This window comes from Streptomyces sp. NPDC032940, from assembly GCF_040636935.1.
Lineage (GTDB): Bacteria > Actinomycetota > Actinomycetes > Streptomycetales > Streptomycetaceae > Streptomyces.
Genome location: NZ_JBEZVJ010000003.1, coordinates 368,036 through 458,164, shown reverse-complemented (window position 1 = coordinate 458,164; position 90,129 = coordinate 368,036). Strand labels below are relative to the sequence as shown.

Below are 90,129 nucleotides of genomic sequence, written 5' to 3'. Positions count from 1 at the left end.
TTGCCGCCCGCGTTTCGTGGTTTTTTTTTTTGGGGGGGGGGGGGGGCCGGGGGCGCGGGGGGGGGGGGGTGGGGTTTGGGGGGGGGGTGGCCTTTATCAACGACCTAGCCGGGGGGGGGGGCCCCCGGCCGGCGCCGGCCCGCCGCCGCGGCTGCCCGGGGGCGTTCGGGCCCGCCGGGCTGCCACGGCGGGCCCGAAAGCACCCGCGACCGCAGATCGGACGGGACCGGCCCAGGCCGCGGGGCGGGTCGGACCCAGGCCTTGCGTCGGACGGCGCGGCGCCGTGGGTGGCCGCGTCCCCGGCCGGCCGGCACCGCAGGTACCCGCGCCCCGGGCCGGGCGGGTGGGGTAGGGCCGCCGCCGCGGCGGGGACGGGGGACGTGCCCCGGGCGGCGGCGGCCCGGTTCAGGGGGCCGGGGTGCCGTCGGAGGGCGCCGCGCTGCCGAGGTCCGCGACCTGCTGGATGTCGCGGTGCCGGAACGCCATCTCCCGCTCGGTCAGCGCGTCCACCGCGGCCTTGTCGTCCAGGGCGCGCAGCGCCTCCTCGTCCACCTCGTGGAAGCCGAGGACGCCCATCTTGGCCAGCGCTTCCTGGACCCGGGGCCCGAACATCCCGATCTCCTTGAGGCCGGGCACGATGCGCATGAAGACCAGCCGGCGGAACTCCCGCTTGGCGGGCGAGCGCCGGGAGGCCTTGATCGCCTCCTCGCCGTACCCGAGCTGCTGCCAGATCTCGTCGTCGACGTACCGGTCGCGCAGCGCCCAGCAGCCCTCGACGACGAAGTCCTCGCGTTCCTTGAGCTCCGCCTCGGACAGCTGCGGGTAGTAGCCGCGCAGCAGCAGCCGGCCGAAGGCCACGTGCCGGGCCTCGTCGCGGGCGACGTACGCGCTGAAGGCGCGGGCCAGCGGGTCGCGCAGCCGTTCGCGGTGGACGCCGAAGGTGGCCAGGCCCATGTTCTCGACGAGGATGTGCGCCGCCAGCACCCCGAAGTCCCAGCGGGGTTCGCGCATCGCCTGCTCGAACATGGCGGAGATCGACGGGGACAGGCCGTAGCGCAGCCCGATCTTCGTGTGCAGGAAGCGGTTGAAGCCCTCCACGTGCCGGGCCTCGTCCATCATCTGCGTGGCCGCGTACAGCTTGGAGTCCAGGTCCTCCACGGTGAGCAGGATCTTGCCGACCGCGATCAGCGCGGCCTGCTCGGAGTGGAGGAACTGCGAGTACAGCCAGCCGCTGCTGTGCCGGCGCACGATGCGCCGCTCGCTCTCCGGCAGCCGGTCCCACAGCTTGGACCCGGCGATGGAGATGAAGTCGTCGGGCAGGCCCAGCGGGTCGTCGGGGTCGACCTCGTGGTCCCAGTCGAGCCGCTCGTCCATGTCCCACTGGCGCTGCTTGCCCTGCTGGTAGAGCCGGACCAGTTTGTCGTTGCGCCGGTCGTAGTCCCACTGGATGACGGCCCTGCCGTTGACCGGGACGGCCCACTCACCGGCGAGGTCCGTCAGTATCTCGGGACGCGTGTAGTCGGTGGTGCTCATGCGGTGTTCTCCCTGTCGGCGGTGAGCGTCCTGTCGGCGGTGAGCGTCTGCCGGGCGATCTCGCGCAGGTCGGTGCGCAGGGCCTTGCCCGCCGGGTTGCGCGGGATGCGCTCGATCGGCAGGAAGTGGGTGGGCCGCTTGTAGGGGGCGAGGCCCGCCACGCACAGCCGCAGCAGTTCCTCCGGGTCGAACCGGTCGTCGGCGGCGGGCTGCACGAACGCCACCGGCGTCTGGCCCCAGGTCTCGGACGGCACGGGGACGACGACCACGTCGGCGACGTCCGCGGACTGCCGCAGGACGTGCTCGATCTCGGCCGGGTAGACGTTCTGGCCGCCGCGCAGGATGAGGTCGTTGCGCCGGTCCACGACCCAGACCCGGCCGTCGCGGTCGACGCAGCCCACGTCGTGCGTGTTGAGCCGGCCGTCGCGCAGGACGCCGGCGGTGGCCTCCGGGTTCTTCCAGTAGGCCTGCATCAGCCCGTCGCCGCTGACCTGGAGCTCGCCGATGACACCGGCGGGCACCTCCCGCCCCTCGGCGTCGACGACGCGCAGCCCGGCGCCGAGCATCGGCACGCCGACGCAGACGGCCCCGGGGACCGGCGGCGGGCCGACGGGCGTGTCCGGGCGCAGGGTGAGGACGGGACCGCCGCCCTCGGTGATGCCGAAGATGGTCTGCAGGTCGGTGCCGAGCCGCTCGCGCGCCTCGCGGGCCAGCTCCTCGGGCATCGGGGCGGCGCCGTGCAGCAGGAGCCGCAGCCGGGACAGGTCGGTGCGGGACAGGCCCTTGGCGCGCAGCAGGAGCCGGACCATGGACGGCACCAGGAAGGCGTGCTCGATCCGCCACCGCTCCAGGGCGGCGAGGCAGCCCTGCGGGGTGAAGCGGTCCAGGACGCAGACGGTGCCGCCCGCGGCCAGGTGGTCCAGGGCGATGACGACGCTGCCGTGGAAGAGCGGGCCGGCGTTGAGGAAGGCGGTGCCGGGGCGCGGGCCGACGTCGGCGATCCAGGACAGCGCGTTGATCTGGAGCGAGCGCTGGTCGACGACGACGCCCTTGGCGCGGCCGGTCGTCGCCGAGGTGTGCAGGATCAGCACGGGGTCGGCCATGCCGGGTCCGGTCTCGTCCGCCGGCTCGGCGCCGGCGTCGGGCAGTTCGGCGACGGTCGCGATGTTGGTGACCGGCAGCCCCGGGTACAGGGCGCCCAGCCGGGCCGCGTACGCCTCCTCGGCGACGGCCGCCGAGGGCTCGACGGACTCCATGATGGCGCCGATCTCCGGGTCGGTCAGCGCCGGGTTGACCGGCACCGCGACCAGGCCGGCGGCGGCGCACGCGAAGTAGGTCTCCAGCACCTCGGCGCGGTTGGTGCTGAGCACCAGGACGCGGCTGCCGGGCAGGGTGTCGTGGCGCAGCCGGGCGGCCAGGGCCCGCACGTCCCGGTGCAGGGTGCGCCAGCTGACGTCGCGGCGCGCGTCGCGCAGGGCGAGGGCGTCGGGGTCCCGGTCGAGGCCGCGGCGCAGCACGTGGTTCAGCCACATGTCAGTTCGCCTCCGCCCCGGCCAGCCGGGCGACGGCGCGGACCGTGGTGAGGCCGAGCAGTTCCTCGTCCTCGAGCGGCCGGCCGAGTTCGTCCTCCAGGCTCAGCGCGATGCGGATCAGCTCGCCCGAGCCGATGCCGGCCCCGGCGAAGTCCTCGTCGTCGCCGAGCCGGTCCAGCAGGACGGGGTGGTCGAGGCTGTCGCGGATCAGGGCGCGGACGTCGGTCAGGGAGCGGACGGCGGTCATGAGCTCCTCCTGGGGCGGGCGCCGACGCCGACCATCGCCCAGTAGGGGGCGGGTTCGCCGTCGAAGTGGACGAGGGGTTCGGCGCTGTCGGTGCGGCAGGGCAGCAGCCGGTTGAAGCGGCTGCCGAAGCAGGCCGCGGCGAACTCGGGCGACTCGGCGACGCCGCGTTCGTCGCCGACGGTGGCGACGAAGGCGAAGACCGGGTCGAGCGACTTGTGCACGCCGTCCTCGACGACGTCGCACCAGGCGTGGTCGCTGCCGAACAGCCCGAGGAGGTAGCCGCGCCGGGCGGTCGCCTCGAGTCCGGCCGCGCGCAGCCGGTCGGCGAGCAGCCGGGAGGCGACGACGCAGTCGGCGATGCCGAGTTCCCAGGCCCGGTGGTGGTCGGCGCGCAGGGGTTCGGGCACGGTCTGGTAGATGACGCGGCGGGTGGCCAGGGCGTCGACGACCTCGGACCACGCCTCGTGGATGCGCGGGTCGCGCACGGTGTGCGCGGCGCCGGTCAGCCGGACGGCCGCGGTGTATCCCGAGGGGTGCAGTGCCTCGTCGAACGGGCCGCCCTCCAGCAGTTCCACGCCGGGCGCGGACAGGTCGGGGACCCGGACGGTCACCTTGCGCCCGTCGCCGGCGGCGCGGTCCTCCGCCGCCTCGCCGCCGGCGGTACGAGAGGGGTGGACGCCGATCTCCCAGTCGCGGGGTGCGAACCAGCTGGTGCGGGGGGCGGCGGCGAAGCGCATCAGGAAGCGCAGGCCGAGTTCGGGCACGGTCTGGCCGGTGCCGCAGAACATGCCGACGTTCATCAGGTCGTCGTAGTCGAACAGCGGCCCCCGCGCCGGGTCGACGACGTGCGGCAGTCCCGCCGAGGCGAGCCGCGCGACCTGGCCCGGGGCGGCCCGCAGGGCGCGGGCCGCGGTCGTGGTGTCGGTGTCGTAGCGGGCCACGTCGGACGGGGCGGTGCGGAACCGGTCGAGGGCGCCGAGCAGGGTGTCGGCGGCGGCGGTCTCCACGGTCATACGGAGCTGCCCTCCCGGGTCAGCCGGGCCACGAAGTCGGCCAGTTCGCGCACGGTCGCGGTCTCGAAGAGGAAGTCGTCGGGGATGACGACGTCGCACTCGTCCTCGATCTCGGTGATCGCGCGCAGGGCCTTGACGGACTCGATGCCGGGCACGGCCGACAGCGGCTTGTCGGGGTCGACGGACGACTCGGCGACGCCGGCCTGTGCGGCCAGTGCCCGTACGACGATGTCCAGGGTCGCGGTGACGCTCACGAGTGCTGTCCTTCCGGGGCGGTGGTCGGTGCGGAGTGGTGCTTGCGGTACAGGTCGGCCGCGCCGGAGCGCTTGACCTTGCCGGAGCTGGTGAAGGGGAGGGTCTGCGGGGAGACGGCGAGGGTCTCGACGGCGGTGAGGCCGAGGTGTTCGGCGAGCCGGGTGCGGATGGCCTCGCCGACCGCGCGGGCCGTGTCGGCGTCGAGCTTCGTCTCCCAGATCACGACCATGTACTCCTCCCGGTCGTCCTCCCAGGCGAAGGCGGCGCAGTGCCTGCGGTCGACGCCGGGGGTGGACTTGACGATCTCCTCGACGTCCTCGGCGTAGTAGTTCTGGCCGCGGACGACGGCCATGGCCTTCACGCGGCCCATGACGTACAGCTCGCCGTCGTGCAGGAAGCCGACGTCGCCGGTGCGGAGCATGCCGTCCGGGGTGAACGGCTGCTGCTCGGCGGGGAGTCCGAGGTAGCCGGCCGTGACCGGGGCGCCGCCGATCTGCACCTCGCCGACCACGCCCTCCTCGAGCGGGGTGCCGTCGGCGGCGCCGATGCGCACCTCGACACCGTCGACGGGCCGGCCGCAGGAGACGACGGTGCGGGTGGTGGGGCCGGGTTCTGCGGCCTCCCGGACGCGGTCGCCGACGGCGAGGCCGGAACGTTCCGCCTCCAGGCTGCGGTACGGGGAGCCGGGGGTGCCGGTGCTGACGATGAGGGTGGCCTCGGCGAGGCCGTAGTTGGGCTGGACGACCTGGGGGCGCAGCCCGTACGGCGCGAACGTCCGCTGGAACTCCTCCAGGCTGCTGCGGCGCACCGGTTCGGAGCCGTTGCCGCCGTAGCGCCAGGCGGACAGGTCCAGGTCGTCGGGGACGCCCTTCGCGGCGGCGGCGACCAGGTAGTCGTAGAAGAAGTTCGGGGCGGGCAGGATCGTGGCGCGGCTGGCGGCGAACTCGGCGAGCCACCGCATCGGGCGGCGGACGAAGTCGCCGGGCTGCCACAGCCAGATCGGCGAGCCGGCGCGCAGCGCGGCGAGCAGCGTGAACAGGCCCATGTCGTGGAAGAGCGGCAGCCACTCGCCGAGCCCGTCCTCGCTCGTCCACCCGGTCCCGGCCTCGATCGCGTCGAGCCCGGCGGAGACGTTGGCGTGGCTGACCACGACGCCCTTGGGGGCGGAGGTGGAGCCGGAGGTGTACTGGATGATCGCGGGTGCCGTGCCGCCGCCGTGCGGGGCGGGCAGGTCCTCGCGGCCGGAGGGGGCGTCGGCGATGTCGATGAACGGGATGTGCGGGACGGCCTCGGCGACGCGGGCGACGATCCGGCCGCCGAGGCTGCCGTCGACGAGCATGGCGTCCAGTTCCGCGTCCTCGGCGATGCGGCGGACGTGGGCGGCGTAGGCGTCGGCGCCGCCGAAGGCGACCGGGAGGGCCAGTGGGACGGCCGCCGCGTCGAGGCGGAGCGCGGCGAGCAGGCCGCGGACCCAGGGTTCGCCGTTGGCCATGAGCAGGCCGACCCGGCGCGGGGCGCGGCCGTCGCGGGCGGCGAGCACGGCGCCGGCGGTGCGCTCGGCGCGGTCGAACAGGGCCGTGCCGGATACGGGTTCCTCGGTGCGCGAGGGCGTGTGCAGCAGGGTGCCGTCGCGCAGGCCGCGGGAGAGCTCGTGCCAGAGGTGCGTCATGCGGGTCAGGCCTCCTTCGGGCCGGTGGCGGTGAGGGGGGCGGTGGTCGTGGCGGCGGTGCGGTGGATGCGGCCGGCGAGCTTGCGGCGCAGCACGGACCTGCGGACCTTGCTCGTTCCGGTGACCGGCATGGCCTCCCACTCCCAGAAGCGCACCTGGAGTCCGGGCAGCCCGGCCTCGGCGGCGACGGCGCGGAACCGTTCGGCGTCGGGGGTGGTGTCCGGGCGGGGGCAGGCCACCGCGAAGACGGTGCCGTCGTCGTCCTTGACCAGGACGAGTTCGACCAGTTCGGGCAGGGCCTCCAGCAGGTGGTCCTCCTTCTCCAGGAGGCTGCCGACGCCGTCGACGTGTTCGACGATGCGGTCGAGCAGTTCCAGCGAGCCGTCGTCGAGGAGGCGGCCGATGTCCCCCATGGGCCACCAGGCGTCCTCGGGCGGCATCGGGTCGCCGCCGACGTAGCCGCGCATGCGGCCGGGCGAGCGGGTCTCGATCACGCCGGGCGTGTTCGGCGGCTGCGGGACGCCGTGCTCGTCGACGATGCGGATCTCCATGCCGCCGCCGCTGTGGCCGACGTTGCGCGGCGAGTAGTCGGCGGACTCCTCGCGGGTGACGATGCGCAGGCAGATGGGCCCGGACTCGGTCTGTCCGTAGGCCTGGAAGTAGTGGGCGCGGGGGTGCTCGGAGGCGTTCAGCAGCGTCCGCACGGTGCGCGGGTGCATGGCGTCGAAGGTGCTGATGAACCGCTCGACGTGCTGGAACGGGCGGTCGGGGTCGTCGGCGAGGGACTCCCACTGGATGTAGACGTTGGGGTGGGTCTCGAGCGAGGTCGGTCGGTGCTCGAGCATGAGCCGCTTGACGTTCGCGGGGTCCGGGTCGGCGATCGCCAGCGCGGGCATCGCGGTCTCCAGCGAGGCGAGCGTGCCCGCGCAGGTGCGGGCGTGCACGAAGGACAGGTGCTTGGCGTTCAGGTCCTGCGGGGAGTACTGGTCCCGGAAGATCATGATCATCGGCGCGACCATGCCGAACAGGGAACGGGTGGAGTGCGCGGCCATCTTGGGCGCCCCGGTGGTGCCCGAGGAGTGGGTGATGACGAACCACTCGTCGGCGTCGCGCGGCCCGGCGGTGTGCGCGAGGCGTTCCTGGAGCGGGACGACCCAGTTCGCGTCCGTCTTTTCCAGGCACAGCACGTTGCGGGTCAGCCGGCGCAGCGCGTGGCGGTGCTCGCCGAGCCGCGCGAGGCCGGTCGAGTCGACGACGAGGTACGGGTCGTCCAGGCGCGCGAAGCACTCCAGGAGCTCCCCGGTCTCCATGGCGGACGAGAGCAGGGCGGGCAGGGCACCGATCTTGCCGAGGGCGCACATCACGCCCTCGACCTCGATGTGGTTGCGCTGCACCACGGCGACGACGTCCCCGCGCCGGATGCCGCCGGCCCAGAAGCGGTCGGCGTAGTCGTCGACGGCCCGGGCGAAGTCGGCGAAGTCGCGGACCGGCCGGTCGTAGGTGCGCCAGGGCGTGTCGGAGAGGAAGGGGGTGTCGGGGTACTTCTCCGCCGCGACGGCCGGGAGGATCCCGAGCGGTGCGGTCGGCTGCGGCATGACATCGAGCTTCAGTGCGGATATGTCAGGCATGGAAAGTCCCCCTGCTCGGCCTGGCGAAGACGTCCGGGCAGCACGAAGTGCGCGCCGGTGAAGGCTGTCCGGTGTCGGAAGTGGTCGGGATCGCTCACCGTCCGGTCGGGAGCGGCCGACATGAGACAAGAGGTGGTTCCCGGCCGATGCACTCCACCGGATTTCGAGAATTTCCGGACGCTCCGGCTCCGCCACGGCCGCGCCCGGCGCACCGCCGGATGCGCGGCCGGCGGCGGAGCCGTCGCCGAAGGGGGTCAGCCCGCGCGGGAGAAGAGCCGCTCGGCGGCCTTGGCGACCAGGTCGGGCCGCTCCTCGTGGAGGTAGTGGCCGCAGTCCGGGACCACCTGGACCCGCAGGTCGTCGGCGTGCCGGCCGGCCGGCGTCAGCACGCCCGGGGGCAGCATGAAGTCACGCTGGCCGCCCATGATCACGGTCGGCGTGGTGAGCCGGAGCTTCTTGTAGCGGCCCGTCAGCAGCCGCGCGATGTCCCGCAGGGCGAAGGCCCGGTGCAGTGCCTCCCCGGCGCGCGCCCGCGCGGGCTCCCGGCTGGAGCGGACGAACTCCTCCCTCGCGTCCGCCGTCCAGACCGCCTGGTCCACCACCCCCTTGCGCATCAGGTAACGCGTGAACCCGGGCCGTCGGCGCAGCAGCCAGCGCCCGAGGAGCGGCTGCTCCAGCAGCGCCGTGTACCAGAACCGCCAGGACTGCGGCATCAGGCGGTGGTGCAGCGGCCAGGGGTGCATCATGTTCAGCGCCAGGTAGTGCGTGACGCGCTCGGGCGCGGTCAGACAGAGGTGGAACCCCGTCCAGGCGCCCCAGTCGTGCCCGATGAGCCGCACCCGCTCCAGGCCCAGTTCGTCCAGCAGGGCGACCACGTCGGCCACCCTGCTGTCGGTGTCGTAGCCCTTGGCGGGCGCGTCCGACCAGCCGAAACCGCGCTGGTCCACACAGATCAGCCGGTAGCGGCCGGACAGCAGCGGGATCAGCCGCCGCCAGCCGTACCAGTGCTGGGGGAAGCCGTGCAGCAGCACGACGGGCTCCCCTTCTCCCGCCTCGGCGACGTGCAGGCGTACGCCGCCCCGCACGGTCACCCAGCGGTGGCGCACGCCCGCCAGTTCGGGCTGGGGCGGGGAGGCTTCGGCGTTCTCCACGGACTCCACGAGAGCTCCTGAGGGTCGAGGACCGGTTCGTTCGTTCGGTCGGTCAGGAGGCGGCGCCCCCGCCAAAGGTTCCCGCCGGGTACGAGGTCTCCTCCGGAGGCCCTGAGGGCTGTCCGACGCTTCCCGTCGTCGCCCGAAGGGCGGCCGCGCGCGTCAGGTGCGTGCTCTCGGCGGGCCGGCCCCGGACCCGCGTACTGGACGTACCCGGGTCTGGGGCCGGTGCGGCGAGTGGGGTCCCCTCCGGGGGGAGCGTGCATGGCGTCGCACGGCAGACGGGGACTGTCGGACAGGCCTCAGGACTCGTCGTCCCCCGCGCACAGCCGTGCGGTCAGCGCGGCGATCTCGGCGGTCTGGGAACCGTTGAGGCGGGGGTCGCAGGCGGTCTCGTACCGCTCGTGCAGGCCGTCCTCGGCGATGCCGGCGCCGCCTCCGACGCACTCGGTGACCTCGGCGGGCGTGGCCTCGAGGTGGAGGCCGCCGGGGACGGCGCCGGCGGCGCGCACGGCCGCGAAGAAGCCGCGGATCTCGGCACCCACCGTCGCCACGTCCCGGGTCTTGTGACCGCCGCCGCCCACATACGTGTTGCCGTGCATCGGGTCGCACATCCACACCACCCGGTGTCCCGCGGCCGCCACCTCCTCCAGCAGCGGCGGAAGCAGCTCGCGCACCCGGCCGGCCCCCATCCGCGAGATCAGCACCAGGCGCCCCGGCTCCCGGTCCGGGTCCAGCCGGGCGCACAGCGCGGCCAGCCCGGCCCGGTCGGTGCCGGGGCCGATCTTGACGCCGACCGGGTTGGCGACCCCGGACAGGAACCGCACGTGCGCCCCGTCGGGGTCCCCGGTGCGCGCGCCGATCCAGGGCAGATGGGCGGAGGTCAGGCACAGGCTTCCGGTCACGGGGTCGCGCCGGACCTGGGGCTCCTCGTAGTCGAGGACCAGCGCCTCGTGGCTGGTCCACACCGCCGGGGCCCCGGGGACCGTCGCCCCGGGCAGGGCCATGCCGGACTCGGCCAGCTCCCGCAGCAGGGCCAGCACCTCGCGCGCGTGCGCGTGCCCGCGCAGCAGCCGCATCGCGTCGGGGACGCGCGCCGCGGGCTCGGGGCGCGGATCGTTGACGAGGTGTCCGCGGAAGGACGGCAGCACGAGCCCGCCGGCCTGCTCCGTCGGGGAGGAGCGCGGCTTGGCGTACTGCCCGGCCAGCCGGCCGATGGGGATCACGGGCCGGCCCAGCGCGGCCCGGACGGTGCCGGCGGTGCCGTGCAGCTGGCCGACCCGCGCCGCCACTCCGGCGAAGGCCGGGGCGTCGAAGGTCTCCGCACAGTCCCCCAGTTGCATCACGAACGCCTCTCCCGCGGCGGCCTCGGCGAGGGCGCGGCGCAGGTCGAGGATCTCGTCGGAGCGTACGAGGGGCGCGGCGCCGGCCAGCCGGGCGCGGATCCGGCGCAGCAGTCCCGGGTCGGGCCAGTCGGGCTGCTGGGCGGCCGGGCGTGCGCGCCAGTCGGACGGCGTCCACTCGGGCACGCGGCGGGGTGAGGCGAGGACAGCGGGCGGGTGCATGGCGGAAGGGCCTCCGTCGTCTTGGAATGCGGTCAGGAGCGTGGGACAAGGGGGAAGGCGTGGGGGCGCAGGCGGGGACCGGAGCCTCAGTCCCGCGGCAGCGCCCAGCACAGGACGCCCTGGCCGGGCAGGCGTCGGACGCTCACGTGGACGCGGGTGCGGGGGTGGCCCGCGGCCCAGGCGAGATAGCCGGCCCCGTCCGGCTCCAGCCGCACGTCCCGCAGCCCCCGGGGTGCCGGGTCCACCAAGGGGTGGAGGGCCTTGAAGGCGGACTCCTTCGCGGAGTAGAGGGCGAGCAGGCGCCGCGCGGCCGTGCGGGGCGGCCCGAGCAGCGGGCGTTCGGGACCGCCCAGCACCAGGTGGGCCGCCCGCACGGGCAGCCGGCTCATCTCCAGGTCGACGCCGAGCGTCCGGAACCGCACCGAGGGACCGGCCACGGCGACCGCGACGCCGCCGGAGTGGCTGATCGACGCGGAGAGCCCCTCGGGCAGCCGGGGGCGGGGCCCGTCGCAGAGCACGGAACCGGCGGACAGTCCCGCCGCGCGCACCGCCCGGTGCAGGGCGCTCCGCCCGATGAGGAAGTCGCTCCGGCGGGCCCGTGGCATGGTCCGTGCCAGGCTGCGCTCCTCGTCGGTCACCGCGACGGGCGGTCCCTCGTGGGCCGAGGCGACCCCGAATCCCATGCCCGGAATGCGCGGACCATTGCTGGAAAATGCGCGGTGAAGGTTGTGGAGCGGCCCACTGAAATACACGATGCTCGCTTCCCCGTCCGTTGTCGTCGGTATCCGCGAGAACCGGTGGCCGACATTCCGGAAGACCCCTTCTCCGGGCCTGCGGGACGGTCGGTATCCTGGTTTCTCACACAGGTAGGAGGGCGCCCGGCGCACAAGTACTCCCCGGCACGCCAAATACCTCCCCAGACGGCCTCCGCACGCCCATGACGTGAAGTTTTTCCAGGTCTTGACCATCCCGGGAGAGAGTGCGACGCTCCCTCACATACGTCACCTCACGTACGCGTGAAGAGGGAGCGACAGCAATGACCGGTTCGGTGGACAACGACTGGCCGCTGGCCGAAGTCGACCCGATACGCCGACTGAGGATCATCGCGTCCGGCGCCCGGCACCCGGCCTTCGCCGAGCGCCGTTTCGACGTGCCGGTCGGCCGCCTCTGGTCCGTCGCCTCCGACCTCGAAACCGAACTCCCGCTGATCGTCCCGGGGCTGCGCTCCTTCACCGTCACGAAGACCGCGGGCGACCGGCTGTCCGGCCGGGCGGTCGGCGTTCTCGGTTACCGCGAGCGCTTCGACGTCGTCCTGCGTCCCGGCTGGTGCCTGATGCAGGGCACCGCGCTGACCAGCGGCATGGCCGCCACGCCGGACGGTGACGGCTGCCGCTTCGCCTTCTTCAGCACCCTGCGCCTGCCGGGCGGCGGCGCCCTGGACCGGCTGCGCGCCCCCTGGTCGGCGAAGCGGGCCGAGCGGATGCTCGACCGCCTGGGGGAGCGCGCCGCGGCCCGCTAGAAGCTGCCGTTCGGATCAGGCACTACCCCCAGGCCGAGCGGAACGACCGCCGGGCCCGGAACAGCCGGGATCTGACCGTCCCCACGGGTATCTCCAGGAGGGCGGAGACCTCCTGTTCGCTCAGCCCCTCGACATGACGCAGCATCAGCACCGCCCGGTGCTCCGGCATCAGCCGGCCCAGCGCGTCCGTGATGTCCGAGGCGAGGTGCAGGTCCCCCGCGACGGGCGGGTCCTCCCACTCCATCGGCACGGTCGGCTGGCGCCGGCGCTGGTTGGCGTACTTCAGTGCCTCCCGCACCGCGATCGCCCGCACCCACCCGAACAGGGCCGCCGGCTCCTTGAGCTGGCGGATTCTGCGGAACACCGCGATCAGCGCCTCCTGCGCGGCGTCGGGGCCGTCCTGCAAGGCCACCGGACCGCAGATCCGGCCGACGAACGGGGCGAGGATCTCCAGCAGTTCGTCCATCGCCAGCGCGTCCCCGCGCCGCGCCCCCTCGACCAGACGGGCCAGCAGCTCCGGATCCCGGTGCCCCGTGGGCCCTTCCCCGCCCCCGCTCACCACGCCCCCGCCGTAGCCGTGAACGGGCGGGCAACGCGGAAGGAATTTCCGGATTCAACCGAATAACCGGACGACGGGAACGGACGACGACGAACCCTCTCGTATTGACGGGAATTCAAACAGTCCTTGCCGACAACCGCTTTCCGGAGAAATAACTGCACCATGTGTGACGGACCCCCCGTGGATGGCTAATTCAATAGCCGCACATCGCGCCCACCCTAGCACCGGGCGCACAAATCCGGGAGGTTGATCCCGCGCTGGCGCACCGTCCCGATAATCCGGCACACCGAATTCGCGGTGCGCGCATGCCGAAGAGTGCCTCGGCGCCCGCTCCGCCCGGCACTCGCTTACCGCCATCTCCGATGCCGCCCCGTGAACCGGTCCCCCGGTCCGCGGGGCGGACATCCCCACCTGGACAGAGGCGTGCCGGGGGCCATGCACTCCCTGGTCCGCCGATTCCGATTCCAGCCAGTTCGCGACGGGCGGGAGTGCCCGGCCGCCGCCACTCCTCCTCATCCACGAAAGCTCCCACCCAAGGAGGAGAACGGCAGATGACCACAGCCCGAGCGGGCACCCTGCGCAAGGCCCCTGCCCCGCGGCAGGACACTCAGGAGGACCCCTGGGCCGCGGGAGGCGTCCTCGTGCGGGCTGCCCAGTCCGGTGACGCCATGGCCCTCAACGACCTGCTGGTCCTGCTCACCCCGTACGTGAGCCGGCTGTGCCGGCCGATCGCCCTCGGGCACAGCGCCGACGCCGTGCAGGAGGCGCTGATCGCGGTCTTCCAGGGCCTGCCCCGGCTCCGCGACCCGCGCGCCCTGTACGCGTGGGTGCGCACCATCACGGTGCGCGAGGCGGTGCGGGTGGCCCGCCGGGCCGAACGCGAGACACCCGTGTGCGAGTTCGACGACATCGCCTGGCCGGGCAGCCCGGAGCTGGCGGTGGACATCCAGGACGTGCTCACCCGCATGTCCACGGAACACCGCGCGGTCCTGGTGCTGCGCGAACTCGAGGGCCTGGACGAGCGTTCGGCGAGCCGGATCCTCGACATCTCCTGCGGCACGATGAAGTCCCGGCTCCACCGTGCCCGTCACAGCTTCCGAAAGGCGTGGCCGCGATGACTACGAACTGGCCGACGGCCGAGCTCGACCCGGTCCGGCGTCTGCGCGTCATGGCCGCGGGACTGCACGCCGTCATGTACGCGGAGGCCCATGTCGACCTGCCCGCGGCGGACGTCTGGGCCGTCGCCGGGGACCTGGAGCGGGAACTCCCCCATCTGCTGCCCACGCTGCGCGAGTTCCGGTGCCGTCCCTGCGGCGGGGACCGGTTCCACGGCCAGGCTCTGGGGCCCTTCGGGCACACCGCCCGTTTCGACGTCCTGCTCCAGCCGGGCTGGTGCCTGATGCAGAGCGAGCACGTGGTCGGCGGCATGGCGGCCGTCCCCGAGGGGTCGGGCACGCGCTTCGCGGTCCTCGGCGGACTGCGCCGGCCCTGGTCGGCGCCCTTCCAGACCGCCCTGCGCCCGCTCGGCCGGTCCCGGGGCCGCCTGATGATCGACAGGGCCGCCCGGCGGGCACGGCTCCGGCGGGCCGCCCGGGAGGCCGGCTGAGCGCCCGGGAGCCGGCCGGCACCGGACGGTACCGGAAGCGGCGGCCCCCCGTCCGCCGCTTCCCTCCGCCACCGGCGCCGTACCGCTCACCCCCCGCCGGAAACGGGGGCTGTCCCCCGTGCCGGCACCGTCGCCGCCGCCTACCGTGGGAGCCATGACCGGAATGGACGGGCGGGACACCGACCTCAAGAAGGAACTGGACGCCACCCTGCAGACCCGCAGGGAGCTGGGTGAGGAGTACGAGTCCGCGCTGGTCGACTCGTTCCTGGAGAAGGTCGACCAGCGCATCGACGGCGTGGTCGAGCGCCGGGTGCGCCGGCAGCTCGCCGAGCAGCAGATGGCGGCGGCCCGGGACAGCCGGTCGCCGCGGACCACCGACTCCTTCGGCGAGCGCTTCGGCTTCGGCATCGTCTCGTTGGTGCTGGCCGTCCCGCTCTCCGCGATCGGCGGCGGCGTCGCCCACCTCCCCGGGCTGCTGACCGCCTGGGCGGGCATCGTCGGGGTGAACGTCGTCCAGGCCGCCCGCACCAACCCGGGCCTCTTCGGCCGCCGCGGCGCCGCCGCCCGCGAGGACCGCTGGGAGGACTGAGCGCACCGGGAAAGACTGCGCGGGGACCGCCGCACCCCCGTCGCTGGGGGGCGGGACGACGACGGTCCCCGCGGGGGACGCGCGCGCCGGGCCTCACGGCCGGGGTGGCGCGTCCATGGCGTCCGTGGAGGTCCGGGAGCCGCTCCGGAAGGTCCTCGACGCCGTACGGTGCCGGCCCGGACAGGGAGCCTCCCCCAGTGCTCAACGCCTGGGAGGTACCCCCACCGCCCTGCCGACACCCACTACTGTGCCGGTCCCGTGTTAAGCGGGTGCTGCGCGGACGTGACGCGCGCGTACCGCTTCCGCGAAGTCCACGGGCCCGTACGGATTCCCGGCCTACTTGCCGCCCTTGGCGAGGAAGGCCAGCAGGTCCTGACGGCTCACCACACCCGTCGGCTTGCCCTCGACCAGGACGATCGCCGCGTCGGCGGCGCCCAGTACGGACATCAGGTCGGCGACCGGCTCACCCGAGCCGACCTGCGGCAGCGGGGCGGACATGTGCTTCTCCAGCGGGTCCTCCAGCGAGGCGCGCTTGGCGAACAGGGCGTCCAGCAGCTCGCGTTCCACGACCGAGCCGACGACCTCGGCGGCCATCACGTCCGGGTGGCCGGCGCCGGGCTTGACGATCGGCATCTGCGAGACGCCGTACTCGCGCAGCACCTCGATGGCCTGACCGACGGTCTCGTCCGGGTGCATGTGGACGAGGGACGGGATGGCGCCGTGTTCCTTGTCGTTCAGGACGTCGCCGACGCGGGCGCTGGGGCCGGCGTCCTCGAGGAAGCCGTAGTCGGCCATCCACTCGTCGTTGAAGATCTTGCTGAGGTAGCCGCGTCCGCTGTCCGGCAGCAGGACGACGACCACGTCGTCCTCGCCGAGCCGCGAAGCCACCTCCAGGGCCGCGACGACGGCCATGCCGCAGGAGCCGCCCACCAGCAGGCCCTCCTCCTTGGCGAGGCGGCGGGTCATCTGGAAGGAGTCCTTGTCGGAGACGGCGACGATCTCGTCCGCGACGTTCCGGTCGTAGGCGGTCGGCCAGAAGTCCTCGCCGACGCCCTCCACGAGGTACGGGCGCCCGGAGCCGCCGGAGTAGACGGACCCCTCCGGGTCGGCACCGATCACCTTCACCGCGCCGTCGCTGACCTCCTTCAGGTAGCGCCCGGTGCCGGAGATGGTGCCGCCGGTGCCGACGCCGGCCACGAAGTGGGTGATCTTCCCCTCCGTCTGCTCCCACAGCTCGGGGCCGGTCGAGTGGTAGTGGGAGAGCGGGTTGTGCGGGTTGGAGTACTGGTCCGGCTTCCAGGCTCCCGGCGTCTCGCGGACCAGACGGTCGGAGACGTTGTAGTAGGAGTCAGGGTGCTCGGGGTCGACCGCCGTCGGGCAGACGACGACCTCGGCGCCGTAGGCGCGCAGCACGTTGATCTTGTCCGTGGACACCTTGTCAGGGCAGACGAAGATGCACTTGTAGCCCTTCTGCTGGGCCACGATGGCGAGGCCGACGCCCGTGTTGCCGCTGGTCGGCTCGACGATCGTGCCACCGGGCTGCAGCTCGCCGCTCTGCTCGGCGGCCTCGATCATGCGCAGGGCGATGCGGTCCTTCACCGAGCCGCCCGGGTTGAAGTACTCCACCTTGGCCAGGACGGTGGCCCTGATGCCCTTGGTCACGTTGTTGAGCCGTACCAGCGGGGTGTCGCCGACGAGGCTGATCATCGAGTCGTGGAATTGCACCGTGGTCTCCGGATGCCGCAAAAGATGTGGTCGTGATGGGTTCCGCCAGCCTATGGCCTGCCGGCCCCCCGATGCCCTGTGTCGGTCGTTCACTCCCCGTCGAGATTGGGCGACCGTCCGTACGGGGCAAGCAGTGGGTGTACGGCTCGATGGAGGTGGCGGCGACGTATGACGAGCATGTCGAGGGCGAGGGTGGCCCGGCGGATCGCGGCCGGCGCGGCGTACGGCGGCGGCGGGATCGGGCTGGCCGGCGCGGCGGCGGTCGGTCTGCTGCTGGCGGAGGTGCAGCTGGCCAGACGCCGGGTGGGCATCGGCACGCCCGACCGGGTGCCGAACGCGGAGGGCCTGTACGGCGGCTCCCTCACCACGGCCGTCGACGCGCCGCTGCGGCTGGTGATGCTGGGTGACTCGACGGCCGCCGGCCAGGGCGTGCACCGGGCCGGCCAGACACCGGGCGCGCTGCTGGCGTCGGGGCTCGCGGCGGTGGCCGAACGGCCGGTGGAGCTGCACTCGGTCGCGGTGCCGGGGGCCCGCTCGGACGACCTGGACCGGCAGGTGGCGCTGGTGCTCATCGATCCGGACCGGATGCCCGACGTCTGCGTGATCATGATCGGCGCGAACGACGTCACCCACCGCATGCCGGCCACCCGCTCGGTGCGTCATCTGTCGACGGCGGTACGGCGGCTGCGCACGGCCGGCGCCGAGGTGGTGGTCGGCACCTGTCCGGACCTCGGCACGATCGAGCCGGTGCCGCAGCCGCTGCGCTGGCTGGCCCGGCGGACCTCGCGCCAGCTGGCGGCGGCGCAGACGATCGGCGTCGTGGAGCAGGGTGGGCGCACGGTGTCGCTGGGCGACCTGCTGGGCCCGGAGTTCGCCGAGAACCCGCGGGAGCTGTTCGGCCCCGACAACTACCACCCCTCCGCGGAGGGATACGCCACGGCGGCGATGGCGGTCCTGCCGTCGGTCTGCGCGGCCCTCGGGCTGTGGCCGGCCGAGGAGGAGCGCCCCGACGCCGCCCGCCGCGAGGGCTTCCTGCCGGTGGCCCGGGCGGCGGCCGAGGCCGCGGACGAGGCCGGCACGGAGGTCGCGGCGGCGATGCCGACGGGGCCCCGGGGTCCCTGGGCGCTGCTGAAGCGCCGACGGCGGCGCAGGGTCTCGGAGACGGAACCGGCCACGTCGGCGCAGCGGAGGTAGCGCCCGAAGGGACGCGGGCTGTGACATGTGCGGCTCCGCCGCACGGGCGCGGCCGGCCCCGTACGGCCCGCACCCGGCCACCGCGCCCCGCTCTCCCGCACCGTCGTGTCCGCCCGACCGCCGGAGGCAAAAGCAAGCGCTTAGAAAGTTGCGGTCCATGTCACACCGTCATACCCGTGACCCAGGCCATACGTCCGGGTAACTTCCCAACCAGCCGCCTCATCCCCGCGACGCCACTGGAGCCGTGATGCCCGAAGCCGTGATCGTCTCAGCCGCCCGCTCCCCCATCGGCCGCGCCTTCAAGGGCTCGCTGAAGGACCTGCGCCCCGACGACCTGGCCGCCACGATCATCCAGGCGGCTCTCGCCAAGGTCCCCGAGCTGGACCCGAAGGACATCGACGACCTGATGCTCGGCTGCGGTCTGCCCGGCGGCGAGCAGGGCAACAACCTCGGCCGTATCGTCGCCGTCGAGATGGGCATGGACCACCTGCCCGGCTGCACGATCACCCGGTACTGCTCCTCGTCCCTGCAGACCTCCCGCATGGCCCTGCACGCCATCAAGGCCGGCGAGGGCGACGTCTTCATCTCGGCCGGCGTCGAGATGGTCTCGCGGTTCGCCAAGGGCAACTCCGACAGCCTGCCGGACACCCGCAATCCGCTCTTCGCCGAGGCCGAGGCCCGCACCGCCGAGGTCGCCCAGCAGGAGGGCACCACCTGGCACGACCCGCGCGAGGACGGCCTCGTCCCCGACCCGTACATCGCGATGGGCCAGACCGCCGAGAACCTCGCCCGCTGGAAGGGCGTCACGCGGCAGGACATGGACGAGTTCGGCGTCCGCTCGCAGAACCTCGCCGAGGAAGCCATCAAGAACGGCTTCTGGGAGCGCGAGATCACCCCGGTCACCCTGCCCGACGGCACCGTCGTCTCCAAGGACGACGGCCCGCGCGCCGGCGTCACCCTGGAGGGCGTCCAGGGCCTCAAGCCGGTCTTCCGCCCCGACGGCCTGGTCACCGCCGGCAACTGCTGCCCGCTCAACGACGGCGCCGCCGCCCTCGTGATCATGAGCGACACCAAGGCCCGCGAGCTGGGCCTGACCCCGCTCGCCCGCATCGTCTCCACCGGCGTCTCCGGCCTCTCCCCGGAGATCATGGGCCTCGGCCCGGTCGAGGCGAGCAAGCAGGCGCTGTCCCGCGCCGGGCTGACCATCGACGACATCGACCTGGTCGAGATCAACGAGGCCTTCGCCGCGCAGGTCATCCCCTCCTACCGCGACCTCGGCATCCCGCTGGAGAAGCTGAACGTCAACGGCGGTGCCATCGCCGTCGGCCACCCCTTCGGCATGACCGGCGCCCGCATCACCGGCACGCTGATCAACTCCCTCCAGTGGCACGACAAGCAGTTCGGCCTGGAGACCATGTGCGTCGGCGGCGGCCAGGGCATGGCGATGGTCATCGAGCGCCTCAGCTGAACCGGAGAGAGCTGCCGAAAGACCGTCAGTAGCCCTTCGGGGACCCAGCGTCACCCCTCGGCCCGGGAGCCTGTCCGCACAGGTTTCCGGGCCGATTTGTGACTCAAATTCCCCCAGGATGTGACCTACCTCTCCCGCCACCCCCGTTTCCGCAGGTCAGACCAGCCGCATCGGTATCCGGGGGCCGTAGGGCCTGTCCGTTTCGTGACGTTACGCACTGACAGATGGTTAGTCCGGCCTTCAAGCTGAGGTAGTAAGTCGGGGGTCGACTTTGAACCGGGAGTACGTCAGTGAGCGCCATGCCGATCGCCCTGCTGCTCACCACGGCCGCCACCGGCGCCGTGGGCGTCGCCGTCCTGCGCGCTGTCCTCGTGCTGCGCCGCCAGGTCGCGGCCCTGCACACCGAGCTGACCGAGAGCCGCGCCGCCGCTCGGCGGAGCCGGATCCCGGCCGCCCGCACCGTCAGCGACGCCGAGGAGATACGCGCCGCCGTCGCCGAGGCACTCGCCGAGGAGCGCGAGCGGGAGCTGGCCGAGGCCCGCGCCTTCTGGGCGGCCCAGGAGTCCCGCGACGCCTCCGACGCCCCCCTGCTGCTCGGCCTGTCCGACAGCGAGCTCTTCCTGCCCCGCCAGGCCGACCTCGTGGGCCTGGAGCCGGTGGCCGAGCCGGGCGCCGACGCCGACGAGCCGGCCGCGGAGTCCGCCGAGCTGGCCGCGGCCCGCCGCCGCCACCCCTCGCACCCGGACTTCGTGCCGAACCCCTCGCCGACCGTGAACGACCACGAGCGCACCGTGGCGACGCTGGAGGAACTGGCCGCCTCCCATGTCGCGCTGGCGGACGTCCGCCCGGGCCCGCTGGGCACGCTCGACGTGTACGTCTTCGCCGACGGCACCACCCTGTGCATGACGCCGGGGCACCGCGAGACCGCGGAGCGACTGGCCGCCGCCCTGGCCGCGGGCCGGACGCCGTACCTCCTGGGCGGCTCGGGCATCTCCGGCGCCTACACGCTGACCTTCGCCTGCGGCGACGAGAACGTCTACATCCTGGCGGACCGGGTCATCGCGTCCCTCTAGGGGCGGCCCCGCCGTCACGACGTCACACCCCGGCCCGCTTGCGGGCCTCCTCCACCAGGCACACCGCCTCCTCCACCTGGGCCGCGTCCGTGAGGACGACGGCCAGGTCGTGCGCGGCGACGGCGATCTGGTCGGCCGCGGCGAACATCCCCGCGTCCGGCATCTCGCGCGGCTCGGCGTCCGGTTCCTCCGCCAGCTGGGCGCGCCGGGACAGTTCCCTGGCCAGCTCCAGCGCCTCGGCGGCGGCCCCGCGTTGCAGCCTGCTCTGCGGGGCGGCCCGCAGCCGGTCGGCGAAGTCGTCCACGGCACGGGTCAAAGGCGTCGTATCAACCACGGCGCGAGCGTACGCGGCGTTCCGGCACTGTTGCCAACGGGCGAACGCTCGGGCACGGTGACCTGAAGGACCGGCTTACATCCCCTTTCGTCCGGAGGCGCCGATGTCCCACGTCTTCTCCGAGGAGACCCACCGCAATCTGCTCGCCCGCATCCCCCAGTGCACCGGTCGTGAGATCGCCGACTGGCTGCGCGCCGTCGAGGACGGCCCGGCCCTCTTCCGCTTCGAGGAGAAGGTCAGCTGGCTGCGCCACGAACACAACCTCGCGTACGGCCACGCGAAGGCCATCGTCCACGAGTACGACCTGAGGAGGGCCGCGCGCAATCTGCTGTAGGCGGGCACCGTCCGCCGCGCTGCTGAGACGACGAAGGGGCCCCGGGCACTGTGCCCGGGGCCCCTTCCTGTGCACGCGGCGCTCCGGCGGGCGGGGCGTCGCGGTGCCGCTAGTCGCTGCTGTTGAGGATCGAGATGAGCCGCAGGAACTCCATGTAGATCCACACCAGCGTCAGCGTGAGGCCGAAGGCCGCGAACCAGGCCTCCTCGCGCGGGGCACCGTAGGCGATGCCGTCCTCGACCTGCTTGAAGTCGAGGGCGAGGAAGCAGGCGCCGAGGATGACGCCGATGACGCCGAAGACGACACCGAGGGCACCGCTGCGGAAGCCGAGACCGTCACCGCCGCCGAAGACGGCGAACAGCAGGTTCACCATCATCAGGAAGACGAAGCCGAGCGCGGCGGCCATCACGAAGCCGTAGAAGCGCCGGTTCACGCGGATCCAGCCGGCTTTGTACGCGATGAGCACACCGACGAAGACCGCCATCGTGCCGATCACGGCCTGCATGGCCGCGCCGTCCGCGATGCGGTTGTCGACGACGCTGGAGACGACGCCGAGGAACACGCCCTCGAACGCCGCGTAGGTGAGGATCAGCGCGGGCGAGGCCTTGCGCTTGAAGGACTGGACGAACGCCAGCACCATGCCGATCAGCGCGGCGCCGATACCGATGCCGTAGGAACGGCTGATGTGGGCGTCGTCGACCGGCAGCAGCGCCCACGCGAGCGCGGCGGTGACGACCAGGACACCGAGCGTGGAGCCGGTGCGGACGACGACGTCGTCGATCGTCATCCGGCCGGTGGTCGCCGGCGCCTGCGGCGGCGTGCCGAACTGCTGGCCCTGCTGGGCGTACGGGTTCTGCGCGTAGGGGTTGCCGGCGGGCTGGGCGTACGGGGCGCCCTGCGCGTACGGGTTGCCCTGCGTGGCGACGGCGGGACCCCCGGCCTGCGGCGCGGCGTTGAAGCCCGCGTAGCCGTTGTCGCGGCTGAACCCCCGTCGCGAGAAGACCGGGTTTCTGCTCCTCATTTCACTCCTCCATGGCCACACTGCGCAGCCTTGGCTCAAGAGTAATAGAACGGCAAAGGATTGACCCTACTGCTTGGGGAGGATCTTTCCCTCGTCCTGACGCGCAACACGCTACGCCCGACGGTGATTCCCCTCACTGCCGGGCGGTGCCCTCCGCTCGGCCGATCGGGAAACCGGTGTAGGCCTCGGCCAGGTCGGTCTCGGCCGCGCGGGAGGAGGCGATCCGGTCCAGGCGCGCCACCTGGAGACGGTCGTCGAAGGGCGTGGCGTCGGGGGCGCGGTGCAGCAGCGTCGTCATGTCGTAGGAGAACCGCTCGGCCTGCCACACCCGGCGCAGACAGGTGGCGGAGTAGGCGTCGAGCAGTTCGTCGGAGCCGGTGTCCCTACGGTGCGTCAGGGCGCGGGCGAAGGTGACGACGTCGCCGACGGCGAGGTTGAGGCCCTTGGCTCCGGTGGGCGGCACGATGTGCGCGGCGTCGCCGGCCAGGAAGAGGCGGCCGTGCCGCATGGGCTCGTGGACGTAGGAGCGCATGGGGGTGACGGACTTCTGGGTGATCGGCCCGCGCTCCAGGCGCCAGTCGTCGTCCGTCTCGAAGCGGCGTTCGAGCTCGGCCCAGATCTCCTCGTCGCTCCACGCCTCGGCGTCCGTGCCCTCCGGCACCTGGAGGTAGAGGCGGGAGACGGACGGGGAGCGCATGGACAGCAGGGCGAAGCCGCGGTCGTGGCGGGCGTAGACCAGCTCGTCGTGGGACGGGGCGACGTCGGCGAGGATGCCGAGCCAGGCGAAGGGGTACGTCCGCTCGAAGGTGCGGCTCAGCGCGGCCGGGACGGCACGGCGGGCCACGCCCCAGAAGCCGTCGCAGCCGACGACGTAGTCGCACTCCAGGACGTCCTCCGCACCGTCCGTGCCGCCGTGCCGGAAGCGGACGCGCGGCCGGTCGGTGCCGGCGCCCTCGACGGCCAGGGCCTCCGCCTCGAAGAGCAGCGGGCCGCCCTCCTTCAGCTGGAGGGCGATGAGGTCCTTGCAGACCTCGGTCTGGGCGTAGACCGTCACGGACCGGCCGCCGGTGAGTGCCGGGAAGTCGACGCGGTGGCGCCGCCTGTCGAAGCGCAGCTCGATGCCGTCGTGGCGCAGCCCCTCCCGGTCCATGCGCTCCGCCGCCCCGGCCGCCCGCAGGACGTCCACCGTGCCCTGCTCCAGGATCCCGGCGCGCTGACGCCGCTCGACGTAGGCGCGGTCGCGGCTCTCCAGGACGACCGAGTCGATCCCGGCGTTGTGGAGCAGCCGGGCGAGCAGGAGTCCGGCGGGGCCGGCCCCGATGATGCCGACGGTGGTGCGCATCGGTCGTTCCCTTCGATTGGCGTCGTTGCCGCGGAGGCTTGTTCGCATGGTGAAAATTCCTTCACCAACTGCTGCGCCGAGTCTCGGGCTCACACGCGCCGCTGTCAACGGTTCGGGGACGCCGGCCGGCCGCCGGGAGAACGGGGTTTCGCGGTGAGTGCCCGGAGCCGGACTCGAACCGGCACGCCCGCGAAGGGGCAGCGAGGTTTAAGCTCGCCGTGTCTGCATTCCACCATCCGGGCAGGCCATGGGCACCGCGTCAAGTACCTCGACCCTATCGGGACACGCTCCCGCGGAAGCGGGCGGGCGGGCCCGATGTTGTCTTATTTTATTGGCGCCTGAGGGTGCATCAGCTCCGCGGGCGGCCCATCCGCACTTGCCAACAGCCTTGCGTGCGACGGTCGGCCGCGCATGCGGAATGACGGGATTTCACCGTCTCGACCAGGACGCTCGACCCGTTCTCGAGTCAGCCTCCGGCAGCGGGGTCCGAGGCGTCCGCCGGAGGGGCCCGTCAGGGTCGCCCGTCATCCGCAGGTATGACACCGGCCGCGGCCGTCCGACCACAGTCGCCCCCCGAAACCGGAACAGCGGCTGACTGCACGGCGGCCCCGGGCCGGGACGATGGATGACGTCCCCGAGCACACCGCTGTACCGACAGGAGCACCCTTCCGTGACCACCGCACCCACCGCCGGCCGGTCCACCACCGTGGCCGCGCGCGCCACGGAGCTTTCCAAGATCTACGGCCAGGGCGAGACCCAGGTGGTCGCCCTCGACCGGGTCTCCGTCGACTTCCGGCAGGCCGAGTTCACCGCGATCATGGGCCCCTCCGGCTCCGGCAAGTCCACGCTGATGCACTGCGTCGCGGGTCTGGACACCTTCTCCTCCGGCTCGGTGCGCATCGGCGACACCGAACTCGGCTCCCTGAAGGACAAGCAGCTGACCAAGCTGCGCCGGGACAAGATCGGCTTCATCTTCCAGGCGTTCAACCTGCTGCCCACGCTCACCGCGCTGGAGAACATCACCCTCCCGATGGACATCGCGGGCCGCAAGCCGGACAAGCAGTGGCTGGACTCGGTGATCCAGATGGTCGGGCTCTCCGGGCGCCTCGGCCACCGCCCCGCCCAGCTCTCCGGCGGCCAGCAGCAGCGCGTCGCCGTGGCCCGCGCGCTGGCCTCCCGGCCGGAGATCATCTTCGGTGACGAGCCGACCGGCAACCTCGACTCCCGCTCGGGCGCCGAGGTGCTGGGCTTCCTGCGCAACTCGGTGCGCGAGATGGGCCAGACGGTGGTGATGGTGACCCACGACCCGGTGGCCGCCGCCTACGCAGACCGGGTGGTCTTCCTCGCGGACGGACGCATCGTCGACGAGGTGCACGGGCCGACGGCCGACTCGGTGCTCGACCGCATGAAGCGGTTCGACGCCAAGGGCCGCACCAGCTGACGCCCCCACCCGCCTCCCCCCGTACGTCTGGACAGAGAAGACCCATGTTCCGAACCGCCTTGCGCAACGTCTTCGCGCACAAGGCCAGGCTGTTGATGACCGTGCTCGCCGTGATGCTCGGCGTGGCGTTCGTGTCCGGCACCCTGGTCTTCGCCGACACCCTCTCCAACGCCTTCCGCAACCAGTCCGCGAAGAGCTACGACGACGTCGCCGTCGCCGTCACCTCGCACGCCGACCCGGACAACCCCAAGGAGGAGCCCGGCCTCTCCGGCAAGGTCCTCGAGCGGATCGCCGCCGTGGACGGCGTCGCCGGGGTGTACGGCCGCGTCGAGGGCTTCGCCGGCGTCGCCGATCCCGACGGGAAGCTGATCGGCGTCGGCTGGTCCAACAAGGGCTCGAACTTCGCGCCCGGCAAGGACGGCAAGGACACCGCGTACACGTTCACCGACGGCTCCGGCCCGGTGCGGGACGACCAGATCGCCCTGGACGAGGAGTCCGCCGCCAAGGGCGAGTACGAGGTCGGCGACCGGGTGCGCGTCGCGACCAACGGCCCGGTGAAGGAGTACACCCTCAGCGGTGTCTTCACCACCGAGGACGGCGCCGTCAACGCGGGCGGCAGCCTCGTCCTCTTCGACACCGCCGTCGCCCAGAAGCAGTACCTGCGGCCCGGCTACTTCGAGAGCGCCACCGTCGCCGCCGCCCCCGGCGCCGACGACGCGCGGATCCTGACGGCGGTCGAACCGCTGCTGCCCGACACGGCCGAGGCCCGGACCGGCAAGGCGCTCGCGGACGAGCAGGCCGACCAGATCGAACAGGGCATGGGCAACCTCAAGCAGGTCCTGCTCGGCTTCGCGGGCATCGCGCTCTTCGTCGGCATCTTCCTGATCTCCAACACGTTCACGATGCTGGTCGCCCAGCGCACCAAGGAGATCGCCCTGATGCGCGCCGTCGGCGCGTCCCGCAGGCAGATCACCCGCTCCGTGCTCGCCGAGGCCGCGCTGGTGGGGCTGGTCGCATCGGCCGTCGGTTTCGCCCTCGGCGTCGGCCTGGCCGTCGCACTGCGCTCCGGCATGGCCGCGTTCGACATGAAGATGCCGGCCGGTCCGCTGGTCCTGTCCGCCACGCCGGTGGTCGCGGCGTTCGCGGTGGGCGTGCTGATCACGGTGTTCGCCGCCTGGCTGCCCGGCCGCCGGGCCGCGAAGATCCCGCCGGTGGCGGCCATGAACAGCGTCCACGCGGTGGCCACCACCAAGTCGCTGGTGGTGCGCAACTCCATCGGCGCCGCCGTCACCGCCCTCGGGGCGGCGGCGATCGTGGCGGGTGCCTCGGCCGGCGGCGACGACGGCCGGATGTACATCGGCGCGGGCGCGTTCCTCGCGCTGATCGGCGTGATCGTCCTGATCCCGCTGCTGTCCCGGCCGGTGATCGCACTCGTCCGTCCGCTCCTCGTCGGCCCCTTCGGGGTGGCGGGCAAGCTGGCCGGCCAGAACGCGGTCCGCAACCCGCGCCGCACCGGCGCCACCGCCTCGGCGCTGGCGATCGGACTGACGCTGGTGACCGGCCTGTCGGTGCTCGGCATCACGGTCGGCAAGGCCATCGACAAGATGACCACGGACAACATCAGGGCCGACTACATGGTCTCCATGGCCAACGGCGGCGACCTCGACCGGTCCGCGCTGACGGCGCTGGAGAAGGCCGAGGGCGTGTCCGCGGTCTCGCCGCAGCAGGCCGCCTACTTCCGCCTCGACGGCGACTACGTGTCCGCCTCGGCGGTCACGCCGGGCGACATCGAGAAGGTCCTGACCGTCGACGTCGTCAGCGGCAGCGCGGGCTCGCTCGCCCAGGGGCGGATCGCGGTCGCCGAGAAGACGGCGCAGAGCAGGGGCTGGAAGACCGGCGACACCGTCCCCGTCACCTTCGACGACGACGAGAAGGCCACGCTGACGGTGGGCGCCGTCTACAAGGACAGCGAGTTCCTCTCCCCCGTCCTCATCGACCGGGGGGTCGTGGACCGGCACGAGGCGAAGCCGTCCATCCGGCAGATCTTCGTGAAGACCGACGGCGGCCGGACCGCGGCGAACGAGAAGGTCCTCGTCGACGCGCTGGGCGACAACCCCGCGATCACCGTGATGGACCGGCAGGACATCCGGGACGAGTTCGGCGGCGCCATCAACACCCTGCTGAACGTCATGTACGGCCTGCTGGCGATGGCCCTGATCATCGCGGTGCTCGGCGTCGTCAACACCCTCGCGATGTCCGTCTTCGAGCGGCAGCAGGAGATCGGCATGCTGCGCGCGATCGGTCTGGACCGGCGCCGGGTGAAGCGCATGGTCCGGCTGGAGGCCGTCGTGATCTCCGTGTTCGGCGCGGTGGTCGGCATCGGCCTCGGCACGTTCCTCGGCTGGGCGATCGGCGAGACCCTCGCGGACAGCATCCCGGGGTACGAACTGGTCCTGCCCTGGGACCGGATCGGGATCTTCCTGGTGCTGGCCGCTCTGGTGGGCGTCCTGGCCGCGATGTGGCCGGCCCGCAACGCCGCCCGGCTGAACATGCTGAACGCGATCAAGGCGGAGTAGCCGCCACGCGCGGGTGAGGGCCCCGTTCCCGGGTGGGAGCGGGGCCCTCACACGTCCGGCGGGCCCGCCGGGCTCAGTTCCAGGTGCGGGCGCGCAGGGGCATCCCGGAGGCGCCGGAATTCGGCGTACGGACGGCGAGGACCTGGTTGACGCCGATGCGGTTGCGCTCGAAGGACAGCGCGGAGGCGGCCATGTACAGGCGCCAGACGCGCGCCCGGCCGGGGGTGACGAGCCGGGTGGCCGCGTCCCACTCCGACTCCAGGTTGGCGACCCAGCGGCGCAGGGTGAGCGCGTAGTGCTCGCGGATCGACTCGACGTCGCGCACCTCGAAACCGGCGCGCTCCAGCTGGGTGACGGTGGTGCCGATGGGGGCGAGTTCGCCGTCGGGGAAGACGTAGGCGTCGATGAACTCGTCCACGGAGTAGGACGTCTCGTCCTCCTGAGGACGGCGGGCGATCTGGTGGTTCAGCAGCCTGCCGCCTGGCTTGAGCAGCGTGAACAGATGCCCGGCGTACTCGAGATACCGCTCGGCGCCGACGTGCTCGGCCATGCCGATGGACGAGATCGCGTCGTACGGCCCGTCGGTGACGTCCCGGTAGTCCTGGACGCGGATCTCCACCCGGTCGGTGAGCCCCTCGTCGGCGACCCGCTTGCGCGCGTAGGCGGCCTGCTCCTGCGACAGCGTCACACCGACGACGCTCACACCGTGCTCACGGGCCGCGTGGACGGCCATGGACCCCCAGCCGCAGCCGACGTCGAGCAGACGCTGACCCGGCCTCAGACCCAGCTTGCGGCTGACGAGTTCGAGCTTGTCGCGCTGGGCGTCCTCCAGGGTGCCGCCCTCCGCCTCGGGGGCGGACCAGTAGGCACAGGAGTACACCATGGAGGGTCCGAGGACGAGTTCGTAGAAGTCGTTGCCGACGTCGTAGTGGTGGCTGATGGCGCGCCGGTCGCTGCGCTTGGTGTGCAGGTGGCGGCGGGCCCTGCGGACCTCCTCCGGCGGCGGCGGGGGCGGCAGCGGCGGACCGGCCAGCTTCACCAGCCCGCGGACGGCGGCCCGCACTTCGGGGTCACGGAGAGCCTCGCCGAGCCCCCGCGCGTCCTCCCCGCGCTCCCAGACGAGCCCGGCGAGCAGCTCGAGGACGGCGTAGAGGTCGCCCTCGACCTCGAGGTCCCCGGCCACCCAGGCCCGGACCAGTCCCAGCTCGCCCGGCTTGAACAGCAGACGGCGCAGTGCCCTGCGGTGCCGGACGACGAGCGTCGGCGCACCCGGCGGGCCCGCCTGCGAACCGTCCCAGGCGCGAACGCGCACCGGGAGCGGCGCCCCCAGCAACTGTTCGAAGAGGTTCTGCAGCCGCAGCGCGGCATCAGCCATGGCGTACCTCCGTGACAAGCGTTCCCGGAATGTCCTGTCACCACGTAAACACCTGGGGGGCCGCATCGCAGTCCCGCCACGGAGTCACGGTCCGGCAAAAACGCATGCAGAGGCCATCTATCTGTCGACCGTCCGGCTCCCCGCGGACGGGCGCCGAAGGGACCGCCCGCCACGGCAGCCGCCGCCCGTCCGCGGACGCCGAAGGGGCCGCCCGCACCACGGATGGCGGGCGGCCCCTTCGGGGGTGCCGGGGTCCGGCGAGGTGACCGGGGGTCAGGAGGCCTTGGCCTCGGTCCTCTCCGCCGGCTTCTCGGCCTTCGGCGCGGCCGGGGCCGGCTTGGCGGCCTCGTAGAACTCCTCGCGCGGAGTCTCGATGGCGCCGAGGGAGACGACCTCGCGCTTGAGGAACATGGCGAGCGTCCAGTCCGCGAAGACACGGATCTTGCGGTTCCAGGTCGGCATCGCCAGGCCGTGGTAGCCGCGGTGCATGTACCAGGCGAGACGTCCCTTGAGCTTGATCTTCATCTTGCCCATGACGATCATCGCCACGCCCTTGTGCAGGCCGAGGCCCGCCACCGCGCCCTTGTTGGCGTGGCTGTAGTCCTTCTGCGGGAAGCCCCGCATGCCGGAGACCACGTTGTCGCCGAGGACCTTGGCCTGGCGCAGCGCGTGCTGGGCGTTCGGCGGGCACCAGGCGTTCTCGTTGCCCGCCTTGCGGCCGACGAGGTCCGGGACCTGGGCGTTGTCGCCCGCGGCCCAGATGTAGTCGGTGCCCTTGACCTGGAGCGTCGGCTCGCAGTCGACGTGGCCGCGGGGGCCGAGGGGGAGGCCGAAGCGGGACAGGGCCGGGTTGGGCTTGACGCCCGCCGTCCACACGATGGTGTTGGAGTCGACCTCGAGGCCGTTCTTCAGCACGACGTGGCCGTCGACGCAGGAGTCCATCGAGGTGGAGAGGTAGATCTCCACGCCGCGGCTCTCCAGGTGCTCCTTGCCGTACTGGCCGAGCTTGGGGCCGACCTCGGGGAGGATCTTGTCGGCGGCGTCGACCAGGATGAAGCGCATGTCCTCGCGGGACACGTTCTTGTAGTACTTGGCCGCGTCCCGGGCCATGTCCTCGACCTCACCGATGGTCTCCGCGCCGGCGAAGCCGCCGCCGACGAAGACGAAGGTGAGCGCCTTGCGGCGGATCTCCTCGTCGGTGGTGGAGTCGGCCTTGTCGAGCTGCTCCAGGACGTGGTTGCGCAGGCCGATGGACTCCTCGATGCCCTTCATGCCGATGCCCTGCTCGGCGAGGCCGGGGATCGGGAAGGTGCGGGAGACCGCGCCCATGGCGATGACCAGGTAGTCGAAGGGCAGCTCGTACGCCTCGCCCACGAGGGGGGCGATCGTGGCGACCTTGCGGTCCTGGTCGATGGTGGTGACCCGGCCGGTGAGGACCTCCGCCTTCGGAAGCACGCGCCTGAGGGGGACGACGACGTGCCGCGGGGAGATGCTGCCGGCGGCGGCTTCGGGGAGGAAGGGCTGGTAGGTCATGTACGACCGCGGGTCGACGACGGTGACGGTCGCCTCGCCGTAACGCATCTTCTTCTGGATGCGTCGAGCTGCGTACAGGCCTACGTACCCACCGCCTACTACGAGGATCCTGGGACGCTCCGTGGTGCTCATGGCATCGAGTATCCACCCGTCCCAGGGGGGTGGTTCGTGCGCCCCTTCACAAGCTTCGGTGGAGGCTGTGCTACCATCCGCCGCCCACGTGACGGAGATCATGGCGGGCGAAGGAACCAGCGTGTAGGGCATCCCGTTGTCAATGCCGCGTGAGCTGCCGATCCGCACCGCCAAAGGGGGTGGACCAGCTCCCGGCGAGGCTCCGGAAGGCCCCTTCCCGAGGGTCCCCGCAGCACCGGACTGAACACGTTCAAAGGGCGGTTGAACCCCCAAAAGGGTCAACCGGCGCCCTTTGACCGCCCGGCGGGAGCCGATTCCTTGTGAAGAACTTCACGAAGTTTCCCGACGAGATGTCGCCGGGGGCCCCTCACGAGGCCCCCGGACCCGCTCAAACGTCGTCCGGCCTGCTCAGAGGGCCACCGGGAACCGGCTACGCCACCGACCACGCGAGGCCGTCGAGGATGTCGTGCTCGCTCACGACGACCTCCTCCGCGCCCGTCCGCTCCATGATCGACAACAGCACCAGCGCCCCGGCCCCGATCACGTCCACCCGGCCCGCGTGGATCGAGGGCGCCGCGGCGCGCTCGGCGTGGGTGGAGCGCAGCAGCCAGTCGGTGATCTCGCGGACCCGTTCCAGGGAGACCCGCGAGTGGTGGATGGCGGCCGAGTCGTACTCCGGCAGCCCCTGCGCGATCGCCGACACCGTCGTCACGGAGCCGGCCAGGCCGACCAGCGTGCGCGCCTCGCGCAGCGGCACCGTCTGCTCGGCGAGGTCCAGGCCCGCCTCGATGTCGGCCCGTATGGACGCGATCTGCTCCTCGGAGGGCGGGTCGGTCACCGCGCCCTCGCGGACCAGGTGCCGCTCCGTCATCCGGACGCAGCCGACGTCCACCGAGCGGGCGGCGCGCATGTGGTCGTCGCCGACCACGAACTCGGTCGAACCGCCGCCGATGTCCACGACCAGGTAGGGCCTGCCGAGGTCGGCGCGGCCGGTCAGCTCCTTGGTGGCGCCGGTGAAGGAGAGCTCGGCCTCCTGGTCGCCCGAGATGACCTCCGGCTCCACGCCGAGGATGTCCAGCACCCCGCGCACGAACTCGTCCCGGTTCTCCGCGTCCCGGGAGGCCGAGGTCGCCACGAAGCGCAGCCGCTCCGCGCCGTGCTCCTTGATGATCGCGGCGTACTCCCGGCAGGCGGTGAACGTCCGCTCCAGCGCCTCGGGCGCCAGCCGCCCGGTGCGGTCGACGCCCTGGCCCAGCCGCACGATGGTCATGCGCCGGTCCAGCTCGGTCAGCTCGCCCGTCGCCGGGTCCACATCGGCCACCAGCAGCCGGATCGAGTTCGTACCGCAGTCGATGGCGGCGACACGGGTCACTTGCCGTCCTCCCCACAGGTCTCGGAGACCGTCACGCACGGCCCCTTGCGCCACCACTCCGGCAGCATCGCGATCGCCTCGTCGCCCAGCGGGTTGACGCCGGGCCCGGCCGCCAGCGAGTGGGCGACCAGCACGTGCAGGCACTTCACCCGGTCCGGCATGCCGCCCGCACTCGGGAAGCCGGTCAGCTCCTCGATCTCGTCGCGGCGCCTGATGTAGTCCTCGTGCGCGGCCCGGTAGGCGTCGGCCAGCTCCGGGTCGGCGGCGAGACGCTCGGTCATCTCCTTCATCACACCGTTCGCCTCCAGCGTGCCGATCGCGGAGGCCGCCTTCGGGCACGTCAGGTAGTACAGCGTGGGGAACGGCGTGCCGTCGGGCAGCCGCGGCGCCGTCTCCACGACGTCCGGCTGTCCGCAGGGGCAGCGGTGCGCGATGGCGCGCAGGCCGCGCGGAGGGCGCCCGAGCTGCTGCTTGAAGGCCGCCACGTCCGCGTCGGTGGGCTCGGTGCGCTCGGTGGTCGGCGGGGGAGTCTGCATGACTGTCTTCTGCTGGTCTTCCTGTTGAGTCACTGCCGGTGGGCGGCGGCGTCGGCCTTGTCGACCCCGTCCCACACGTTCCGGTACCAGGGACGGTCGGCCGCCCCCACGTCGGTGCGCGACGGCGCGGCCACGTGCGGGTCGACGACGGTGAAGCCCGTCTCCCCCGGCATCACGTAGTGCAGCCGCAGGCGGATCTGCTGTTCGGCGTACGCGTCGTCCTGCCAGCGCGCCTTGAGGTCGCGCAGGTCCTCGACCCGCTGGCGGGTCCGCGCCTGCTCCTCACGCAGGTCGGCGATCTCCGCGCGCTGGGCGACGTACTGCCGTATCGGGTAGGCGAGCGCCACCACGAGCGAGCACAGCACCATCGCGAGCAGCGCCGCACGGCCGGTCAGCCGGGAGCGGCGGGCCTGGCGCCTGGTCTGCGAGCGGTAGACCCGGGCAGCGGTCTGTTCGCCGATGATCCGGATCCTGGTCGCGGTGGAGAAACGGTCCCGGTCCTTCACGGCCATCTGGTCTCCGCCTCCCGTGCACGCGCGTACGTCCCCGCACACGGTACGGGACCGGGTACGGGGACGTACGTACGACGCTGCCTCTTACGAGGTGAGGGTCAGCCCTTGAAGCGCGGGAACGCGCTGCGGCCGGCGTACACCGCGGCGTCGTCGAGGATCTCCTCGATGCGCAGCAGCTGGTTGTACTTGGCGACGCGCTCGGAGCGGGCCGGGGCGCCGGTCTTGATCTGGCCGCAGTTGGTGGCGACGGCCAGGTCGGCGATGGTGACGTCCTCGGTCTCGCCGGAGCGGTGGGACATCATGCACTTGAAGCCGTTGCGCTGGGCCAGCTCCACGGCGTCCAGGGTCTCGGTCAGCGAACCGATCTGGTTGACCTTGACGAGGAGCGCGTTGGCGGCGCCGTCCTCGATGCCGCGGGCCAGGCGCTCCGGGTTGGTGACGAACAGGTCGTCGCCGACGAGCTGGACCTTGTCACCGAGCTTGTCGGTGATGGTCTTCCAGCCCTCCCAGTCGTCCTCGAACAGCGGGTCCTCGATGGAGACCAGCGGGTACGCCTCGACCAGCTCGGCGTAGTACTCGGTCATCTCGGCGGCCGAGCGCTCCTTGCCCTCGAAGGTGTAGGAGCCGTCCTTGTAGAACTCGGACGCGGCGACGTCCAGCGCGAGCGCGATCTGCTCGCCCGGGGTGTAGCCGGCCTCCTTGATGGCCTCGAGGATGAGGTCGAGGGCCTCGCGGTTGGAGCCGAGGTTCGGGGCGAAGCCGCCCTCGTCGCCCAGACCGGTGGCCAGGCCCTTGCCCTTCAGCACCTTCTTGAGGGTGTGGTAGACCTCGGTGCCCCAGCGCAGCGCCTCGGAGAAGGACTCCGCGCCGATCGGGGCGATCATGAACTCCTGGATGTCCACGTTGGAGTCGGCGTGCGAGCCGCCGTTCAGGATGTTCATCATCGGCACCGGCAGCAGGTGCGCGTTCGGACCGCCCAGGTAGCGGAAGAGCGGCAGGTCGCTGGCCTCGGAGGCGGCGTGGGCGACGGCGAGGGAGACGCCGAGGATGGCGTTGGCGCCGAGCGAGCCCTTGTTGTCGGTGGCGTCCAGGTCGAACATGGCCTGGTCGATCAGACGCTGCTCGGTGGCGTCGTAACCGACCAGCTCCGGGCCGATCTGCTCGATGACGGCGAGGACGGCCTTCTCGACGCCCTTGCCCTGGTAGCGGTTGGGGTCGCCGTCACGGAGCTCGATGGCCTCGAAGGCACCGGTGGAGGCGCCGGACGGAACGGCGGCACGCCCCGTGCTGCCGTCGTCGAGGCCGACCTCGACCTCGACCGTGGGGTTGCCTCGGGAGTCCAGGATTTCCCGGGCTACGACGACGTCGATGGACGGCACGAGCATCTCCTTCTTCAATGTGACGCTTCGGTGTGACGCGGGTCCGCGAGGACCGCAGCGGCTCTGCGGGACGAGCCTAACCGGCTCCGGGCGATCGGCCAGCCGGTCGCCCACCCCATGGACAGAACCGAGAGTAAATTGTTTCCGAACGGAACAAAGACCGTTCACGGAAACTCGGTGGCCTCCCGGCCGCGCAGACGTGAAAAAACCCGCCCCGGTGCGTACGGGGGAGGACGCACCGGGGCGGGAGCAGGGGCGGGCCGCCGCTTACTTGAGGTGCAGCTGCTGGCCCGGGTAGATCAGGTCGGCGTCGTCGACGATGTCGTCGTTCAGCTTGAACAGCTTCGCCCAGCCGCCCTTGACGTGGTGCTCGGCGGCGATCGAGCTGAGCGTGTCGCCCTTGACGACCTTGTACTCGCCGTCACCCTTCTCGACCTTCTTGCCGGTCGGGGTGGTGACGGTCTTCTTCTCGGCCTTCTGCTCGGTCTTCGTCTCCGCCTCGGCGGCCGGACGCTCGGAGGAGCGCGAGGCCTTCTGCTCGGTGGAGCGCTCGGGGGCGGAGGACTGCGAGGAGCCGCTGTCCTGGCTCTCGGCGGAGCCGCCGGTGTACGCGGCGCTCGACAGGCCGGTGCCGCAGACCGGCCAGGCACCCTTGCCCTGGCCCGCCAGCACCTTCTCGGCGACGGCTATCTGCTGCGCCTTGCTCGCCTGGTCGGCGGTCGCGGCGTACTGCGTACCGCCGTAGGCGGCCCAGGTGGAGGCCGAGAACTGCAGACCGCCGTAGTAGCCGTTGCCGGTGTTGATGGACCAGTTGCCGCCGGACTCGCACTGGGCGACGGCGTCCCACTCGGACGCGGTGGCGGCGGAGGCGTTGCCGGCCGCCATCAGCGGGGCGGCGACGGCGGCACCGGTGACGCCGGCGACGGCGATGACACGGGTGGCCTTGGACGGACGACGGTGCTTGCCCTTGCCGGAAAACAGCATGGTTGATCCCCTCACCGACGCCTGCGAGGTGAGCTGTCGGGTTCGGGCCGGTTGAGTTGCCCGGCCGGGTCCCTCACGGGACTCGGCTTCACCCCTAGCCGCTCCGGCTCGACTGCCCGGTGCGGCGCTTACCTTGGGTCCCCCGCTCCTGCCTGCGGCGCTTGACGCGACGACTGTTCCCGTACCGCCGCTGGCAGGATTCGGCGTTGCGACGGTCGGGGCCCGCGGTGGCGAGCGGTCATGACCGTAGACACGCGCTCCGCGGATTTTCAAAGACGATCACGGCTTCTGAGACCTATCTCTCACGTGATCCAAAACGGACATACACTCTCTAACCGTGACGCGAACTACCCCTGGTTCTCGACCGGTTCGTCCCCGACCGTGAGCTTCTGACCGGGCAGGATGTGGTCCGGGTCGGAGCCGACGACGTCCCTGTTGTCGGTATAGAGGGCGTGCCATCCACCGGCGAGGTCAAGGGAGTCGGCGATGCCCCACAGACTGTCGCCCGAACGGACCGTGTACGAGCCCTCCGTGAGACCGCGGCCGCCGTCCTCGTCGCGCGAGGCGTGCCGCCCGGACGACTCCCCGGTACGGCCGTCCGCCGGGACCTCCTCGGCACTGTCGCCGCGATGCCGGCCGGTCGCGGGCTCCTCGGTTCCGGTGACGCCCGAAGCGGCGTCACTCTGCCCCGACTTGTCCGTCTCGTCACCGCCGGACGCGGTGGCGGCAGAGGTGCCGGCCGGGGCGGACGTGTCCGACTTGGTCGTTTCATCCCCGGCGCCCGACGCGCCATCAGCCACACCCGGGGCGGACGCCGAAGCGGACGGCACGGGGGACTGCCCCTGGGTCTGAGACGGGGAGGCAGTGGCCGAGGGGGAGGATTCAGGGGCGGACTCGGCCGAATCGGTCAAGCCGGACGACCCGGACGTACCCGAGGCGTCGGATCCGTCCTGTCCCTCCGACGCCCCGTCACCCGGGGTTCCGGTCCCGCCGGTCACGACCCCCGAGTCGTTGCCCAGCCCCGCGAGCAGACCGCAGGTCGGCCAGGCGGCGATGCCCTGGGCCGCGAGCACCTTCTCGGCGACGGCTATCTGCTGCGAGCGGCTCGCCTGGTCGGCGCTTGACGCATAGCTCAGGCCGCCGTACCGCTCCCACATGTCCTGGGACAGCTGGAGGCCGCCGTAGTACCCGTTGCCGCTGTTCTGGCTCCAGGCACCGCCCGTCTCGCACTCGGCGACCCGGTCCCAGTTCGTTCCGTCGGCCGCGTGGGCGCCGGTGGCCCCCAGCAGCGGGATCGCGATGGCGGAGCCGGTGACTCCGGCGGCGACGACCAGGGCGGGAGCCTGGCGGGGGCGACGGTGACGACCGTTCCCGGAGAGCATGCGACGACCTTTCACGAGACAGCGGGGACGGCGCGGCGGATGATGCACGTGGCCACGCTGATCCGTGAACGTATAGGCAGATGATCGCTTGTCACAAGTTCATGCCGCGCAGATCACGTGAAGATCACAGAGTTGAACGCGTGTCACCTTTGCATCGGCGACGGATCGTTCCCGGGCGGCGACGGGACGGGGGTGAAGGACACCGGCAGGGTGCGCAGCCCCCGCATGATGAGTCCGCCGCGCCAGCGCAGTTCGGCCGGATCCGCGGCGAGGGCCAGGTCCGGGAGGCGGGTGAGGAGCGTGGCGAGCGCGGTCTGGCCCTCCAGGCGGGCGAGCGGGGCGCCCAGGCAGTAGTGGATGCCGTGCCCGTAGCCGAGGTGCTGGCTGTCGCGGCGGGAGAGGTCGAGGGTGTCCGGGTCGGTGAATCTCTCCGGGTCCCGGTCGGCGGCGGCCAGGACGACGAGGACGGGGTCCCCGGGGGCGATGCGCTGCCCGCCGACGGTGAGCGCCTCGGTGGCGAAGCGCCAGGTGGCGAGCTCCACCGGCCCGTCGTAGCGGAGGAGTTCCTCGACGCCCGTCTCCAGGAGACCGCGTTCGCCCGCGGCGAGGGACGTTTGCAGTCGGGCTCGCTGCTCCGGGTGGGTCAGCAGGGCGTATGTGCCGTTGCCCACCAGGTTCACCGTGGTCTCGAATCCCGCGAACAGAAGGATGAAGGCCATGGCCGCGGCCTCGTTCTCGGTGAGGTGCTCGCCGTGGTCGGAGGCCCGGATCAGACCGGAGATGAGGTCCTCGCCGGGGCCCGGTTCGGCCGGCAGCGCGGCGCGCTTGCGGTGGATGAGGTCGGCGAGATAGCCGCGCATCTTCTTGACCGAGCGGGCGACGCCGCCCCGGGGTCCACCGCCGTGGCGGATCATCATGCCCGCCCAGTCCCGGAAGTCGTCCTGGTCCTCGCGGGGGACGCCCAGCAGGTCGCAGATGGCGTAGATGGGCAGGGGGAAGGCGAACTCGTGGATGAGGTCGGCGGAGCCCCTGGCGGCGAAGCGGTCGATCAGGTCGTCGGCGAGCTCCTGCACCCGGGGCGCGAACTCGGCGACGCGCCGCGGCGTGAACGCCTTGCTCACCAGCCGGCGCAGCCGGGTGTGGTCCGGCGGGTCGATGTTGAGCAGATGCGTCATCAGCTCGGCCTTGCGCTCGCCCGGGATGCCGGTCTTCCCCTTGGCGTGCGCGGGCTCGTCGTGGTGGGCCGGGTTCTTGGACAGCCGCGGGTCGGCGAGGGCCTGCCGGGCGTCGGAGTACCGGGTGACCAGCCAGGCCTCCACGCCGCTGGGCAGCGTCGTGCGGTGCACGGGGGCGTGCTCGCGCAGCCAGGCGTAGGCGGGGTAGGGGTCGGACGCGAACTCCCAGGTGAACAGCTCGGGGGCCGGGCGGCCGGGGTCGGACAGGCCGGTCACCCCTCGACCTCCCTGATCGCGTCCCGGTAGGCGCGGGCCGCCGCGCGCAGGGCCGCTTCCGGGTCCGTGCCCTCGGACTCGGCGCGGGCGGCGAGGGCCAGCAGCTCGTAGCCGATGCCCTCGCCCGCGGGGAGCGGCACGTCCAGGCCCGCCGTGCGGACCCGGGAGGCGAGCTTGGCGGCGAGGGCCAGGCCGGGCTGGCCGAGGGGGACGCCCTCGGTGACGGAGGCGCGCTGCTTCTCCACCGCCTTGGTGCGCAGCCAGTGCTCCCTGACCTCTTCGGGCGTGGTGGCCGTCTCGTCGCCGAAGACGTGCGGGTGGCGGTGGACGAGCTTGGCGACGATGCCGGCGGCGACGTCGTCGACCGAGAAGGGCGTCTCGGCGTCCTCCTCCGCGATGCGGGCGTGGAAGACGACCTGGAGGAGGACGTCGCCCAGTTCCTCGCGCAGTTCGTCGCGGTCGCCGTCCTCGATGGCCTCGACGAGTTCGTAGGCCTCCTCGATGGCGTACTTGGCCAGGCCCTTGTGGGTCCGCTGCGAGGACCAGGGGCATTCGGCGCGGATGCGGTCCATGACCTGGACGAGGTCGAGGAGGCGGGCGCCCGGCAGGTCGTAGGAGGCGGGGAGCAGCTCCAGCTCGGGCATGGCGACGCGGCCGGAGCCGGCCATGCGGGCCAGGCCGTCGGTGAGGGCCGGCTCGCCCTCGCCGGTCGCGACGACGACCACCGTGCGGCCCCCGGAGCAGGCGCCGACCAGTTCCTCCGCCGCCCAGGACGCCTCGTCGACCCGTATGCCCGCCTCGCGCAGATAGGGCAGCTGCGGGTGCGCGGCGTCGGCGCACAGCACGCGGTCGGCGGTGCGCAGGGCCTGCCAGGCGGGCCAGGACAGCAGGCCGGGCGCGACGCGGTGGCTGGTGGTGAGCAGGACGATGCGGCCCGGGCCGGGGGCGGTGCCGGGTGCGGGGTCGGCGGTGGTTGCGTTCACGATCCGAACGTAACGCACGGCGCGGACCGTGCCGTGGGCCGTCCGCCGGGGGCGGCCCCGGCGGGGGCCGTCACGCCGTCTGCTGGGTCCCGGCCGCCGTGACCTCGCGCACCCACGGCGTCTTGGCGTCGACGCGGCTGCTCTTCTGGACGTCCCAGGTGCCGTAGCGCGGGTTGAGGTCGACGTCGAGCTCCTGGGACGCCTTGGACAGGGCCTGCCAGAACTCGGGGCGGCTGGTGTCGGTGCCGAGATGCTCGGCGAGCTTCTGGGCCTCGATCTGGATGCGGAGGTTCTCGTCGAGGCGCTCGGGGGCGACGCCGTACTGCTGGAGCCAGACGGTCTCCAGCTCCTCAGCGCCGCCGGCCTGCTGCTCGAGGCCGGTGCGCATCTGCTGGACCTCCTTGCGGCTGACGGCCACGCCCGCGTCCTGGGCTGCGCGGTGCAGCACGCGGTCGAGGACCATGCCGTGCAGGGTGTCGCGGGTGAGGGTGCCGGTGCGGGCGACGACCTGCTGGTACTGGGTGTCGTCCGGGACGGCGGCCCGCTGCGCGTCACGCACCTCGCCGACCCGGTCCTCCAGCTGGGCGACGGTGATCCGCTGGTCGCCGACGACGGCGGCCGCGCCGGGATGCGCGTCGTTCCCGCAGGCGGTGAGCAGGGGTGCCGCGGCGGCGATCGCTGCGGTGAGGAGGAGCGCGGTGCGACGGCGGCGGTGCAAGGAAACCTCCCGAGGAGATTGCAACAACAGGTGCGGCGCGCAGCGCCTCCACCAGGGGTGGTGGTCGGGCGACGGGCGGGCGCACAAAGTCTTGCGGTGATCGATGGTAGGCAGTGGCCCGGCTTTGGCCAACCCATTCGACCAACGATTGACGGGGACTTCGGGCACCGCCGCGCCGCCACTCCGTCGGTGCGGACCGGCGCCACGGTGCTGGGGCCTGTCGTTTGGATCAGGTCGGCCGAGAGCGACCGTGCGTCTCGGCCGACGCCGACATGATCCAAACGACAGGCCCTAACCGCGTACCTGGCCGAGCCACTCCAGGGTGCGCCGGATCTCGGCGGCGAGCGGGTGGCCGGGGCCGTGCGTGCGCTCCACGTCGTGCAGGAGCCGGGCCAGCGTCTCGTGGGCGGCGGCTCGGTCGCCGAGGGCGAGCAGGAGGTGGCCGATGCGGCGGCGGACGTCGTGGGCGAGGTCGGGGTCGCCGGCGACGTACTGGTTCTCGTAGTACGGCAGCAGCGCGCGGTACTCGGCGAGGGCGGCGGCCGGTTCGCCGAGCTGTTCCAGGCACTGGGCCGCGTCGTAGCGGTGGCGCAGGGACTGGGGGTCGGCGTGGCCGGCCTCGGCGGCCCGTTCGTCGGCGAGGCGGCGCAGTTCGGGCAGGGCGCGCCGGTACTGGCCGTCGTCCATGAGGGTGGCGGCGTACTGCTTGCGCAGGGTGCGGACGACCGGGGAGCGTTCGCCGTGTTGTTCGGCGGCGGCGGGCAGGATGGCGCCGAGGATGTCGACGGCCTGGGTGATGCGGCCCTCGCCGAGGAGGCGTTTGACGTCGTCGACGGCGCGGGCGACGTCCGGTTTCCCGGCCTCGGCGGCGCGGGGTGCCGGGGCGGGCCGGGGTGCCGGTGTGCGGGCGCGGTCGGGCCAGGGGGCGTGCGGGCGCACGAAGGGCCGGGTGGGGTCGAGGGGGCCGCCGGTGGGCATGCCGCGGGCGGGCAGCAGCAGGGCCAGGTGCTCGTAGACCTCCTGGGCGGAGGCGGGGCGGTGCTGCGGGTCCTTGGCGAGCAGGCGCAGGACGAGCGCTTCGAGGGCCTCGGGGACCTCGGGGCGTATGCGGCGCACGGGCAGCGGCGGCTCGTACAGGTGCCGGTGGAGGACGCCGAGGGCGGTGGATCCGGCGAACGGGACGTCTCCGCTGAGCAGTTCGTGCAGCAGGACGCCGAGTGCGTACAGGTCGGTGTAGGGGCCGACGGCGCCGCCCATGGCCTGCTCGGGGGCCATGTAGGCGGGCGAGCCTATGGGCGTGCCGGTGTGGGTGAGGCGGGTGGTGTCGGCGTCCATGACGGAGGCGACGCCGAGGTCGAGGACGGTGACGGTGCCGTCCTGCTTCACCATCACGTTGCGCGGCTTGAGGTCGCGGTGGACGATCGGCACGGCGTGCACGGCGCTGAGGACGGCGCACAGCTGGGCGGCGACCGCGACGGCCCACTGCCAGGGGTAGGGGTCGTGCTCGGCGAGGTGGTCGGAGAGGTCGGCGCCGTCGACGTACTGCATGACGAGGAACAGCTCCTCGCCCTCGCTGCCCGCGTCGTGCACGGTGACCAGGCCGGGGTGGTCGACCTGGGCGGTGACCCGGCACTCGCGCACGAACCGGCGGCGCAGTTCTTCGGCCTCCTGGCCGGCCACCTTGTCGGGGCGCAGCAGCTTCACGGCGACGCGCCGGTCGAGCCGCTGGTCGTAGGCCGTCCAGACCTGGCCCATGCCGCCCTGTCCGATGAGCGTGGACAGTTCGTAGCGGCCGGCGACGACGCGTCCTGTCGCCACGGTCACCTCGCGCCCTCGTGGCCGTCGTGCCGGCGGAGGTAGTCGCTGAGCTCGTCGAGCTCGGCGCGGACCTGGTCGATGCGGGCGGGCGCGGGGGTGTGCGGCGGCGGGGCCGGTATCCCGGCCGGCGCCGGGGGCATCGGGGGCGGGGTGTGGTGGGGCTGGGGCTGGGGCACGACCGGCTGACGGGCCGTCTGCGGGACGGTGGTGCCCGCGTACGGGGTCGCCGGGGCCTGCGGATAGCCGTAGCCCGGGGCCGGGACGGATCCGGGTGCGTAGCCGGTCCCGTAGCGCAGCTGGTGGAAGTGGCGGATGTCGGCCGACAGGTAGTACGCCATGGCGGCCACGAGCGTGCCGAGCAGCAGGGCCATGCCCGTCCAGCCGGCCGCGGTGTGGATCTCGTCGCCGGGCTCGGTGCCGATCAGGAAGAGGGCGAGCGCGTCGGCGGCCATCGCGGCCACGAACAGGCCCCAGTCCAGCCCCTTGCGCGTGACGATCGCCAGCCGCAGCAGCATCGTCCACGCCAGCATGCCGATGGAGAGGACCGAGAGGACCACGAACAGCACGCGCAGGAGGACCAGCCAGCCCGTCGGGGGTGGCTGCTTCACCGGCTGCGGGTAGCCGTGGCCATGCATGGCTGCTCCTGGTACCTGGGGCGTGGACCGACGTGTCGGCATCGAGCGTATAGGCCGACACGGACAACCGGCCCCGGGTTGTACCGAACCGTTGTCGTGCTGGTCACTTCCGTTGCCCGGGGCCTCAGTCGGGGGCGACCGTGCCGTCGGTCAGGCCGTCGTACATGCCGCGGACGAGCTGCTCGCCGAGGCGGCCGGCCTGCCTGAGCGTGCGCTCGAACTCGTCGAGGGCACGGAAGCGGGCGCCGTAGCGGCGCTGTGCGTCCGGCGGGAGCCGGGGCAGCTGGAGGCGGCGCACGTCGAGGCGGGTGGCGGTGGAGGCGTAGCTGCTGGCCTGGCGGTTGTTGGCGGTGCCGCGCAGGAACCCGGCGAGGAACCAGGGGTCCAGCGCGGCCGGGTCGGGGCGCAGCAGGACGAGGTGGCGTCCGAGGGCGGCGCCGGCGGTGGCGTCGTCGATCACGCGGGCGACGGAGTCGCCGCCGAGGACGGGCAGGACGACGTCGCCGGCTTCGGTGAGCACGGGTTCCTCGTCGCTCTCCGGGAGGGTGCCGGAGGGGGCGGTGCCGGCGAGGACGTCGAGGTCGGTGAGGACGGGCACGCGCGCGGGGCCGCCGTTGGTGCCGGTGCGCATCGTCAGGGCGCCGCCGCGGGCGAGTTCGCCGACGGTGGTGAGGGGCCAGCGGGGCGTGCCGCCCGCGGCCCCGGCGGCCCCCGCGGCCCCGGTGGTGCCTTCGGTGCCGGCGGGTCTCGGGGTGAGGTCGGCGGCCAGGCGCAGGGTCTCGCCGAGGCGTTCGCGGACGTCCGTGAGCTGTTCGGCGCCGTCGGTTGCGGTGGGCGGCGGCAGATGGCGGGCGGGGGCCAGGTCGACGTCGTCGTCGAGGAGTTCGATGACGGGCAGGGAGCGGGCCAGGCCCGGGCGTTCGGCGAGGTGTCCGGCGCGGTCGAAGTCCCGCCAGGCGTCGAGCACGGCGTCCCGCACGGCCCGCCAGTCGGGTCCGCCGCGTCCCTCGCCGGCGAACTGCCCCGCGTCGGCGAGGAGCACCTCCGGCTGCGCGGGGGCCCGGTCGGGCCGGCGCAGCACCCACAGGTGGAGCGGGATGTTGTACGGCGGTGCCGCGCCGACCGGCAGGGCGACGACGGCCCGCAGCGCGCCCCGGCGCAGCAGGTCGGCGCGGATCCGGCGGCCGGAGCGGCGGGAGGCGACGGCGGGCGGCATGAGCAGGACGGCCGTGCCGCCGTCCGTCAGGCGGGCCAGCGCGTGCTGCACCCAGGCCAGCTCGGACTCGGTGCGGGCGGGGAAGCCGTACTCCCAGCGGGTGTCGTAGGCGAGTTCGTCGTGTCCCCAGTTGCGCTCGTTGAACGGCGGGTGGCACAGGACGGCGTCGGCGCGCAGCGCGGGGAAGGCGTCCGCGCGCAGGGTGTCGCCGGCGGCGATGCGTACGGCGGCCGTGGTGCTCAGGGCGAGCCGCAGACCGGTGAGCGCGGCCAGTTCGGGGGCGTTGTCCTGGCCGTACTGCTCCTGTCCGGGGCGGGCGTCGACCGCGCGGAGCAGGGTGCCGGTGCCGCAGGCCGGGTCGAGCACCGTCCGGGCGGGGCCGGCGATTTCGGTCATCAGCTCGGCGAGCCGGTCCGGGGTGAGGGTGTACTGCCGCGGGTTGGCGTCGAGGTGCCGGCCGAGCAGGAACTCGTACGTCTGCCGTGCGCCCTGGTCCGCGGCGAGTTCGGCGGTGCCGCGCAGCAGCGGCACGGAGGGCAGCAGCCGGGTGCCGGCCGGGGTGGGGACGGTGCGGTCGGGGCCGGCGCCGAAGCGGGGGTCGAGCACCTCGTCGAGCGCGGCGGGCAGCAGCTCGGCGAGGCGTTCGTCGGAGCCGGCGCTCAGGTCCAGCCAGTCGGTGGGCCGGTCGTGGATGAGCAGGAGGAGGCAGCCGGCGTGGGTGAGGGCGGTGACCGGGCCTTCGGGGTGGCCGGCGAGCTGCTGCCAGACGCGTTCGCGCAGGGGGACCTCGGCGAGCTTGCCCTGGCCGCGCAGCCAGTCCTCGACCTCGGTGAGGGCGAAGGAGGGGCTGGCCTCGGTGCCGCCGACGGGCTTGGGGAAGTCGGCGTGCCGGCGGCGCCAGTTGCTCACGGCCGCGCGGCCGACACCGGCGAGCCGTGCGATTCCGGCGGCGGTCACTTCAGTCGCGTTGTCCTGCACCGGCGCGGCTCCCCTCGTCCCTGTGTGGCGACGAGCATAGCGAGCCGACGTGGATCGACGCATTCACGCTCGTGTACACACCCATCCCTGTGAACCTGGTTGACTCGGTTCACAGCTCATGCTCTTATTGACCTCGCCAACGAGCGGTTGCCACGGAGGCGCCGCCGCACGGGAGGGGACACAGCCATGGGCATGAAGACCAAGGTCGCGTTGGGCGCCGTCGTGGGGATCGTCGTCATCGGAGCCGTCTCGGCGAACTCCGGCGGCGACGACGGCGGCAAGAGCGACGGCCGGACCTCGGCCGGGGCCGCGGAGAAGCCCGGCGGCACGGGGTCGGACTCCCGGTCCGACGCGAAGCCCGCCGAGGACAAGGCGGTCGAGAAGGCCTCCCAGGCCGACCAGTTCAAGGCGTTCGTGCAGAAGAACGGGACCGCCACGGAGAAGCAGGCCGTCGCGCACGTCACCAAGATCCAGGGCGCCGACGAGCAGAACGACATCCTCGACACCGCCGACGTCTACACCGACTTCACCGGCGGCATCATGGGCGAGGGCACGGGTCCCGCGAAGCTGATCGCCTCGGCGTTCGCCGACTGGAAGGACAGCGAGAACGGCCTCGTCACCGTCTACGACGCCGAGGGCGAGATCCTCGGCAACGGCGAGTTCTGACCGCCCCGGCGCCGCCGGCGCGGCGCCGCCCGCACCCCCCTTTTCCACCGCTTCACCGTTGACAGAAAAGCTGGAGAAACCCCTCATGCGCCGTCACAGCCGCGGCACCGCGCTGACCGCCGCCCTGCTCGCCGCGGCGGCCACCGCCGCCCTCACCGGCTGCCAGTCCGGCAAGGACGACAATGGGTCCGGCACGTCCGGCAGCCCGGCCACCGCGTCCGCCTCGAAGCCGGCGTCGCCGTCCGCGCCCGCCGACCCGTTCGCCGGACTGACCGGGGCGGAGATCGCCGACCGGGCCGTCAAGGCCACCACCGGGGCACGCTCGCTGCGCATGACCGGCGACGTCCCCGACGACGAGAGCGGCGGCACCATCCGGATCGACATGGCCATGGACCGGCAGGGCGAGTGCGCCGGCACGATGAGCCTGGACGGCCGGGGCGAGGCCGAGCTGATCAGGACCGGCGGCACGCTCTACTCGAAGTACGACGAGGCGTTCCTGCGCGCCCAGAGCGAGGGCGAACCGGCCGCCGACACCGACGCGGCCGTGGCGCTGCTGGCCGGCAAGTGGACCAAGATGGCCGCCACCGGCCAGGACGCCGAGGACATGGCGGGCTTCTGCGACCTGGACGGGATGCTCGGCGAGATGGAGGGCGCCGGCGAGGACGTGACGCGCGGCGAGACCACCACCCTCGACGGCACCCCCGCGCTCGTCCTGCACGAGAAGGACGGCGCCGACCGCAACACGCTGTACGTCGCCACCGAGGGCAAGCCGTACCTGCTGCGCTTCGACAGCGCGTCCGCGACGGACCCCGGCACGATGACCTTCAGCGCGTACGACGAGCCGGTGAACGCGAAGGCGCCCACCGGTCAGGTCCTGGACCTGGACGCGCTGGGCGCCTGAGTCCGCGCCGGGTCACCGGAACGGTCAGACGCCGAAGGCCTCCGGGTACCGGATGGTGCCGGCGGGCACCGGACGGGAGTCGTCCAGCGCCAGGGCCATCATGGCCTCGTCCGGCACCTCGAAGGGGGCGCGGATGCCGAAGCGGGAGGCCGGGGTGAAGCCGAACCTCGGGTAGTAGCCGGCGTGCCCGAGGACGAGGACCAGGTTCTCGCCCCGGGCGCGGGCGGCGTCAAGGCCGGCGCGGATGGCCGCGGACCCGGCGCCGGTGCCCTGGTGCGCGGGCAGCACGGCGCACGGGGCCAGGGCGAGGGCGGGTGCGCCGTCGACGTGGCAGCGGGTGAGCAGGGCGTGTCCGGCGAGGGTGCCGTCGGGGGCCTCGGCCACCAGGGACAGGCCCTCGATCCAGGCGTCCGGGTCGGCGCGCAGGGCGTCGACGATGCCGGCCTCCTCGGCGGTGGGGAAGGCGGCGAGGACGATGCCGCGGATCGCGGCGATGTCGGCGGCGGTCTCGGGGCGGGTGGTCCAGGTGGTCACGGGGGTTCCGTCTCCGGTTGCGCGGGTCTTCGGTCGCGTGAGCCGCCGGCCGGGTGACTTCTCGGTCGCGCGAGTATTCCGTCGCGCGAGTTCTCCGTCGCGCGAGGCGGGTGGCCGGCCCACGCGGTGGAGCGTACGGGTCCGGCGGCTCGGAACCCAGCGGGTTTCCCGTTCGCCGGAGCCGGCGTCAGCCGCCGCACTGGCGCAGCATCGCCTGCCGGTCCGGTGCGGTCACCGCCAGTTCGTACTTGACGGCGACCTGGGCGAACCGCACGGCGTAGGCGCACCGGACGCCCTTGCTCGGGGGCAGCCAGGAGGCGGGCCCGGAGTCGCTCTTGGCCGAGTTGGCCCGGCCCTCGACCGGGATGAGATTGAGCGGGTCGTTCGCGAGCTGCCTGCGCTTGCTCTCCGGCCACCGCGCGGAGCCCATCTGCCAGCTGTACGACAGCGGCACGACGTGGTCGATCTGGACCTCGCTCGCCTTCTGCTTGCGCCACTCGATCGTCGTTCCCGTGTACGGGTCGTGCAGCGTCATCGCGATGACGACACAGTTGGAGCCGGACCGGAAGCGCACCTTCTCGCCGTCGCGTTTCAGCAGGTCGTTGCGGGTGTCGCAGCCGTTCCTCGCCAGCGGCACCCCGTCGGCGGTGTCCATCCAGGCGTAGCCGAACTCGTCCCGGTCGTACCCGGTCTTCGGGCCGCGCCCCTTGGTCTTCAGGGTCTCGATGAGCTCCCGGGCCGCGGCCCGGTCGGTGTCGGCCGCGACCGGGGCGAGGCCCGGACGGGTGCCGTCGGGGTTGCGCAGCGGGCTGACGGCCCGCCCCGCGGCCGGTGCCGCGGCGCCGCCGCCCGACGGCGAGGCCCCGTCGCCGTCGAGACCCTCGCACCCGGCCACGAGGGCCAGGGTGAGCGCCGCGCCCGCGGCCCCTGCGGTACGGATCCTGCCGAGCCGCCTCATACGCGCCCCTCCCCTTGCTGTTTCGCCGCCACCACCGTAGCGAGACGGAGGTTCAGACCATAGGGGGCCTCGGTGGGCGTGCGGGACATATCCGGCGTACGGTCGGAGGTGAGTCACGTCTCGGAAGGAGCGCCGCATGGGCTTCCTCGACAAGATGAAGAGCATGGCCGGCAAGGACAAGGACCGCTCTCGCAAGATGTCCGACACCGCCGAGCGCCAGGTCAACCAGCGGACCGGCGGCAAGTACGAGAAGCAGGTCGACGCCGCGCAGCAGCGCGCCGAGGACCAGATGGGCATCGGGCGCGAGCGGGGCGGTGACCGGCCGGAGCGGCCGTAGGCGCGCTCCCCCGCATCGCGTACGCATACGGCGAAGCCGCCCACGGGGCACAGTCCCCGTGGGCGGCTTCCTGCGCCCGCCCGTGGCAGCGGGGCGGCTACGACCCCAGGATCGAGGTCAGGAACTCGCCCACCCATGCCAGCAGTTCGCGGCCGAGGAGCGGCTTGCCGCCCACCTTCGCGGTCTTCGGACGGGGCACCAGCACCTGGTGGGCGGTCGCCTTGACGACCGTGCCCGGGTACAGGCGCTTGAGGCGCAGCTCCTGCGACTCGCGCAGCTCCACCGGCGCGAAGCGGATGTTGTTGCCCTGGAGCACGATCTCGCCGACCCCGCAGGCCCGCGCCAGCATCCGCAGCCCCGCGACCAGCAGCAGGTTCTCCACCGGTTCCGGCAACTTGCCGTAGCGGTCGACGAGTTCCTCGCGTACGGCCTTGACGTCCTCCTCGCTGTTGGCGGAGGCGATGGACCGGTACGCCTGGAGCCTCAGCCGCTCGCCGGGGGCGTAGTCGTGCGGGACGTGTGCGTCGACGGGCAGCTCGATCTTGACCTCGAGCGGCGGCTCCTCCTCGACACCGCCCTCCAGGGAGGCCCGGTAGTCGGCGACGGCCTCGCCGACCATGCGGACGTACAGGTCGAAGCCGACGCCGGCGATGTGGCCGGACTGCTCGCCGCCGAGCAGGTTGCCCGCGCCGCGGATCTCCAGGTCCTTCATCGCCACGTACATGCCCGCGCCCATCTCGGTGTGCTGGGCGATGGTCGCGAGCCGCTCGTGCGCGGTCTCCGTCAGGGGCTTCTCCGGCGGGTACAGGAAGTACGCGTAACCGCGCTCGCGGCCACGGCCGACCCGGCCGCGCAGCTGGTGGAGCTGGCTGAGTCCGAAGTTGTCGCCGCGCTCGACGATGAGGGTGTTGGCGTTGGAGATGTCGATGCCGGACTCCACGATCGTGGTCGACACCAGCACGTCGAACTTCTTCTCCCAGAAGTCGACGACGACCTGCTCCAGAGCCTGCTCCGACATCTGGCCGTGGGCGGTGGCGATCCGCGCCTCGGGCACGATCTCGCGGAGCTTGGCCGCCGCGCGGTCGATGGACTCGACGCGGTTGTGGATGTAGAAGACCTGGCCCTCGCGCAGCAGCTCACGGCGGATGGCGGCGCCGATCTGCTTGTGCTCGTAGGGGCCGACGAAGGTCAGGACCGGGTGGCGCTCCTCGGGCGGGGTCGTGATCGTGGACATCTCGCGGATGCCGGTGACCGCCATCTCCAGGGTGCGCGGGATGGGCGTCGCGGACATGGTCAGCACGTCGACGTTCGCGCGCAGCTTCTTCAGCTGCTCCTTGTGCTCGACGCCGAAGCGCTGCTCCTCGTCCACGATGACGAGGCCCAGGTCCTTGAACTTGGTCTCGGAGGAGAACAGCCGGTGGGTGCCGATGACGATGTCCACCGAGCCCTCGCGCAGGCCCTCCAGGGTGGCCTTCGCCTCGGTGTCCGTCTGGAAACGGGAGAGCGCCTTCACGTTCACCGGGAACTGCGCGTACCGCTCGCTGAACGTCCCGAAGTGCTGCTGCACCAGCAGGGTGGTGGGGACGAGGACGGCGACCTGCTTGCCGTCCTGGACGGCCTTGAAGGCGGCGCGGACCGCGATCTCCGTCTTGCCGTAGCCGACGTCGCCGCAGATCAGGCGGTCCATCGGGACCGTCTTCTCCATGTCCTCCTTGACCTCGGCGATGGTGGTCAGCTGGTCCGGGGTCTCCGCGTAGGGGAAGGCGTCCTCCAGCTCGCGCTGCCAGGGCGTGTCCGCGCCGAAGGCGTGCCCGGGTGCCGCCATGCGGGCGCTGTAGAGCTTGATCAGGTCGGCGGCGATCTCCTTGACGGCCTTCTTGGCGCGGGCCTTGGTCTTGGTCCAGTCGGCGCCGCCGAGGCGGTGCAGGGTGGGGGCCTCGCCGCCGACGTACTTGGTGATCTGCTCCAGCTGGTCGGTGGGGATGTAGAGCCGGTCGCCGGGCTGGCCGCGCTTGGCGGGGGCGTACTCCACGACCAGGTACTCGCGGGTGGCGCCCTGGACGGTGCGCTGGACCATCTCGATGTAGCGGCCGACGCCGTGCTGCTCGTGGACGATGTAGTCGCCCGCCTCCAGAGTGAGCGGGTCGATGGTCTTGCGGCGCCGGGCGGGCATCCGGGCGCCCTCGCGGCCGGCGGCCTTCTGCCCGGTGAGGTCGGTCTCGGTGAGTACCGCGAGCTTGAGCGCCGCATCGACGAAGCCGTGGTCGATGGAGCCGCAGGACACGTGGACGACGGAGGGGGACAGTTCGCCCAGGTCTCCGTCGAGGCGGGCGGGGACGCCCTCGCCGCCCAGCACCTCGACGGTGCGGGCCGCCGGGCCGTGGCCCTCGGTGAGGTAGACCGTGCGCCAGCCGTCGGACAGCCAGCCCTTGGTGTCGGCCAGGGCCCTGGCGGTGTCGCCCCGGTAGGCCTCGGGGGCGCGCATGCCCAGCTTGAGGGTGTCGGCCTCGTCGAGGGCGTCGTCGGCGGCGAACGGCGACACCGACCACCACATCATGTCCAGCTCGCGGGCCCGGTCCCGGACGTCCGCGATGGACCACAGGGAGGCCGCGTCGACGTCGATCGGCGCCTCGCCGCCGCCCGCGGTGGCGGCCCAGGAGGCCTGGAGGAACTCCTGCGACGTGGCGACCAGGTCGGCGGCACGGGTGCGCACGCGCTCGGGGTCGCAGACGACCGCCATGGCGCCCTTGGGCAGCACGTCGAGCAGCAGCTCCATGTCGTCCACGAGGACGGGCGCCAGGGACTCCATGCCCTCCACGGCGATGCCCTCGGCGATCTTGCCGAGCAGTTCACCCAGCTCGGGGTGGTCCTCGGCGAGCGCGGCGGCCCGCTCCCGGACCTCGGGCGTCAGCAGCAGCTCGCGGCAGGGCGGGGCCCACAGTCCGTGCTCGGCGATCTCCAGGGAGCGCTGGTCAGCGACCTTGAAGTAACGGATCTCCTCGACGTCGTCGCCCCAGAACTCGACGCGCAGCGGGTGTTCCTCGGTGGGCGGGAACACGTCGAGGATGCCGCCGCGCACCGCGAACTCGCCGCGCTTCTCGACCAGCTCCACACGCTGGTACGCGGCGGCGGCGAGGGCCTCGACGATCTCGTTCAGGTCGGCGGTCCGGCCGGTCCGCAGCGACACCGGCTCCAGGTCGCCCAGGCCCTTGACCTGGGGCTGGAGCACGGAGCGCACGGGGGCGACGACGACCGAGACGGGGCCGGTCTCCGGGTCGTCGGGGCGGGGGTGGGTCAGGCGCCGCAGGACGGCGAGGCGGCGGCCCACGGTGTCGCTGCGCGGGCTGAGCCGCTCGTGCGGGAGGGTCTCCCAGGAGGGGTACTCCACGACGCCCTCGGGCGGCAGGAGGGAGCGCAGGGCCGCCGCCAGGTCCTCCGCCTCACGGCCGGTCGCCGTGACCGCCAGGACGGGGCGGTTCGTCTCGCGGGCGAGCGCGGCGACCGTGAAGGGGCGGGCCGCGGGGGGACCGACCAGGTCGACGTGCATGCGGTTGCCGTCGGCGGCGGCGGTGATCGCTTCCGCGAGGGCGGCGTCCTTGACGACGGCGTCGAGCAGACCGTGCAGGCTCATTCGGGGCGCTTTCCGTCCGGGGATGTTCAACACGACGGGCCCGACGCGCGCTGCGGGCCGGGGGTGTCCAGCGTACGTCGCTGCGCGGGCGGGTGCGGGGGCTGTGGACCCGTCCCCGTCTGTGGACGGGTGCGCCGGCGTCGTGGCGCGGTACCAGGGGGCTCCGCCCCCTGGTACCCCCGGCCTTCGCCCACCACCACCCGACTCGGTGGGCCGGAAGGTGAGCGAAAAGGAAGCCCGGCACCGGAATCCCCTCGGACTCCGGTGCCGGGCCTCTCCCCCGCAACCCCCGTGTGCGGTGGTTCTGGGGTGCTACTCCGTCGCGATGGCGTTCAGGACGTTCATGCGGCCCGCGCGGAACGCCGGGATCAGGGCGGCGAACAGGCCCACGAAGGCCGAGCCGATGAACACGCCGGTGATCGTCGGCCAGGGGATGTCCAGGACGTTCAGGCCCTCCAGGGCGAGCAGCTTCTGGGCCGTCGTGCCCCAGCCCATGCCCAGACCCAGGCCCAGCAGGGCACCGAAGAGGGCGATGACCACCGACTCCATGCGGATCATCCGGCGCAGCTGGCGGCGGGAGAGTCCGATCGCCCGCATCAGACCGATCTCCCGGGTCCGCTCGACCACCGACAGGGCCAGGGTGTTCACCACGCCCAGGACCGCCACGATGATCGCGAGGGCGAGCAGGCCGTAGACCATGTTCAGCAGCTGGCCGACCTGGTCCTTGAGCTCCTCCTTGTAGTCGGTCTGGTCCCGCACCTGGTACTGCGGGTACTGGTCCAGCGACTTCTTCAGCGCCGCGTACGCCTCGGTCTCCTGGCCGTCCTTCGCCTTGGCGAACATGATCATGTTCGGCGGGACGCGGTCGGCCGGCAGGTACTTCTTCATCGTGTCGATGCTGATGTACCGGGCGCCCTGGTCGATCGCCACGTCGTCGCTCGTGATGGCGGCGACCTTCAGCCTCGCCGTCTCGCCGCCCTTGAAGGCGACCGAGATGGTGTCGCCGACGTGCACGCCGTGCTTCTCGGCGTAGTCGGAGCCGACCGACATCGCGTCGGCGCCGTAGGCGGCGTCCAGGTCGCCGGCGGTGGTCTCGCGGCGCACGTCCTTCGCGTACGTCGGGTCGGCGGCGGTCAGGCCGTCGTCGTCCTTCTTGCCGTCGGGAGAGGTCAGCGTCGCGTCGAGCACCTTGTAGCGGGTGACGTGCTCCAGGCCGGGCGTGGCCTGCATCTTCTTCTCGGCCTGCGGCACGATCCGCTGGTTGCCCTCGACGATGAAGTCCGCGCCGACCGTCTTGTCCAGCTCGCTCGTCGCCGAGGCGACCATCGAGGAGCCGACCACCGACAGGCAGGCCACCAGGGCCAGGCCGATCATCAGGGCGGCGCCCGTGGCGCCGGTGCGGCGCGGGTTGCGCAGGGCGTTGCGCTCGGCCATGCGGCCGACGGGGCCGAAGGCCCGCAGCAGCACCGCGCTGATCACCCGCACGACCGCGCCGGCCAGCAGCGGGCCGATCACGACGAAGCCGATCAGGGTGAGGACGATGCCGATGCCCAGCATCGACGCGCCGTCGCTCGCCGTGTCCGCCGTGCCGGCCGCGTACAGGGCGGCGACACCGGCGCCGGTGAGGACCAGGCCGATCAGGCCGCGGAGCCGGCCGGCCTTGCCGTCGGCCGGCGTACCCGCGTCGCGCAGGGCGGCCATCGGGGAGACCTTGCCGGCACGGCGGGCCGGCAGATAGGCGGCCAGGACGGTGACCACGACGCCGAGGACCAGGCCGGTCACGGGCGTCGCCGTCTTGACGGTCAGGTCGTCGGTGGACAGGTTCATGCCCGCCGCCGACATCAGCTTCATCAGGCCGACGGCGATCCCCACACCGGCGGCGACACCGAGGACGGAGCCGACGACGCCGAGGAACAGCGCCTCGACCAGCACCGAGCGGTTGACCTGCCGCCGGGAGGAGCCGATGGCCCGCATCAGGCCGATCTCGCGGGTGCGCTGGGCGACCAGCATCGAGAAGGTGTTGATGATCAGGAAGATGCCGACCAGGAACGCGATCCCGGCGAAGCCGAGCATGGCGTACTTGATGACGTTCATGAACTCGCCGACGTCCTCGCGGTTCTCGTCGGCGGTCTCCTTCGCCGTCTGCACCTTGACGGTGCCGCCCAGGGCGTCGGCGACGCGTCGCTTGAGCTGCGCGTCCGGGACGCCGGCCGCGGCGGTCAGGTTGAGCTGGGTGAAGCGGCCCTCGGCGCCGAGCAGTTCACGCTGGGCGGTCGGGGTGTCGAAGTAGACGACGGCCGCGCCGGGGTTGGTGACGGTGAAGGAGGCGATGCCGACGATCCGCGCCTTGAAGTCGCCGGTCTGCGCGATGGTGCGCAGCTCGTCGCCGATCTTCAGGTGGTGCTTGTCGGCGGTGTCGGAGTCGATCATCGCCTCGGTCGGGCCGCGCGGGGCGTGCCCGGAGGTGATCTCCATCGACCGGAGGTCGTTCTTCGTCCAGTTGCCGGCGATCGTCGGGGCGCCGCTGGTGGCTCCCACGTTGTCGTTGTCGCTGTTGACGACGGTCACGTTCATCGAGGCGACCGCGCCCTCGGCGGCGGCGACGCCCTCGACCGAGCGGACCTTCTCCAGCGTGGCCGCGGGCAGGGACTCGGGCACCCCGTTCTGCGGTGTGTCCTCGGCCTTGGCGTCCTTCGGGCCGACCGTCACGTCGGACGAGGTGACCGCGAACAGCTTGTCGAAGGTCGTGTTCATGGTGTCCGTGAACACCAGCGTGCCGCACACGAACGCCACCGACAGCAGCACCGCCACCGCCGAGAGCGCCATCCGGCCCTTGTGCGCGAAGAAGTTGCGCATGGAGGTCTTCACGACGGTCATGACGTGCGCCCCCGGGCGTCGAAGTCCTTCATGCGGTCCAGGACGGCCTCGGCGGTCGGCCGGTGCATCTCGTCGACGATCCGGCCGTCGGCGAGGTACAGCACCCGGTCCGCGTAGCTGGCGGCCACCGGGTCGTGGGTGACCATCACGATGGTCTGGCCCAGCTCGTCCACCGAGCGGCGCAGGAAGCCCAGCACCTCGGCGCCGGCCCGCGAGTCGAGGTTTCCGGTCGGCTCGTCACCGAAGATGATCTCCGGCCGGGCGGCGAGAGCCCGGGCGACGGCGACGCGCTGCTGCTGGCCGCCGGAGAGCTGGGTCGGGCGGTGCTTGAGCCGGCCGGCCAGGCCCACCGTCTCCACGACCCGGTCCAGCCAGGCCCTGTCGGGCTTGCGGCCGGCGATGTCCATGGGCAGCGTGATGTTCTCCAGGGCGTTCAGCGTCGGCAGCAGGTTGAACGCCTGGAAGATGAACCCGATGCGGTCCCGGCGCAGTTGGGTGAGCTTCTTGTCCTTGAGACCGGTGATCTCGGTCTCGTCCAGGTAGATCTGTCCGCCGGTGACGGTGTCGAGACCGGCCAGGCAGTGCATCAGCGTCGACTTGCCGGAGCCCGACGGCCCCATGATCGCGGTGAACTGACCGCGGGCGATGTCCACGTCCACATGGTCGAGGGCGACCACCCGGGTCTCCCCGCTGCCGTAGGCCTTGACGACCTGCCGTGCCCGCGCGGCAACGGCTGTACGCCCTCCGGTGCTCCCGTGCAGGGGAGTGGTTACGGCCGATGTCATGTCAAGTCTCCTATGTCGGTCATCGGGTGAGCCGTCGGTGCCGGCGGTACGGGTACCGCTGAAATGCCGTGTGTCCGTGGTGCCGCGTCGGTGCTGCCGCGTCGGTGGGTGGTGCCGGGTGCGCCCGCCGCGTCCTACGTCGAAGAGTCTGGCCGGAACCAGGGGCCGGGCGCGCTGGTGCTCAGCGCACTCTTTCGCTGGGGAAAACCCCACCCCCACTGGTCCGGTTCGCCGCCCCCCAGCGGCGTAAAGCCAGATTAAGGACCGGCCGGGGGCTGTCTCGTCCTCCGTCGGTACGAACCCTCCCCGGGCCGTAGTACGGAGGTACCCCTAGGGGCTGTCCACCCGTCGGTGGAGTTCTCCTAGGGGTAAGTCTCAGCCCGTGGACGCACCCAGCCTCCACCCTCCCGCAACGTGAGGCTCAAGTGGCAGGCTGAGCCCGGCAGGTCGATGCACGGGGCACACATCAGGGTCCCCGGGTGGACACGAGGGAGGACCCGGGGTGGGCGGTACCAGACCCGCGGTACGCGAGACCGCGTCCGGCGGCGGCACGGACCGGCGCGGCGCGGTCGTCGCCGCGTTGATGCTCGCGATGGCCCTGGCCGCCCTGGACTCGACCATCGTCTCCACCGCCGTCCCGCAGATCGTCGGCGACCTGGGCGGCTTCTCCCTCTTCTCGTGGCTCTTCTCCGGCTATCTGCTGGCCGTCACCGTCACCCTCCCCGTCTACGGCAAGCTCTCCGACACCTTCGGCCGCAAACCGGTGCTGGTCGTGGGCGCGGCCCTCTTCCTGCTCGGCTCCCTGCTGTGCGCGCTCGCGTGGAACATGGCCGCCCTGATCGCCTTCCGGGTCGTACAGGGCCTGGGCGGCGGCGCCCTGCAGGGCACGGTGCAGACCCTCGCCGCCGACCTGTACCCGCTGAAGGAACGGCCGAGGATCCAGGCCCGGCTGTCCACCGTGTGGGCGGTGTCGGCGATCGCGGGGCCCGGCCTGGGCGGCGTGCTGGCCGCCTACGCCGACTGGCGCTGGATCTTCCTCGTCAACCTGCCGATCGGCGCCCTCGCCCTGTGGCTGATCGTCCGCCACCTGCACGAGCCGCCGCGGGAGGCGTCCGGTGCGCGCCCCCGGGTCGACTGGGCGGGCGCCCTGGCCGTGTTCGCCTGCGGCGGCGTGCTGCTCACCGCCCTGGTGCAGGGCGGCGTGGCCTGGCCGTGGCTGTCGCCGCCCTCCCTCGCCCTGTTCGGGACGGGGCTCGTGCTGCTGGCGGCCGTGGTGGTGATCGAACGCCGGGCGGCGGAGCCGATCATCCCCGGCTGGGTGTGGCGGCGCCGGACGATCGCCGCGGTGAACCTCGCGCTCGGCGCGCTGGGCCTGCTGATGGTCGCCCCGACCGTGTTCCTGCCCACCTACGCCCAGTCGGTGCTGGGCCTGGCCCCCGTGGCCGCCGGTTTCGTGCTGTCCGTGTGGACGCTGACCTGGCCCGTGTCGGCGGCGCTGAGCCAGCACGTGTACCGCAGGATCGGCTTTCGCAACACGGCGATGCTGGGCATCGGCGCCGCGTCCCTGATCCTGCTCGCCTTCCCCTTCCTGCCCTACCCGGGCGAGGCCTGGCAGCCGATGCTGCTGATGCTGCTGCTCGGCGCCGCGCTCGGCCTGTTCCAGCTCCCGCTCATCGTCGGCGTCCAGTCGACGGTGGGCTGGTCGGAGCGCGGCACGGCGACCGCGTCCGTCCTCTTCTGCCGCCAGACCGGGCAGACCGTCGGCGCGGCCGTCTTCGGCGCGATCGCCAACGGCGTGCTGGCCGCGCGGCTCGGCGGCGCGAGCGACCTCGACTCGGTGACCCGGGCACTGGACACGGGCGCCCCCGCCCAACCCGTACGCCGCGCGATCGCCGAGGCCGTCCACGCGGTCTACCTGGGCGCGGCGGGCGCGGCCGCCCTCGCCTTCGTGGTGCTGCTGGTGGTGGCGCCGCGGAGGTTCCCGGTGCTGAAGGACTGACCGGGCGGGACGGTTGTGCCGGTGCCCTGCGCGAGCGGCGCGACGGTGGGCCGCGCACCCGAGGTCACGGCATACCGACCGCTCAGTTCGCCGAAAGGGTCCCGCGACGGCGAACCGGCGAGTAACGTGCGTGGCCCTCCACCCCCCACCTCCCTGCGGTCCGCCCGCGGACCCCAGCCGCGCAAGGAGCACCGGGATGTCCTTCGACCCGTACCCACCACCACGGCACGGCGCGCCACCGCCCTACGAGCCCTCCCCGGCGTACCACCCCGCCGCGTCCCACGGCACGCCCCCCGCTCACGACGCCGCCGCGCCGTACGGCACCGCCCCGGCGTACGCGGTCCGCTCCCGGCAGCCGGCCGGGCACCACAGCGACCTGCGCGTCCTGCGCGGCGCGTACCGCCGGCAACGGCGCACGGCCACCTTCGCCGCGCTCGGCTACTTCCTGCTGTTCCTCCTCCTGTCGGCGTTCGCCCCGTCGTCCCTCACCGGCGAGGTCACCGGAGGACTGCCCCTGGGCCTGCTGCTCGCCCTGCTCCAACTCCCCGTCACCTGGCTGGCGATCGCCCTCTACGAGCACACCGCGCGCCGCACCGTGGACCCGCTCGCCGACCGCATCCGCCGCGACAGCGCGGCGAACTCCGGGCGGGAGGGGGCATGGTGACCGGATTCGACGACAACGCCCAGGCGATGGCCCTGGTCGCCTTCACCGCCATCGCCACGGTCACGCTGCTGCTGTGCGTGATGACCGGCCCGGACCGGGACGACCTGGACGAGTTCTACACCGGCTACGGGTCCCTGTCGCCGATGCGCAACGGCCTGGCCATCGCGGGCGACTACATCTCCGCGGCGACCGTCCTCGGCACGAGCGGCGTGATCGCCCTGTTCGGCTACGACGGCGTCGTGCTCGCGCTGAGCACCGCGCTGTCCCTGCTGCTGCTCATGTTCCTGATGGCCGAACCGCTGCGCAATGCGGGCCGGTTCACCATGGGCGACGCGCTGTCCCGCCGCACCCCGGCGCGCAGCGTGCGCGTCGCGGCCTGCGTGGTGACCATCGCCGCGCTGCTGCCGATGATGCTGGTGCAGCTGGCCGGCACCGGGCAACTGCTGTCGTTCCTGCTGGGGTTCACCAGCGAGTCGGTGCAGACGGGCTGCATCGTCGGCGTGGGCGCGCTGATGATCAGTTACGCGGCGATCGGCGGGATGAAGGGCACCGCCCTCATCCAGATCCTGAAGATCGTGATGCTGCTCGGATCCGGCGCGGTGGTCACCGTGCTCCTCCTCGACCGCTTCGACTGGAACCCGGGCGCCCTCTTCGACGCCGCCGCCCGGAACAGCGGTGCCGGCCCCGCCTTCCTGCACCCCGGTCTGCAGTACACCGCCGGACCCCACCCCGGCCTCGACATGGTCTCCGCCCACCTGGCCGTGGTCCTCGGCGGCGCCTGCCTGCCGCACGTCACGATGCGCATGTACACCGCATCCAGCGCCCGCCAGGTGCGCCGGTCGATGTCCTGGGCGGTGTCGCTGGTGGCGCTGTTCGTGCTGGTCGTCACCGTCGTCGGCCTCGGCGCCACGGCGCTGGTCGGCCGCGAGACGGTCGCACGGATCGACGCGGCCGGCAACACCGCCTACCTGCTGGGCTCACGGGCCGCCTTCGGCACGGACGTGACCATGGTGGAGACCCTGCTCTTCACCACCGTCAGCACCGCCCTGTTCCTCACCCTGCTCGCCTCCGTCGCCGGCATGATCCTCGCCTGCGCCAACTCCCTGGCCCACGACGTGTTCGCCACCCGGCGCCGTGAGCTGACGCCGCGCCGCGAGATGACCCTGGCCCGGCTGTCCGCCCTGGCGGTGGGCGTGCCCGCGATCGCGCTGGCGACCCTGGTGCAGCACCGCAGCCTGCAGCCGCTGGCCACCCTGTCCTTCTGCCTGGGCGCGTCCGCCCTGTGCCCAGCCCTGGTCTACAGCCTCTTCTGGCGCCGCTACACCCGCACGGGCCTGCTGTGGACGCTGATCGGCGGCACCGTCGCGGTCCTGGTGCTGATGCCGGGCACCAGCCTGGTCTCCGGCACCCCGGTGGCCGCCTTCCCGGACGCCGACTTCAACTGGTTCCCGTTCACCACCACCGGGCTGGTCTCCATCCCGGCCGGCTTCGCCTTCGGCTGGCTCGGCACGGTGGTCTCGGGCCGGGACAGGACCGACGAGCAGCGCCGCCGGTACGAGGCCCTGGAGGCGGGGCTCCTCGCGGGGGCGGTGCGCAGGGGCGACTGACACCGGGCACGCGCCGGCGCCGCCGACGGGACGTCACTCCACCCCGCGGCCCGTCAGCGTGCCCAGGCGGCCGCGGGAGGAGCTGATCTGGTCCTGGACCTCGTCCCAGCGCTCCCCGTGCTCGCGCAGCACCCGCTCCGTCTCCCGGGCGATCCGCTCCGCCCGTGCCCGCGCCGCCGCGAGCGCCTCCGCGGCCTGGGTGCGCGCCTCCTCCTGCCGGCGCCCGGCCGACTCCTCCGCCTCGGCCAGGGCGCGCCCCGCCTCGGCCAGCGCCCGCTCGGCGCGCGCGATCAGCTCCTCGTGGTGGGCGTCCAGGGCGGCCGCGCAACCGGCCGCCTCCCGCTCGGCCTCCGCCCACCGTGCCGCCTGCCCGGCCGCCTGCTCGTCGAGCAGCGCGGAGCTGCGCCGCCGCGCCTCCCGCACCGCGGCCAGCGCCGCGCGCCGCCCCGCCCGTACCTCGCGCCGGGCCGCGATCCGCACCTCGTCGGCCTCCGCCCGCGCGGCCAGCAGCCGCTCCCGGGCCCAGGCGTCGGCCTCCGCCCGTACGGCGTCGGCGTGCGCCCGCGCGCACTCCCGGACCTCGGCCGCGGCGGCCCGTGCCCGGTCCACCAGCTCCTGCGCCCCGCGCCGTCCGCCCTCCCGTACGGCGTCGGCCTCCTCCTGCCCGAGCCGGAAGAGGCGGTGCGCCCGTTCGCCGAGCGACGCGTAATCCTGCGGGGCGAGTCCGGCCACCGTCTCCCGCAGCCGGTCCAGCCCGGTGCCCATCTCGCGGGCCAGCACGGTGAGCCGGGCGGCCCGCTCCCAGGCGGCGTCACGCTCCCGCGACAGGGCCTCGGCACACGCGTCGACCTGTTCGGGACGGTAACCGCGCCCTCGTACGGTCACGAAACCGTGCGGCGACACCGATGCGCTGCTCATGCCGGAACCCCTGTTTCGCCCGATCCACTGACAGACTTCCGCGATGTCCGGACATCTTTACGGATCAGACGTAAACACTCATAACGCGACACTCCGCGCGAAGCAGACAGCAGTCCCGGCGCGAGCCCGGCGCGGAGACGCCGACGGGCCGGCCCGGCACCCCTGGGGGCGACCGGACCGGCCCGTCGGTCCGCGTCAGCGGCGCCGCCTCACAGCAGCCCGTCCCACATCTGCTCGAGCAGCACCGACCACCAGCTCTCCGCCGACCCGAGCGCCGCCGGGTCGATCGCGGCCAGCTGCGCCTGGAAGTCCACCGTCCACCGGCCCGCCTGCTCCTGGTTCAGACCGAACCTGAGCCGCCACATCCGGCCCAGCAGCGCCAGGCAGCGCGCGAACTCCGGCAGCCCCGTGTTCACGAACTGCGGCGGCACGGGCGCACCGCCCGGCCCCGCCTCCACCGGCACCGCCACGATGTTCGCCGTGCCGTACTGCACGCAGAGCGCCCGGCCGAAGTCGCTGCCGACGACGAGGTACGAGCCCGCGTCCGAGGCCGGCTGCACCCCCCGCTCGGCCGCCAGCTCCGCCAGCGTCGGCACCGGACGGCCCGGCTGGGCCTGCGCCCAGAAGAAGGGGCCCATGTCCATCGGCAGGCCCGCCGCCACCAGCGTGTGCGCCACGACCGGCGGCACACCCTGCCGGGACACCGCGGCCTGCTCGAACCGGAAGACACCCGGCCCGAACGCCGCCGCGAGCTCCTGCCCGATCGCCTCCGGCGGGACCGGCGGCGCCGGCTGCACCGGCGGCAGCGGCGCCCGCACCGGCGCCGGACGCGCCGGACCGTCGGCCACCTGGTGCAGCTCGCCCTGGTGCGCGAGCAGTTGCCGCATGCCCTGCTGCCGGCTCGCGTGGTCCAGGCCGTACGGCGCGATCGAGGTGATCCGCGCCTGCGGCCACTGCTCGCGGATCATCCGCGCGCAGTAGGCGCCGGGCAGCTCGCACGACTCCAGCTCGGTGTGCAGCTCGAGCACCTGGTCCGGCGGCACGTTCATGGCCCGCAGCTCGTGGAAGATCTGCCACTCCGGGTGCGGCGTGCCCGGCGCCGAACGCCGGATCAGCTGCTGCTCGGAGCCGTCCTGCGCGCGGTAGCGCAGCACGGCCTGGTAGCCGGGACCCACGGTCGGCTGACCGGCGGGCGGCTGCGGATAGCCGTACGCCGGCGGCGGCACCGCGCCCGGCGGCGGAACGGCACCGGGGGGCGGCACCGCGCCCGGCGGCATGGGCTGCGCCGCGCCGGGGACGCCCGGGGGCTGCGGCGGGCCGGGCACGCCCGGCGCGGACGGCGGCGGAGGCGTGCCGGGGCCGCCCACCGGGGGCGCGGCCAGCATCGTCTCCGCGTGGTGCACGGCACCCCGCGGCCCGCCGGCGGACCCCTGCGCACCGGGGGCGGCGGGGGGCGGCGGCGTGGCGGGGCCGCCACCCGCACCGGGGACGCCGGGGGCGCCCGGCGCACCCGGAGCGCCGGGCGGCGGAGGTGTCCCGCCCCCGGTCCGGCCCGGGTCGGCCAGCATCGTGGCCGCATGGTGCATCCCGCCCGGAGGCGTCCCGCCGGGCGCGCTCGGCGGAGGCGGCGGCGTGCCCGGAGCAGCGGGACCGGCCGGAGCGGCGGGACCGGCGGGAGCAGCGGGACCGGCCGGAGCGGCGGGAGCATTTGGGGCCCCCGGAGCACCCGGAGCACCCGGAGCCCCCGGCCCCTCGGGGCCGAGCGACGACACCAACTGCGTCGGCACATACCCACCCGCCGGCGCACCCGGCGGCGGCGTGCTCCCCGGCCGCACGCCCGGCACGCCCGGGGCGCCCGGCGGAGGCGGCGTGGTCGAACCCCCGCCGCGTCGCGGAGGCGCGGCCTTGCTGGTCGCGGCGTCGGCGATGTCCCCGGCGTTCGGCGCAAGCGGCCGGGCCGGCGTACTCGCACCGGCCCCCGGCACGGGCGCACCGGCGGGGGGCGAGCCCGGCGCCGGAGTGTGCGGCGCCGGGGGCGGCGGCGTCGCCGGACCCGCGGGCGCCGCCGGTGCGTTCGGGCCGCCGATCGCCGGTGCGAGCGCCGTCGGCGGAAGCTGGCTGCCGCCCGACATCAGCGCCGTCTTGGCGTCCGGCGTCGTCGAGGGCGGCGGCGTGTCGTCGGCACCGCTCAGCGGCGGCGCGAACACCGTCTCCGGCAGCGGCACGGAACGATCGTCACCGGCGTCCGCGTTGGTGTCCGTCCCCGCCCAGGGCGTCGCCCCGGCGGGCGCACCCGGCGCACCGGAGGCACCCGCACCGCTCCCGGAGGCGTCACCGGCGGCGGGCCACGCCGCACCACTGCCCCGGGAATCCGCGCCGGCCCCGGCGGACGAAGCAGCGGGCGTGGCGGGCGCGGCGGGCTCGGGGGCCGCAGCGGCCGGCACCCCGGCCTGCGTCTCGGCCAGTGCCCCCGCACCACTCCCGGTCCCGGTCCGGGAGTCACCCCGCGCGGCACCGGCACCCGCGTCCCGCTCCCCCCGCCGATCCGGAATGCCCAGCTTGTCCGCGGCCTCCTGCAACCACTCCGGCGGACTCAGCAGGAACGACGTCTGATTCAGGTCCACCCGCTCCGGCGGAGCGGCCGGCGCCGGCTCCTCCGCCACGTCCGGACGGCCGTACTCCTCCTCGTAGCGGCGGATCACCTCACCCACCGCCAGCGCCGGCCACAGCGTCGCCTCACCGCTGTCCCGCGCGATCACCAGCCGCTGCGCACCCCCGTCCGAACGCGGCCCGTCCGCACGGTCCTCGGCCCACACCACGAACCCGAGACCGAACTCCCGCACCCGCACCTCACGGTGCTGATAGGCCGGCAGCTCGCCGTTGATCCACTCCTCCGCGCGCTCCTGCGCCTGCGCGAACGTCACCATCGCCAGCTCACTCCCCTACCGGCGCCGAGGACGCCGACGTCACGGGCACCGCACGCGCGAAACCACCGTCCACCATCAGATTCGCCACCGTCTCCAACTCCGGCGGCGACCCCGCCAGCCGCGACAGGAACGCGTCGAAGTCCTCACCGCACGGCAGCAGCAGGCGCTCCACCCGCTCCGCCGGCGACCACGACGGATCCACGTCCCGCGCGTCGTCGTACGAGCAGAACCACACCGAACCGATCCGCTCGCCCTTCACCTTCACCGCGAGCAGACCGCCCTGGACGAACGCGACCCCCAGGTAGTCCTTCGTCAGGTGGTCCCGCAGACACTTGTTCACATAGACCAGGTCGTTGACCGCCGCCTCCTCACGCACCGTGAAGAACGGCTGGTCCACCAGCAGCCCCAGCTCCGCGTCCAGCGCCGTGCCCACCGGAGCACAGCCGCCCGCCGCCTTCAGGAACGACCGGTACGCGCCCGGCAGCCGGTACCCGAGGTCCTCCTCGACCCCCTGCACCTGCTGCTCCGTCACCGACACACCCGACTTCGGCAGCCCGAAGTGCGCCGGACGCGTCTCCTGCAACGGCCGCGTACCCCGCTTGCCCTGGTCCACGGCCGCCGTCGCGACACCACCGTGATGCCGCAGCAGCGCCTTCACCTCGACCGGCACCAGCTCCAGGCGCCGCGAGCCGACCGCGTGATGCCACGTCCAGCCGTGCGGCGTCGCCACCGACGGCACCGTGTCCCACAACTCGTGCCCCGACGCCGCCATCGCGGCGTTCGCCGACACGTAGTCCGTCAGCCGCAGCTCGTCCACCCCGAAACCCGCCGGCGGCTCCGCGATCTCCGCCACCGCACGGGCGTACGGCGCGAAAACGGGGTAACCACCCTCGTCCACCCGTACCCCTCTCGGGTGACGGGCCGCCCGCACCGGATCCGGGAAATGCACGACCTGCCCGGCGTAGGCCGCGTTCGGCGGCGCGATCTGCCCGAGCCGACCTGTCGTCATGGCGGTAGCCCCCTGCGGCGTCTGTCTGTCTGCACTGTCTTCCATCACCGCACGCGAACGCGGTGCCGACAGCCTATGCGGTACACCGACACCGGTCACCGGCCCCGCACCACCGCCCCCGCCCCACCCGTGACCAGCCGTCACCCCCTCGTGACGGACCGCCCATACCCGGGCGTGTCACCCCGCCCCAGCTACCGCACACGCCACGGGATTTGGCACTCTGTGTCCTCCGGGGGGATGCTCAGGAGGGGAAAACGATCATGAGTGCGACGCAGACAGGACCACACACCGGCAGGTCCGACGACGCCCAGGGCGGCGACCCCCGCATCGGCTGGAGCGCCACCGAGACCCCCCACGCCCCCACCCTGCTCCACCGCCGCGACGGCATCCTCCCCACCGTCGCCGCCGCCCTCTCCGTACGCGGCACCACCCTCACCGGCACCGCCACCCGCGCCGACACACCCCCCGCCCTGCACCCACTCGTACAGGACTTCCTCGACACCCTCACCAGCGGACAGCGCGACCGCTTCACCGGCCGCTGCGCCGAGACCGTCCTCATCTCCCGGCACCTCACCACCGCCGACGCCGCACGCAGCAAACGCGCCGCACGCCGGCCCATGACCAACGGCGAAGCCCGCAAAGCACTCAAACACGCCAAACTCACCACCCGCCGCATCCGCGAGGACGGCGACCCCCTCCACGGCAGCTTCGCCACCCCCTGCCGCGCCTGCACCGCCCTCAGCGACCACTTCGGCGTCCGCATCGTCGACCCCACCACCGACGACTGACCCCCCGGCCCCACACCGCCGAACCCACCGACACGAACCAAGGGCAGATGCACGCCGACCGAACCTCCACCACCCGCTTCCCCGTCCCCGTCGACGCCGCCCTGCGCGACGCCGGCTGGCAACCCGGACGCTGGGACATCAAACAGGCCGAGATCTGGGCCGACACCCTGCGCGAACACACCTCGCCCGCCGGACACCGGCACGCCGTCTTCCCCGCCGCCGTCGAGGCCTGGGCCGAATTCGGCGGCCTCCACATCACCCCCACCGGACCCGGCCGCCAGATCGCCCCCGCCGGCCTCCACCTCGACCCCCTGCACGGCCTCCACATGGCCCGCACCCTCGGCGACCTCGGCCGCGCCCTCGACACCCAGACCTGCCCCCTCGGCACCGAGACCGACAGCCACGCCCTCATCGCCATCGACACCGAAGGCCGCGTCTACGCCCTCGACCACACCGGCGACTGGTACCTCGGCCCCGACATCGACCAGGCCCTCGCCGCCCTCATCGCCGGCACCCGACCCACCCGCCTCACCGTCACCGCCGACTGACCCGGCCCGCCACTACGACGCCGGAATCACCGCCGACACCCGGAAACCCCCGGCATCCGTCGGCCCCGACACGAACACACCCCCCAGAGCGGACACCCGCTCCTTCATCCCCACCAGCCCGTTGCCCCCCGACGGCAACCGCGCCGACGACGCCGACGACACCTCCGGCGGCGCCTCGTTCTCCACCTGCATCGCGATCTCCGACGCCCGGTGCGCCAGCCGCACATACGTCTTCGCGCCCGCCGCGTGCTTGTGGACGTTCGTCAACGCCTCCTGCACCACCCGGAACGCCGTCGACTCCACCTCCGGCGCATACGACCGCACCTCCCCCTCCACCGACAACGCCACGACCATCCCCGCCGCCGACGACTGCCCGATCAGCTCCTCCAGCTCCGACAGAGCCGGCCCCTCCGCGAGACGCTCACCACCCTCCGCCGCCCGCGAAGCAGCCGCCGCCGCGGCCACCCCCACCGCCGCCAACGGCACCGCCGGCCGCTCCGCACGCCCCCCGGCCCCACCGGCGCGCAACACCCCGAGCATCTCCCGCAGCTCCGTCAGCGCCTGCCGCCCCATGTCCCCCACCAGAGCGGCGTTCTTCACCGCCTTCTCCGGATCCTTCCGCGCGACCGCCTGCAACGCCGCCGCATGCACCACCATCAGACTCACCCGGTGCGCGACCACGTCATGCATCTCCCGCGCGATCCGCGTCCGCTCCTCGCCCCGCGCCCACTCCGCACGCTCCTCCGCGCGCTCCGCGAGCAACTGCAACTCCCGCTCCAGACTGTCCGCCCGCTCCCGCAGACTCTCCATCAACCGCCGCCGCGCCCCCACATACAGACCCAGCAGCACCGGAGGAGCCGTCACCCCCAGGGACGTGGCGATCGCCGCGAACGGAATGAACCAGTCGCCGATGTCCATGTCCTCGGACGCCATGTCCTGCCGCACCCGCACGAACGTCACGATCAGCGTGCCGACCAGCGACATCCCCGCCAGCGACCCGATGATCCGCCGCGGCAACTCCGACGCCGCCAGCGTGTACAGACCGACGATGCCCATCAGGAAACCCATCTGCGCCGGCGTGATGGCGATCGCCACCAGCACCACCGCGATCGGCCACCTCCGCCGCAGCACCAGCACCGAACCGGCCAGCAACCCGAAGACGACCCCCGCCGCCCACGGAATCCCCGCGTCCCTCGCGAACGGAATCCCCTCCGCCGCGCACTCCAGCGCCGACACGGCACCGAGGCTCACATCGAGCACCGCACCGCGCCGCCTGTCCCACCACCAAGGCCCACCCCGGGCCGGTACGTGGTCTTCCCCCGTCGTGGTCATACCCACCACCCTACGGGCGCCCCCCGCCCCATTTCCGTCGACTTTCACCAAGCGATACGACGCGATATCCCTCGAACTGGTGAACCCTCCACCGACCAGCACCGGAGCGGACCATTCCGGCCGGACGGTATGCGTATGGCACATCCACAGGGCAAGTACGCGGACTTCGAGGGGCTACGGGAACGGGCGGTCGCGCTGCGTCGGGCCGGATACAGCCTTCGGCAGATCAGCGATGAACTCGGCGTCCGCAACAAGGAGACGCTTCAGCGCCTCGTGGAGGGCGAACCGCCCCCGGAATGGACGAAGCGACCGCGAGCGAAGGACGACCTTCGACAGCGGGCACGCGAACTGCGACTCCAAGGTTGGACCTACAACCAGATTCAGACCGAGTTGGGCTGCTCGAAGAGCTCGGTGTCGCTGTGGGTCAGGGATCTACCGACACCGGAGCACCAGCGCCGCCCCGACACGACAATGGCGCGACGCGGCGTGCAGCGTGCGGTGGAGAAGCGCACTGCCGCGCGCGAAGAGCTGACAAACAACGCGTACGCCGAGATCGGATCCATCACCCAGCGCGAGCTGTTCCTGGTCGGCGTGGGGCTGTACTGGTCAGAGGGAGCGAAAGCCAAACCCGGGGCCCACCGCCGCGTCATCTTCGTGAACAGCGACCCGACCATGATTCGGGTATTTCTCGCCTGGCTGGACCTGCTGGGCGTGGCGGCCGAGCACCGTCGGTTCTCGGTCAACATCCACGAGTCGGCGGACATCCCGGGAGCCGAGGCCTACTGGGCGCAGTGCGTCGGCATCGAGGTTGGCGACCTGCTGAAAACGAGCCTCAAGAAGCACAATCCCAAAACGAACCGCACCAACACCGGTGAGAGCTACCACGGCTGCCTCAGGGTCGCCGTCCTGCAAAGCGCCGACCTACACCGTCGCATCGAAGGCTGGTGGTACGGCATAGTAGAAGCTGCGCCCGCAGCCGATCTAGAAAATCGGACATAGCGAGCAAACCATCCCGGGTCGTCTAATGGTAGGACAAAGAGTTTTGGTCTCTTGAATGAGGGTTCGATTCCTTCCCCGGGAGCCCTAGGTTCGGGCCCTGACCGTCGGCGAAAGCCACCGTCAGGGCCCGCACTCATGTCCCCCTGGGACCACCCCGGTATCCTGCGGATGTCCACCCCCACCCCCTCAAAGCCGAAGGGCATCCCGTGAGCGCCATTCGCCCGGCAGCCGTCGTCGTTCTCGCAGCGGGTGAGGGCACCCGTATGAAGTCGGCCACACCCAAGGTCCTGCACGAGCTGTGCGGACGTTCCCTCGTCGGCCATGTGCTCGCCGCCGCCGGTGAGCTGGAGCCCGAGAACCTGGTCGTCGTCGTGGGTCACGCCCGTGAGAAGGTCACCGCGCATCTCGCCGAGACCACCCCGGACGTCCGTACCGCCGTGCAGGAGCAGCAGAACGGCACCGGGCACGCCGTGCGGATGGGACTGGAGGCGCTCGGCGGTGCCGTGGACGGCACGGTCGTGGTCGTCTGTGGTGACACTCCGCTGCTGACCGGCGAGACGCTGCGGGCGCTGGCCGCCACGCACTCCGCCGACGGGAACGCCGTCACCGTGCTGACCGCCGAGGTGCCGGACGCGACGGGGTACGGCCGGATCGTGCGGGACGGGGCCTCGGGTGCCGTGACCGCGATCGTGGAGCACAAGGACGCCTCGGAGTCGCAGCGGGCGATCCGCGAGATCAACTCGGGTGTCTTCGCCTTCGACGGGCAGCTGCTCGCGGACGCGCTGGGCAAGGTGCGGACGGACAACAGCCAGGGCGAGGAGTACCTCACCGACGTGCTCGGCATCCTGCGCGAGGCCGGTCACCGGGTCGGTGCCTCCGTGGCCGGGGACCACCGGGAGATCGCGGGCATCAACAACCGCGTGCAGCTCTCCGAGGCCCGCCGGATCCTCAACGACCGGCTGCTGACCCGGGCGATGCTGGCCGGCGTGACGGTGGTCGACCCGGCGACGACGTGGGTCGACGTGACCGTCACCTTCGAGCAGGACGTGACCGTCCACCCCGGTACGCAGCTCCAGGGCACCACGCATCTCGCCGAGGGTGCGGAGGTGGGGCCGAACTCGCGGCTCACGGACACGCGCGTGGGCGCGGGCGCACGCGTGGACAACACCGTTTCGCTCGGTGCGGACGTCGGCCCCGGGGCGACGGTGGGTCCGTACGCGTATCTGCGTCCCGGTACGCGGCTGGGGCCGAAGGCCAAGATCGGTACGTACGTCGAGACGAAGAACTCGTCGATCGGTGAGGGGACGAAGGTTCCGCACCTGTCGTACGTGGGTGACGCGACGATCGGTGAGTACACCAACATCGGTGCGGCGAGCGTGTTCGTGAACTACGACGGGGAGAGCAAGCACCACACGACGGTGGGCTCGCACTGCAAGACGGGTTCGGACAACATGTTTGTGGCTCCTGTCACGGTCGGGGACGGTGCCTACACGGCTGCCGGCTCGGTGATCACGAAGGATGTGCCGCCCGGTTCGCTGGCCGTGGCCCGCGGCCAGCAGCGGAATATCGAGGGTTGGGTGGCTCGTAAGCGTCCGGGGAGCGCGGCGGCGAAGGCGGCCGAGGCGGTGTCCCGGGAGTCCGGTGGCGAGGGCTGACCGGAAACCGGCGCGTCGAACACGGCGTACCGTGATAAGTGCACATCCGCACCCCACCAGCTGAGACGCCTCCCGCACCCAGCCGGAAGAGCGCGCCTGACGCTCAGCTGCGAAACCTCTGAGGAGAAAGTGCTGTGACCGGGATCAAGACGACCGGCGAGAAGAAGATGATGTTCTTCTCCGGCCGCGCACACCCCGAGCTTGCCGAGGAGGTCGCCCAGCAGCTGGGTGTCGGGGTCGTCCCGACGAAGGCCTTCGACTTCGCGAACGGCGAGATCTATGTGCGGTATCAGGAGTCGGCGCGTGGTGCGGACTGTTTCCTGATCCAGAGCCACACGGCTCCGATCAACAAGTGGATCATGGAGCAGTTGATCATGATCGACGCGTTGAAGCGCGCGTCGGCCCGCTCCATCACCGTGATCGTGCCGTTCTACGGTTACGCGCGGCAGGACAAGAAGCACCGGGGGCGTGAACCGATCTCGGCGCGTCTGATCGCGGACCTGATGAAGACCGCGGGTGCGGACCGGATCCTCGCGGTGGATCTGCACACGGACCAGATCCAGGGCTTCTTCGACGGCCCGGTGGACCATCTGTTCGCGCTGCCGCTGCTGGCGGACTACGTGGGTGCGAAGGTGGACCGTTCGAAGCTGACGGTGGTGTCCCCGGACGCCGGCCGGGTGCGGGTGGCGGACCGTTGGTGCGACCGTCTGGGCGCGCCGCTGGCGATCGTGCACAAGCGTCGTGACAAGGACGTGGCGAACCAGGTCACGGTGCACGAGGTCGTGGGTGATGTGAAGGGCCGGATCTGTGTCCTGGTCGACGACATGATCGACACGGGTGGCACGATCTGCGCCGCGGCGGACGCGCTGTTCGCGCACGGTGCGGAGGACGTCATCGTGACGGCGACGCACGGTGTGCTGTCGGGTCCGGCGGCGGACCGGCTGAAGAACTCGAAGGTGAGCGAGTTCGTGTTCACGAACACGCTGCCGACGCCGAGCGAGCTGGAGCTGGACAAGATCACGGTGCTGTCGATCGCGCCGACGATCGCTCGTGCGGTGCGTGAGGTGTTCGAGGACGGTTCGGTGACGAGCCTGTTCGACGAGCAGTAAGGGTTCTTCGGGGCCCAGGGGGGTCTCGAGATCGTTTTGGGTACGGCCTCTCTCTCCGAGTAGACTGCTGAAGTTGCTCGGCGAGGGAGGCCGTACTCGTGTTTTCGCGGGTGGGCTGTCCGTTATCGACGCGCTCTTCGTAGCAGGCCGTTCGTGGCCGGGTGACCACGTCCGTTTCTACCTCTACGAGGAGTGATCATGTCCGAGGTGAAGCTCGCCGCCGAGACGCGCAACGAGTTCGGCAAGGGTGCGGCGCGTCGTATCCGTCGCGACAACAAGGTTCCGGGTGTTCTGTACGGTCACGGTTCCGACCCGGTGCACCTGACTCTCCCGGGTCACGAGCTGCTGCTCGCGCTGCGTACGCCGAACGTCCTGATCGCGCTGGACATCGACGGCAAGACGAACGAACTGGCGATCCCGAAGTCGGTGCAGCGTGACCCGATCAAGGGCTTCCTGGAGCACGTCGACCTGCAGCTGGTGAAGCGCGGCGAGACGGTGACCGTCGAGGTTCCGGTGCAGGCCGAGGGCGAGCTGGCCCCGGGCGGCAACCTGCTGGAGCACGTGCTGTCCGCGCTGCCGGTCGAGGCCGAGGCGACGCACATCCCGGAGCAGGTCGTCGTGTCGGTGGCGGGTCTTGAGGCCGGTGCCTCGGTCCTGGCCAAGGACATCGCGCTGCCCTCCGGTGTGAAGCTGGCCGTCGAGGACGACGCCGTGGTGCTGCAGGTTCTGGCCGCGCAGGCCGAGGAGCCCGCCGCCGAGGGCGAGGGTGCGGGCGAAGAGGCCGCCGAGGCCTGATCGTCCCGGTTGTTTTCCGGTCGGCCGCTGTTCCCTTGCGGGGCAGCGGCCGACGTGTATGTGTGGACGGACGGGCAGACGAGGAGACATGGACGTGACGACGGACGCGGGTGCGCCCTGGCTGGTGGCCGGTCTCGGCAATCCGGGGCCCGAGTACGCGGCGAACCGGCACAACGTCGGTTTCATGGTGGTGGATCTGCTGGCGGAGCGGATCGGGGCGCGGTTCAAGCGGCACGGCAAGGCGCAGGCGCAGGTGGTGGAGGGCCGGATCGGTCCTCCGGGCCCGGCCAACCGGCGGGTGATCCTGGCGAAGCCGATGTCGTTCATGAACGTGTCGGGTGGTCCGGTGACGGTGCTGCGGGACTTCTACAAGGTGCCGGTGGCCAATGTCGTGGCGGTGCACGACGAGTTGGACATCGATTACGGCGTGCTGCGGCTGAAGCTGGGCGGCGGGGACAACGGGCACAACGGGCTGAAGTCGATCACGAGGTCGCTGGGTGCGGACTACCACCGGGTGCGGTTCGGGATCGGCCGGCCGCCGGGCCGGATGCCGGTGGCGGATTTCGTGCTGAAGGACTTCTCGTCGGCGGAGCGCAAGGAGCTGGACTACTTCGTGGACCGTGCGGCGGACGCGGTGGAGTGTCTGGTGATCGAGGGTCTTGAGCGGGCGCAGGGGACGTACAACTCGTGACTTGTCGGGGATTGCCGCCCGGGTGAGTTGACCGACCGCGTAGGTATGGCCAATGATCCCGGCCATGCCTGCCTCAGCCGCCGTCGCCGCTGCCCGTCCCCGTCAGGCCTCGCGCTTCTCGCGTGCGGTGTTGCGGTTCGGCCGGGTGGCGTCGATGGGCGCGGTCGCCGCGTTGATCCTGATCGCCGGGGTGTGGGCGTCGTGGGGGACGGCGCAGCACGTGATGCTGACCAAGGGGCGTGAGCAGGGCACGGTCGAGGTGACGCGGTGCGGGGGCGGTTCGTGCAGCGGGCCGTACGCGCCGGTGTCGGCGGGGTCTCGGGCGCGGGCGAGCGTCGTGATCGAGGATTCGGTGGCCGTGTCGAAGGGGCGGACGTACACGGTGGTGCTGAAGCCGGGCGGCACGCACGCCGTCCGCTCGGGTCCCGCCGGGGTGCTGTACGCGTGGGTGCCGCTGGGCGGTGCGCTGCTGCTGGCGTCGGTGGTGGTGGCGGGCGGGCTGCGGCGGACGCGGGCGGCGTGGGTGATGGCCGCGTCCGGGGTGGGTCTGCTGACGGCGGCGTTCGTGGTGGTGTGACGCGGCTTCGTGGTGTGCCGTGGATACGGCGGTGCCCCCGTGCTCGTGGTGAGCGCGGGGGCACCGCCGTGTCCGGGTGGTGCGGGTGTCAGCCGGTGTTGCGCAGGCCGGCGGCGACGCCGTTGACGGTGAGCAGCAGGGCCCGGGCGAGCAGCGGGTCGACCTCCTCGCCCGCGGCGGCCGCTTCGCGCTGGCGGCCGAGGAGGGCGACCTGGAGGTAGGAGATCGGGTCCAGGTAGGCGTCGCGGATGGCGAACGTCTGCTTGAGGACGGGGTCGGCGTCGAGGAGTTCGTCCTCGCCGGTGACCCGCAGCACCTCGGCGACGGTCAGCTCGTGCTCGGCCTTGATGGCGTCGAAGACGTGCTTGAGCTCGTCGGGGACGAGGGTGTCGACGTAGTGCTGGGCGATGCGCAGGTCGGTCTTGGCGAGGGTCATCTCGACGTTGGAGATGAAGTTCCGGAAGAAGTGCCACTGCTGGTGCATCTCGTCCAGGACGGTGTCCAGGCCGGCCTCGCGCAGTGCCTTGAGGCCGGAGCCGACGCCGTACCAGCCGGGGACGATCTGGCGGGACTGGGTCCAGCCGAACACCCACGGGATGGCACGCAGTCCGTCGAGGGAGACTCCCGAGCCGGGGCGGCGTGAGGGCCGCGAGCCGAGGTGCAGGTCGGCGAGCTGGTCGACCGGTGTGGAGGCCAGGAAGTACGTCGGCAGGTCGGGGTCCTCGACCAGCTTGCGGTAGGCCTGGTGGGCGGCCTCGGAGACGACGTCCATGGCGGCGTCCCAGCGGGCGAGGGCCTCGTCGGACTGGCGCGGGGCCGTGTGGAGGGCGGAGGCCTGGAGGGTGGCGGCGACCGTCAGTTCCAGGTTCTCGCGGGCCAGGGCCGGGATGAGGTACTTGTCGGAGATGACCTCGCCCTGCTCGGTGACCTTGATCTCGCCCTCGAGGGTGCCCCAGGGCTGGGCGAGGATCGCGTCGTGGGTGGGGCCGCCGCCGCGGCCGACGGTGCCGCCGCGGCCGTGGAAGAGGCGCAGGCGGACGCCGTAGCGGTGGGCGACGTCGCGCAGGCGGCGCTGGGCGCGGTGGATCTCCCACTGGCTGGTGGTGATGCCGCCGAACTTGGAGGAGTCGGAGTAGCCGAGCATGACCTCCTGGACGTCGCCGCGCAGGGCGACCAGGCGCCGGTAGGAGGGGTCGGCGAGGAGGTCCTCGAGGATGGTGTCGGCGGCCTTGAGCTCGTCGGTGGTCTCCAGGAGCGGCACGATGCCGATCTTGGCCCAGCCGGCGTGCAGGTCGATGAGGCCGGCTTCGCGGGCGAGGACGGCGGCGGCGAAGACGTCGTCGGCGCCCTGGCACATGGAGATGATGTAGGACTCGATGACCTCGGGGCCGAAGACCTCGAGGGCGCGGCGCACGGTCTGGAAGACGCCGAGGGTCTTCTCGCCGGCGGCGTCGACGGGGGCCGGGGTCGGGGCTAGCGGCCGGCGCGAGCGCAGTTCCTTGGCGAGGAGCTTGGTGCGGTACTCGCGGGGCATGTCGGCGTAGCGCCAGGACTCCTCGCCGAGCCGGTCGAAGAGCTGGCCGAGGGCGTGGTGGTGGGCGTCGGCGTGTTCGCGGACGTCCATGGTGGCGAGCTGGAGGCCGAAGGCGGCCAGGGTGCGGATGGTGCGGGCGAGGCGGCCGTCGGCGAAGAGGCCGCCGCGGTGCTCGCGCAGGGAGGTCTGGAGGATGCGCAGGTCGGCGAGGAGTTCGGCGGTGCCGAGGTAGTCGTGGCCGTCCTGGTGGGGGATGCCCCGGGCGAGGCGCTCCTTGGTGTTCTCCAGCTTCTGCCGGATGCAGGTGGCCTTGAGCCGGTAGGGCTCCTCGGCGTTGAGTCGCTTGTAGCGGGGGCTGATCTCGGGGAGCCGGTCGAGGTCGGTCTGGAGGGAGGTGAGGAGTTCTTCCGTCGCTCCGGTGTAGCGGATGGAGTTGGACAGGAAGCCGCGCAGCTCGTCGATCATCTCCAGGGCGTCGTTGATGCCGTGCTCGTGCTGGAGGATGAGGACGTCCCAGGTGACCTGGGGGGTGACGTTGGGGTTGCCGTCGCGGTCGCCGCCGATCCAGGTGCCGAAGGTGAGGGGGCGGGTGTCGTCGGGGAGCTTGACCCCGGCGCGCTCCAGCTCGGCGGTCAGGTCCTCGAGGACGTCGCCGACGGCGCCGGCGTGGAGTTCGTCGAGGTAGTAGATGGCGTTGCGGGCCTCGTCGGCGGGCTCGGGGCGGACGACGCGCAGTTCGTCGGTCTGCCAGACGAGGTCGATGTTCTCGGCGAGGCGGGTGTCGAGGCGGCGCCGGTCGGACTCGATGACGGGGGTGTCGAGGAGGGCGGCGATGCGGCGCAGCTTGTTGAGGACGGAGCGGCGGGCGGCCTCGGTGGGGTGTGCGGTGAAGACGGGGCGCACGTTGAGGTTGCGGACCGTCTCGCGCAGGTGCTCGGGGTCGGCGTCCTTGAGGCGGTCGGCGGTGCGGGCGAGCAGTCCGCCCTCGGCGGAGCGGCGGGCGCGCAGTTCGCGGCCGCGGTGCACCTGCTCGGTGACGTTGGCGAGGTGGAAGTAGGTGGAGAAGGCGCGGACCAGCTTGGCCGCGGTCTGCAGTTCGGTACCGCGCAGCAGTTCCGCGGCGGCCTCGCCGTCCTCTCGGGTCAGGCGGCGTACCTTCTCGACGAGGTCCAGCAGTTCGGGCCCCTCCTGCCGGACGAGGGTCTCCCCGAGGAGATCGCCCAGTCGGCGGATGTCGGCCCGCAGCTCGGTGCTGGTGGTCGCCTGGGACACAGTCTGGTCGTCGGCACTGCTCACAGGTGCGGCTCCTTGCAGTGTTGAAGCTCGTCTGGGAGGGAACCCGGACGGCGTCTCGCGCGGCGGGCGCCGCTTACGGGGCAGGACGTCCGGGAAGAAATCTGAGCGGACCGCGCTGTCCGACCGTTGTCCAGGATAGGTGTCGGCCGGGACGCGCAGGCTCTCGGGCTCTTGCCGCGGGGTGACGCGCTGCCATACTTACGTCGCCGTAGGTTACGGAACCGTAGGAAACTGTGCGTGGTTTCCGCGGCGTGTTTCCGCAGCCCGGCACCGGCCACAATCCTCGACCCCACAGGGGACGCGCATGACCACGAGTTCCGATGTGATCCCAGACGCTCCGAAGGCCCCCGACGACGAGTCGGCGGGCTCCGCCACGCTGGGCGGCGAGCAGAAGCGTTCGATCGAGCAGATCACCCTCCTGCTGTTCATCACCGTTCCCTTTCTCGCGCTGGTGGCGGCGGTGCCGCTGGCGTGGGGGTGGGGGGTGAGCTGGCTGGACCTGGGCCTGCTGGTCTTCTTCTACTTCCTGGGCTGCCACGGCATCACGATCGGTTTCCACCGTCACTTCACCCATGGTTCGTTCAAGGCGAAGCGGCCGCTGAAGATCGCGTTGGCGATCGCGGGCTCGATGGCGGTCGAGGGGCCGCTGGTCCGCTGGGTCGCCGACCACCGCAAGCACCACCGGTTCTCCGACGCCGAGGGCGACCCGCATTCGCCGTGGCGGTACGGCGAGACGGTCCCGGCGCTGATCAAGGGCCTGTGGTGGGCGCACATCGCCTGGATGTTCGACGAGGAGCAGACGCCGCAGGAGAAGTACGCGCCGGATCTGGTCAAGGACCCGGCGCTGCGGGCGATCTCCCGCCAGTTCGTGCTGTGGACGGCGGTGTCGCTGGCCCTGCCGGCGCTGATCGGCGGGCTGGTCACGATGTCCTGGTGGGGTGCGTTCACCGGGTTCTTCTGGGGGTCACTCGTCCGGGTGGCGCTGCTGCATCACGTGACGTGGTCGATCAACTCGATCTGCCACGCGGTGGGCAAGCGCCCGTTCAAGTCGCGGGACCGTTCGGGCAACGTGTGGTGGCTGGCGGTCCTGTCCTGCGGTGAGTCCTGGCACAACCTGCACCACGCGGATCCGACGTCGGCACGGCACGGCGTGATGCGGGGGCAGATCGACTCCAGCGCCCGTCTCATCCGCTGGTTCGAGGCGTTCGGCTGGGCGTACGACGTGCGGTGGCCGTCACGCTCGCGTATCGATTCGCGCCGCAACACGGACCAAGGCGGCTCCCGCCGCCGGAAGGAAACCGTCGAGGCGGCATGATGGTCGCCGTGGCGACCGACTCCAGCACTCCCAGCAATGACAAGCCACGGCGTGCGCGCCGTACCCGGATGACCGGTGCCGAGCGTCGCCAGCAACTGCTGGAGATCGGTCGCACCCTCTTCGCCGAGAAGGGCTTCGAGGGCACGTCGGTGGAGGAGATCGCGGCGAAGGCCGGGGTGTCCAAGCCGGTGGTGTACGAGCACTTCGGCGGCAAGGAGGGCCTGTACGCGGTGGTGGTGGACCGTGAGATGCGCCGTCTGCTGGACATGGTGACCAGCTCCCTGACGGCAGGCCACCCCCGCGAGCTGTGCGAACAGGCGGCGTTCGCCCTCCTCGACTACATCGAGGAGTACACGGACGGCTTCCGCATCCTGGTCCGTGACTCCCCCATCCCGCAGTCGACGGGCTCCTTCGCCTCCCTCATCTCCGACATCGCCACCCAGGTGGAGGACATCCTGGGCCGCGAGTTCAAGAACCGCGGCTTCGAGCCCAAGCTGGCCCCGCTGTACGCGCAGGCCCTGGTCGGCATGGTGGCCCTGACGGGTCAGTGGTGGCTGGACGTGCGCCGCCCGAAGAAGGCGGAGGTGGCCGCGCACCTGGTCAACCTGGCCTGGCACGGCCTGGACGGCCTGGAGCCGAAGCCGCGGCTGATCGGCCACCGGAAGAGCTGAACTTAAGGTGCACAAGATCAATGTTGTGCACCATGTATGCATGGCTGAGATCACGATCAGCGCAGCCCGTGCCCAGCTCGGCGACCTGGTCCGCCGCGCAGCCCACAGCCGGGAGACCATCGCTCTCACCGATCACGGACACGTCGCCGCCCTGCTCGTGTCGCCGCATGTCATAGAGGACCTTGAGGACGCCCGGGCGGTGGCCGACCATCACCGGCGCAAGGCGGAGGGCTCCCTCGGCGAGGGCGTCCCTCACGACGAGGTCGGCCGCATGCTGGGGCTGCGCCCGTGACCTACCGCATCATCTGGGAACCGGCCGACACCAACGCGGCCGTGCGGTTCCTCAGCGACGACCCTGTCGGTCTCGCAGCCGTCTACGAAGCCGTCGACGGCTTGGCCGAGGTGCCACGTCCAGCCAACTCCGCGCCCTACGGGCCGGATGTTCGCCGCCTGCGCGTCGGGGACTACCGCGTGCTCTACGTCATCGATGACGACGTGGTCCGCGTCCTTGTGACCCAACTGGGCCGCACCCCCTGAGTCACCCGTCCTTCTGGGCCACGGCGAAGATGCGGCGGAACGGGAACGGGGTGCCGTGGGGGCCCGGGGGGTAGGCCTCGCGGAGGGCGATGCGGTACTCCTCGATGAACGCGTCCCGGGCCTCCGGGTCGTCGGCGAGGGCGGTGAGGACGGGGCGCAGGCCCGTGCCCTTGACCCAGTCGAGAACGGGGTCGTCGCCGGTCAGCAGGTGCAGGTACGTGGTCTCCCAGACGTCCGCGGCGCAGCCGAGGCCGGTCAGCCGCTCCAGGTACGCCTCCGGGGCGAGGACGGCGTCGCCGTGGCGCAGGACGCCGGCGAGGCGGTCGCGCCGGCGCGGGGAATCGGCGAGGTCGCGCATCAGGCGGTGGCTGGGGGCGTCGAAGTTGCCGGGGACCTGGAAGGCGAGGGTGCCGCCGGGCTTCAGGGCGGCGATCCAGTCGGCGAGGCGTTCCGCGTGACCTGGGACCCACTGGAGCGTGGCGTTGCTGACGATCAGGTCGTGCGGCTCGGCCGGGGTCCAGGTGCGGGCGTCGGCCGGGGCGAAGTCGAGGCGGCCGCCGCCCAGGGTGGGACCGGCGTGCTCCTCGGCCCGCGCGAGCATCTCGGCGGAGTTGTCGTAGCCGGTGATGCGGGCGGTCGGCCAGCGGTCCGCGAGAAGGCTGGTGACGTTGCCCGGCCCGCAGCCGAGGTCGGCGATGCGGGCCGGCTCGGTGGGGAGGCCGGGGATCCGGGCCAGGAGGTCGGCGAAGGGGCGGGCGCGGTGGCCGGCGTGGCGCAGGTACTGGGCGGGGTCCCAGGTGGGCGCGGACATGGTGCCTCCAGAGAGCAGCCGTGAGCATCCGTGAGCGGCCGTACGGGCCTGGTACCCAGCGTCACCCGCCTCTATCTCGACGTCAAGACAGTCGACATCAAGAGACTTCACATCGACACAACCACTACACTGATCGTCATGGAGGACGAGGTCGATCGGCTGGTCGCAGCGTGGCGCCGGGAGCGCCCGGACCTCGACGTGGAACCGCTCGAGGTGCTGAGCCGGGTGAGCAGGCTCGCGCGGCACCTGGACCGCGCACGTCGGCTGGCCTTCTCCGAACACCATCTGGAGCCGTGGGAGTTCGACGTGCTGACGGCGCTGCGCCGCGCGGGCACCCCCTACCAGCTCTCGCCGGGCCAGTTGCTCACGCAGACCCTGGTCACCTCCGGCACGATGACCAACCGCATCGACCGCCTCGCCAAGAAGGGCCTGGTGGAGCGCCTGCCCGACCCCAGCGACCGGCGCGGCGTGCTGGTCCGGCTCACGGACGAGGGCCGGGACCGGGCCGACCAGGCCCTCGCCGGCCTCCTGGACCAGGAGCGCGCGATCCTGGCCGAGCTGTCCCGCGCCCAGCGCAGCGAGCTGGCCGCGCTGCTACGCCAGCTGACCGCCCCGTTCGACAACATCCCGGGCTAGGTCGGCCGGACCCACGCCCGCCCGCCGCGCCAGTGCGACCGCGGCGAGGGTGGAGTGGACGCCCAGCTTGCCCAGCACGTTCTGCATATGGGTCCGCACCGTGTGCGGGGACAGATACAGCCGCTCGGCGACGGCCTTGCGGCCCAGGCCCGCCACCATGCAGCGCAGCACCTCCCGCTCCCGCGGGGTCAGCGACTCCACCAGCCGTTCGCTCTCCGTACGGTCCCTGCGGGCGGCGGTCAGCTCGCGCAGGACGCCGGTGAGCAGCGCGGGCGGCAGATGCGTCTCGTCGCGCAGCACCCCCCGGATGACGCTGAGCAGCCGCGACAGGGAACAGTCCTTGGCGACCCACCCGCAGGCCCCGGCGCCCAGCGCCAGGGCTGCCCGCCGGGGGTCGTCCTTCTCGGCGAGGACGACGATCCGCACCCCGGGCTGCGCCGACCGCACCCCGCTGACCAGCGAGATCCCGTCCACCAGCCCTTCCTCGTTGCCGTCGCGCACGGACACGGCCGGCCGGGCGCCGGGCACATGGCCGCCCAGGTCGGCGTCGACGAGCAGCACGTCGAAGCGCCGCCCCTCGGCCGCCGCCCGCTCCAGGCAGCGCAGCGCCGCCGGACCGCTGCCGGCCGCCGAGACGTCGACGTCGGGCTCGGCGGCCAGGGCGGCCGCGAGCGACTCGGCGAAGATGCGGTGGTCGTCGACGACCAGGACTCGGATGCGAACCACGGAACCCCCTTCCCCAGGCTCCCGCGGAGCAGGGGATACGTCGCCACAGGACGGAGGACGACACCGGCGCGGGCACGGAGCCCAAAACCCCCGTCCCGTCCTCGCGTTCGGTACCGGGGACGGGTCACCGCAGCCGCACGGCCGCCGCCGTGCCCTGACCGGTACCCCCGTCCCGGGCCCCGTACCCGGCTGTCTCGCCCCCTGATCGGCACCGGCCCCCACCGGTGCTGTGCATCAGAGTACGGGCGGGCGCGGGGAGCGGAAGGCTATTTGCAGAACTGACAGCCGGGCGCGTTTATGGTGAGCCGCATGTTCCGTCTTGTGACAGAAGTCGACAAAGCACGGCGCGATCTGCTGCGCACCCGCCTGCGGGAGACGAACACGGCCGCCTCCCCGATCCTGCGTTCCCTGCGCGGCACCCCTCACGAACGCGAATTCCCGCTGCACGTCTGGGTCCTGGACGACGGGGGCGCCCTCGCGGGCGGGCTGGTCGGCCACACCTGGGCGACCTGGCTGCACGTGACCTATCTGTGGGTGGACGACCGGTGCCGGGGCGCGGGACTGGGCGCCGCGCTGCTGGCCGAGGCGGAACGGACGGCCCGCGACGAACGGGGCTGCGCGGCGGCCCGCGTGGAGACCTGGGACTTCCAGGCCCCGGACTTCTACCGAGGCCGGGGCTACGAGGTGGTGTGCGTGATCCCCGACTACCCGCCGGGGATCACGGAGTACACGCTGGTCAAACGGCTGGGCTGAGGCGCCGCGCGCCCGCCGAGGGCACCGCCTCGAAGACCCGGGGGGCGGTGAATCCGGCCATGGCGAAGGCCTCCTCGACCGCCTTGGTGACGCCCTCCACGGCCGCCGTCTCCACCAGCACGATCGCCGAGCCGCCGAAGCCGCCGCCGGTCATCCGCGCGCCCAGGGCACCGGCCTCCAGCGCGGTGTCGACGACCAGGTCCAGCTCCGGGCAGGAGATGCGGAAGTCGTCGCGCAGGGAGACGTGGCCCTCGACGAGGACCGGGCCGATGGCGCGGGTGTCGCCGGACTCCAGCAGCGAGACCACCCGCTCGACCCGCTCGTCCTCCGTCACCACGTGCCGGACCAGGCGGCGCACCTCCTCCTCGTCGCCCAGCCGCTCGAGCGCCGCGTCCAGATCCGCGTACGGCACGTCCCGCAGGGCGTCGACGCCCAGCAGGGCGGCGCCCTTCTCGCAGCCGGCCCGGCGCTTGCCGTACTCGCCCTCGCTGTGGGAGTGCTTGACCTGCGTGTCCACGACGAGCAGGCGCATGCCCTCGGCGGCCAGGTCGAAGGGGATCTGGCGCTGGGAGAGGTCGCGGGTGTCCAGGAACAGGGCGTGGCCGGCCTCGCAGCAGGCGGACGCCGTCTGGTCCATGATGCCGACCGGCGCGCCGACGTAGACGTTCTCGGCGCGCTGGCACAGCCGGGCCAGCTGCCAGCCGCGCAGGCCGAGGGCGTACAGGTCGTTCAGGGCCAGGGCGACGACGACCTCCAGGGCCGCCGACGAGGACAGGCCCGCGCCCGAGGGGACCGTCGAGGCCAGGTGGACGTCGGCGCCGGTGATCTCGTGCCCGGCCTCGCGCAGCGCCCAGACGACGCCCGAGGGGTACGCGGTCCAGGACCGGTCCGCCCCCGGGGTCAGGTCGGCGACGCGCAGCTCGACGGGGCCGGCGTCGATGTCCGCCGAGTGCAGGCGCAGGACGCCGTCGTCGCGCCGGGAGACCGCGGCGACCGCGGTGTGGGGCAGGGCGAACGGCATGACGAAGCCGTCGTTGTAGTCGGTGTGCTCGCCGATGAGGTTGACCCGGCCCGGCGCCGCCCACACCCCCTGCGCCTCCGCGCCGTACAGCTCGCGGAACCGCTCCCCGACCGTCCGCGCGACAGCCTCGCTCATGCCCTGACCCCTCGCTCTTCCGTGCTCGTCCACGTACCTCAGGTCTACTTCGCGTGCCGCTGCGCGAACTCCCACGCGTCGGCGACGATTCCCGCGAGGTCCGCGCGGGACGGGTTCCAGCCCAGCTTTTCGCGGGCGGTGGCGGCCGAGGCCACCAGGGTGGCCGGGTCGCCGCCCCGGCGGGGGGCCACGACCTCGGGGATCGGGTGGCCGGTGACCCGGCGGACGGTCTCGACGACCTCCCGGACCGAGAAGCCGTTGCCGTTGCCCAGGTTGCAGATGAGGTGCTCGCCGGGGGCGGCCGCGGCCAGGGCGAGCAGGTGTGCCTCGGCCAGGTCGGCGACGTGGATGTAGTCGCGCACGCAGGTGCCGTCCGGCGTCGGGTAGTCGTCGCCGAAGACGGAGATCGCGTCGCGCCTGCCCTGGGCGACCTGGAGGACCAGCGGGATCAGGTGCGACTCGGGGTCGTGCCGCTCGCCGTAGGCGCCGTACGCGCCGGCGACGTTGAAGTAGCGCAGCGAGACCGCGCCCAGCCCGTGGGCCGCCGCCTCGCCGGTGATCATGTGGTCGACGGCGAGCTTGGAGGCGCCGTACGGGTTGGTGGGCTTCGTCGGCGCGGTCTCGACGATCGGCACCTCGTCGGGCTCGCCGTAGGTGGCGGCCGTGGAGGAGAAGACGAGCCGGCGCACGCCCGCGCCCCGCATGGCCTCCAGCAGGGCCATGGTCCCGCCGACGTTGTTGTCCCAGTACTTCTCGGGCTTCACGACGGACTCGCCGACCTGCGAGAAGGCGGCGAAGTGCAGCACACCGTCGTACGAGGAGTCCAGCCACTTGGCGGCGTCCCGGATGTCGCCCTCGACGAACACGGCGCCCGCGGGCACGCCCTCCCGGAAGCCCGTAGACAGGTTGTCGAGGACGACGACCTCGTGCCCCGCCTCCAGCAGATGCTGGGCGACGACACTGCCGACGTAACCGGCCCCGCCCGTCACCAGGTACTTCCCGCTCATCAACTCGCTACCTCTCGCAGTCGCTCGGCCGCGCGCTCCGGCGGCACGTCGTTGATGAACACGTTCATGCCGGACTCGGAGCCCGCGAGGAACTTCAGCTTGCCGGACGTACGGCGAATAGTGAAAAGCTCCAGGTGCAGCGCGAAGTCGTCACGCGTCACACCGTCGAAGTCCTCCAGCCGGCCGAACGGGGCCTGGTGCCAGGCCGCGATGTACGGGGTCGGAGGCTCGCCCTCACCGAAGATCCGGTCGAAGCGCCTCAACAGTTCCAGATAGACCTGGGGAAACTCTGTGCGCGCCGCCTCGTCGAGACCGAGCAGGTCGGGCACGCGCCGCTTGGGGTAGAGGTGCACCTCGTACGGCCAGTGCGCCGCGTACGGCACGAAGGCGACCCAGTGCTCCCCCTCCAGGACGACCCTCTCACCCGCCAGTTCCTCCGCCACCATGGTGTCGAAGAGGTTCTCCCCGCCGGTCGCCTCCTTGTGGGCGGCGAGCGAACGGAGCATCAGGGCGGTGCGGGGGGTGGTGAACGGGTAGGCGTAGATCTGCCCGTGCGGGTGACCGAGCGTCACACCGATCTCGGCGCCGCGGTTCTCGAAGCAGAAGACCTGTTCGACGGAGGGCAGATGCGACAGCTCCGATGTGCGGTCCGTCCAGGCGTCGAGGACGAGCCGGGCCTGTCCCTCGCTCAGATCGGCGAACGAGGCGCTGTGGTCGGAGGTGAAGCAGACGACCTCGCAGCGGCCGGAGTCGCCGGCCAGGGAGGGGAAACGGTTCTCGAAGACCACCACGTCGTACGACGAGTCGGGGATCTCGCTCAGCCGCTCACCCGCGGAGGGGCACAGGGGGCACTCGTCGGCGGGCGGGTGATAGGTGCGGCCCTGCCGGTGGGAGGCGACGGCGACCGAGTCACCGAGCAGCGGGTCGCGGCGGACCTCGGACGTGGTGACGGTCGGTTCCAGCGGACGCCGGTCGACGGCGTCCCGCGTCCGGTCGTCGCGCAGGTCGTAGTAGATGAGCTCGCGACCGTCGGCCAGCCGGGTCGAGGTCTTCTTCACAGTCGCACTCCTCTACACCCACACCCAATCACTCAACACAATCAAACATAACACGTCACAACCCACCAGCACCCCGATCATCACAATCCAACAAAGAACATCACCAGAAGTGTTCAATTACTGAACGCGGAGGCGTAGGTTCCGCTGCGGATCAGTTCGCGCAACGAAGCGAGTTCGTATGCATACCCCCACATATCTAGCCGCGGAGCTTCGACTCCCCACCAACTGGCTCGACTACACGATCCTCGGGATCTACTTCGTCGTCGTGCTGGGCATCGGCTTCGCCGCCCGCCGCTCGGTCAGGACCAGCCTGGACTTCTTCCTGTCCGGCCGCTCCCTGGCCGCGTGGATCACCGGCCTCGCCTTCATCTCGGCCAACCTCGGCGCCACCGAGATCCTGGGCATGGCCGCCAACAGCGCGCAGTACGGCGTCTACACGACGCACTGGTACTGGATCGGCGCCATCCCGGCGATGGTCTTCCTCGGCCTGGTGATGATGCCGTTCTACTACGGCTCGAAGGTCCGCTCGGTCCCGGAGTTCCTCCTCCTCCGCTTCGACAAGGCGGCACACCTGCTCAGTTCGATCCTGTTCGCCTTTGCGGCCATCCTGATCGCCGGTGTGAACCTCTACGCCCTCGCGATCGTCGTGGAGGCGCTCCTCGGCTGGCCCGAGTGGGTGGCCATCGTGGTCGCCGGCTTCTTCGTCCTCGCGTACATCACCCTCGGCGGTCTCTCCTCGGCGATCTACAACGAGGTCCTCCAGTTCTTCGTGATCCTGGCGGCGCTCATCCCGATCACCATCCTGGGCCTGAAGAAGGTCGGCGGCTGGGACGGCCTGTCCGACTCCCTCACGAAGACCCACGGCGCGGACTTCATGACCTCGTGGGGCGGCACGGGCATCGGCAGCGACAACCCGCTCGGCGCCAACTGGCTGACCATCGTCCTCGGCCTGGGCTTCGTGCTCTCCTTCGGCTACTGGACGACGAACTTCGCCGAGGTGCAGCGCGCCCTGTCCGCGAAGAACCTCTCGGCCGCGCAGCGCACCCCGCTGATCGCCGCCTTCCCGAAGATCTTCATCGTCTTCCTCGTCATGATCCCGGGCCTGGTCGCCGCGGTCCTCGTCCCGAAGATCGGCATGCCCGGTTCGGACCTCCAGTACAACGACGCGATCCCGTACCTGATGCAGCAGCTGCTGCCCAACGGTGTCCTCGGCATCGCCGTGACCGGCCTCCTGGCGGCCTTCATGGCGGGCATGGCGGCGAACGTCTCGTCCTTCAACACGGTCTTCACCACCGACATCTGGGCGAAGTACGTCGTGAAGGACCGCGACGACGCCTACTACGTCCGCTTCGGCCGCCTGATCACGGTCATCGGCGTCCTGGCCTCGATCGGCACGGCCTTCCTGGCCTCGTCGTTCTCGAACATCATGAGCTACCTCCAGACGCTCTTCTCCTTCTTCAACGTGCCGATGTTCGTGGTCTTCATCATCGGCATGTTCTGGAAGCGGGCGTCGATGAAGTCCGGCTTCTGGGGCCTGATCGCGGGCACCACGGCGGCGATGGTGAACTACTTCGTCATCTACAAGCAGGGCATCATCGAGATCCCCTCCGACCAGGGCGCCAACTTCGTCTCGGCGATCGCGGGCTTCGTGGCCGGTGCGGTGGTCATGGTGGCGGTCTCCCTGTTCACCGCGCCCAAGCCGGCCGGCGAACTCCAGGGCCTGGTCTACGGCACCCGCTCCCCCGGCATGGCGGAGCCGCCCGCCGAGGGCGACGACGCGTGGTACCGCAAGCCGGCGCTGCTGGGCTGGGGCGCGGTCGTGCTGGCCGCCGTCTGCTACATCCCGTTCTCGTTCTGATCGCGAGAGGATTGAAAGAACATGTCTGATTCCTACTCCGACAAGAACGTCCAGGACGAGGTCTCCGAACTGGAGAGCAAGTCCGCGACCGCGGCACGCCTGTTCGACATCCGGCGGATCATCGGCGGGCTGTTCGTGATCTACGGCGTCATCGTGACGATCGCGGGGATCGTGGCGTCCGACGACGACATCGACAAGGCGCAGGGGGTGAACATCAATCTGTGGACCGGGGTGGGGATGCTGGTGCTGGGGGTGTTCTTCCTGGCGTGGATGAAGCTGCGGCCGATCGCGCCGCCGGAACTGCCGGCGGACGAGCCGGCGAAGAAGTGACGGCCCGCTCCTGACGCGGGTGCCTGCACCGGCGTCGGGAGATGCCCGGCGCTGAGGCTGAGCGGGGGTGGGTTCGCGTGGCCCTGCGTTGCCGGGTGCCCGGCGTGGCTGCTGGGCGGGCGGGCGACGCGGCCCAGCGCCACGGGGTGCCCGGCGCGGGTGCGGGGCGGGGGTGGGTGACGCGGCCCGGCACCACGGGGTGCCGCTGCGCCCACCCGTGCCGCCCCAGCGGCACGACTGCCCGCAGCTAGGACGGCGTGGCGGCACGGCGGGCGGCTGGCCGCAGCCGGTGACGGCGGATAGTCGCGTACGGCGCGAAGGGGTCGTGTCGGGGGGTGTCCGCCCGCAGCGGTTGGCGCGTCCGCGCCCCGTCTGTTGAAAGTGACCGATTTCGCGCCGTTCCGAGGACGGACACCCCCCGGCGCGACCCCGACCCACAGACAACCGAACGCGCTACACGCACCCCCACCGAACCCGCACAGGCCGCCGCAGGCATCCCGCACCGCCGCTCAACCGCCGGAGGCCGCCGCAGGCATTCCGCTCAGCCGCCGGAGGCCCCCGCCCGGTCCAGCAACCCCGTCCGCGCCGCCAACGCGGCCGCCTCCAGCCGCGATCCCACGCCCAGCTTCATCAGCACCCGCTGCACATGCGTCCGCGCCGTGGACGGCGCGATCCCCATCCCCGCCGCGATCAGCCGCGTGTCCTCGCCGTCCGCGACCCGCACCAGCACCTCGACCTCCCGCGGGGTGAGCATCGCCAACAGCCGCTGCCCCTCGTCGTCCGGCTGCGCCGCCGGATTCAGCAGCTCCCCGAACGCCCCCTGCAACAGCGCCGGCGCCACCGCCGCCTCCCCCGCCCGCGCCTTCATGATCGCCCGCTCGACCCCCTCGATGCGCTCGTCGTGCCGCACGTACCCCGACGCCCCCGCAGCGAACGCCGCCGCTATCCCCCGCGGACTCGGCACCGGCCCCAGCACCAGCACCGCCACCTGCGGCCGCTCCCGTTTGATCCGCACCACCGGGTCGAAGATCCCCGGCTCGGCCGGCGTCGCCGTGCCCAGCAGGCACACCTCCGGCGCCCGGCTGATCACCAGCTCCGCCGCCCCCGCCGCCGGCGCCGCCGCGGCCAGCACCCGGTGCCCCCGCAGCTTCAACGCCGAGGCCAGTGCCTCGGCGAGCAACCGATGGTCGTCGACCACCATGAGCCGCACTCCCACAGACCAACCCCCAGTCCCCCCGGCCCCCGGCCCGGCCCGGCCCCCCGGCCCCGGCCTGCCCTCATGCCCCCGGAAGCTACACGCAAGTTCCCCGTCTCGCTGCCCCTACCGGCAAGAACTGCCCCGGAACACCGAAATCCCCAGCAATACGGCCCCGCCCCCGCCGGAACTCACCGGACAGGGACGGGGCCGCAGCCACGTCACGAACAGGGACCGCCGGCTCAGCCGCTGGTGCCGAACCCGATCGCCAGGTACTCCTTCTCGTCCGAGCTGGTCACCTCGCTGGCGTAGACCTCGGACATGTACAGGTGCCCCTGCGAGTAGAGGTACTCGGCGTAGTCCGGCAGCATGCTGCCCTCCACGTCCCGTACCGCCTCGGTCGCCGGGTTCTCCAGGAGCTTGGTCTGCTTGAAGCTGCCCCCGTCGATGCTGACGATCTGGCCGCCCTTGTCGTACGGCGGGCTCTTGTAGGCGATCACATTGCCGCCGTCCATCCGCAGCGGAGTGATCGTGTAGCCCTCGCCGGCGTCGGCGCGCTGACCGGTCTGCTTGCCGGTGGCCAGGTCGAGCGCGACGATCTCGTTGGTCCGGGAGTAACCCTCGCCGCCGCCCTCGTGCTCCTCGGTCGGGATGTAGATCCGGTCGTTGCCGACCGCGAGCCCGGAGCACTGCTCGATCTTGCTGATGGTGTCGCAGCGGGCGGCGTACTGCTCGCCCGGCGCGGAGATGCGGGTGCGCAGCTGACCGGTCTTGTTGTCGATGGAGAAGAAGTCCGAGATGCCGCTGCCGTCACCGGCGGAGTCGCCGACGTCGGCGGCCACGACCAGGGGGTTGGTCGAGACGATGCCCGCGTACTCGATGCCCTTGGCCATCTTGTACTCGGAGAGCACCTTGCCGGTCTTCGGGTCGAGCGTCTGGATGTTCAGCTGCCGCGCGTCGTACGAGCCGCACTTGCGGACCGCGACCAGCTTCTCGCCGCCGCCGTAGCCCGCGTCGTAGCAGGAGTCGGTCGCCTTCGGGGACCACAGGACCTTGCCGTCGGCGATGTCCCAGGCGACACCGCCGCTGGTGCCGCCCGCGGCGACGGTGCCGCCGCTGATCGTGACGTTGTCGAAGGACATCGGCTGGTCACCGGACTTGGCGGACTTCGTCCACACCGTCTTGCCGGTGTTCAGGTCGATCAGCGCGACCTGGCTGCAGCCGTGCGAGGGGTCGGCCTTGGTCGGCATGGCGGGCTCGTGGACGACGACCGCCTTGTTGTCCTCGGTGAGGTGCCGGCTGGCGGTGCAGACGGGGCCCGCGAGCGGGATCGTCCACAGCTTGGTGCCCTTGTCGGGGTCGTACCCGACGATCTGGGCGATGCCGCTCTTGGCGTACACCGAGTCGGTGAGCCAGGAACCGGCGACCACGATGGTGCTGTCGTCCTTGCTCACCGGGGGTGCCGGGACCTGGAAGAGGACCTTGGCGGACGGGTCCGACGGCACCTTCTCCTCGCCGCCGGACGAGGTGCCGCCGGAGCCGCCCTTCTCGTCCGTGCCGCCCTTGCCGCCCTTGCCGCTGGTGCCGCCGCTGGAGCCCGCGGTGGTCTTGTCGTCGTCCTTGCCGGAGGAGCTCGCGTACCAGACCCCGCCGCCGACGATGAGGGCGATCGCGACGACGGCGGCCACGATGATGGCCATCGACGCGTTGATCTTCCGTCCGCCGCCCGTCCCGCCGGCCTGGGCCGGCATCGGCGTGGTCGCCTGCGGATACCCGTACCCCGGCTGACCGGGCTGCCCCGGCTGACCGTACGGCGGCGTGGGGGGCTGCCCGTACGGGCCGGGCTGCTGACCGGGGTAGCCGTACCCGGGCTGGGGCGTCGGCGGGGCCTGCGGGTACCCGTACCCCGGCTGCGGTGCGCCCACCGGCGGTGCCGGCGGGGGCGTCCCCGGGCCCTGCGGCGGCGTTCCCGGAGCCTGCGGGTAGCCGTACCCGGGCTCGGGAGCCTTGCCGAGGTTCGGTCCCGCCGGCTGGGCGGGAGGCTGGGCCGGCGGCGGCTGCGGCGGCTGCTGTGGCTGGTCCTGCGGCGGCCCGAACCCCCCTCCCTGCGGGGGCTGGTTCGGCGGCGGAGGCGGCGGCTGGGTCATGGCGTGAGTACCTCGGTGAACGATGACGACGGGACCGGACGAACGGCGTGGGCGAAGAAGGTCACTTGCCGTAGGCGAGCATCAACTTCTCCTTCGCGTCGTCGTTTCCGGTCAGGCGCGTGCTGGAGATGTAGAAGCGCCCGTCGACCCAGTCGATGTCCCGCGAGTAGAAGCTGTCCTCGACGTCCGCGGCGCCCTGCGGGTTCTGCAGGAGCTTGCTCGGCGTGTGGCCGGCACCGCTCGTCGGGATCGACACGACCTGGCCGCCCGCGTCGTACGACGGCTCGACATAGGCGACGAGCGCGCCGCCCTCGGCCTTCACCGGCAGCATCGACTCGTCCGCCGGGGACTTCGTGCGCCACTTCTCCTTGCCGTCGGCCAGGTTGATCGCGACGATCTCGTTGGCCCCGGTGG

Annotated in this window: 79 protein-coding genes, 2 tRNA genes and 1 riboswitch (1 of these 82 running past the window's edge); of the genes, 33 read left to right on the top strand and 48 right to left on the bottom strand. The window is 72.3% G+C overall.

Features of this window, described 5'->3' with window-relative positions; genetic code table 11:
* Positions 1-405: 405 nt before the first annotated feature.
* From AB0E77_RS07050 to AB0E77_RS07005, 10 genes are all read right to left on the bottom strand, one after another.
* Positions 406-1,533, bottom strand: a complete 1,128-nt coding sequence (locus tag AB0E77_RS07050; protein WP_361566650.1) for a ferritin-like domain-containing protein — start codon at positions 1,531-1,533, stop codon at positions 406-408.
* On the bottom strand, positions 1,530-3,065 hold the full coding sequence (locus AB0E77_RS07045; protein WP_361566647.1) for an AMP-binding protein: 1,536 nt from the start codon (positions 3,063-3,065) through the stop codon (positions 1,530-1,532). The genes AB0E77_RS07050 and AB0E77_RS07045 overlap by 4 nt, the downstream gene beginning before the upstream one ends.
* Before the next feature lies 1 nt (position 3,066).
* Positions 3,067-3,312, bottom strand: coding sequence for an acyl carrier protein (locus AB0E77_RS07040; protein ID WP_361566645.1), 246 nt, complete (start codon positions 3,310-3,312; stop codon positions 3,067-3,069).
* On the bottom strand, positions 3,309-4,325 hold the full coding sequence (locus AB0E77_RS07035; RefSeq protein ID WP_361566642.1) for a hypothetical protein: 1,017 nt from the start codon (positions 4,323-4,325) through the stop codon (positions 3,309-3,311). Before AB0E77_RS07035 ends, AB0E77_RS07040 begins: the two co-directional genes overlap by 4 nt.
* Entirely contained in the window at positions 4,322-4,579 is a 258-nt protein-coding gene (locus AB0E77_RS07030; protein ID WP_161163652.1) for an acyl carrier protein, read from the bottom strand. The genes AB0E77_RS07035 and AB0E77_RS07030 overlap by 4 nt, the downstream gene beginning before the upstream one ends.
* On the bottom strand, positions 4,576-6,249 hold the full coding sequence (locus tag AB0E77_RS07025; protein WP_361566641.1) for an AMP-binding protein: 1,674 nt from the start codon (positions 6,247-6,249) through the stop codon (positions 4,576-4,578). Before AB0E77_RS07025 ends, AB0E77_RS07030 begins: the two co-directional genes overlap by 4 nt.
* 5 nt (positions 6,250-6,254) lie before the next feature.
* Positions 6,255-7,877 (bottom strand): class I adenylate-forming enzyme family protein, encoded by a 1,623-nt coding sequence (locus AB0E77_RS07020; RefSeq protein ID WP_361566638.1) that lies wholly within the window; start codon positions 7,875-7,877, stop codon positions 6,255-6,257.
* A 254-nt stretch (positions 7,878-8,131) separates the two neighbouring features.
* Positions 8,132-9,037, bottom strand: a complete 906-nt coding sequence (locus AB0E77_RS07015; protein WP_361566636.1) for an alpha/beta hydrolase — start codon at positions 9,035-9,037, stop codon at positions 8,132-8,134.
* Positions 9,038-9,330: 293 nt separating this feature from the next.
* Complete coding sequence (locus AB0E77_RS07010) at positions 9,331-10,593, bottom strand: 3-deoxy-7-phosphoheptulonate synthase (RefSeq protein WP_361566633.1); 1,263 nt, start codon at positions 10,591-10,593, stop codon at positions 9,331-9,333.
* An 86-nt stretch (positions 10,594-10,679) separates the two neighbouring features.
* Complete coding sequence (locus AB0E77_RS07005) at positions 10,680-11,276, bottom strand: 4'-phosphopantetheinyl transferase superfamily protein (protein ID WP_361566631.1); 597 nt, start codon at positions 11,274-11,276, stop codon at positions 10,680-10,682.
* Positions 11,277-11,629: 353 nt separating this feature from the next.
* On the opposite strand from AB0E77_RS07005, the gene AB0E77_RS07000 reads away from it, so the two are divergent.
* Positions 11,630-12,112, top strand: a complete 483-nt coding sequence (locus AB0E77_RS07000; protein ID WP_361566628.1) for a hypothetical protein — start codon at positions 11,630-11,632, stop codon at positions 12,110-12,112.
* A 22-nt stretch (positions 12,113-12,134) separates the two neighbouring features.
* On the opposite strand, the gene AB0E77_RS06995 is transcribed toward AB0E77_RS07000, so the two are convergent.
* Entirely contained in the window at positions 12,135-12,674 is a 540-nt protein-coding gene (locus AB0E77_RS06995) for an RNA polymerase sigma factor (protein ID WP_361566626.1), read from the bottom strand.
* Positions 12,675-13,222: 548 nt separating this feature from the next.
* Between AB0E77_RS06995 and AB0E77_RS06990 the strand changes: the two genes are divergently transcribed.
* From AB0E77_RS06990 to AB0E77_RS06980, 3 genes are all read left to right on the top strand, one after another.
* Complete coding sequence (locus tag AB0E77_RS06990; protein WP_361566623.1) at positions 13,223-13,789, top strand: RNA polymerase sigma factor; 567 nt, start codon at positions 13,223-13,225, stop codon at positions 13,787-13,789.
* On the top strand, positions 13,786-14,277 hold the full coding sequence (locus AB0E77_RS06985; RefSeq protein ID WP_361566620.1) for a hypothetical protein: 492 nt from the start codon (positions 13,786-13,788) through the stop codon (positions 14,275-14,277). The genes AB0E77_RS06990 and AB0E77_RS06985 overlap by 4 nt, the downstream gene beginning before the upstream one ends.
* 163 nt (positions 14,278-14,440) lie before the next feature.
* A complete protein-coding gene (locus tag AB0E77_RS06980) occupies positions 14,441-14,866 on the top strand; it encodes a hypothetical protein (protein ID WP_361566705.1) in 426 nt (141 codons plus the stop codon).
* Positions 14,867-15,202: 336 nt separating this feature from the next.
* Here AB0E77_RS06980 and AB0E77_RS06975 read toward each other — a convergent pair whose 3' ends face one another.
* Positions 15,203-16,591, bottom strand: a complete 1,389-nt coding sequence (locus AB0E77_RS06975; RefSeq protein ID WP_361566617.1) for a cystathionine beta-synthase — start codon at positions 16,589-16,591, stop codon at positions 15,203-15,205.
* Positions 16,592-16,759: 168 nt separating this feature from the next.
* Between AB0E77_RS06975 and AB0E77_RS06970 the strand changes: the two genes are divergently transcribed.
* The 3 genes from AB0E77_RS06970 (at position 16,760) to AB0E77_RS06960 (ending at position 20,326) form a co-directional block, all read left to right on the top strand.
* On the top strand, positions 16,760-17,785 hold the full coding sequence (locus AB0E77_RS06970; RefSeq protein ID WP_361566615.1) for an SGNH/GDSL hydrolase family protein: 1,026 nt from the start codon (positions 16,760-16,762) through the stop codon (positions 17,783-17,785).
* A gap of 247 nt (positions 17,786-18,032) precedes the next feature.
* Positions 18,033-19,253, top strand: a complete 1,221-nt coding sequence (locus AB0E77_RS06965) for an acetyl-CoA C-acetyltransferase (RefSeq protein ID WP_361566612.1) — start codon at positions 18,033-18,035, stop codon at positions 19,251-19,253.
* Between the two features lie 290 nt (positions 19,254-19,543).
* Positions 19,544-20,326, top strand: a complete 783-nt coding sequence (locus AB0E77_RS06960) for a hypothetical protein (RefSeq protein WP_361566609.1) — start codon at positions 19,544-19,546, stop codon at positions 20,324-20,326.
* 22 nt (positions 20,327-20,348) lie between these two features.
* On the opposite strand, the gene AB0E77_RS06955 is transcribed toward AB0E77_RS06960, so the two are convergent.
* On the bottom strand, positions 20,349-20,660 hold the full coding sequence (locus tag AB0E77_RS06955) for a hypothetical protein (protein WP_361566606.1): 312 nt from the start codon (positions 20,658-20,660) through the stop codon (positions 20,349-20,351).
* A gap of 103 nt (positions 20,661-20,763) precedes the next feature.
* Between AB0E77_RS06955 and AB0E77_RS06950 the strand changes: the two genes are divergently transcribed.
* Positions 20,764-20,994 (top strand): DUF4287 domain-containing protein, encoded by a 231-nt coding sequence (locus tag AB0E77_RS06950; protein ID WP_161162754.1) that lies wholly within the window; start codon positions 20,764-20,766, stop codon positions 20,992-20,994.
* A 109-nt stretch (positions 20,995-21,103) separates the two neighbouring features.
* Here the strand turns inward: AB0E77_RS06950 and AB0E77_RS06945 are convergent, their stop codons facing one another.
* The 3 genes from AB0E77_RS06945 to AB0E77_RS06935 all read right to left on the bottom strand — a co-directional run bounded on the left by AB0E77_RS06945 (position 21,104) and on the right by AB0E77_RS06935 (position 23,599).
* Positions 21,104-22,015: a Bax inhibitor-1/YccA family protein gene (locus tag AB0E77_RS06945; protein ID WP_361566604.1), complete on the bottom strand. Its 912-nt coding sequence runs from the start codon at positions 22,013-22,015 to the stop codon at positions 21,104-21,106.
* 133 nt (positions 22,016-22,148) lie between these two features.
* A complete protein-coding gene (locus tag AB0E77_RS06940) occupies positions 22,149-23,357 on the bottom strand; it encodes a 4-hydroxybenzoate 3-monooxygenase (protein WP_361566702.1) in 1,209 nt (402 codons plus the stop codon).
* A 158-nt stretch (positions 23,358-23,515) separates the two neighbouring features.
* Positions 23,516-23,599, bottom strand: a tRNA-Leu gene (locus tag AB0E77_RS06935).
* Positions 23,600-24,027: 428 nt separating this feature from the next.
* Between AB0E77_RS06935 and AB0E77_RS06930 the strand changes: the two genes are divergently transcribed.
* Together AB0E77_RS06930 and AB0E77_RS06925 are read left to right on the top strand one after the other, a co-directional pair.
* Positions 24,028-24,798: an ABC transporter ATP-binding protein gene (locus AB0E77_RS06930; RefSeq protein WP_361566601.1), complete on the top strand. Its 771-nt coding sequence runs from the start codon at positions 24,028-24,030 to the stop codon at positions 24,796-24,798.
* Positions 24,799-24,842: 44 nt separating this feature from the next.
* Positions 24,843-27,374 (top strand): FtsX-like permease family protein, encoded by a 2,532-nt coding sequence (locus AB0E77_RS06925; protein WP_361566598.1) that lies wholly within the window; start codon positions 24,843-24,845, stop codon positions 27,372-27,374.
* Positions 27,375-27,447: 73 nt separating this feature from the next.
* On the opposite strand, the gene AB0E77_RS06920 is transcribed toward AB0E77_RS06925, so the two are convergent.
* The 14 genes from AB0E77_RS06920 to AB0E77_RS06855 form a co-directional block, all read right to left on the bottom strand.
* Positions 27,448-28,749, bottom strand: a complete 1,302-nt coding sequence (locus AB0E77_RS06920; protein ID WP_361566595.1) for a class I SAM-dependent methyltransferase — start codon at positions 28,747-28,749, stop codon at positions 27,448-27,450.
* A gap of 273 nt (positions 28,750-29,022) precedes the next feature.
* Positions 29,023-30,414 (bottom strand): NAD(P)/FAD-dependent oxidoreductase, encoded by a 1,392-nt coding sequence (locus tag AB0E77_RS06915; protein WP_361566592.1) that lies wholly within the window; start codon positions 30,412-30,414, stop codon positions 29,023-29,025.
* 430 nt (positions 30,415-30,844) lie between these two features.
* Positions 30,845-31,786, bottom strand: a complete 942-nt coding sequence (locus AB0E77_RS06910; RefSeq protein ID WP_361566589.1) for a Ppx/GppA phosphatase family protein — start codon at positions 31,784-31,786, stop codon at positions 30,845-30,847.
* On the bottom strand, positions 31,783-32,322 hold the full coding sequence (locus AB0E77_RS06905) for a DUF501 domain-containing protein (protein ID WP_361566586.1): 540 nt from the start codon (positions 32,320-32,322) through the stop codon (positions 31,783-31,785). The genes AB0E77_RS06910 and AB0E77_RS06905 overlap by 4 nt, the downstream gene beginning before the upstream one ends.
* A gap of 29 nt (positions 32,323-32,351) precedes the next feature.
* On the bottom strand, positions 32,352-32,834 hold the full coding sequence (locus AB0E77_RS06900; RefSeq protein WP_361566583.1) for a septum formation initiator family protein: 483 nt from the start codon (positions 32,832-32,834) through the stop codon (positions 32,352-32,354).
* Between the two features lie 98 nt (positions 32,835-32,932).
* Positions 32,933-34,213 (bottom strand): phosphopyruvate hydratase, encoded by a 1,281-nt coding sequence (gene eno / locus AB0E77_RS06895; RefSeq protein WP_225637847.1) that lies wholly within the window; start codon positions 34,211-34,213, stop codon positions 32,933-32,935.
* Positions 34,214-34,480: 267 nt separating this feature from the next.
* Positions 34,481-35,197, bottom strand: coding sequence for a transglycosylase family protein (locus tag AB0E77_RS06890; RefSeq protein WP_361566581.1), 717 nt, complete (start codon positions 35,195-35,197; stop codon positions 34,481-34,483).
* Between the two features lie 3 nt (positions 35,198-35,200).
* A riboswitch (cyclic di-AMP (ydaO/yuaA leader) is annotated at positions 35,201-35,367 on the bottom strand.
* A gap of 177 nt (positions 35,368-35,544) precedes the next feature.
* The gene (locus tag AB0E77_RS06885; RefSeq protein WP_361566578.1) at positions 35,545-36,579 is read right to left on the bottom strand and encodes a transglycosylase family protein; all 1,035 of its coding nucleotides are present in this window, start codon (positions 36,577-36,579) and stop codon (positions 35,545-35,547) included.
* Positions 36,580-36,722: 143 nt separating this feature from the next.
* Positions 36,723-38,030: a cytochrome P450 gene (locus AB0E77_RS06880; RefSeq protein WP_361566576.1), complete on the bottom strand. Its 1,308-nt coding sequence runs from the start codon at positions 38,028-38,030 to the stop codon at positions 36,723-36,725.
* Positions 38,027-39,013: a nucleoside triphosphate pyrophosphohydrolase gene (locus AB0E77_RS06875; RefSeq protein ID WP_361566573.1), complete on the bottom strand. Its 987-nt coding sequence runs from the start codon at positions 39,011-39,013 to the stop codon at positions 38,027-38,029. Before AB0E77_RS06875 ends, AB0E77_RS06880 begins: the two co-directional genes overlap by 4 nt.
* 70 nt (positions 39,014-39,083) lie before the next feature.
* A complete protein-coding gene (locus AB0E77_RS06870) occupies positions 39,084-39,731 on the bottom strand; it encodes a SurA N-terminal domain-containing protein (protein ID WP_361566570.1) in 648 nt (215 codons plus the stop codon).
* A gap of 291 nt (positions 39,732-40,022) precedes the next feature.
* Positions 40,023-41,513, bottom strand: coding sequence for a serine/threonine protein kinase PkaE (pkaE, locus tag AB0E77_RS06865; protein ID WP_361566699.1), 1,491 nt, complete (start codon positions 41,511-41,513; stop codon positions 40,023-40,025).
* A gap of 38 nt (positions 41,514-41,551) precedes the next feature.
* Positions 41,552-42,184, bottom strand: coding sequence for a hypothetical protein (locus AB0E77_RS06860; protein ID WP_361566567.1), 633 nt, complete (start codon positions 42,182-42,184; stop codon positions 41,552-41,554).
* 124 nt (positions 42,185-42,308) lie between these two features.
* On the bottom strand, positions 42,309-44,378 hold the full coding sequence (locus AB0E77_RS06855) for an N-6 DNA methylase (protein WP_361566565.1): 2,070 nt from the start codon (positions 44,376-44,378) through the stop codon (positions 42,309-42,311).
* 186 nt (positions 44,379-44,564) lie between these two features.
* Between AB0E77_RS06855 and AB0E77_RS06850 the strand changes: the two genes are divergently transcribed.
* Positions 44,565-45,044, top strand: coding sequence for a hypothetical protein (locus AB0E77_RS06850; protein ID WP_361566562.1), 480 nt, complete (start codon positions 44,565-44,567; stop codon positions 45,042-45,044).
* 85 nt (positions 45,045-45,129) lie between these two features.
* Complete coding sequence (locus AB0E77_RS06845) at positions 45,130-45,945, top strand: hypothetical protein (protein ID WP_361566559.1); 816 nt, start codon at positions 45,130-45,132, stop codon at positions 45,943-45,945.
* Between the two features lie 24 nt (positions 45,946-45,969).
* Here the strand turns inward: AB0E77_RS06845 and AB0E77_RS06840 are convergent, their stop codons facing one another.
* Together AB0E77_RS06840 and AB0E77_RS06835 are read right to left on the bottom strand one after the other, a co-directional pair.
* Positions 45,970-46,479 (bottom strand): N-acetyltransferase, encoded by a 510-nt coding sequence (locus AB0E77_RS06840; protein ID WP_361566557.1) that lies wholly within the window; start codon positions 46,477-46,479, stop codon positions 45,970-45,972.
* Positions 46,480-46,666: 187 nt separating this feature from the next.
* On the bottom strand, positions 46,667-47,437 hold the full coding sequence (locus AB0E77_RS06835) for an HNH endonuclease family protein (protein WP_361566554.1): 771 nt from the start codon (positions 47,435-47,437) through the stop codon (positions 46,667-46,669).
* A 136-nt stretch (positions 47,438-47,573) separates the two neighbouring features.
* Between AB0E77_RS06835 and AB0E77_RS06830 the strand changes: the two genes are divergently transcribed.
* Complete coding sequence (locus AB0E77_RS06830) at positions 47,574-47,774, top strand: antitoxin (protein WP_361566551.1); 201 nt, start codon at positions 47,574-47,576, stop codon at positions 47,772-47,774.
* A gap of 97 nt (positions 47,775-47,871) precedes the next feature.
* Here the strand turns inward: AB0E77_RS06830 and mfd are convergent, their stop codons facing one another.
* The 3 genes from mfd to AB0E77_RS06815 form a co-directional block, all read right to left on the bottom strand.
* Complete coding sequence (mfd, locus tag AB0E77_RS06825) at positions 47,872-51,405, bottom strand: transcription-repair coupling factor (protein ID WP_361566549.1); 3,534 nt, start codon at positions 51,403-51,405, stop codon at positions 47,872-47,874.
* A gap of 312 nt (positions 51,406-51,717) precedes the next feature.
* Positions 51,718-54,282, bottom strand: coding sequence for an FtsX-like permease family protein (locus tag AB0E77_RS06820; RefSeq protein ID WP_361566546.1), 2,565 nt, complete (start codon positions 54,280-54,282; stop codon positions 51,718-51,720).
* Entirely contained in the window at positions 54,279-55,067 is a 789-nt protein-coding gene (locus AB0E77_RS06815) for an ABC transporter ATP-binding protein (protein ID WP_361566544.1), read from the bottom strand. Before AB0E77_RS06815 ends, AB0E77_RS06820 begins: the two co-directional genes overlap by 4 nt.
* A 502-nt stretch (positions 55,068-55,569) precedes the next feature.
* Here AB0E77_RS06815 and AB0E77_RS06810 point away from each other — a divergent pair.
* From AB0E77_RS06810 to AB0E77_RS06800, 3 genes are all read left to right on the top strand, one after another.
* A complete protein-coding gene (locus tag AB0E77_RS06810) occupies positions 55,570-57,066 on the top strand; it encodes an MFS transporter (RefSeq protein WP_361566541.1) in 1,497 nt (498 codons plus the stop codon).
* 196 nt (positions 57,067-57,262) lie between these two features.
* Positions 57,263-57,730 (top strand): DUF485 domain-containing protein, encoded by a 468-nt coding sequence (locus AB0E77_RS06805; RefSeq protein ID WP_361566539.1) that lies wholly within the window; start codon positions 57,263-57,265, stop codon positions 57,728-57,730.
* The gene (locus tag AB0E77_RS06800) at positions 57,724-59,337 is read left to right on the top strand and encodes a cation acetate symporter (RefSeq protein WP_361566536.1); all 1,614 of its coding nucleotides are present in this window, start codon (positions 57,724-57,726) and stop codon (positions 59,335-59,337) included. The genes AB0E77_RS06805 and AB0E77_RS06800 overlap by 7 nt, the downstream gene beginning before the upstream one ends.
* 33 nt (positions 59,338-59,370) lie before the next feature.
* On the opposite strand, the gene AB0E77_RS06795 is transcribed toward AB0E77_RS06800, so the two are convergent.
* The 3 genes from AB0E77_RS06795 to AB0E77_RS06785 form a co-directional block, all read right to left on the bottom strand.
* Positions 59,371-60,255: a cellulose-binding protein gene (locus AB0E77_RS06795; protein WP_361566533.1), complete on the bottom strand. Its 885-nt coding sequence runs from the start codon at positions 60,253-60,255 to the stop codon at positions 59,371-59,373.
* Positions 60,256-60,464: 209 nt separating this feature from the next.
* Positions 60,465-63,182 carry an SUKH-4 family immunity protein gene (locus AB0E77_RS06790; protein ID WP_361566530.1) on the bottom strand — a complete coding sequence of 906 codons (2,718 nt, stop codon included), beginning with the start codon at positions 63,180-63,182 and terminating at the stop codon, positions 60,465-60,467.
* 7 nt (positions 63,183-63,189) lie between these two features.
* The gene (locus AB0E77_RS06785) at positions 63,190-64,191 is read right to left on the bottom strand and encodes an SMI1/KNR4 family protein (RefSeq protein ID WP_361566527.1); all 1,002 of its coding nucleotides are present in this window, start codon (positions 64,189-64,191) and stop codon (positions 63,190-63,192) included.
* Positions 64,192-64,451: 260 nt separating this feature from the next.
* On the opposite strand from AB0E77_RS06785, the gene AB0E77_RS06780 reads away from it, so the two are divergent.
* Positions 64,452-64,979 carry a YwqJ-related putative deaminase gene (locus AB0E77_RS06780; protein ID WP_361566524.1) on the top strand — a complete coding sequence of 176 codons (528 nt, stop codon included), beginning with the start codon at positions 64,452-64,454 and terminating at the stop codon, positions 64,977-64,979.
* A gap of 47 nt (positions 64,980-65,026) precedes the next feature.
* Complete coding sequence (locus AB0E77_RS06775; protein WP_361566521.1) at positions 65,027-65,527, top strand: SUKH-3 domain-containing protein; 501 nt, start codon at positions 65,027-65,029, stop codon at positions 65,525-65,527.
* Between the two features lie 12 nt (positions 65,528-65,539).
* On the opposite strand, the gene AB0E77_RS06770 is transcribed toward AB0E77_RS06775, so the two are convergent.
* Complete coding sequence (locus AB0E77_RS06770; protein ID WP_361566519.1) at positions 65,540-66,859, bottom strand: histidine kinase; 1,320 nt, start codon at positions 66,857-66,859, stop codon at positions 65,540-65,542.
* Positions 66,860-66,994: 135 nt separating this feature from the next.
* On the opposite strand from AB0E77_RS06770, the gene AB0E77_RS06765 reads away from it, so the two are divergent.
* From AB0E77_RS06765 to AB0E77_RS06735, 7 genes are all read left to right on the top strand, one after another.
* The gene (locus AB0E77_RS06765) at positions 66,995-67,858 is read left to right on the top strand and encodes a helix-turn-helix domain-containing protein (RefSeq protein WP_361566517.1); all 864 of its coding nucleotides are present in this window, start codon (positions 66,995-66,997) and stop codon (positions 67,856-67,858) included.
* A gap of 11 nt (positions 67,859-67,869) precedes the next feature.
* A tRNA-Gln gene (locus AB0E77_RS06760) sits at positions 67,870-67,940 on the top strand.
* A 124-nt stretch (positions 67,941-68,064) separates the two neighbouring features.
* Positions 68,065-69,513 carry a bifunctional UDP-N-acetylglucosamine diphosphorylase/glucosamine-1-phosphate N-acetyltransferase GlmU gene (gene glmU, locus AB0E77_RS06755; protein ID WP_361566515.1) on the top strand — a complete coding sequence of 483 codons (1,449 nt, stop codon included), beginning with the start codon at positions 68,065-68,067 and terminating at the stop codon, positions 69,511-69,513.
* A 134-nt stretch (positions 69,514-69,647) separates the two neighbouring features.
* Positions 69,648-70,622: a ribose-phosphate diphosphokinase gene (locus AB0E77_RS06750; protein WP_361566513.1), complete on the top strand. Its 975-nt coding sequence runs from the start codon at positions 69,648-69,650 to the stop codon at positions 70,620-70,622.
* Between the two features lie 198 nt (positions 70,623-70,820).
* Positions 70,821-71,417, top strand: a complete 597-nt coding sequence (locus AB0E77_RS06745) for a 50S ribosomal protein L25/general stress protein Ctc (RefSeq protein ID WP_361566510.1) — start codon at positions 70,821-70,823, stop codon at positions 71,415-71,417.
* Between the two features lie 88 nt (positions 71,418-71,505).
* The gene (gene pth, locus AB0E77_RS06740; RefSeq protein WP_361566508.1) at positions 71,506-72,108 is read left to right on the top strand and encodes an aminoacyl-tRNA hydrolase; all 603 of its coding nucleotides are present in this window, start codon (positions 71,506-71,508) and stop codon (positions 72,106-72,108) included.
* 52 nt (positions 72,109-72,160) lie between these two features.
* Positions 72,161-72,685: a hypothetical protein gene (locus AB0E77_RS06735; RefSeq protein ID WP_361566505.1), complete on the top strand. Its 525-nt coding sequence runs from the start codon at positions 72,161-72,163 to the stop codon at positions 72,683-72,685.
* An 88-nt stretch (positions 72,686-72,773) separates the two neighbouring features.
* Here AB0E77_RS06735 and ppc read toward each other — a convergent pair whose 3' ends face one another.
* The gene (gene ppc / locus AB0E77_RS06730; RefSeq protein ID WP_361566503.1) at positions 72,774-75,515 is read right to left on the bottom strand and encodes a phosphoenolpyruvate carboxylase; all 2,742 of its coding nucleotides are present in this window, start codon (positions 75,513-75,515) and stop codon (positions 72,774-72,776) included.
* Positions 75,516-75,819: 304 nt separating this feature from the next.
* Here ppc and AB0E77_RS06725 point away from each other — a divergent pair, with 304 nt between their 5' ends.
* Genes AB0E77_RS06725 through AB0E77_RS06710 form a run of 4 tightly spaced genes read left to right on the top strand, consistent with a single transcriptional unit; the run spans position 75,820 to position 78,038 of the window.
* A complete protein-coding gene (locus AB0E77_RS06725) occupies positions 75,820-76,830 on the top strand; it encodes a fatty acid desaturase (RefSeq protein ID WP_361566500.1) in 1,011 nt (336 codons plus the stop codon).
* Positions 76,827-77,501 carry a TetR/AcrR family transcriptional regulator gene (locus tag AB0E77_RS06720; RefSeq protein WP_361566497.1) on the top strand — a complete coding sequence of 225 codons (675 nt, stop codon included), beginning with the start codon at positions 76,827-76,829 and terminating at the stop codon, positions 77,499-77,501. Before AB0E77_RS06725 ends, AB0E77_RS06720 begins: the two co-directional genes overlap by 4 nt.
* Before the next feature lie 40 nt (positions 77,502-77,541).
* Positions 77,542-77,793, top strand: a complete 252-nt coding sequence (locus tag AB0E77_RS06715) for a type II toxin-antitoxin system Phd/YefM family antitoxin (RefSeq protein ID WP_361566495.1) — start codon at positions 77,542-77,544, stop codon at positions 77,791-77,793.
* Positions 77,790-78,038, top strand: a complete 249-nt coding sequence (locus AB0E77_RS06710) for a type II toxin-antitoxin system RelE/ParE family toxin (protein ID WP_361566493.1) — start codon at positions 77,790-77,792, stop codon at positions 78,036-78,038. The genes AB0E77_RS06715 and AB0E77_RS06710 overlap by 4 nt, the downstream gene beginning before the upstream one ends.
* Before the next feature lies 1 nt (position 78,039).
* On the opposite strand, the gene AB0E77_RS06705 is transcribed toward AB0E77_RS06710, so the two are convergent.
* On the bottom strand, positions 78,040-78,849 hold the full coding sequence (locus tag AB0E77_RS06705; protein WP_361566490.1) for a trans-aconitate 2-methyltransferase: 810 nt from the start codon (positions 78,847-78,849) through the stop codon (positions 78,040-78,042).
* Positions 78,850-78,987: 138 nt separating this feature from the next.
* Here AB0E77_RS06705 and tamR point away from each other — a divergent pair, with 138 nt between their 5' ends.
* Positions 78,988-79,485: a MarR family transcriptional regulator TamR gene (tamR, locus tag AB0E77_RS06700; RefSeq protein WP_361566487.1), complete on the top strand. Its 498-nt coding sequence runs from the start codon at positions 78,988-78,990 to the stop codon at positions 79,483-79,485.
* On the opposite strand, the gene AB0E77_RS06695 is transcribed toward tamR, so the two are convergent.
* On the bottom strand, positions 79,444-80,211 hold the full coding sequence (locus tag AB0E77_RS06695) for a response regulator transcription factor (protein WP_361566485.1): 768 nt from the start codon (positions 80,209-80,211) through the stop codon (positions 79,444-79,446). The genes tamR and AB0E77_RS06695 overlap by 42 nt on opposite strands.
* A gap of 297 nt (positions 80,212-80,508) precedes the next feature.
* Between AB0E77_RS06695 and AB0E77_RS06690 the strand changes: the two genes are divergently transcribed.
* The gene (locus AB0E77_RS06690) at positions 80,509-80,964 is read left to right on the top strand and encodes a GNAT family N-acetyltransferase (RefSeq protein ID WP_361566483.1); all 456 of its coding nucleotides are present in this window, start codon (positions 80,509-80,511) and stop codon (positions 80,962-80,964) included.
* Here the strand turns inward: AB0E77_RS06690 and galK are convergent.
* From galK to galT, 3 genes are read right to left on the bottom strand one after another with little or no spacing between them, the layout of a single operon-like run.
* Entirely contained in the window at positions 80,948-82,120 is a 1,173-nt protein-coding gene (galK, locus tag AB0E77_RS06685) for a galactokinase (RefSeq protein WP_361566480.1), read from the bottom strand. The genes AB0E77_RS06690 and galK overlap by 17 nt on opposite strands.
* 44 nt (positions 82,121-82,164) lie before the next feature.
* Positions 82,165-83,127, bottom strand: coding sequence for a UDP-glucose 4-epimerase GalE (gene galE, locus AB0E77_RS06680; protein WP_361566478.1), 963 nt, complete (start codon positions 83,125-83,127; stop codon positions 82,165-82,167).
* Positions 83,127-84,185 (bottom strand): galactose-1-phosphate uridylyltransferase, encoded by a 1,059-nt coding sequence (galT, locus tag AB0E77_RS06675; protein WP_361566476.1) that lies wholly within the window; start codon positions 84,183-84,185, stop codon positions 83,127-83,129. The genes galE and galT overlap by 1 nt, the downstream gene beginning before the upstream one ends.
* Positions 84,186-84,363: 178 nt before the next feature.
* Here galT and AB0E77_RS06670 point away from each other — a divergent pair, with 178 nt between their 5' ends.
* Entirely contained in the window at positions 84,364-86,043 is a 1,680-nt protein-coding gene (locus AB0E77_RS06670) for a sodium:solute symporter family protein (RefSeq protein WP_361566473.1), read from the top strand.
* 21 nt (positions 86,044-86,064) lie between these two features.
* The gene (locus tag AB0E77_RS06665; RefSeq protein ID WP_361566470.1) at positions 86,065-86,373 is read left to right on the top strand and encodes a hypothetical protein; all 309 of its coding nucleotides are present in this window, start codon (positions 86,065-86,067) and stop codon (positions 86,371-86,373) included.
* Between the two features lie 541 nt (positions 86,374-86,914).
* Here AB0E77_RS06665 and AB0E77_RS06660 read toward each other — a convergent pair.
* The 3 genes from AB0E77_RS06660 to AB0E77_RS06650 form a co-directional block, all read right to left on the bottom strand.
* Complete coding sequence (locus AB0E77_RS06660) at positions 86,915-87,589, bottom strand: response regulator transcription factor (protein WP_361566467.1); 675 nt, start codon at positions 87,587-87,589, stop codon at positions 86,915-86,917.
* Positions 87,590-87,810: 221 nt separating this feature from the next.
* Positions 87,811-89,715 carry a PQQ-binding-like beta-propeller repeat protein gene (locus AB0E77_RS06655; protein WP_361566465.1) on the bottom strand — a complete coding sequence of 635 codons (1,905 nt, stop codon included), beginning with the start codon at positions 89,713-89,715 and terminating at the stop codon, positions 87,811-87,813.
* Positions 89,716-89,776: 61 nt separating this feature from the next.
* Positions 89,777-90,129, bottom strand: partial view of a PQQ-binding-like beta-propeller repeat protein gene (locus tag AB0E77_RS06650; protein WP_361566462.1) — the 3' end only. The gene runs 1,420 nt beyond the window's last position; the window shows 353 of its 1,773 coding nt (coding positions 1,421-1,773); its start codon lies beyond the right edge, outside the window; its stop codon occupies positions 89,777-89,779.

Excerpts from the sequence above, each read along its gene's own strand:
- AB0E77_RS06985 (WP_361566620.1), top strand. The coding sequence starts at position 13,786 with ATGACTACGAACTGGCCGACGGCCGAGCTCGACCCGGTCCGGCGTCTG.
- AB0E77_RS06770 (WP_361566519.1), bottom strand. The coding sequence starts at position 66,859 with ATGACCACGACGGGGGAAGACCACGTACCGGCCCGGGGTGGGCCTTGG.
- AB0E77_RS06725 (WP_361566500.1), top strand. The coding sequence starts at position 75,820 with ATGACCACGAGTTCCGATGTGATCCCAGACGCTCCGAAGGCCCCCGAC.
- galK (WP_361566480.1), bottom strand. The coding sequence starts at position 82,120 with ATGAGCGAGGCTGTCGCGCGGACGGTCGGGGAGCGGTTCCGCGAGCTG.
- AB0E77_RS07000 (WP_361566628.1), top strand. The coding sequence starts at position 11,630 with ATGACCGGTTCGGTGGACAACGACTGGCCGCTGGCCGAAGTCGACCCG.
- AB0E77_RS06860 (WP_361566567.1), bottom strand. The coding sequence starts at position 42,184 with ATGCATGGCCACGGCTACCCGCAGCCGGTGAAGCAGCCACCCCCGACG.
- AB0E77_RS06980 (WP_361566705.1), top strand. The coding sequence starts at position 14,441 with ATGGACGGGCGGGACACCGACCTCAAGAAGGAACTGGACGCCACCCTG.
- AB0E77_RS06670 (WP_361566473.1), top strand. The coding sequence starts at position 84,364 with ATGCATACCCCCACATATCTAGCCGCGGAGCTTCGACTCCCCACCAAC.
- tamR (WP_361566487.1), top strand. The coding sequence starts at position 78,988 with ATGGAGGACGAGGTCGATCGGCTGGTCGCAGCGTGGCGCCGGGAGCGC.
- AB0E77_RS06735 (WP_361566505.1), top strand. The coding sequence starts at position 72,161 with ATGATCCCGGCCATGCCTGCCTCAGCCGCCGTCGCCGCTGCCCGTCCC.
- AB0E77_RS06965 (WP_361566612.1), top strand. The coding sequence starts at position 18,033 with ATGCCCGAAGCCGTGATCGTCTCAGCCGCCCGCTCCCCCATCGGCCGC.
- AB0E77_RS06945 (WP_361566604.1), bottom strand. The coding sequence starts at position 22,015 with ATGAGGAGCAGAAACCCGGTCTTCTCGCGACGGGGGTTCAGCCGCGAC.
- AB0E77_RS07025 (WP_361566641.1), bottom strand. The coding sequence starts at position 6,249 with ATGACGCACCTCTGGCACGAGCTCTCCCGCGGCCTGCGCGACGGCACC.
- pth (WP_361566508.1), top strand. The coding sequence starts at position 71,506 with ATGGACGTGACGACGGACGCGGGTGCGCCCTGGCTGGTGGCCGGTCTC.
- AB0E77_RS06800 (WP_361566536.1), top strand. The coding sequence starts at position 57,724 with ATGGTGACCGGATTCGACGACAACGCCCAGGCGATGGCCCTGGTCGCC.
- AB0E77_RS06720 (WP_361566497.1), top strand. The coding sequence starts at position 76,827 with ATGATGGTCGCCGTGGCGACCGACTCCAGCACTCCCAGCAATGACAAG.
- mfd (WP_361566549.1), bottom strand. The coding sequence starts at position 51,405 with ATGAGCCTGCACGGTCTGCTCGACGCCGTCGTCAAGGACGCCGCCCTC.
- AB0E77_RS06920 (WP_361566595.1), bottom strand. The coding sequence starts at position 28,749 with ATGGCTGATGCCGCGCTGCGGCTGCAGAACCTCTTCGAACAGTTGCTG.
- AB0E77_RS06925 (WP_361566598.1), top strand. The coding sequence starts at position 24,843 with ATGTTCCGAACCGCCTTGCGCAACGTCTTCGCGCACAAGGCCAGGCTG.
- galE (WP_361566478.1), bottom strand. The coding sequence starts at position 83,127 with ATGAGCGGGAAGTACCTGGTGACGGGCGGGGCCGGTTACGTCGGCAGT.
- AB0E77_RS06785 (WP_361566527.1), bottom strand. The coding sequence starts at position 64,191 with ATGACGACAGGTCGGCTCGGGCAGATCGCGCCGCCGAACGCGGCCTAC.
- AB0E77_RS06790 (WP_361566530.1), bottom strand. The coding sequence starts at position 63,182 with ATGGTGACGTTCGCGCAGGCGCAGGAGCGCGCGGAGGAGTGGATCAAC.
- AB0E77_RS06990 (WP_361566623.1), top strand. The coding sequence starts at position 13,223 with ATGACCACAGCCCGAGCGGGCACCCTGCGCAAGGCCCCTGCCCCGCGG.
- AB0E77_RS07010 (WP_361566633.1), bottom strand. The coding sequence starts at position 10,593 with ATGCACCCGCCCGCTGTCCTCGCCTCACCCCGCCGCGTGCCCGAGTGG.
- AB0E77_RS06885 (WP_361566578.1), bottom strand. The coding sequence starts at position 36,579 with ATGCTCTCCGGGAACGGTCGTCACCGTCGCCCCCGCCAGGCTCCCGCC.
- AB0E77_RS06805 (WP_361566539.1), top strand. The coding sequence starts at position 57,263 with ATGTCCTTCGACCCGTACCCACCACCACGGCACGGCGCGCCACCGCCC.
- AB0E77_RS07005 (WP_361566631.1), bottom strand. The coding sequence starts at position 11,276 with ATGGGATTCGGGGTCGCCTCGGCCCACGAGGGACCGCCCGTCGCGGTG.
- AB0E77_RS06950 (WP_161162754.1), top strand. The coding sequence starts at position 20,764 with ATGTCCCACGTCTTCTCCGAGGAGACCCACCGCAATCTGCTCGCCCGC.
- AB0E77_RS06715 (WP_361566495.1), top strand. The coding sequence starts at position 77,542 with ATGGCTGAGATCACGATCAGCGCAGCCCGTGCCCAGCTCGGCGACCTG.
- AB0E77_RS06845 (WP_361566559.1), top strand. The coding sequence starts at position 45,130 with ATGCGCCGTCACAGCCGCGGCACCGCGCTGACCGCCGCCCTGCTCGCC.
- AB0E77_RS06835 (WP_361566554.1), bottom strand. The coding sequence starts at position 47,437 with ATGAGGCGGCTCGGCAGGATCCGTACCGCAGGGGCCGCGGGCGCGGCG.
- AB0E77_RS06830 (WP_361566551.1), top strand. The coding sequence starts at position 47,574 with ATGGGCTTCCTCGACAAGATGAAGAGCATGGCCGGCAAGGACAAGGAC.
- AB0E77_RS06655 (WP_361566465.1), bottom strand. The coding sequence starts at position 89,715 with ATGACCCAGCCGCCGCCTCCGCCGCCGAACCAGCCCCCGCAGGGAGGG.
- AB0E77_RS07020 (WP_361566638.1), bottom strand. The coding sequence starts at position 7,877 with ATGCCTGACATATCCGCACTGAAGCTCGATGTCATGCCGCAGCCGACC.
- AB0E77_RS07040 (WP_361566645.1), bottom strand. The coding sequence starts at position 3,312 with ATGACCGCCGTCCGCTCCCTGACCGACGTCCGCGCCCTGATCCGCGAC.
- AB0E77_RS06665 (WP_361566470.1), top strand. The coding sequence starts at position 86,065 with ATGTCTGATTCCTACTCCGACAAGAACGTCCAGGACGAGGTCTCCGAA.
- AB0E77_RS06775 (WP_361566521.1), top strand. The coding sequence starts at position 65,027 with ATGCACGCCGACCGAACCTCCACCACCCGCTTCCCCGTCCCCGTCGAC.
- AB0E77_RS07045 (WP_361566647.1), bottom strand. The coding sequence starts at position 3,065 with ATGTGGCTGAACCACGTGCTGCGCCGCGGCCTCGACCGGGACCCCGAC.
- AB0E77_RS06690 (WP_361566483.1), top strand. The coding sequence starts at position 80,509 with ATGGTGAGCCGCATGTTCCGTCTTGTGACAGAAGTCGACAAAGCACGG.
- AB0E77_RS06915 (WP_361566592.1), bottom strand. The coding sequence starts at position 30,414 with ATGAGCACCACGGAGCGTCCCAGGATCCTCGTAGTAGGCGGTGGGTAC.
- AB0E77_RS06905 (WP_361566586.1), bottom strand. The coding sequence starts at position 32,322 with ATGCAGACTCCCCCGCCGACCACCGAGCGCACCGAGCCCACCGACGCG.
- AB0E77_RS06940 (WP_361566702.1), bottom strand. The coding sequence starts at position 23,357 with ATGCGCACCACCGTCGGCATCATCGGGGCCGGCCCCGCCGGACTCCTG.
- AB0E77_RS06765 (WP_361566517.1), top strand. The coding sequence starts at position 66,995 with ATGGCACATCCACAGGGCAAGTACGCGGACTTCGAGGGGCTACGGGAA.
- AB0E77_RS06795 (WP_361566533.1), bottom strand. The coding sequence starts at position 60,255 with ATGAGCAGCGCATCGGTGTCGCCGCACGGTTTCGTGACCGTACGAGGG.
- AB0E77_RS06780 (WP_361566524.1), top strand. The coding sequence starts at position 64,452 with ATGAGTGCGACGCAGACAGGACCACACACCGGCAGGTCCGACGACGCC.
- AB0E77_RS06705 (WP_361566490.1), bottom strand. The coding sequence starts at position 78,849 with ATGTCCGCGCCCACCTGGGACCCCGCCCAGTACCTGCGCCACGCCGGC.
- AB0E77_RS06900 (WP_361566583.1), bottom strand. The coding sequence starts at position 32,834 with ATGGCCGTGAAGGACCGGGACCGTTTCTCCACCGCGACCAGGATCCGG.
- AB0E77_RS06815 (WP_361566544.1), bottom strand. The coding sequence starts at position 55,067 with ATGACATCGGCCGTAACCACTCCCCTGCACGGGAGCACCGGAGGGCGT.
- AB0E77_RS06745 (WP_361566510.1), top strand. The coding sequence starts at position 70,821 with ATGTCCGAGGTGAAGCTCGCCGCCGAGACGCGCAACGAGTTCGGCAAG.
- AB0E77_RS06820 (WP_361566546.1), bottom strand. The coding sequence starts at position 54,282 with ATGACCGTCGTGAAGACCTCCATGCGCAACTTCTTCGCGCACAAGGGC.
- AB0E77_RS06970 (WP_361566615.1), top strand. The coding sequence starts at position 16,760 with ATGACGAGCATGTCGAGGGCGAGGGTGGCCCGGCGGATCGCGGCCGGC.
- AB0E77_RS06890 (WP_361566581.1), bottom strand. The coding sequence starts at position 35,197 with ATGCTGTTTTCCGGCAAGGGCAAGCACCGTCGTCCGTCCAAGGCCACC.
- AB0E77_RS06850 (WP_361566562.1), top strand. The coding sequence starts at position 44,565 with ATGGGCATGAAGACCAAGGTCGCGTTGGGCGCCGTCGTGGGGATCGTC.
- AB0E77_RS07035 (WP_361566642.1), bottom strand. The coding sequence starts at position 4,325 with ATGACCGTGGAGACCGCCGCCGCCGACACCCTGCTCGGCGCCCTCGAC.
- AB0E77_RS07050 (WP_361566650.1), bottom strand. The coding sequence starts at position 1,533 with ATGAGCACCACCGACTACACGCGTCCCGAGATACTGACGGACCTCGCC.